Here is an 89,815-nt window from a genome sequence, read left to right as displayed (position 1 = left end):
CCGCCCCTACAGTATTATAAGTCTTTATATTCTAATCCTTTCAGTTCCATATATCTCTGGAGCGCCTCCATGTAATAGTAATCGGCATAATTCAGCGGAGTGTCTATCTCAGAGCCATTCGGTAGTGAACCGGTAGAATGCATCAATATGAATCCCTGGTTCTCGCCTACCTTAGCCAGATAAGCATCAGACGACAGGTTCTTCATGATCGTCACCGCATAATCCAGATATTTACCACCATCGGGCACTATCGTGCTCAACTCAATAAATGCAGAAGCAACGATAGAAGCTGCCGAGGCATCTCTTGGCGTCTCCGGTGTATCGGGTGCATCATAATCCCACAATGGTATCAGGTCATCGGTTTTCACGCGCGACATGATAAAGTCGGCAATATTCACGGCAAAATCAAGGAAGGCTTTATCACCCGTTTCACGGTAGCAGGAAATGTATCCGTACACCGCCCATGACTGTCCGCGGGCCCATGAAGACTCATCGTTCTTACCCTGGTGCGTATTTCTATATTCAACAGAGCCATCGTCGTTGTAGCTGATTACATGGTAAGAAGAATAATCCGGGCGGAAGTGGTACTTCATTGTTTTATAGGCATGCTTAATGGCTACATCCTTATATCTAGGATCTCCGGTGAGTTTGCTTACATTGAACAACAGATCAAGGTTCATCATATTATCAATAATAACCGGGAAGTTCCATTTTCCGAAGTCCCACGAACGGATGGCTCCGATTTGAGGATTGTAGCGGGATATCAGGTTGTCTGCCGTTTGTTGCAGGATAGAGGGAATGGTGTCGCTAGGAGAAAGGCGCCCGGCATTGCCAAAGCTGCAATTCATCATAAATCCAAGATCGTGCGTACCTGTGTACTTTCTTACAGGATATAACAGGTTGGTGAACTTAATGGCTTGTTGTTTCAGTGCATTATCGCCGGTCAATTCGTAGGTGTACCATAAAGTACCCGGGAAAAAGCCGCTTGTCCAATCGTATATTCCAGCCAGCCTTCTTTGCCCCAGCCTTTGGATTGGTTTTAGCCGGAGCGAGTCTTTAAAGGTCATTGAATCCCTTCCCAATTGTTCGCAAAGGAAATCCATCTCATAACCCACCCAAATGGAACGGGGCAACATAGCAGAATCGGCTATTTCAGTAGTGGTGAACTTAAGTTGGGCCGAAGCCACATCAATACCTTTTTTTACCCAGCTATAATCTTCTTTGGGTGGAGTCTTACATGAAACCAACACTATAGCTAACAAAGAGGCAAACAGAAAGAGATTCTTTTTCATATTAAATTAATCCGATTAAAAGTAACTAAATGTATTTTTCATTGAGAACAAAAATAAACATCAGTTACTTCTTATCGGTGCAGGAATGTTGAAAGGAATAAAGGCAGGGTATAAAACCTATTAATTTTGTCGAATTTAGTTTCAATATTGTTATCCTCTGCGCTTTTTAATGTATTCTGTGGGCAAATAGCCGAAGTATTTCTTAAAACTGGTAGCGAAATAGGAAGGTGTATTGAACCCTACTTTTGTGCTCACTTCGGCAATGGTATAGCGCCCGTCTTCCAACAATTTGCATGCTTCATTGAAGCGAATCTTACGGATAAAGTCGATGGTAGACTCTCCGGTGATGGCTTTCAGTTTGATATGCAGGTTGGAGCGGCTCATATTCATATCGCGGGCAAATTCATCGGCGGAGAACTCAATGTTATCCATGTTTTTCTCGACCACGGTAACGGCTCGTTTCAGCAGTTCCTCGTCCATGGCATTGAACGTGATCTTTTCGGGTTCTACTTCCAGCGATTTAGAGTAGTATTCATACGTGCGGCGGCGGGTACGAAGCATATTCTGTATCTTGGCCGCCAATACCGAGAGCGTAAATGGTTTGGGGATATAATCGTCTGCTCCTACCTGTAAGCCACCCAACTGATCGTGAATGTCTGTTTTTGCCGAAAGAATAAATACAGGGATATGACAGGTGCGGATACTCTGCTTGATCTGCTTGGTTAGCTTTATACCGTCCATAACCGGCATCATCACATCGGTAAGCACGAGGTCTACTTCATGATCTTTCAGATAGTTGAGCGCTTCTTCGCCATTGGAAGCACCTACCGTAGTGAACAGATCGGAAAGCCCTTCGATCAGGTAGTGCTGGATTTCAAGATTGTCCTCCACGATCAGGATGGTTCCACGCTTCTTGTCCGAAGTCTCGTCTTCCCGTTTCGGGCTTTCAACAATTTCACTATCAATAAAATAAAGATCGCGAACGTTCACCGAGTGCACTTCCTGATCCTTGGAATTTACTTCGCTGTCTTCCAGTTCTTCTTTGGTATAGACGGCGGTGTCTTGCGGGATAAATACAGAGAAGGTACTACCTTTCCCAACTTCGCTTTCCAGTTCTATGCGCCCGTGATGAAGTTCGACGAGGCGTTGTACCAAAGAAAGGCCAATGCCACTACCCATTTGCTCGCTTTTGATCTGGTAGAACCGGTCGAATATCTTTTTCTGCTTATCGGCAGGGATACCGACACCTGTATCGCTAACCTGTAATACAAGAAAACCGCCTTCTTCTTTAAAGCTCACAGTGATGCTCTGTCCTTCTTCGGTATATTTAAAGGCATTGGAGAGCAGGTTATTCATGATCAACTCCATATAATTGGCATCATATAGCATTTCTCTTTCGGAGATATCGGAAAGAAGGGTGTATTCTATTCGTTTATTGCGGGCAAGTTTATCGTAGAACAGGAAGTTCTCCTGAATAAGTTTATCTACGTTTCCCTTTCGGGCGCGCAATTTAAGTACGCCCAATTCTGCGCGACGGTAGTCCATCAGTTGATTGACGAGGTGTAGCAAGCGGTTTGTATTCCGTTGCACATATTCCAGTTGGTTGCGTATCCACCGGTCGCTCACGCGGTTGGCGATTTCCTGCAAGGGGGCAAGTATTAGAGTGAGCGGTGTGCGCAGTTCGTGCGATATGTCGATAAAGAAACGCATCTTCATTTGGTTTACTTCTTCACGGCGTTCCTTGTCCATGCGTTCCATCTCAAGTTCGGCTTTCATTGTTTTACGTATCCAGATAAAGCGGAAGACAAAGATCGAGAAGGCTACAACGGCCAGTACGAACAGCAGGATGGCCCACCAGGTTTTATACCATACGGGCAATACAATGATCTCCAACTCGGTGGGGACTTCGTTCCACTTGCCGTCGCTATTGGCAGCTTTTACCAGGAATTTGTAGGTGCCGTGAGGCAGATTGGAGTAAGAAACCGATCGCTGGTCGGTTAGATAATACCATTCTTTATCGTATCCATCGAGCTTGTAGGCAAATGTATTGTGCTGCCCGGAGATGTAGTTTGTAACTACGAACTCTAAAGAAAAAGAGGTTTGGGAAGCCTTGAATGTGATGCTTTTCGTATCGTGGATGTTTCGGGTCAGCAGTCCGGTTCCATCATCCGGACGCACGGTTTTGTTGAACAACCTCAACCCTGTGATCACTACAGGCGGCGTATAAGGATTGTCCATCAGCAGCTCCGGCACGAAGGTGGTTATACCGTTAATGCCTCCGAAGTACATTTGCCCGGAGGAGGTGCGGCAATAGGAGTAAGAGTTGAACTGATTGCTCTGGATGCCATCGGACTCGGTGAAGTTTCTGAGTTTCTCCGTCTCCGGGTCGAAACAGGCCAAACCTTTATTGGTACTCATCCACAGCCTACCGAAGGTATCTTCGAGAATGCCGTACACCACGTTGTTGGGAAGCATGTTGGAGGTGGTGTAATGCTTCATCCGGTTTCTGTGTTCATCAAAACCGTATACGCCTTCGCGGGTGCCAATCCAGAATTGCCCGTTGCGGGCTTCGTATATGCAATTGATGAACGCATGGCGAACCGGAAGCGAATCGGGCAGGATTTCAGAGGTTTGTAGCTCATTGCCGATCTGATCATAAACGAAAAACCCTTCTTCTCCTCCTATCCACAACCGGTTTCTTGAGTCTCTATACATCAGGGTTATGCGCTTCGCCTTTAGAGGGCTACCGTTTTTTTCCTGACTGATTAACCGAAGCGATTTTGTTTGCGGATTGAATTTATAAAGTGACGACAAGGTGGCCAGCCAGAGATCGCCATCGCCGACCGGTACGATGGCATAGACATTGTCTTCGTTCAGCGTGCTGTTGCGCAAATGAAAGGTTTCGATGAAACCCGTTCTTTTGTGCAATATACTGAATCCGCCGGCATGGGTTCCGATATAGACTTTTCCTTGTTCCTCATCAATATAGATGGTCTTTATATTGTTGGAGCCAATGGTGGAATGATGACCATCGCGGGAGACATAATGGGTATACTTTTTCTTTTGAACGTCATAGAAATTGAGTCCGCCGTCATTTGTACCGATCCACAAGTTATAGTCTTTATCTTCAACGATGCAGCTTGCCACATTGTCGTTCAGTGAATTCTGGTAAGGGATACGTATCATATGCCGGAACCGGTTCTTAAGGGGATGGTAGTAGTTAAGCGATCCGAAATAGGTGCCCAACCACATGCCTCCCTGCGAATCCATAAAGATACTGCGTACGGAGTTCTGCGACAGGCTGCCACTCTGAACCGGGTTGCTGGTGTAAGAAACGAAAGAGTCGGTTCCTTCGTGATAGATGTTGAGGTCGTTGAAGGTACCAATCCACAAGCGATTCTGAGCGTCCAGTGCCAATGAACGGATATAATTGGAACTGATACTTTTAGAGTCACCAGCCACGTGCCGGTAGTTTTGAACTTCTTTGGTGTTCGGGTTGATCAGATACAGCCCGGCTCCTTCGGTGGCCACCCACAGGCGGTTGGACGATTGCCTGAGGACGGTTTGGATATTCTTATTCTCCAAGTCCTGAGTCAGAACGCTGAACTGCTTGTTTTGAGTGGAGTAAACGTACAGCCCTTTCATTGTACCGATATAAATATCGTCTCCCTGACGGGTTATGGTAGAAGCGACCAGTTTATGTAAAGCCTCACTCAGGGCATCTTCCATAAAGAGGGAGTTCTCAATATCAAAAACCAACAGCCCCTCGTTGGTACTTACAAGTAGCTGTGTATCGGACAGTTCGGCAATTCCTCCAATCTGCACCCGTTTGCCTTTCTTTTCATAAAAGTAGTTCCTGAACCGGTCTTTTTCTTCATCATAATAGGATAGCCCGTCGCGTGTTCCGATCCAGACCCGCCCCTGGCTGTCTACCGTGACGATGCGGGCGATATCATTGGCGATGCTATGTGGGTTGGAAGCATCGTGCTGGTAGACGGTGAAGGCGTAGCCATCGTATTTATTCACGCCATCGTAGGTGGCGAACCACATATTGCCGCGTTTGTCCTGGTCGATGGAGAAGACGGTACTCTGCGAAAGCCCATCGTTCAACCCAATGTGTACAAAGGTAATCTGCTCGGGTTCTGCTGCGTAAGAAGAAATACCGATAAAGATAGATAGGAGAAAACAAGTGAAGGCCGATTTTAGCATCCTATTATATATTAGAGGTTTATGCAAAAATAACAAAATGAGGATTAGGATGAAAGGATAAAGCCTCACATTCAACAGATTTAGTTTCTTTTTGCACAAAACTGAGATTCGCAACCAAATACAGTTTATCAGGAGAGATAAGGGGGGACCGAAACACCCATACTAAACAAAAACTAAGCTTAATTCATCAAAAATTAAACTGCATTCAACCTCCTCTAAGTATAATTGAATATTAAGTAATTAGATTGCATCCTCTATACCTTACCTTTGTTACCGGAGACCACATGTTTCCAAAACACATCTATTATATAAAATTAGTAACCTAGAAATTCCCAATTAATTATTAAAAACAACATTATGAAAAAACACATTAGATTACTTTTGGTGATGATGTCTTTCATGAGTTTTGCCTCCTTTGCACAAGGACAGCAAATATCAATAACCGGTACGGTGAAAGACACAAACGGAGAATCTGTTATCGGTGCCAATGTCTCAGTTGAAGGCACTACCATTGGAACAATCACCGATTTAGATGGTGCCTTTAATCTAGAAGTGCCCGAGAACGGGCAACTTGTTGTATCATACATCGGGTATGTAAAGCAGGTGATTAGTATCAATAAAAACAGAAGTTTCACAATCACACTGAAAGAAGACTCAGAGATGCTTACCGAAGTGGTGGTTACGGCTTTAGGTATTAAAAGAGAAAAGAAAGCATTAGGATATGCCATGCAGGAAGTGAAAACCGATGTGTTTTCAGAAAACCGCTCAACCAGCGTCTCCAATCTGTTGCAAGGTAAAGTTGCCGGTGTGCAGATCTCTCAATCCGGAAGTGGTGTTGGCGGACCAACCCGTGTTATTCTGCGCGGACTTAACTCGCTGAGTGGTAATAATGCACCGCTTTGGGTGGTAGACGGACTGCCCATTCTGGACAATGCCAATGGAACCCTGCAGTTCTCCTACTCTTCGGGTGCAGCCGACCTCAACCCGGATGATATTGAAAGCATCTCTGTACTGAAAGGAGCAAATGCTGCGGCACTCTACGGTTCAAGAGCACAAAACGGGGCTATCGTTATTACCACCAAAAAGGGTAAGGAAGGTAAAGTCCAGTTTGAATACAACGGTTATGTTTCCGCCAGTAAAGCCTATGACTCTTACAAACTTCAAGACGTGTATGGACAAGGAACAAACGGACAATATACAATGGCCGCCCAGGGTTCATGGGGACCCAAAATGGAAGGACAAATGATTCCGAACTGGCGTAAGGAATATTATGGCGACCAATCTTATCAAGATTATGCCATGTTGCCACAGAAGAACGTAATAGACGATTTCTTTCGCACAGGGATGAACTATGTGAACTCGGTAAGCGCCACCGGTGGCAATGAAAACCTGAATGCCCGCTTCTCGTTTACCGACAGTCGCAACGAAGGCATTCTGCCCAATGAATCTATGGTTAAACAGAACTACAACCTGAATGTTGAACTTAAAAATAAGTATGTAACCATAGGTGGAAAGGTGGCCTACTTTCGCGAAAAGGTAAAGAACAGGCCAATGAACTTTTACGGTGTATGGGAAAATATGATCCAGATACCAAGGAATATTCGCTTGCAGGATTTAAGTAATCCTATCGGGAAAGACGGGTACATCGTAAACTGGGCCGGCGATGGCAAGGTAAGACATAACCCTTACGGCTTCATAACGGATGGCAACGGAAACGAACTGAACAGAGACAGGCTCCAGGGACAACTCATCCTTAGCGGAAACATAACCGACTATCTGAAACTGACAGGAAGAATCGGGCTGGACAGAATCTCCGATAATCTGGAGGTAACCGAGGTTCATCGCAATAAAGCTGCGAACCCCAGAGATCTGATTACAATCGACAATTCTACACGCGAAGAATTGAATGCCGACCTGATGCTTAATTTTGATAAGCGCTTCAACGATTTTTCCATATCGGCCAATCTCGGTATAGCCACTTACTATAATAAATACAAAGGTTTGGCCGCAGAGAGTGGCGAAGCCATCATTCCCGACTTCATCGCATTGAGCAACGGTTTGACAAAACTAGCCACACAAGGCTTTAATTCCAAACGAATCAATTCGATCCTGGGTAACGCTACCGTAGGATACAAGGGATATGCATATCTTGATGTTACGGCAAGAAACGACTGGTCGTCTACGCTGCCTTCTTCAAACTGGTCATACTTCTATCCATCAGCCAGTTTGAGCGGAATATTATCGGATATATTTAAGATGCCTAAAGAGTATTTCCTGAAAGTCAGAGGCTCAATCGCCCAAGTGGGTAATGATACTTCGCCCTACGCGCTTTATAATGTATATACGCTGAGCACAATCGGTAATCTTACCGTTGGGCAGACCTCCACCACATACCCTTTGGCTGACTTGAAACCGGAGAAAACCACATCATGGGAGTTGGGATTTGATTACCGGATGTTCAATAACCGGTTGGGATTTGATTTCACCTATTACAAATCAACAACTACCAACCAGATCCTCTCTATGAGCGTTCCTGCCTCTTCCGGATATACAAACAAAAGAATCAATGCCGGGAAAATGGAAAGCAAGGGTATAGAATTAATGGTAAACGGAACGCCCATTATGACCAAAGACTGGCGTTGGGATGTGACACTGAACTGGGGTAAGAATACTACCCGCAACGTAGAGCTTGACGAAAAGATCAAACGATACACTTTCCCATTGACGAACAACGTAAAAATCGGGAAGGTAGTCATTGATGAAGGTGGCCGGTTCGGCGACATCGTGTCTACCGCATACCAGAGAAACGACGATGGCAGAATCCTGGTAGATGATAGCGGGCTACCGTTGATCAATACCAAATCCGAACAGGTCATTGGAAATATGACACCGGACTGGACAGGCTCCTTTAGTACTACGCTGGCTTATAAGAACATTGTATTCAGCGCCCTTGTCGACGTCAGATACGGAGGCGAGTTCCTTTCACTCACAGATGCACTTGCTTCCGGAGCCGGAAACTCGGCAAGAACATTGGAAGGACGCGAAGGTATGGTGGTTGACGGTATTGTTAAATCGACAGGTCAGGAAAATGCAAAAGAAGTTTCTGCACAACAATATTACGCTGTTATAGCAGGTTCATATCCGGTAGGGGAAGAGTTCTTGCATGATGCTACTTATGTGAAACTGCGTGAGATCTCCATTGGTTATACGCTACCGGCCACCTGGCTAAGGAAAACACCGATTTCCAATGTAAAAGTATCGGTTGTAGGGCGCGACTTGTTCAACATTTACAAGGCAGCTCCTGTTAATGCGGAATTTGCACAGAATAGTCAGGATGTATTCCAGGCTTTCGAACTGGCATCATTCCCATCAACAAGAACTGTGGGCTTCTCACTTAATGTAAAATTCTAAAAACGCAATATAACTATGAAACTGAATAAAATACTTATCATACTAATATCTGTTCTTGCGGTTAGTTGCACAAGCGGATTCGAAGATATGAACAAGAACCCATTGGCCATCAATGAGGTGTCGCCCGATTTGGTATTACCGAAAATGCAGTATACCGGATTCCATCTTATTGCCGGAGATTTCCAACGCGCATCATTACTGTATTCGTTTCTATATGCCCAATACATAGCCAATACTTCTACAAGTTTCACCTCGGACAATTATGTGTTCAACACTTCCTGGGCAGAACGTGGTTTATGGACTCCATACTACAACAGTATGCTGAAGAACCTGCGCGAAGTGGAGTTGACGCTGGAAGCCCATCCCGAATACAGTGACATGTACCAGATTATGCGTATAACTACCGCAATAAGTACCATACGCCTTACCGATACTTTCGGCGATATTCCTTACTTTGAAGCAGGAAAGGGAGAAACCCAAACTCCTTTTGACAGCCAGAAAGATATTTATTATGATGTCTTTAAAGAGCTGACAGAAGCAGTAGCCCTGTTGAAGCAGAAGAGAGCCGACCAACGCACGTATGGAGATGAAGACCTGATTTACCAAGGCGATGTGAATAAATGGATAAAGCTGGGCAACTCCTTGCGCCTGCGTGCTGCCTTACGTTTATCGTTCGTCGATCCGGAAAAAGCCAAAGCCGAAGGTGAAGCTGCTTTGAAGGAGTCTTTGCTGTCTTCTAATGTCGATAATGCTGCCGTTTCGATACCTTTACCAAATACCTGGTGGAATCCTTTGCTGGAAGCAAGTGCCTGGAATGAGTTCAGGGCAAGTGAAACCATGGTGAATATGCTTATGAACAGAAGTTCTGTGCCCGACCCGCGCCTTACGCTGATAATATCACAAACTCAGGCTTGGGTAAACGGTGAAGCCGATGCGGTTCAATATAGAGGGGTGCCGAACGGACTGTCGGCTACAGACATTCCATTACCCGCAAATGACAATATACATAACTCGTGTATCTGGGGATATATGTGGGGATATACATGGAACTCCGAAAGCTACGGCTCTAAAGAAACAGCACCGCAGGGGCACTTATTTACACCCCCATTGGGTTTGCTGAATTATGCTGAGGTTTGTTTCCTGAAAGCAGAAGCGGCACTACGTGGCTGGCAGGGAGCAGGAGATGCATCTGCAAATTATGAAAGTGGTATACGTGCTTCGTTCGAAGACTTTAGAACAGATGCTCCTACGGGCTCTTATTCAACAGTAAACGATAATACATATATAACTACAGGAGATGTTAAATGGAACAACTCCGATGATTTCGAAACCAAGCTGGAAAAGATAATCACTCAGAAATGGTTGGGCATATATCCTAATTCGGAAGAAGCCTGGGCAGAATTCCGACGCACGGGCTACCCGGTGCTACAACCGGTTAAGCAAAGTCTGGAATCTACCATTAATCCGGCCAACAGAGAGTTCATCAAGAAACTGCGTTATGTGGATAACGAATTGACGAATAACGGAGCAAACGCAAGTAACCCTGTCTTAAATGGTGGAAAGGGCGACGGAGTTTCAGTCCGCGTGTGGTGGGATACATCGCGTTACAACTAATATTTTTCAGGATACAAACTGAGAGCATACCGTGATGTGGTGAAATACAACATGATATGCTCTCTCTATTTATTTTATGACATGATGAAGAGGTATTTATTAATAGTGTTCGTTTCTTTGATAGGTATGTACGCCGCGGCACAATCGGCCCCGGATCAACGCATCCAATGGCTTAAGAACGATAGACTGGGGCTGTTTTTACACTGGGGGCTTTATTCCGAGGCAGCCGGAGACTGGAAGGGTCGTAAAGCACAAGGGGCCGACCATTTTATGATGCGCGAACGCATTCCTCTAAAAGAATATGCCAAGATAGCAAAGACCTTTAACCCCGTGGATTATAGTGCTATGGAATGGGTACGAGCGGCAAAGCATACAGGACTGAAGTATATAGTTATCACGACTAAACATCACGATGGCTTCTCTATGTTTGATTCAAAATGTAGTGATTATGACATTGTGGACTGCACTCCATTCGCCAAAGATCCTATGGCAGATTTGGCAGAGGCCTGCCATAAAGAGGGTATTAAACTAGGCTTTTATTACTCGTTGGGGCGCGACTGGGAAGATCCGGATGTACCAACCAACTGGCCCACCAAAGGCGGAAGAAGCAACACCTGGGACTATCCGGATGAAGACGCAAAAGATCTTTCTGCTTATATCGAACGGAAAGTAAAACCGCAACTCCGGGAATTATTAACGAACTACGGTAAGGTAGATATCATTTGGTTTGATACCCCGGAAATGGTAACCGAACAACAAAGCAAAGAGATAAGAGAATTAATCCTTTCCCTGCAACCCGAATGCCTGATTAATGACCGTATAGGCAACAACATGGGCGATTATGCTACTGTAGAGCAAAAACTAACCGATGAAATTGATAGGGGATTGTGGGAAGGATGCCTGAAAATGGGAGCAAACTGGGGATACAATCGTTACGATACGGTATACGCCGGCCCAGACATGATTGTGCGGTATATGACCGATATGGTAAGTAAAGGAGGAAATATGCTGCTAAATATCGGCCCCGACAACAAAGGACGTTTTCCTAAATTGACCGAACCAATAATGAATGGTTTACACCATTGGTTGAAGGCTAATGGAGAAGCTATTTATGGAACAGAACCGTGGCGTATTTATGGCGAAAACTTCGATCCAAACAATGTGGAAGAAAAGGTAGATGCAGAATTTCACGATGCCATTTATAATGGACTCCCTCAAAACGCTGCTCCCGATTTCAGGTATACAGTTAAAGGTAAGAAGGTATATATTATCGTCCGCCATGTACCAGCTACCAGCTTTACTCTTCGTGCTTTCAAAGCAGAAGATAGGATACGTTCTATAAAGTGTTTATCTGAAAAGACAAAAGTAACTTGGGATTTAACAGACGATGGACTGGCAGTACATTTAAGTAATCCGGTAAATTCATTCCCGGTATATGTGCTGCAAGTTACTATGAAAGAATAAAATAAACCAGATGCTCATAATTAATTCATCCTTCGGAACACTCCGAAGGCACCCCACTAGCTGCAGGGAGGCTTCGAAGCACTTCGGAGGATGAATTAATCTTGAACAATTACTTAGATTATTGAATAATATGAGAACCAACTTTTTTCGCTTTCTAATTCTATGCCTTTGCTTTATCTCGGGAACTACCGCACATGCAGTTAACCTGGAAGAATATATGAAGAAATATGCCCTGACCTGGGAACAGCTGCCAATGCAATGGAACGAGGGGGCTTTCGTTGGAAATGGGTTAACGGGCATGATGGTCTATGTAGACTCTATCAGCAATACTGTTGTATTTCACCTGGGGCGCCCCGACGTGACGGATCACCGCAAAGCCCCCAACCATAAAACGTCCATGGGGGTTACAGGAGCAACACGGATTCTCGATTACTGCCGATTGGATGTTGGAAAGATGCTCCTGTGCCCCAAAGGAAAGATTCTCTCCGGGACATTCCATTTAAACATCTATAGCGGAGAGTTGACCGGCAACCTCACCACCGATAAAGGTGGGCTCGCGTTTTGTGCATACACACCCAACGACAAGGAGGTTAATATCGTTGAGGTTTCCTCTTCCTTGCCTTACTCATGGAAGGGTGTTCCCGGTAGTGCGCGTTCGCCCAGGGTACATGTATTCCCAAATCTGAAAGAAGAAGCCGGATATATCGACAATCCTGCTCCCGTTGTTACCGAGAAACCGAAAGAAGGCTCATGGGTTCAGCCCTTATTGGCCGGGGGCGATTATGCAACTTATTGGAAAGAGGTCGATGATAATAAGTCGCACTCCGTACTCTATGTATCAACCGCCAATGAAGTTCCGGCTTCGGATGTTTCACTGCCCAAAGCCATAGCAACAGTAGAAGCTGCCCATGGTGCAACATACACTGTTCTTAGAAAAGAGATGCGCAACTGGTGGAATAAGTTCCATCAACACTCCTTCATCTCCATTCCGGATAAGAAACTGGAGAATTTCTATTTTATACAAATGTACAAACTGGGCACTTGTTCACATCCCAAAGGTGCTGCCATGGATTTATTCGGTCCCTTCTACAAACTCAGCGCATGGCCAAGTTACTGGTGGAACCTCAATATACAGTTAACTTATATGCCCGTATATCCGGCCAATCGCCTCGAACAAGGAGTTAATTATCAGCGGCTGCTAGATGAGTTCCTATCTCCGCTTGTACGAACTACATCGCCTTCTAAGATGGGCGATTTTGCATGGGCGCTACAGAATTACTATATGTATCTCCGGTATTCCGGAGCCGGTTGGGAAGAGATAAAACAACAATTTACACCCAAAGCATTGGACATCCTGGAAGTATTCGGAAAGGTGATGGAACGGAAAGGAGAAACCTATCATCTCATTCAGACCGAATCGCCCGAATACGAAGGAACCAAACTATACAACAACAGCCACTACGGTTTGGCCTCCCTTCGCTGGTTGCTCGAAACACTGATTCTATGCCATGACAAGACAGCGTCCACTCATCCCGAATATGCTTGTTGGAAAGAAATTCTGGCACACCTGCATCCTTATCCTATCGACGAAAATGGAATGATGATTGCTTCGGATGTTCCACTGGCTAAATCGCACCGGCACTACTCGCATCTGCTTGCATTTTACCCCTTCCGGCTATTAACACCCGATGTACAGGCCAACCGGGAGATGTTAGAGAAATCCATTGACCACTGGATAGCCGTTGAAAACGGTAAAGAATTGGCCGGTTATTCCTATACCGGGGCTGCTTCTTTGTATGCATATTTAGGCGATGGCAACAAGGCTTACCACATGTTGGATCATTTTCTGAATAAACCAATCGGCATTAGCCTTTTGTTGCCCAACACGTTTTATGCCGAGAGTGGAGGCAAGAATATAGTGATCGAAACCCCGTTGAGTGCAGCCACTGCCATGACCGAGATGCTTATACAAAGCTGGGGGGATGTAATACGTGTATTCCCCGCTGTTCCTGCCGACTGGAAATCTTGTGCCTTTCACCAGCTAAGGGCCGAAGGCGCTTTCGTTGTTTCTGCTCAACGGAAAGAAGGAGCAACCCGGTGGGTTTCTATTCACAGCGAAAAGGGATTACCTTGCTGTGTACATCTGCCGGGATGGAAAGCTGTTCACCAAATATCGAAAGGAAAAACAATTCCGGTACAGTCACTGGGAAACGATATTTATCAGCTTCAATTAGAAGCCGGGGAAACAGTTGCTTTAGCCCCCGAACCATCTACGGATTATAAATTAGAACTTGTACAGACTTCGAATGAGTCCGACCGAAACTTCTATGGCGTGAAGTCTGGTCAGGGTTTACCTTATGTAATGGACTGGCCGGAATAGGATGTCTTATTCCTTTTCGGCATCTATTATCTCATAATTATTGTCATTCATCGGTTTTATGACGTAACGAGGTAATACATAGTCAAATTCCAGTTCTATGACTGATGCGATTTCGTCCGGAGCTTCCCGGGGTACATCTATATAAATACCATCGTGTGTATTACTGAATTTCAGTAACTTCCCATTATCTAATAAACGGGCACCTGATGCTTCCTGATATAAGCGGAACAATAATTGATTATCTTCCGGCCATTCAATTACATGGAGATAAACATATGTTTTTGTACCCACCACTTTCTGTGTACAATATCCCCAGGCGGGTTTGTTTACCTGGCATCGTTCTGTACTATAAATGGAGTTTCCATTCTTTTTCATCCACTTGCCGATAGCTTCTAATCTTTCTATGTTTCCTTCAGGAATGTTACCCTCGGCATCCGGGCCTACGTTCAACAGGAAGTTTCCGCCTTTGGATGCAATATCAATAAGGTTAGTCAACAATGTTCGTGCGGATTTCCAAACTACTCCTTTCTTTCTATATCCCCAACTATTGTTTATGGTCATGCATGTTTCCCAGTCCGTGCCATCCAATTCTTTTACTGTTGGTATAACCTGTTCCGGGGTTTTGTAATCTCCTGTTATGTTTTTATGGCCTCTAACCAAGCGGTCATTAGTTATGATATGCGGATAATCCTTTATTATATCGTTCATCTTCTCCGCAAGAATATCTGGTCCGCTGGGGGTGTCCCAAAAGAATACGGCTACATCGCCATAATTGGTTAGTAGCTCCCTTATTTGTGGTATAGCCACACTGTCTGTGTATTCTTCCAGTGTACGTGTTTGTTGTAGGGGATCCCAACTCCCGTTGTGAGCTAATGTGTAAGCGTCAATACGGGTAGAATCCGGGTTGGGCCAGCCTTGCTTCATTGGCCTTCTGTGAGCATCTCCACCTGAGTTGTTCCAATCCTGTGCCTGGGAATAATAAAATCCCAATTTCATATCGTATTTCCGGCAGGCTTTTGCTAATCCGTCTAATATATCTTTGCCATATAGGGTAAAGTCTACCATATTATAATTACTGGCTTTGCTCTTGAAAAGAGCGAAACCGTCGTGATGCTTGGCTGTTATTACAATGTATTTCATGCCTGCATCTTTGGCTATTTGTACCCATTTCTCAGGGTCATACTTTGTGGGATTAAAAGTTCGTGTTATTTCCTGATATTCTTTTACCGGTATTTTACAACGATTCATAATCCATGCAGGCGCTTCTACCCGCATCAGGTAACCATTATATACTCCTTCTAAAATAGAATAAGGTCCCCAATGGATAAACATTCCAAAGCGCGCGTCGCGCCACCATTGCATTTTTTGATCCTGATCGGCATGCTGAGCACATAAATTAAGAGCCAACATAATTATTAATCCAAGAAGCAACTTTCTTTTCATTTACTCCATTTTTAATATTAGTACTATCGTATTCGGGTAGAAATTGGTTGATAATCATTCATTTCCAATATCTTCACTTCTCCATCAATTATATCATATAGTATAGATGAGCCTTGATCTTTTCGCAAATAGACGTTATTATTGATTACCGGATGGGTATTTCCATAACTAAACGCCACACGCGTTGAACTATTGGTTATGTGAATGCCTGCGGGTTGGTTACAGTCTAAGGAAGCTTCAATATTCCACCCACCGCAAGTATAAATCTCACCATTCACTGTAATTGCCCGGGGGAATTTATATTCCGGCAATACCTGGATAATGGTTAATATACGGTTTTCGCTGCTTGGACTGAATGTTGCCGTCAGGTGCCATTGGTCAGGATACCGGGGATCAGGGATTGTTGTTGGGGGAACAACAAATTGATTCGTTTGAGAGATTTCAAAGCTTTGATTGCTAAACATCCGCGCAACGGATTTAAATTGCTTGTCCTCATTCCATGTTTCCATTGTTTTGGAACCGTTATGGATAGCAAATTCTGTAGGGCTGTGCAGTAGCCAATCCCATCGTACAGAATTCTTTGCCTCCAGTTCATCATATAATACAACGATATCAGGGTGAAGTACAAATACATGTCGTCGGTATTTGGTAAGTGGAGTTGTACCAAAACCATTCTCGGGACTTTGGGTGATGCCGGCTTTCTTGAAAGCATCCACCCAAAGCGGATCATCACTTATACCCGAATACGCATTCGACGCATCGCCCAGACAATAGGATATTTGTTCTCCATTGATGGCACGTACTACGTTGCCATACCCTTTCATGGAGAAAGGCTGGCCGATACCATTCACTAGAATCGTATTATGTGCGCGGCTATGGCGGTAAGACATGAGGTTGTGTGCACCGGAGAAATCAACATAATATCCACTACTACGATATACATCCGCTCCTTTATATAGAATATTGAAGCTATTCTGATCGGCCAGGGTATGGCTACCGGAAGCAAACGTACTCGACCGGAACGACAAAGAAAGGTCATTCTCAGGATGGGCAATATCTGAGTGGATGGTCACTTCACCGGCATCTTTATGCCATATCAGTTTGGGATAACCGGCTGGCAGACCTGCACTTGTGTAGGATTTATCACGAACCATACGATATATCCGAAACTCATAATCCTGCAACAACAGACTTTGGCACTCGTTGGCATACCAGGCGGCATATCCATCGCCAACCTCACGTGCAAGAAAATCGGCAAAGGCAATCCGGAGCCGATTGGGTGCGTTGCCATTTTCACTGGAATCGCCAAAGCCTACGCTCTTGGAGTTTGGGGGCCACGCATAAGTGATTGCTTTACCTGCATTCTGATACCAGGGATGTTTCAGGAAATCGTGCCTGGTGATGGAAGAGAACAAGGAAGGCATGTAATATAGTGTTTTCACATTGGCATTAAAGTAGCCCACTCCGTTTCTCCACAGTCCATCCCGGTTAAATCCGGAATCGGGTGCCCGTGCAGTCCATAGCTCATAATAGTATTCCAGCATTTTGGTGGCCTCTGTCTCATATTCAGCTTTCGTGTAAAGCATTAAAGCAATCTGGAAGAAGATACGCATATTTTGCTGCCAGAAGTGATTATCGAATATATGATTCTCCTGGTATCCACAATATATGTTGTAATAGTGCCTGCCTATCTTTATTAATAGTTCTTCTATGGTTTGCTTCTCTGCGGTGGTTAGTTCGTTCTGGGCAATATCATATGCCTTGATAAAGACGAGAGCAATGTCTGTAGCACCAAAGTTAGTGGCGAATATTTGCGCATCAGTAAGCGGATAGTTTTGCAGAAGTCGCACAAACTCCAACATTTTATCCCGGTAAGCCTGTTTTTGAGTCAGACGATAGGCCTGATAAAGCTGTATCATGTACGGCCTGATCTCTTCTATCTTATCATAGGGGTTAGCAACATCGCTATAACTTGCGTTAAGTGCCGTATTGGCCCTACTGGTTAAGGCTTTAAACTCCGAATGGGATTCTACCTTCCCGCGGGCTGCCTCCAGTTCATCATCCAGGAAGGAATATAAACGCGGATAGGTTTTCGGCACATTGCTTATAAACGCATCGAATGCCGGGGTTACAAACTCCGGTGTTTCTTCTTCAACGGTGAACTGATAGGTTTCACTCCATGCACCCTCTACCCCACTTTCGTTTGCCGAACGGAACCGCCAGAACCATGTACCGGCATCAAGCACCTGGTGTGGATTGAAGAAACACCAGGGAACCTTTGCCGAAAGAATAGTTTCGGATTCTTTGAACGATGCAGATTTTGAGAGAGAGAATTGTATGAAATCTCCTTTCTTCATCGCCTGAGGCACAATCAATGGAGCGGGATTAATATAAAGCCCATTGTCGATAGTTGGATAAGGTTTATCCCGTATCTTCTCATGCCAGGAGTCAACAGTTTCCTGTTCCTTACCCTCGTTGTCTTCAACGTTAGGGACATCATCGTCGGAACAAGACAGTAGGCTTAAAGGAATGATGCACAACAGCATCACCCAACGGGTAAGGTGTTTCTTCATGGTTTATTAGATTTCCAGTTCGGGTAACTCGTCTTTTAACTCTGTGGTGACGCCTTTCTCTTTTATTTCTTCTAAGACTCAAACGTCCTCCCCCTACCCCCTCCAAAGGGGGATAGGCTGCGCATCCAAATGTCTGAAATGTCTGGATACTTGGCAACGGTACTTTGCCGTCCGCATGGTATCCCCCTTTGGAGGGGGTAGGGGGAGGATATTTAGAATAAGTAGTTCTCCACCACAATTAAGGCGTAACTTCAGTTCCTGATATCTTGATATTATCAATTCTTACAGTTAGTCCATAAGCTGGTTCCTGCGCAGCGCGTGTAAACTCTAATTTAGTAACTCCATCCGGAATATCTACAGTCACTGTCTCGAACTTATCTCTGGCAGCACTATTATCTGAAAGCGTTACTTCAACATCATTGCACTTCAATGTCAAATCACTTATCTTAACGCTTGTATTTGATCCTGCAATATCAAAAGACAGTTTCAAATCCTTGTAATTCTGGCTATCAATATTATCAATAGTAAAAACCTTATCCGTATATCCTGTACCTTCATCTTTAGGGAATTGAATATGAAAGTCACATTCGCCTAAACTACCTAAATCATAATTGGCATGTATGTTAGGCATTGTAGTCCCTGAAGCAGAATATGTAGCTGTACTCATATCGTAAGCCTGATACGTAGCAATCGCAGCATTTTGCTTGCCGGTCTGGTTAGCCGGTACACCAAACGTTTCCGAGAAGAACTCTACTTCCACAGGCTTAGGTGCTGGGGTAAGGTCTATATTGATATTCTCAGAGCTACCTTGCCCCCAATCGGTAATATCGGCATCCGGACTGATTGCCACGCCATCTACTTTGCTTAAATTAACCGTATACGTATTCTTCTTACCCTGCACAAACGTCTGTGAGCTGGCATCCCAATCGAATGATTCGGTTTCATCACCCACTTTCAGGGTGAATGTGAATTTGCGGGTAGCAGCAGAAGTTGGTAAAACAATTGCTTCGGATACAGCGGTTAATCCGCTTACTGTTGTCTTTAATTCAATGTTGGCAGCAGCGCCTTCTTCAACAAGAGATTTATCGCCCAGGTTATAATCTGCCTTTGTTTTCATGTCGGAGATTTCTACTTTCAATTCCGCCAGGCTGGTCACAGGATCGGAAGCGGTTATATTAAACACCACTTTGGTAAGCATGTGTTTAAAGTTCAGTGTTACATCATTGCCACCGGATTTGCCTGTAGCGTTATCCGAGTACAACAAGTCTATAGCTTCCTGAGAGGATTGGTTGGCTACATTCACTTTATAGATATAGTTGTCCAAAGGAGTGGTGTAGGGATAATAAGCAACGAAGTCTACTGTTCCCGAGCTGGGGAAGTAAATAGCGTCGCCACTTGTGGCAGCCGTAAAGTTTCCATCACCTGTAGTTTGGTACTTCTTGTTGTCGGCATCGCCAACAATGGAACTAAGTCCCGTTCCGGTTTTCATAAAGACACCAATACCATCACCCGAACCCCAGGCTGTATTTGCAGCCCTTGAGATGGCCGACTGACCGATAATGGTCGATTTAAAACTCACCAGGTTGGTGTTGTCAGACATGTGTGCATTGTCATCCGAGCAGGATAGAACAAGAGTGGCAAGTGCTGCCGTCGATAATAAAAGACTTCTAATCTTCATGGGTTATTTCATTTAGTGGTTAATATTTAATTATCTCAATTTATTGCGAACCGGTTAAACTCCGGTAATCATTACATTACGTACTTCTCTGGACCCGGCAGATAGATCCATATCATTTATTGTTTCAGTTACGGAAACGCTGCCCAAAGTGAATGTGATATCGAATGCATACAGACCTACAGGTAAGACAATAGCCTCGGCAGTGGTTCCATCGGCAGATACTTGTACCTCTATATCGGCTGTTGATAGTTGGACAATGTTAAGATCACCGTCTCTGAGATCAAGTTGCGCCTCTGTAGGCAATCCCTTTAAGGTTATCTTCAAGCCTGACAGATCACTTGCAGGATTTGTAGCCGAGATATTGAATTTGATACTAGACAGTACATGATCAAATTGCAGCTTTACTTGCGGATTAACCTTGTTGGCTGCCAATACATTATTCGAGTACAACAGGTCGATGGCTTCCAAATCGGATTGATCAGATACATTCACGGTATATGTATAACCTGCCGGATTATCCGTATATGGATAGTAAGCAATAAAGTCCACCGAACCAAGTGCAGGAAAATAGGTTTCTTCGCTTGTTTGTACCGGTGCAAAGAAACCGTCGCCACTCACTGTTTTATAGGAAATGTTGGAGACATTGTTCACGATGCTTTCCGCTGCAAGGTCTTGCCCGGCTTTCTTCATAAATATACCGATCTTATCGTTGGCTGTCCATATTGTGCCGGATGCTCTTGATATGGATTCGCCATCCTCACCGGTTACAATCGAAGAGAACTGTACCGTAACCTTTTCATGTCCGGTTTGCAGCGTTTCATCCTGTGTGCAAGCACTGAGAACGCCTAACGATAACCATATAATTGCTAGTTTAAAGTATTTCATCTCGTTTTAAGTATTTACCGGTTATTTGTTTTCTTTTGCGGTTTTCCCTTTGATTTTGATATTATCCAGGCGTAAATAACTCAATGTGGCCCTATCCTGAACGAACTCAATCTTTGTTGTACCTTGTGGAATATTTACGTTCACTCCCTCAAATCGGTCCCTATTCTTGATTTTCTGATCAGGCAACGCGACTTCTACGCCGTTACATTTTAAGGTAAGATCGCCGAACTTCATATCTACGTTACCGGCTGCATAATCGTACGACAAAACCATATCCTGGTATCCTTCGCTTGGAATGTTATCAATAATCAGCGTTTTCTCACTTGCCGGAGTACCGTTATGCTGTAACATGGTCAGGAAGTATCCGTTATCCGGGAAGCGGTCCGGTTGTAGTTGCAGGTCTAAACGGACAACGCCATTGGAATAAACTACCGGAGACGACATATCGAAACCCGTATACTCGTCTAGTTTAATATTGGCGGCTCCCGTTCCGAAGGTTTCCGCAAAGAATTCTTTGGTTACGTATTCTATCTCGCCACCACCTTCACCTGTAGGCTTTGTAGGGTCAATGATGATGGTTTCCGAACTGCCCAGTCCCCAGTCTTCGATGGTTGATTTCGCATCCAGTATCACTTCATTGCGTTCCAGGGTAATATCGAAGGTTTGTTTCTTACCACGTGGAAAGACTTCTTCACTGGCATTGATCTCAAATGTTTTCGTATCGTTCCCTATGACCACTCTGAATACAAACTTGCGTTCTGCGGCTTCGGTAGGCAGAATGATCCCTTCAGATATGGCTCCCCCATCTACAGCGGTTGTTTTCATTACGATATCGGTAACGGTTTCCTCTTCCTTGAACGACCGGTCCAATAAGCGATAATCGGCTTTCGCTTTCAGGTTGGTAACGGTTACTTTCAGGTTGGTTAAGGCACTTAAGCCTTTTCCCGCTTTAATATTGAATACTACTTTGGAGAGTTCATGCCCAAAGTCCAGCTTGATGAGGTTATCGGCAGGTTTGGTTTGTGTACTTTCGGCATACATCAAATCAAGGTTATGCTGATTGCTCTGTTGGGTAAGATCGACCTTATAAACACCGCTCGTCATCTCTGTGCGATAGGGTGAATAAGATATGAACTGTACGTTATGGATATCTTCGGGGTAATAGATTACATCGGTATACTTATTGCCCGGAGCAAACTTGCCATCGCCTTTCTCGGTGATATAGCGCAGGTTCTGGTAATCGCTTAGGATTGCCTTCTCATCGGCGTTGGTAGCATACAAACCGATGATGTTATTTACGGGCCATAACGGGCTCTCCCCTTCCCCCTGTTCTTTGCCTATAATGGTGCCTTCAAAGGTGAGATAGTCAGGTTGCAGGTCCGGGTCTGACTTATCATCGTCACTATCACAGGCTGCAAACATCGCCATCAAAAAAGACAAGGTTGCAAATATGGTATGTTTAAATCTCATACTTCGTATCGTTTTAAGGGGTTATTAATTGGTATATCCCGGGTTCTGCTTCCAGAAATTGCCTGTCTCTAAGATTTCGCGGGATGGCACCGGATAGAGTTCATGCTTATTGGGTGTAAAGCGAATGCCTGCATCAAAGCTATATTGTCTGAGTTCGCCTGCGGCAATTGCAGCATCGAATTGCTTCTTGGTATTCGTTATGGCATCGCCCAACATGTTCCAGCGGATAAGATCCATCCGTCTGTGACCTTCAAAACAAAGTTCGCGGGCACGTTCGGCTACGATTTCTTTGAAGAATGTGTCTTTATCGAAATCGGAAACAGTATAGTCTAGCGTAGCGTTCGGGATATTCGGATCATAACCGTATGCTCTTCTGCGCACCTGGTTCAAACAATCTACGGCACTCTCAGTCGGACCGTTATTTACTTCGTTTTCCGCCTCGGCTTTCATCAGTAACACATCGGAGTAGCGAAGAAATACCCAGTTTACGTTGGTATAGTTGGGGTCTTTGGCATCGCCTGCGTGCCAGTCTCTTCTCCATTTTGCCGGCGCCCAGGTGTAGCTTTGGTTGCGGGCGATGGGTGCATACACATCTTTCCCGTCTGTATAATTGATTCGCCATGTAGCCACAGAGACATCTTTCCGCAAGTCGGTATCCTCAAACGTATCGTAGAAGAAGTGATGGGTTTTGATGTAAGAGTTTGCCCGTCCAAAGCTTGAACCTTGTGCAATAAGCACTCCGTTATAGGTACCCACCTGACTTGATCCGCCTTTCTGAGCGGTTGCGCTATAGAATTGAAATTCATAAAGGTTCTCTTGTGGTTCGAGTTTGTACTCGCACATATTTTTAAATACGGCATCGTATTTGGCATTCAAAGCGTGTTTACCCGATTGAATTACCATACCCGCATGTTCGGAAGCCTTGCGGTAATAATCCATATATTCGGCCGGTCGTTCCATTGTTCCGGATTGTCGCAATGACCAACCGGCACGGAAAAGATACATGCGGGAAAGCAGTGCATGTCCGGCACCCTTAGAGAAACGTCCCACATAGCCACCGGGGAATTCATCGTGCCATAACAGGTCGGGGACTGCTTCTTCCATTTCTTCGCAGATGTGACCGTATATTTCCTGTGAATCGGTGCGGGGGTATTTCATATCTTCGCCATCGAGAACGGTATAGGTGTCCTTATAGGGTACGTCGCCGAAGAGTCTGATCAGGTCGAAATAAGCCAGCGACCGCATCACTCTGGCCTCGGCGATCAGTTGTTTATAGGTTGCCCGGTCTTTATCGGTATCGGCTACTATTACGTCGTCCTTCTTGGCGAGAATGAAGTTTGCCCTATCTATGGCTTTGTAGTACAGCTTCCATGCATTTTCCAGCCAGACGTGCGAAGTATAAATGTTGTAATGTCCCAAGTCTCTGGCCACATGCCCGGTTCCGGCTCCCTGTATATGGGATATATCGGTATCACAATCAAACACCATCCAAGACATGCCGTAGGTATCTTGTGAACTGAAACTTTCGAGTACACCGCGTACACCGAGGTTGAGCCTTTCGGTGGAGCTGAAGAAATCCTCTCCCCAGGAGTCGTAAATGGGTTCGTCCAGGTAGTCATTGCATGAGGTGGACAGGGTTACTGTTGCCAGTGCGCAAGCGGATATCCATACGGCTTGCTTTATTTTATTTATTATAGTCTTCATAGCTTATCAAAATGTCATGTTTACACCAAAGATCATCGAAAACGAACGGGGGTAAGCGCCCCAGTCTACACCAGGGGTTAGACCGCTGTTAGGGTTGGTATTCACCTCGGGATCGTAGCCGGAGTAACCGGTAAGAGTGAGAAGATTATTCGCACTGGCGTACACCCGTAGTTTGCGTACATAGAATTTCCTTGAGAGTTGGGTGGGCAATGTATAGCCCAGCATGATATTGGACAATCGCAGGAAGGAAGCGTTCTCTACGTATTCGGAGTTGAACCGAAGCGTTGCGTTCCCATCTATAGAGGTGAAACTTGCGTTCTGATTGATGCGGGCCAGTTCGCCGGGATTGTGGAACACGTTCTCGCCCTTTTCGTTGATATAAGTGAAACGGTCTTTCACTACTTCCAGGTTGTTATTGTACTTATAATCCATCTTAGTATAGAACATTTTGTTGGCGTTATATACTTTACCTCCCACGCTGTAGTTGAAGATAAAAGAGAAGTCGAAATCTTTGTATTCGAAGGTATTGGTTAATCCTCCGTAGAACTTCGGGTTGGCATTTCCGATAACCACACGATCTTCGGCATCTATCTTTCCGTCTTTGTTCTGGTCTTTGTACTTCCAGTAGCCGGGCTTGACTGCCACGTCGGGACTGGTCACTACTTTGTCTCTCAGCTCATAGGTTTGGGTTTCGGGGTTGTAGTTAAAGTCGTCTACCGAGTAAAGTCCTTCCACTTCCCAGCCCCACATTTGTCCCAGGGCGCTACCTACTTCGAGCAGGTAATCGTAGTCGTTAAATTCTCCACTGCTGTTCCAGGCAGAGCGTACGGGCATTTCTTTCACGTTGGTCAGCCGCTTGACTTTGTTCTTGTTTAAAGAGAAGTTCAGGGCGCTTGTCCACCGGAAATCTTTGGTTTCTATATTGTGCGAGCGGAGGGCGATTTCGACACCGCGGTTCTCCGTCTCTCCGATATTCTGTAATACCGTGCCGTATCCGCTGGCCAGGGGGATTTGCCTTTCCAGCAACAGGTCTTTCGCTGTATTCTGGTAGAGGTCGATGACGGCTTGCAGGCGTTGGTCGAAGAACCCGAATTCCAGTCCCAGGTTGATGCTGATATCGGTTTCCCACTTCAGGTTGGGGTTGGCAAGCTGGGTGGAACCTACCGAGCTAGACTCCTGATTGTTCTCGGGCATGGTGCCTGGCCTTAGCCGGTAGAGTGATTTGTACCGCCCGATGTTATTGTTACCGGCTGTTCCTACACCAAACCGAACTTTAAAGTCGGAGAATAGGTTGAGGTTTCTGACGAAGTCTTCGTCAATGGCGCGCCATGCAAAAGAAGCCGAGGGGAAGTGTCCCCACTTATGGGCATTGCCAAACTTGCTGGAGCCATCGAGGCGATAGGTGGCAGAGAAGAGGTATTTCTTCAGGTAGTCGTAAGTGACACGGGTGAAGAACGACAGATCTCTTTCACCTTCGACGGTGGTTACGGGTACAGTAGCCGTTGTTCCGAGTTGCAGGCTGTTCAGCCCGTTGTTGATTTCGGGGAAGCCTTTTACCTGGCTCGTATAGCTGGTGAACTTGCGGTATTTTTCTTCCTGCCCTACCATAATGTTCATATTATGCTTTTTAGGAAGGCGTGGACGCCAGTTTACGGTATTGGTATAGTTCCAGCCTTTATCGGTATTCTTCGCCAGCATGGCGTATGGGCCATCACTTCGCATGGCCTGGCGGCTATTGGCATGATAGAACACATCGTTCCAGGATGAGCGGCGGCGAAGGGAGCCTTGTGTCTGGAAGACAAGCCCCTTGATGAGTTCATACTTTAGGCTGGCATTGAAGTTGATGATCTCCGTTCCGCGATCTCTTTCTTCTTCGCGGATGGCGGTAATGGGGTTGATCATGACGTTGCCACTATCATCTTCGAGCATAGGGTCAACGTTCAGGTCGACCAACGTTCTGTCGTTTCCATCTCTTGATATGACGGGGCGCGATTGGATAATCTGCCGCATGGCGCTAAACCGTCCACCATCCTGAAGGGAGCCTAAGCCGGAGATCTGGTCTTCGGTATAGATGGCGCTGGCATTCAGCGTGGCTTTAGGAGATAGTTTATGTCCGAACCGCAGGCGGATATTGTTTCTTTCAAGACCGCTGTTGGTCATAATACCATCGTCGTTGGTATGCGAAAGGGATACGTTGAAGTTGGTTTCTTTCGTTCCGCCATCAACAGAGAGGCGGTAGTTCTGTGTGATGGGGGTATAGCCATCGAAGACTTCATCCTGCCAGTTTACGCCGGGACGGTTGTTGTAGTATTCCGGTATGTCGTACCAGGTGTTCTGCATGTTGTCTTTTACGGATAGTGCGTTGTTGTATCCACCACCGTATACACCTACGATGCCTCTTTGATCGTCTTCTGACTTTAGCATGGCGCGTTCGTATTCCAGCCGAACGAAGTCGGCTACGCTGAGTGTTTTCACTCGTTTGGTTATTTTCTTCATACCGATATAAGCATCGAAGGTGACGTTGGCTCTTCCTTCGGCCCCCGATTTTGTGGTAATGAGGATGACTCCGTTGGCACCGGCGGCACCGTAAATGGCGGTTGCCGAGGCATCTTTCATGACGTCGATGGATTCGATGTCGGATGGCTCGATGCCCGTCAGTCCGTCGGGTGCCGGGAAACCATCAACAATGTATAGGGGGTCGTTGCTTTGGGTAATGGATATCCCGCCACGTATCTTGACCTGCGTGGTAGCATCGGGGCTACCGGATGCGGAGGTGATTTGCAGTCCGGCTACCCGTCCCGCGAGGGCTTGCAGGGCATCGGTGACGGGTAGTTTTTCAATTTCTTTTCCCCGTACCGAAGCGATGGAACTGGTAAGCTCGCCACGTCTCACGGTGCCGTAGCCGATAACGACCACTTCGTTAAGCTCCACATCTGCCGATTCGAGCACGACGTTTATAATGCTCCGTCCGTTTACTTTTTCTTCTTTGGTACGCATACCGAGATAGGCAAACTCCAGGGTGGCACCGGCCGAAACGGTGATTTTGTATCTTCCGTCAAGGTCGGTCACGACACCGTTGTTGGCTCCTTTTTCGCGGACGGTGGCACCGATCATCTCTAGTTTCTCCTGGTCGGAGACTTTGCCGATGACTTCTACTTTATTCTGGGCACGCAGGCCGGAACCTGTGGCTGCCGCGGCAAAGAAGAAGAAAAGAAGGATTCGAATTGTTTTCATATTATATAAGGTGTAACTTATTGGTTTGATTTTAAGTTTGTTTCATTTATACAGCAGCGCAAACAGAGGGGGTGTATGGAGGGTTGACGACTTCATATTTGGTTAATATGCATACGCCCCGCTCTGTTACGTGCCTCCTATACCAGTAGATACCGGATAGTTGATGATATTCCGGATATCGTATCAAAGAGTAAAGCTATACTAAGGGATTTTGAGATCAGTCTCATTTCATTAAACTTTATGGGTTAACATTACACCCGCCAAAACTGTGGCAGATTGATAATGCAATATTACGACGAATCGGGCAAATGAGACTTTAGCCATGTTTCGTTTATTGTAAACCGGGTGCACCGGAACTTAAATATTATTGAATTTATATTAGAAATTGTGCAATCCGATGGGTTGAATAGGGTTTTATAGCTTCAAAAAGCATTTTTCGGCCTTGCATTTTTGTGTTTTTCCGATGCCTTAGATTTCAAATGCAAGTAGCCCGGAATTTCTGACACCCGGGTGTCAGACCCATTGACACCCGGGTGTAAAGATGGCTGACACCCGGGTGTGAAAGCACTTGAGACCCGGGTGTCAGAACATCCAAGAAAGTATCATTTGAAAAACACGCCCATTGCAAACCGAAAATGAGGCGGTTGCATTTTGCTATTCCTTCAGTTTCCTGACATATTCGGTAGGTAGCATTCCGAAGTATTTCTTGAAGCTGGTGGTGAAGTATGAAGACGCGCTAAAGCCCACCATCGTACTGATTTCCGTTACGGAGTACCTTCCATCTTTCAATAGATTGCACGCCTCGTTGAACCGGATCTTCTTGATGAACTCAACGGTAGACTCGCCGGTAATGGCTTTCATCTTCAGGTGAAGGTTGGAACGGCTCATGGCCATATCGCGGCAGAAATCGTCGACCGAGAAGTCTACATTATCCATGTTCTTCTCGACGATGCTTTTTGCCTTCTCCAGAAACTCCCTGTCAAGTTCGTTAAGAGCCAGCTTCTGAGGCTCAATCTCGAGTGTATCGGAGTAATGCTGCAATATCCTGTACTTACTTTGAAGCATATTCCGCACCCTGACTTTAAGTATCGAAATATCGAACGGCTTCTGTATATAACTGTCGGCCCCTGCCACAAACCCTTCGTATTTATCTTCCTCGCCGGACTTTGCGGTAAGCATGATGACGGGGATGTGACTTGTTTTTATGTTCTGCTTAATCGTCTTGGTCAACACCATACCATCCATCACAGGCATCATGAGGTCGGTGATCATAAGGTCAACTTCTTTTTCATTGATCACCTCCAAGGCTTCCTTGCCGTTGGTGGCTTTCTCAACACGCGCCACATCCTGAAAGTTATTGATCAGATAACTCCTTACGTCCGGGTCATCTTCTACTATAAGAATGGTTGGCTTCTTAGCCTCCTCGCCCGTTTCGTCGTCCGCGCGGTTGGCATACTCACCGGGTTGGACGAGCAGGTCTATTTTCTCATCAGACATCTGGCGGTAGAATCCCAGATCTTCCTTTGCCTCGGCTCTTTCCTGCTCCGGATAGATATTGATATCCTGCGGTATGGAAACGATGACGGTGGTTCCCTGACCGATGGCGCTTTGTAACTCAATCTGCGCATGATGCAACTCTACCAACCGCTTCACGAGCGATAGTCCCACGCCCGTTCCCTTCACCTCGTTGTTCGCCTGGAAGAAGCGTTCGAAAGCCCTTGCCCGGTCTTCTTCTTTCATACCCGTACCCGTATCGCTGATGCTGAACACGAAGTTCTCATCCCTCAGGTAAGTTTTAATGGTAATTGATCCGTGCTGAGGGGTAAACTTAAAGGCGTTGGACAGCAGGTTGCTCACGATCAGGTCAAAGTAAGCCGGGTCGTACCACACCTTTTCGCGGCTCAGGCTGTTCTCGTAGACAAAATCAATATCCTTTTGCCTTGCCAGCCGGTCGAAAAGTTCCATCTGTTCATCGACCTGTTTGCTTACATCGCCCTCCAGAACCTTAAGCGCAAAAACGCCCAGGTCTGCTTTGCGATAGTCCATAAGCTGGTCTACAAGATGCATGAGCTTGTTGGCATTTCGCATCACAATCTCCATCTGATTCTTCGCCCACTTATCTGTCGAGTGATTGATCAACTCTTTCAGAGGCGACAGGATTAAGGTAAGCGGCGTGCGGAATTCATGGGAAATGTTGATGAAGAACCGGAGTTTCGTCTGGTTAATTTCTTCCTTTTTCTCCTGTTCCAGGCGTTCGAGTGCGAGTTCGTTTTTCAATTTCTGCCTGTTATTATAAACACGTATAAGGAGATACAGAACGAGAATGGTAGACAAGAGCAAGCCAGCTTTGAACCACAGCGTATCCCACCAGAAGGGAAGAACCCGTATGTTTAGTTCGCGCACCTCTTCGCTCCACCGGGCGTCACGGTTTCCGGCCTTCACCTGAAAAACGTAATGGCCGGGGTTGAGGTTGGAGTATACCACCGGCTGATTATCGGAAGTATAAATCCAATTCCCGTCCACCCCTTCCAGCCGATAGGCAAACATATCGTGCTTCATGGAAAGGAAATTGGGCACTGTAAACTGAAGGCTAAAGGAGTTCTGTGTTGGTCTCAGCGTAATGCTTTGCGTATAGCTGATGTCCTGCTCCACAATTCCGGTACCATCATCGGGAAGCACAGTGGTATTGTATACTTTCAGGTCGCTGATCACCGCCTGGGGTATATACGGATTGTCTATCAGATGCTCCGGGAAGAAATGGGTAATCCCGTTTACTCCCCCGAAATACATCTCGCCGGATTGCAGGCGGCAGTAAGCATAATAATTAAACTGATCGCCCTGAATGCCGTCTTTCAACGTATAATAGCGGATTCTCTCAAATCCGGGCGTGATACAAGCCAAACCGTTATTGGTACTGATCCAGAGGCGGTTGTTGCCATCCTCCAGTATACCATAAACGTTATTGTTCGGCAAGCCATTGTGCGTATTGAACGTCCGGATGGTCTGGGTAGCATCATCCAGCACACCAAGACCGGAATGCATGCCGATCCATATCCTTTTGTCATAGCTCTCAAGGAAGCAGTTAATACGCTCGTACTTCTTTGTGGAACCGATATCGTAATGTACCAACAGGTTGTTATTCAGCGAGAAGGTATAAACACCCAGTTCGGTGCCGATCCATATTTTGTCTTTGCTATCCTGATAGAGCGCGTGTACCTGCCGGGAAGAAAGCAAGGCGGCGAGGTTATCGGTAGACACCCCAATAGGCTTGTAATCGGAGATCGTATAGAATATCTCAGCAGAGGGATCGAGAATTTTCAACCCATCCAGTGTAGCAATCCACAGATTCCCTTTCTTATCTTTCAGAATGCTGTACACGTCGTTACTACCCAGCTTACTGTTTTCCTTGGTATAGTGCCGGGCCTGACGGGTTTTAATATGAACACGACTCATTCCACCCCCATGGCTACCCACATAGATATAATCTCCATCCACCAATACAGCCTTGATGTTGTTGGACAGCAGGCAGTTTTCTTTAGAATAATAAGTAAATTCTCCCGTCTGGGTGTCGTACCGGTTCAACCCCTCATCATTGGTACCAATCCACAATTCGCCGGGCTTCCCTTCGACAATACAACTGATTATATCATCGCTCAGACTGTTGGTAAACGGAATGTTTGAAATGTTCTTGAACTGATTCTGAAGCGGATGATAATAATTCAGTCCGCCAAAATAAGTTCCCAACCACATACCCCCCTGATTATCGAGGCACATGCTACGGATGGAATTATGGCTAATCTTTCCTTCTTTAATGGAACTGCTATTGTAGCAGGCGAAGTCGTCGGTTTCCTGGTTATATATACTCAATCCGTCCATCGTCCCTACCCACAACCGGCCCTGGGCATCAATCTCCAGCTTCCGGACATTGGGGGAAATCAGGCTTTTATCGTTGCCTTTAACAGGCATGTAACTTTTGATGCCGCCGTTATTATGCAGAAAGAGCAGACCTTTCCCCTCAGTTGCCAACCAAAAGCCGTTGTTTACCTGCTTAATGTCTTGTACTAAAGCATCAACCACAACGGGGTAAGGTTCCAGATTACCGTCTTTAAAATAGTATAACCCCTTGCTTGTACCCAATAGAAGTTGATTGTTATAGAGTTTAATGGTATGCAGATTCAGGTCCTTAGCTTCATATTCCAATGACAGGTTTCCGGTTTCCACATTATATTTATATATATCCGAAAGGCAGATCATATAGTAGATAGACTCATTATACGATATGATTTGATGGATTTCTTTATTCAGGAGGTGGTTGGTGAAACGGTTCTTTCGGATATCATACAGCGTTACACCGCTCTTTCCGCCAATCAGTATGCGCTCGCCTTCTACCATGCACAGCGCCCGGAGATAATCGGACTGGATAGCCTCCTCGTCTTCGCTATCGGAGCGGTAAACCGTAAAGCGGTATCCGTCATACTTATTCAGTCCATCAGCAGTAGCCACCCAAAGATTACCCATATTATCCTGGGCAATATCGAAAACGGTACTTTGAGACAGTCCTTCTTCAATGGATATCTTAAAGAAAGCAATGTCTCTCTGGGTAGGCCCGGCACTCAACAGAGAGGGAACGAATGTGAACAAAACAATCAGGAGGATCGACTTTGCCAAAGCGGAAGAGGTATTAGATATGAGTGAAATCATGTATGTTGAATATAAGTTATACTAAAGGCGTGACAGACTGTGATTCAAATATAAGATATTAATCTCAGAAGTTATATTTCCAGAGCACTAAAAAAACGAGGTAAAAGGGTCAAAATCAGGCACCATAATCACAAAAACACAAAAACTAAGTTTTTCTGCACAAAAATTAAGCCAATAGAATATGCACTGAATCATTTGAAACAGGAGTTTAATCGGCTCATAAATATAATGCCTAATATTGCAATATGAATTATTAACCCTAATAACCAATGTCATGAAACGATTTAGAATTTTATTTGCTATTGCGTTCTTCGCACTATTCTCTACAGTAACTATGGCACAAAACGACAAAGCCATGCAAAGAGCCAGACAGAAAGTACTGGACAAGTATGAACAGATGTTCATTGATCTGAAATTGACTGATGAACAAAAAGAAGCAATCGTAGCCAATTGGGCAGAACGCAACCTGGAAATCGGGAAACAAACGAAAAATGCAGAAGATCCCGTAGCAGTACGCCATGCCATCAATAAGGAATATCATGAAAAGCTGAGAAAAGAAATCAGCGATGATATCCTGATAGAGGCAAAGAAGTGGGAAAGAAGCCATCAATAATGTAGGGGCGGTTCGCGAACCGCCCGAAAATGGCTTTCTGTATATTCTGTGTATTGGGCGGTTCGCGAACCGCCCCTACAATACAACCCTCCTAGAAGTTAATCTTTAGCACTTGCTTCTTACCATTCACCTTAACTTCCACTTCTACCCCAGAAGCTGAAAACTCCTTATTATTGAATTTAGCAGATAGCTCAGGCGCTTTTGCACGATCCGTCAAAGGATAAATAACAGTAATAAAGCGAGAAGTATCCCCAGTCTGCTTTTGGGTATTGAACGATAAAGCCGTACGCTCGGCACGTTTACGGTACGTGGTAGAGTACCAGCCTTCTTCTTCCTTCATAGTCAGCGGCTTCTCACCAAAACATTGCAGTTTTACATTACTGCTTCCGGCATAATCAGAATTCACCATCATCGTTTTGGGGTCAAGGTCGACTTTCCCTTCGGCCAATTGATAATGGAGATTCACTTCTCCCACTGCATCGCCATAAGCCTCATCTACCAAAACGAAATACGTATTATCTACAAAGAACACGGTACGGCGATGGGTTAAGCCCGCATAGCCCGGATTCTCGGTCACCAACGTTTGAACGTTACCTTCGCCGTTCCAGTATTTACATACGGATTGAGTTGTCTCCAACGTTTTATTATCCAGCGTCAATGTATTATGCACCATTGTTTGGCGGAACCAATTTCTCTGTTTGGTCACCTCACTATCGCCCGCGTAAACATACACACCCGAATCGGGAAAAAGGTTCTTTCCGTTAAACCAAAGTTCAAAAGTTCCATTATCCGGCTGATTGTGCCAGAAGCCTTCGGGACCTGCCTTCATCACCATTACAGTAGCATCCTTCTTCCAGGAATTACGGAAAGTATAAAAGCCAGTGGTTTTAAACGCACGCGACAGGTTCTGAGGAAGTTTGCCTTCCTTGCCTTCAGTTGCGAAGTAACGGATCTGCTCATTCTTTGGGAATAACTTCATCCACTCCCTGTAATTTCTTAGTTCGGCATGCTTTGCACCAATCTGTGCATCACTAAAACAAGGATTCGTATAATCCGGGAAACAAATGTTCATGTAAAACACGATCATCTTCTCTATCGTATCCATATAAGATTGTGGGAATTCACCGCGGAAGCCGTTAGCATCGGCCATATAAAGTGCCTTGCAGAAGATGTTTATGGCCGCTGCATGGTAATGTGCATCAAGCTCATACTGTCCGCCGTCATCATATACCTGTATCTCAATCTCACGGTTCAATACATCAATTCCTCTTTTCCTCCAGGCAGAAGCATCCTTGTATTCGGGGAAAAATGCACCGGCATAAATAGTACGTTGCGCTTCGAACAACAGATGATTACCCTTTTCCGAGTAGTTGCCCAAAAGATGTATGACATGCTTATGGTAATTCACCAGGAACTCAGTCAGGAATTCAGGCGTGAAGCTAGGAGATACGATAAAATACTGAAACTGGTTGGTCTGGTCCTGCATGCGGTGGCTGACCTCAAGCGGACGCCAGGCAAAGCGCACATTTTCTACCAACCCCTTCACCTCGTCAGCATTCAACATCTCGTATTCGTCTTTATTTATTTTAGCCAACGGATTTTTGGTAATCCAGTCCATGTATTGATGAACCCACTCCCTGGCATATTTCTCGTCACCGGAAACACGATAGGCCTTCCCCATCGGAGCGAACCATTTGTGCCGGTGGAGTTGCCAACGAAGTTCATTGTCCTGCACAGGCCAGTATTGCCAGTTGATATCTTTGCCATAGTTATAAGAAGGCTGATAACCTTTATGGGAAAAGAACGTATGCTCCAAGGCATCATCCGCCCATTTCTGTTCTTCTTTGGAGATTCTGATCTTCGTCAGGTCAATATCCGGATGCTTTACAGCGGTTCTTCCGCGGTAGTAATCCAGTAACGCTTTTGCAGCGTCGGCATCTTTTCCGGCTTCATGTAGTGTCTTCACTTTCTCTAACCCCGGATAGTCAAGGTTTAATAAAGAGAAGGCTTCAGGCTTTAGTTGTTGGGCAGAAATTCTACTTGACAGGCAGAATAGTATAAACACTAAAGCAACATATTTAGATATATTGTTCATGATATTATAGGTTTTTATATTCTAATCCTTTTAGTTTCATATAGCGTTCAAGCGCTTCCATATAATAGTAATCGGCATAATTAAGGGGAGTATCAACCTCCGATCCATGAGGAAGCGAACCGGTGGAGTGCATCAGGATAAAGCCCTGATTTTCGCCAACCTTAGCCAGGTAAGTATCACTTGACAGATTCTTCAATATGGTAGTGGCATAATCCAGGTAATGTTTACCATCGGGTACCATCGTACTCAACTCTATAAATGCAGAAGCCGTAATAGCAGCAGCCGAAGCATCTCTCGGTGTCTCGGGAGTGTCGGGCGCATCATAATCCCAATAAGGTATGAAGTCGCTGGTCTTTACTCTCGACATAATAAGGTCTGCAATCTTCCCGGCAAAATCAAGAAACGCTTTATCGCCTGTTTCACGATAGCAGGATGTATAACCATAAACCGCCCAGGCTTGACCACGAGACCACGAAGACTCAGCATTCTTTCCCTGATGAGTCTCTTTGAGTTCTACCGTACCATCGCTATTGTAACTGACTACATGATAAGAAGAATAATCAGGACGGAAGTGGTTTTTCATCGTAGTATAAGCATGTTTACCCGCAATATCCTTATACACAGGATTACCCGTAAGCTTACTTACATTAAAAAGCAAATCCAGGTTCATCATATTATCAATAATGACCGGATAATTCCATGTACCAAAATCCCAGGAACGAATGACACCAATCCCTGTGTCAAAGCGGGCGATAAGGTTATCGGCCGTTTGCTTCAATACAGTAGGGATGGTATCGTTAGGCGAAAGCCGTCCGGCATTGCCATAACTGCAATTCATCATAAATCCGACATCATGGGTTCCAGCCTCTTCTCTGACGGGATACAACAAATTCGTATATGCTATTGCATACTGTTTCAGAGCTTGATCGCCTGTTAACTCGTAAGTATACCATAGTGAACCGGGAAAGAACCCGCTAGTCCAGTCGCTGACACCAACCAACTGTCTTTTCCCCACCAATTCTGGTGATGGATTTGGATGTAGCGAATCTTTAAAGGTAGCAGATTGGTGCTCCAACTGCTTACAAAGAAAGTCTAATTCATACCCCACAGAAATACAACGCGGCAGTTTAGCTGAGTCGGCAATTTCCTCAGCAGTAAGTTTTAACTGAGCAGATGCCACATCAATACCCTTTCTAATCCAACTATGATCTTCTTTGGGTGCGGAAGCACAAGACATGACTATGACTGCCATGACAGGCAAAGATCGAAAGAAATGTTTTTTCATACAATCTATCAAATTTAAAAGTAACTAAATCAATTTTCCAGTGAGAGCAAAATTAAGCATTAGTTACTTTCTCGAATTGAAGATATATTGAAAGGATTAGAAACAGGGTATAAACGGCATTAATATTGTTGAATAGATTTTAGTTTTTGTCTATTCGTATGCGCGCATCCACCGCTATCACATCTTTCTCGGTGGCCAGCAACGGGTTGATGTCCATCTCCTTGATCTCCGTAGCAAAGCGCAGCAAAGTCGATAACCGCACGATGATCTCGGCAAACTTATCCTCGTTGACTCCTTTTTGTCCGCGCGTACCTTTAATAATCTTATACGCACGCAGCGAACGGATCATAGAATAAGCCTCTTCGTAAGACAAGGGCGCCAAACCGGAAGAGACATCTTTCAGCACCTCAACAAATATTCCACCAAGCCCGCAAAGCACCACATGCCCGAACTTCTCTTCGTATTTAGCTCCGATAAAGAGCTCTGTTCCTTTCAGCATGGGTTGCACCATTACGGCTTTGGCCTCGGGAATCTGCATCATCCGGTCGAACTCTAACGCCAGATGTTGTTTGCTGGTAATGTTAAGCACTACCCCACCCACATCGGATTTATGAACCGGACCAACCACTTTGGCTACCACCGGGAAACCAGTACGCTGGGCAAAAGCTATCACATCGCTTTTGATATCGGAAACAAATTCACTGACCAAAGGGATACCTGCCGATTTCAACAAATCCTGTACATAGTTGGGAGCGATGTATCCGTTCTCCGGAATGGAATCAATAATACGGCGGATCTTAGGAACATCCACACCGAAAAGCTCTATCTCATTAGTTGCCGGACAGGAAGCATTCATAATACGCGAGAGTGCAGTACCCAGCGTCACTTCATCGGCAAAGTTTACGTGTCCTTTTTTAAGGAACTCGTCTACCTCTTTGCCTGCGGTATTAATAGAAGGAAGTACAGGGAAGATTGGTTTTTTACAGGTCAACATCTTCTGATGCAACACTTCATACGTTTCGAACATCGTTACCAACCCTGGAGTACCAAAGATGGCAAGGATAGCATCTATGTTCTCAAACTTCTCTTCGCAGTAGTCAATTACCGTGCTGAGTTGTTCGGGTGTACCGGTTGCCAGGATATCTATCGGATTACTCACAGACGCTCCCGGGAATAGTTTCGATTTCAGCTCATCGGCAATCGGGCCTTCCAACTTGGGAACGTTCAGGCCACCTTTGGAAAGCGCATCGGTAAGCATGACACCAGGCCCTCCGGCATGGGTAACAATAGCAAAGTTGCGTCCTTTAAGTTCCGGCAATGTGAAGATACAACCAACGGTAGTCAGCTCCTCGCGCGAGAAACACCGCACGATACCCGCCTTACGGAACAACGCCTCAACAGCCGAATCCGAACTGGCAATAGCGCCCGTATGCGAAGAGGCCGCACGGCTCCCGCTCTCGGAGCTACCCGCCTTGATGGCCGCGATCTTACAACCTTTGCGTATCAGTGAAGAAGCATGGAAAAGCATCCGGTCGGGATCTTTAATGCTTTCAATATAGATCAGTTTGATGTCCGAATCGGTTTCGGGATTGAACGTCTCGTCCATATATTGCAGAACATCTTCCACACCAATTTGCTTGGCATTTCCTACGGACCAGACAGAGTTGAATTGTAGCCCTTTCACAACTGCCGATTCAAGAATGAAGACGGCAGTTGCTCCGGAACTGGATATAAGGTCTACCCCCTGAGGGTTCAGATTGGGTATAGGTTGGGTAAAGACACTATGATGCCAGGTGTTCAACAGACCGATACAATTGGGGCCGATCAGCGACGCACCGTATTTATTGACGGTATCCAATATCTGCTGTTCGAGTAATGCACCTTCATGGGTTTCCTCACCGAAGCCGGCGGAAAGAACAATGAAAGCGCGGGTCTGCTTTGTACTTGCCAGTACTTCGACCGCTTCGGGGCAAAGAGCCGCCGGAATAGCGAGGATTGCCAGATCAGTATCGGGGATATCGTGGACATTGGGGTAGGCGGTTATTCCCTGCACCTCCGTCTCTTTGGGATTTACTCCACGTAATTCCCCTTTGTATCCACCACTGATCAAATTCCTAAGTATCGCTCCACCAGGTTTGTGCACATTATTCGATGCGCCTACCACTACAATGCTCTCGGGCTGAAGTAACTGTTTTGTAACCATCTTCTTTATTTACGATTTGACAATTTACTATTTACGATTGAAGTAACCATCTCTATTTACGATTTGACGACTTACTATTTACGACTGGAGTTACTCTTTCTTTCTCTTTTTACAGATTTATAAGTTACAAATAGTAATTTCAATCGTAAATCGTAAATAATTAAATCGTAAATCACTTCATTCCTCTATTCTTCAACAATGCATCAAGTTTAGGATCAGCGCCGCGGAAATTACGGTATAATACCATCGGATCGTCACTATTACCCTGTTCCAATACATTGCTCCGGAATAGATTTGCTGTCTTTTTGTCAAAGATACCATTTTCTTTGAAAGCTTCAAACGCATCGGAGTCTAAAACTTCTGCCCACAGGTAACTATAATATCCGGCAGCGTATCCACCCACGATATGATTGAAATAAGGCAGGCGGTAACGAGGAGCAATTTCAGGGATTAATCCCAGTTTATCCATCGCAGCCTTTTCGAAAGCAACAGCATCCAGATCTTGTTTTTCGGTGAGGTTATGCAAATCCATATCGAGCAGAGCGGCAGCCAGAAGTTCAGTGGTCATAAAGCCCTGATTGAATGTGCTTTGGTTTTGTATTTTCTCGATCAGTTCGTCGGGAATGACTTCGCCTGTAGCATAATGTTTGGCATAAGATTTCAGGACTTCCGGTTCGGTAGCCCAGTGCTCCATAACCTGCGAAGGAAGCTCTACAAAGTCGCGGGATACATTCGTGCCCGAAATACCCAGGTAGTTACACTTGGTCAGCAAGCCATGAAGGCCATGTCCGAACTCATGGAACAGGGTTTCCACTTCGTCCAACGTCAGTAACGAAGGCATATCGCCTACCGGTTTTGTGAAGTTACATACATTGCACACCAACGGACGAACGCTACCGTACTGTTCACGATAATTGCTCATCCATGCGCCGCCGCGTTTACCTTCGCGTGGGAAGTAGTCTACATAGAAAATACCTAGTTGAGAACCATCGGCATCTTTTACTTCAAATACCGTTACATCGGGATGGTATACAGGAACACCTTGCATTTGGGTAAACGTAATGCCATATAGTTTATTGGCTACATCAAAGGCACCATCGCGCACGTTTTCGAGTTTGAAGTAGGGTTTCAGTTCTTCTTCATCCAGGTTGTATTTTTCTTTACGCAGTTTCTCGGTATAGTACCACCAGTCCCATGCGGCAAGTTTCTCGCCTTTGCCTTCTTTATCCATCAAGGTTTGCAGTTCTTTAGCTTCAGCTTTGGCTTTAGGCAGGGCGTATTGCCAGAGATTGTTCAGGAAATCCATAACAGCAGGCGAGTTCTTCGCCATTGCATTATCTAAAGCGAAGTTGGCAAAAGAGTCGAAGCCTAACAGGTTTGCTTTTTCCAAACGTAATGTGGCCACTTTGGCGATGTTTTCTTTGTTGTCGAATGCATTGCCATTGCTACCGCGGTTGATGTATGCCATATAGATCTTCTCGCGCAAGGGTCTGTTTTCCGAATATTGCAGGAAAGGCAGACGGCTGGGATTATGAAGCGTGAACAACCATTTACCTTCCTGACCTGCATTAGTTGCTTCCAGAGCCGCACTTTCTTTGAACCATTCGGGCAAGCCGGCCAGGTCTGCTTCTTTATCTACAAACAGTTTGAAGTCGTTGTTTTCGCCCAATACGTTATTGCTGAACGCAAGTTCCAGCTTAGCCAGCTCCATGTTGATCTGACGCAAGCGGTCTTGTTCGGCATTGCCCAGGTTGGCTCCGGAACGAACGAACTTCTTGTATGTTTCTTCGAGCAAACGTTTTTGTTCTGTCGTCAGATTGAGTTGGTCTTTCTGCCCGTTCACAGCATCTACCTTCTTGAAGAGTTCGGCGTTCAGGTAAATGTTATCGCTATGTTCTGAAAGTACCGGAGTAATATCTTCTGATAGCTTTTGCAGTTCAGGGGTTGTTTCGGCTTCTGTCAGGTTAAAGAATACACCGATCACACGGTTCATAATAGGGGAACTCTGATCTAATGCTACAATAACATTCTCAAAGGTAGGTGCTTCCTGATTGTTTATAATGGCGTCAATATTGGCCAGTTGTTCTTCCATACCTTTCTTGAAGGCGGGGTCGTAGTGTTCCAGCTTTATCTGATCGAAAGGTGGTACACCATACTCGGTTTGAAACTCACTAAAGAACGGATTCTGTTCCGCTTTAGGGGTGCAGGAGTATATCATACAACATGCAGTTAGGATAGTTAATTATTTCTTCATATTTTAATTGGTTTTAATTATTTCTGTAGGAAATGGTTTTGTTCAATCGCTCCCACCACCTCCCCCCTACGGGGTACTCCTCCTCGGGCAGGAGGAGAGTTCGATGCCGCATGGGCTATTTGTCAGGCTGCGCAGCCAAACTCCCCTCCTGCCCAAGGAGGGGTGCCCAAAGGGCGGGGTGGTGGGAGCAATATATTCATTCCCAACCCGTTATACGCTAAAAGCCTTTACCTAAACCACTTCCCAATCTCCGCCCTGCTATCGTTTACCCACATAAGTCCAGATCGGATAGTGATCGGAGCTTTTGATTGAACGATCTACCGTACAGTTATACGCTTTCAGGTTTCTACTTGTCAGTATATGGTCAATCCGGAAATAGAATTTATTCTGATTATACGAGATACCTAAACCACTGCCGGAGGTTCTGAACGCATCGTCCAGATTCTGCGATATTGTTTGATGAGCATACGAGATGGGGCTATCGTTGAAGTCACCACAAACCACGACATATGGATAACGCGACTTCTTCACTTCTTCGGCCACGGCGCGCGCCTGAGTGGCACGAATCTGCTGTGCATCACCTAGTTTCTGCAATAAATGCCAAACGCCTTTCTTTACCTTATCAGCCTCAGGAACGGTTAGTATTTCTTCATACACTTCTTTATCTAAAGCGGTCAGTTTATTAGATTCCAGATGATTATTGATCAGCGTTACCGTATCTTTACCTATGGCAATTTCATAGACTATGCTTCCATTATTATTACTGGCATACTCCACCCGTCTGGTCCGCAGGATCGGATATTTCGAGTAACAAGCCAGTCCGTTGGAAGAACCTTTTACGCCTACCTGCTGAATATGCTTGTAGGGATAAGCCTTCAAAACCTTATCTATATTATCCTGCGTAACGTATTTCCGGTTTGGGGTCACCGTATACTCTTGCATGCAAATGATATCGGCGTCACTTTCTTTCAGATAATCCAATACCGGATTCTTTCCGGCTGTTTTCCGGAGATCGCCGAAAGCCATTACATTATAAGAGAGTATCTTGATTGACCCTTCGGGCACATTGCTTGTACGGAAGTTAATCGGCATATAGGTTCTGATGGGTGAGGCGCAAAGCAGGAAACCAATCAGAGGAACCAACGCCAGCCGGTAGCGGAAAATAAGCCAGAAGACCAGGAAGCAAGAGTTTAGAACCAGGAATACAGGGAAAGTAAGCCCCATGCAGGCACGCAAAGGGTGAAGTTCCGGGTCAACGTTTGGACTGTAAGCAGCAAACAAAAGCAGTCCGATGGTAATTAAGTTTATGGTCAGCATAATGATAGTGGCCAACCGTCCCAAATGCTTCATTAATTATCTTTTACTCGCGTCAAACAAACTTTTCTTTTCCTCTGTCGTAAGACTATCGTAGCCGGACTTCTTCAACTTATCCAGTATACGATCAATCTCATCGGATTGCGCCTTCTTTTGTGCATTATAATCGTAGTCTTTTTCACGATTTGTTTTGCCATTGCCATAATGCACTTTCATTTTAGGCTTACGTTGCCAGGTTTTCTTGTTGAAAAGGGAAACGAAAGCATCTAGTATTTTGTTGATCCATCCGGTAATATCGACTCCTTTGCTTAGGCTGGCAGCAAACCAGAGTCCGGCCAATGCGCCACCTAAGTGTGCAATATGTCCACCGGCATTGCCCGAGGTGAGGAATAGTAAATCGGTTAAGACAACAAACAGGGCCAGATACTTCAAGCGTACGTTTCCGATCAGCAACAAACGTATGGTATAATTCGGCTCGCGATAAGCGGCAGCAGTTACAATGGCCAGAATAGATGCGGAAGCGCCAACCATTACGGAAGCACCAACGGCATCGGCAAAATAAGGGAATACGTTATAAGAGAGTATGTAAAGCAGTCCGCCACAAAGTCCGCCGAAGATATAGATTCCCCGCAGATGTTTACTCGTAAAGAAGTATAGGAATATAGCTCCAAACCAATACAGCCACAGCATATTAAACAGGATATGCAGGATATCGGCATGCATAAACATGTAAGTGATCAACGACCACGGTTGGTATATAAATCGTTCTATGGATGCGGGAAGTTCGAAGTACTGGAGTATCGGCCCGGCGCTTCTGTTGAATAATACAAAGAATACAGACAAAAGAGAGGTCACGATGAAGACCCCTACGTTTATGAATACAAGCTGGATAACGATGTTACCCCGCTTAAAAGCCTGTTTAAGATCAGCTATAATATGTCCCATTGTTTCGATTCTTTTTTCTCCAATACATTATCAGGATAAACCCAAAGATCATACCTCCCAGGTGGGCGAAGTGAGCCACGTTATCGTTCGCATTGTTCGACAGTCCCAGATAGAGTTCCAGTACCGCATAACCAATCACAAAATACTTGGCCTTGATCGGGAATGGGAACGGGATGATAAACAACTGCTGGTTCGGGAAAAGCATACCGAATGCTAACAGAATGGCGTATACAGCACCCGAGGCGCCAACCGTCACCATAAGATTCAGGTAATCTGCCATGGGGACAATGCGGCCACCCAGATCGACGTTAGCATAAGTGGACAACACGGCTTCGTAATGTATAAACTGTACAATCTCCTGTACAATTCCGGCTCCTACACCGCAAAGGATATAGTAAAATAAGAAACGTTTGGGACCCCAAACTTGTTCCAACACACGGCCAAACATCCACACGGCAAACATATTAAAGAACACATGCGACAGGCCGCCATGCATAAACATATACGTAAAGAGCTGCGCCGGATTAAATTTGTCTGCTAAAAAGAAGTGAAGCCCTAATATATCATTCAGATCTATTCCAAATCGTTGTTCGAGGACGAAGGTGGCAAGAAAAAGAAGAGCGTTTATTATAATTAAGTTCTTAGTTACTGTAGGCATCATATTTACTTCTGCTAATCATTCTGTTACAAAGCGTATGGGGCAAAAATACGAATAAATTCTGTTCCATAACAGAAAAACCATTCTGTATTTATTTTTTTTGTGGAAAAAGAAGTATTTTTTCAGTAATCTATTTGATTTTTTGATTTGTTAGTCTATATTTGTAAGGTATTTGCCTGAGAATCTACTTTTTAACACATATAATTAATTAATCATTACGAGTTATGAATAAAGCTGAACTAATTAGCGCTATCGCAGAACAATCAGGTTTGAGCAAAGTTGACTCAAAAAAAGCCCTCGACGCTTTTGTTTCTGCAGTGACAAAATCTTTGAAAGCTGGTGATCGTGTTTCTTTGATCGGTTTCGGTACTTTCAGTGTAGCCGAAAGACAAGCTAGAACAGGCATCAACCCTGCAACTAAAAAGCCAATTCAAATACCGGCTAAAAAAGTGGCTAAATTTAGACCTGGCGCTGAATTATCTGACGCTATCGAATAAGATTTATCCTGGTAAAAGAAATGAAAGGACTTGTTTTTCTCAGCAAAAACGAGTCCTTTGTTTTTTGAAAACAGGGCATTCGCATTAAAACGATAGGGGTATATTCCTTTCTGTAGGGTTTTGATGTAAATGATTTACTGTAGGGGCGGTTCGCGAACCGCCCGAAAATGGTTTCCTGTGTATTCTGTGCATTGGGCGGTTCGCGAACCGCCCCTACAGTTAACCATTTACTTTTAATTCATTTCCAATCCGTTTTACGCTATTCTTTTCTGGCTTCAATGATCATTTAATGCGAATGCCCGTTTTTAAAATCAACCAAATTCTCTATTCAGAACGTTTTTTTGCTCAAAAAGCGTCACAAGTCACGCAGAGTAGGATAACCCACTAAACGACAGGCGATTACCGCAACAACATTTCCTCATAAACTCTCACGGTAGTATCAGAAGTATCACTCGCAAAAAGTAAGCTTTATAAACACCAAGAAGTACAAGCCGGAGGTCTTTGTTCCAATGGATATCTAGCGAAAGTCCAATTGAGTTCACCTTCGAAGAAACCGCAAGAACCTTTCGTACACCCGGGTGTATGCGTCAGATAGACCCGGGTGTTCCCGACCTTTACACCCGGGTGTATGGACCTGATAGACCCGGGTGTATTGGAAGGTTTCGTTATTGTATCTTTACACAACATAAATGCATCCCAACGCATTTTCCATAGAAAGACAGAAAATGTTGCACTGGCACTCTCTTTCTCAGATAGAAATAAAATAACTATCTTTGCACGCAGAAAAAGACAGATCAATATGAATATGGAGAAAAAACTCGTAGATTCCGTTATTCAGGGAATAAAAACACTGTACGGACAAGACGTACAGGCAGAACAAGTGCAACTGCAAAAAACAAAAAAGGAATTCGAAGGACACCTTACACTGGTTGTTTTTCCTTTTTTGAGAGCGTCCAGAAAAGGCCCTGAACAAACAGCCCAGGAAATTGGCGAATATCTGCAAAACAACGAACCATCCGTAGCCCGATTCAACGTAATCAAAGGGTTTCTGAACCTAACCATCGCTTCGGCAACATGGATTGAAATGCTAAATGGGGTTCACGCCAACAACGAGTACGGAATTACTCCGGTGACCGAAGCATCTCCGCTGGTTATGATCGAATATTCATCGCCCAATACCAATAAACCGCTCCACCTCGGACACGTTCGCAACAATCTGCTGGGCAATGCCCTGGCAAATATCGTAGCAGCCAACGGAAATAAGGTGGTGAAAACCAATATTGTAAACGACCGCGGTATCCATATCTGCAAATCCATGCTGGCATGGCAAAAGTATGGCAATGGCGAAACGCCCGAATCGTCTGGTAAAAAAGGCGATCACCTGGTGGGCGATTACTATGTTGCTTTCGATAAGCATTACAAAGCGGAAGTAGCCGGACTTATGGAAAAGGGCATGAGCAAGGAAGAGGCCGAAGCTGCATCTCCACTGATGAACGAAGCCCGTGAGATGCTTGTGAAATGGGAAGCAGGCGACGCCGAAGTACGTGCTCTATGGTCGATGATGAACGGCTGGGTATACGAAGGGTTCGACGAGACATACAAGAAACTGGGCGTAAGCTTTGATAAGATATACTACGAATCGGAAACTTACCTCGAAGGAAAAGATAAGGTACTTGAAGGTCTTGAAAAGGGTTCTTTCTACAAAAAGGAAGATGGTTCTGTTTGGGCGGATCTTACCGCGGAGGGACTTGACCACAAGCTGCTTTTACGTGCCGACGGCACTTCTGTGTACATGACACAGGACATCGGTACCGCGAAACTGCGTTTTGACGATTTCCCAATCAATAAAATGATCTATGTGGTAGGCAATGAGCAGAACTACCACTTCCAGGTGCTTTCCATTTTACTTGACAAACTTGGTTTCGAATGGGGTAAAGGCCTGGTACATTTCTCTTACGGAATGGTGGAACTACCGGAGGGTAAAATGAAGTCGCGCGAAGGAACTGTAGTAGATGCCGACGACCTGGTACAAGAAATGGTAAACACAGCCAAAGAAACATCGCAGGAATTAGGCAAACTGGATGGTTGCACGGAAGAGGAAGCAAACAATATTTCCCGCATCGTAGGTATGGGGGCACTAAAATATTTCATCCTGAAAGTGGATGCGCGCAAGAACATGACTTTCAACCCGAAAGAGTCTATCGACTTTAACGGTAATACGGGACCGTTCATTCAGTACACGTATGCACGTATCCAATCTATCTTACGCAAAACCGCCGAAGCGGGCATTGTAATACCAAGTGCGCTTTCTACAAACATTGAACTGAACGATAAGGAAGAAGGACTAATCCAACTGGTAGCAGAGTTTGCTAATATCGTGAAACAGGCCGGAACGGACTACAGCCCGTCTATCATCGCCAACTATGTTTATGATTTGGTAAAAGAATACAACCAGTTCTATCACGATTACAGTATCCTGCGCGAAGAGAACGAGGCAGTAAAACTCTTCCGCATCGCACTCTCGGCGAATGTAGCCAAGGTTGTACGTCTGGGCATGGGATTGCTGGGCATCGAAGTTCCCAACAGAATGTAGGCAGCGAGGCGCTGCACCCAGGTTGCGGCAAGGTGCCGCTGCCAGGTTTCCATGCGGGTCGCGAGGTACGCTTTGTGTATAACGGATTGGAAAGGATGGAGAACATCCGGTTTCCTTCATTGGCAAACGTGTTCTTATATATAAAAAGCAATCCCTGCATTTCGCCCGATGCAAAAGAGCTGCAACGGTTGGTTACGTTGTGCGATACCTTGAAAGAACATGATGAGAGAAAGAGCCATTTATATCAGGACGAGATTTCGAGATCGATGATGCTTACGGTTTGCTATGAAATTGCTGCTATGTATCAAAAGAATGACCCACTACCCCGGCAGAGTTTTCACAAAAGAATACAACGGAAATGACAGTTCAACAGATTTCGGAAGAATTGAACTTCCCCAATCCATCGTTCTTTACACAATACTTTAAGAAGAATACAGGGTTAACTCCCAAAGAATATAGAAGTGGGACATCAGTACAGTAAGATGGTTTCGGATTTTAAGGGTTAATTATCTTTCCTATTCATTCAAGCGCACCCCTACCCCTCTAACGGTTTCTATTTTTACCGAAGGGTCATTTAGTTTCTTTCTGAGAACAGTAATAAATGTATCAAAACGCCGGGAGGCAAAATAGTCTTTTCCTTCTACATCCCAGAGTTGTTCCAGAATATCTTCCCGCTTTATAGTTTCCCCTCTGTTCATCACCAACAGCTCCAGTATTTTGGATTCTGTAGAAGTTAAAGGAATTCTTTCTCCACCTGCATCTTTCAGGGTTCCATTAATGGCATCGAAAGAATAGATGCCTATTTTCTGGATCTGGCTCTTATTTCTAGCCCGGAAGCAGTTTTTCAAATTAAGTAATGCTTTAATATGGTGATCCAACTCTTCCGGAACAAAAGGCTTTTTTACGTAATTATTGGCACCCAATTTATATCCGGCAGACACATCTTTAGGAGAAATGCGTCCGGAAGCAAACAGTATCAATGTATCACCGTCTATAGCCCTGATCTTCTCCACCATTTCAAAGCCATTCATTTCAGGCATTTCAATGTCAGCAATAATTACATCAGGTTTATGTTTCTTCCACAAGGCAATGCCATCCTTTCCATTATGTGCAGTTATTACCTCATATCCTCCAACCATATCTTCAAGACTGCCTCTGATCATGTAACTCAGATTTACATCATCCTCCACCAATAATAGTTTTATCATTCCAGTTCCCCCATTAATTTAGGTATACAAATTGTAAACTCACTATATTTTCCTTCTATACTATCAATCATAACCGTTCCGTCATGTGCTGCGACCACTTGTTGAACATAATTAAGCCCTAGCCCAAAGCCTGTGGCACCACCTTTGGAAGAACGTCGTACAGCGGCTCCGCGTTCAAACTTTTCAAAAACAAGACTCTGATCTTTAAGAGAGATTCCAAAGCCGTTATCTTTTACTTTGATCTGGTCATAGTCTCCAGCTTCTTCACAGGTAATCTCAATAACAACAGATTCTCCAGAATATTTAATAGCATTATCTATTAAATTACTAATAGCTTCTTTTAAGTATTCAGCATCAGCACAAACTGTTTCTGTCGCAAAATAAGTAATAAATTTGATATCTTTGGTCTTTTTTGCCATAAATTTTTCGACCAAATCGTTTACTATTGGCATTATTAACACTTCTTGCTTTGCCAACGTGATGTTTCCCTCTTCCAATTTAGCAATAGTCAAGACTTTATTTGTTAATGCTAAAAGATGCTGGATTTCATCTTTCATAATCCGGATATAGGTATTCTTTTTATCAGGACTGTTGTCTAGCTTCCCACTTTCCAGCATTCGGGTTCCTACCATGATTGAAGTTAAAGGAGTCTTCATATCATGAACCATAGCATAAGAAAAATCCTGCCGTAGTTGTGCAATACGGTTCTGGCGGATGATGATACGAATTTGAAGGATAATGCAATAGGAGACAAAGAACAGCATTATAGCAGTAGCAGCAAGCAGAAGAGTTATACGAGTTAAAATCAGTTTATAAGGACTAGACAAAGTAGCCTGTATATATAAGGTGTAATCCTTTTTGATTGGGATTAAATCTGTTTTTATATTGCCGAAATCTGCACTAACTCTTTTATTAGTCAAAGAGTCTCCTTCTATTAAAAATATTGAAGTCTTCAATCTAATATCATTTTTCATTAATACTACTTGAAAGATAGAGTCCAGATTAGTTAGTGATATTTCTGATCCATATCGTCTGAACAACTCTTGAAACAAAAGAAAATCATTTGTCCTTTGTCCATCTTCAGAGATCGTTCCAAAATCAAGAACTTCTCCTTCTGGAATATTTTTTAGGGCGTCATTATATCGAGAATATAATTCTTTTTCAGCCGCCTCAAAGAAAAGATTGTCAACTTTTACCTTAATGTCCTGTTGTTGAAGACTATAAGTATGAAGCATCCATGTTAATTGCAGCAGGCCTATGATACACAGGGCAGCAATTGTAAGATATTTCAGATGCTTCTCTTTCATGATTAGATTAATATAGTGCAAATATAATAACATAATCCTGACTTTTCCTAACGTTTTCCTAACATTTTGTTTCAAATCAAATCCTCATCTTTGCAATATGAAAATTGAAAAACAAATATCCAATTAATTAAATAATGAAATCATGAAGAACATTGTAATTAAAGAATTGACTGAAAAAGAACTAAGAGAAACATTTGGTGGAAGTAATGGACAATATATTTTAATTGTCATAAATGGAGAACTAAGAAGGATTAGAACAAAGTAAAATCTTAACCTAAAACTAACATTCTCCTAACATTAAATCTGAAAAGAACCCTGCATCTTTGCATTATCAGAATGAAACAAATTAAAAACATTTTTATTAACTATTTAAAATTCAAAAGTATGAAACAATTAGAACTTATGTCGGAATTGACATTAAAAGAAAAAGAGAACATTAACGGCGGATGTGCAAATGCATTGCCAAGAGAAGACGGAAGCGGCTGTATCATTGGGATACCTGATTTCATTCTCCATCCGGGAGGTATTTTCGGTCCAATCTGGGGATGTGGTTGTAGATAATCGGCAGTTAGCCTCCAACAAAGAGAAAAAGCGAATCCCTCAATATCCACAGTAGAGCTAACACCTCACCAAAGTTGTTAAGGGATCGCTCACCACAGTATTAAACTATAAAAATGAATACATTATGAAAAAGAACGATTTTTTATCCGATTTAACCATCAGAGAAATTAAGAACATTTCAGGCGGATATGCCCCTCCAACCCAGGAGCAACTAGACAGATTGCGCGAGATATACGGGCCTGCTGCCGATTTTATCTGCTGGTAATGAAATAAGCCAAACAAATGAAAATATATTCTAAAGTCTTATTTATAACTCCTTTTATTTCTACTAATTTACGAACTATTAAATAACAAAGAAAAATGAAAAATAAATTAATTAAATCCGGTTTAGTTGCAGTTTTTTCAACTATTCTAACAATAAGTTTTTATTCTTGTAATAATGAAAATGACATTGATGACGCAGTTTACGCACAAAATGTTTCTGAAATCCCATACACGATGTCTAAATGTGAAAACGCTTCATTCGTAGAAGGTTTGTTTGAATCACATAAAGAAATGACACGATCTATTGGAGATGGAGTCATCTCAAGTGGAGAATATGACTTTACCAATTCTATAAAGTCGGACGTGACAAATAGGGCTGAAGACTTTTACATTATCCCTTCAAAACAAAATGGGAACAATGAACTTCTTGCTGGAATTTGTGTAAACAATGAAATAGTTGCTATATTTAAATTTCTGAAAAAGTCAGATAGTCTATATACTTTATACAATGAAGCCAACGAGCCTATGTATGATGTTGAATATAATGTTGAAAACCATTCACTTACTATAATTGGAGAGTATGACAATGATGCAATTATAGTTACTACAAGAGCATCGATGTATTCTTATGCTTGCTCTGTAGCTATTGGTGCGGGAGGTATTGCATTAGCTTCAATTGGAGCAATCCCAACTTTGGGAGCAAGCATTGGATTCCTTGCTTGTTCTAGTTTACTATCGGTCCTAATATGTTAATATAAATGAAATATAAAAGTTTATTTTGGAGTGTTCTAAACACATATACTGTTATTTTTAGTTTCTTTGGAATAGTAGTATCTTCATTCTTCTATTTCTATACGAATAACAACTTATTCTTTCCACTGATAGTGTTATTAACCGTTTTCCTAATTACTCAAATCTTTTTTGGAAATTATATAATCCTAAAAAACAATGTGATAATAATTCAAAATAGCTTTATTCCATGTATTAAGCATACATACACAAAAGGGGATCTTTTAAAAGTCATTATAACTGATGATTCTTATTATTATAAAAGAACATTGAAAATAATCATTTACAAAAAGAATACTGAAAAGAAATTCCATTTAGGGCATACATCTATTTTGTTTAAAGAAGAAATTCTTAGAGAACTAATAAAGGGGTGAATGCAAAACAATCGATACTCCTACTTGCAAAGCCTTATGTGCGCCTTGTATGAATGACAACAACAAATCCTAACCTAAAACTAACATTGTCCTAACATTAAGTTAGAAAGGAACCCCGCATCTTTGCATTACTAGAATGAATTAAATCAATTATTAAATGCCAAACATTATGAGAATATTAAATGATGAAGAGTCCATCAACATTTCTGGTGGCACCCACTCAGCCTTACTACTTGTAGGAGGACCATTAATCGGAATATTAACAACTAAAGCAATCAATTAAAATGGAAAAGACAGAAAAAAGTGCAAAACTTATACTTCTTCAAAAAGAAGAGCTTACTCAATTATCTGGTGGGTATGCATCCACAGGCGGTTCAAAACCAACAGAGCAGGTTCCTACACTTGAAGAGATATTGAACTTCAAATGGTATTAAACTGAACATAAACATTTGTGATATATAATTTTATTATTAATTAAAAACGTAAACATTATGAAGAATTTAGAAAATGTTGTAGGTTTGCAAGAGATGAACCTAGAAGAAATGAGAGATGTAAATGGTGGAGGTGAATGGAAATGGGGAGAAGCCCTCTTCTGCACAGCGATTGGAGGCGTATTAGGCCTAGCAGCTTACACTATTGGCACAATGCAATAAACATTATTTACCAACAATTAAAAAGATAAATATTATGATAACAAATCTGAACGAAAACGAATTAAAAGAAATTAATGGTGGATTTCCTCTCATACCTGTAATAACTTTAACTTTAGCTGCAATAGCAATAGATGTTGAAATCATGAAGTTCTGCTATGATATAGGAAAAGACTAGAACAATTATTAGGCATCTAAGTTTTACTTAGATGCCTAAAACTTTCAATAAAAAGCATATCCGAATCACAAAAACATATAAATAATGAAAATAACCAACGCCACTTTATTTATACTATATATTCTTATACTGACATTCAAAAGTTATTTCCCTACAGTAATTTTTCCAGTTGGATATATCCCAATGATTAATAGCCCGTATGAAGTAAATGTAGCATCAATGATTAATATTATGATTCTATCAATTATAATTATCATCAATTTGGTCTATTTAATACGCCGTATTAAGAAAAACAAAAAAATAAATAAGTTCAATCAACAACTGTAAGGTCTTCAAATAGCCTTTCGCCCATAATAAATCCAATGAAAAAACAAGAAACCACAAAGAACACAACCATCGCAATGTTTTTGCCCGTGATCGTAGCCCTTATTGTTACAACTTTAAATGGCGAAGACCTTCAATCCCCATCCTATTGGGTAAAAACTGTTTTTATATTCATATTGCTGTTTACTTCTGCATATTTTATATATAGAGAACTTAAAGCAAAAGCATCAAAAACTGAAGAGACTACAAATTCTGGAGACTCTTCCAAAAGCGCACCAACAAACGTTGGGAAGAGCACAATAGAACCAAAATTTTTTTTGAGTATTGTAGCTGCAATTCTAATATTTGTTCTCGCTTCGGCATATTATGTTGTCCACTTTTTGGATTAAATAAAATTAGTATACTTAAATTTAATCAATCTAACATCTCCAATATGAATAAAGAAAAAGTCATAAGGATAGCATTCATTGCATTCTTTTCAACAATATTAGTTGTTTATTTTATCTCAAATATAGACAGAGTCATTGAAGGGGTTAAATCTGCCCTTGATTGCTATTTATAAGTATACATAGTTGCAAGAGTTAATATCCTGACATATCTATGTTTAACCTTTAATCATTCCCTTAAAGGGTTTATATCTGTTTTCCAATAAAGGGAAGCTGCATATCTCTTATCTATAATTCTACTATCTCTTAATGATCTATACGACCAGATGTACATCTAGTCACCAACTACATGTACGACTAGTCGCTAACCAGATGTACATCTGGTCGTATAGATTACTAGGAGATAATTTCCTCTTCCCAAGAGTTAATCCTCCATCTCCCCTATCTCCCACTCGTAAAATCCTAACATAAAACTAACATTGTCTTAACCTAGTTTCGTCTGCCTTCTCTTTATTTTTGCACTATCCAATGTAATTATAGTACTAACCAAATAAAGAGAATAAACCATGCTACTACCAAATGAATGGATAGAAAACAGTATTGAAACATACATCTATCAGCACAGAACAAAGTCCCAAATGATCTACTGGGTGGTTCTGGCCGCCATTACAATCACATTCATATCATTGCCATTTATATATGTGGACATCTCCGTACAAGGAGGAGGCGTTATCCGCCCGATAGCAGAAAAAACTGAAATCAAAGCACCTATTACGGAATTAGTAGATTCTGTCTTTGTACGCGAAGGGGCAACGGTGAATAAAGGAGATATTATACTGAAATTCAGGACAAATAATTCCGACTATAAAATCACTTATCAATCCAACAGGTTAAGTGACTATGAAACACATCTGGCCGATTTGACCCATTTGGCCAAAGGCAAACGCCCCGAAACGTTTCATTCTCCCGTTCGCCAACAAGAATACATTTATTACACCAAGCGGCTGAATGAACTACAAACAGCATTGGTACAAGCCGAAAAAGAATACCACCGACACCAAACGCTTTTTGATAAGAAAGTAATCTCAGAGGTGGAGTACGAGAAATATTACTATCAATACCAAAGTCAAAAGAACGAACTGGCATCCTTTACCGAAAGCCAGCTAAGTACCTGGCAAACAGACTTGAATGCCTATCGGAACTCCCGCAATGAAATGAACACTTCGCTAAAACAGGAAGTAAAGGACAAAGAGTTGTACATCGTCAGAAGTCCGGTAAGTGGTACATTAGATCAGTTCTCGGGCATTTACAGGGGAAGTAATCTGCAAGCCGGACAATCACTGGCGGTTATCAGCCCGGATTCTACCATGTATTTTGAGGTTTATGTTACCCCGCGCAATATTGGATATATACACATAGGAATGCCCGTAAACGTACAGGTAGAATCATTCAACTACAACGAATGGGGAACAATAAGCGGAACGGTTCAGGAAATCTCTTCCGACTTTCTGACCGACTCACAAGGCAGTTCTTTCTATAAAATAAAATGCAACATGGAAAAGAATCACCTGGCTCTAAAGAACGGACGCATGGGAAAACTTAAAAAAGGAATGAACGTTAGCGCCCACTTTATGGTGACCAGAAGGTCATTATTCAATTTGCTTTATCAGAAAATGGACGACTGGATTAATCCCGCACAGTACGAGAATGAGCTATTAATTGCCAAGAAATAATCAAACAACAACTTATATATTAAAATCCCAAAAACAGACTTATCCCATGAAAAGAGGAATAAAAATCAAACAACATGATATCACCGACTGCGGAGCAGCTTGCTTGGCATCGGTATGCGCTTACTATGGACTTCACTTTCCGGTATCACGTATCAGGCAATATGCTTTTACAGATCAAAAAGGCACCAATATCCTCGGATTGATTGAAGCTGCCAACAAACTGGGACTTTCGGCCAAGGGAGTTCGTGCTCACTTTGATGCGCTGAAGATAGTACCTAAACCTATGATCGCCCATATTGTAGTAAAAGAACAGTTACAACACTTTGTCGTGGTTTACAAATACAGTAAAACACATATCACGTATATGGACCCGGGAGACGGGCGGATACATAAGAAAACCCACGAGGAATTTAAGGCTATGTGGACCGGCGTTCTTGTCATCATGGAACCGGAAGAAAGGTTCCAAAAGGGAAATATGAAGAAAAGTACATTAGCCAAGTTCATGTCTCTACTGGCTCCACACAAGAGCACCATGTTCCAGGCTTTGTTTGGCGCACTGATATTCAGCATCCTGGGGCTGTCAACATCCATCTATGTAGGTAAGATCACGGACTATGTCTTAGTAGACAGGAATACTAATCTATTAAACCTGATGGGAATAATCATGCTGGTCATTTTACTATTACGGACCTTTATCGGCTCTATGAAAAGTATTCTGGCCCTGAAAACCGGACAGCGGATAGATGCGGCATTGATCTTGGGTTATTACAAACACCTGCTCAACCTCCCACAACAATTCTTCGACACGATGCGGGTAGGTGAAATTATCTCCCGTGTAAACGATGCTGTTAAAATCCGGAACTTTATCAACAATGTGTCTCTGGATCTGGTGGTCAATATCATGATCTTATTATTCTCGTTCTGCCTCATGTTTGTCTACTCCTGGCTGTTGGCTTTGGTGACGTTAATTTCCATTCCCCTGTTTATTCTGGTTTACTGGCTATTCAATAAGTTGAATCGTAAATACCAGCGCAGAATCATGGAAAGTAGTGCAGATCTTGAATCGCAACTGGTAGAATCAATCAACGGCATATCGACCATCAAGCGTTTTGGTATTGAAGATTATGCCAACCTGAAAACAGAGAGCCGGTTTGTGCATCTCTTGAAAGATACGTACAATAGTATTTATGGCTCTATAATCACTCAAGGCGGCATACAATTTATCTCAACCGGCATTACCATTGCCGTATTATGGATTGGGAGTTTACTTGTGATTGACCAGGAACTTACACCGGGAACCTTAATGGTTTTCTATTCTTTGGTAGGCTATGTACTCTCACCTATCGGCTCGTTGATTACCTCGAACCAAACCATACAAGATGCATTAATCGCTGCCGACCGCCTGTTCCAGATTATGGACCTGGACAGAGAGGAAGGAAATGAAGAAAAGATCCAGCTCAAAAGGACTATGGTAGGTGATATCACATTCGAAAATGTCAATTTCCGGTATGGCACCCGCAAGCAGGTATTCGAATCGCTCAACCTGAAAATAGAAAAGGGAAAAACAACAGCTATTATCGGAGCAAGCGGATCAGGAAAAACAACACTGATCTCGCTGTTACAGAATATTTATCCTATCCAGTCCGGTCAGATCCGGATAGGGGGCTATAATATTACACAAATTGTTAACGTAAGCCTGCGCAACAGAGTGGGAACAGTTCCACAGCAAATCGAACTGTTTGCCGGAACCATTGCCGAAAACATTGCTATTGGCGATTTATGTCCGAACATGAGGCGAATTGTAGAGTTAACAGAACAACTCGGATTGAAAGAATTTATAGAGGGGCTACCCAAAGGATATATGACATATATCGGCGAACATGGTACATCCTTATCGGGTGGAGAGCGACAACGCCTGGCTATTGCCCGGGCCCTTTACAAAGACCCGGAAATCCTGATCTTCGACGAAGCAACTTCCTCGTTGGATTCTATTTCCGAACGTTATGTGAAAGAGACACTTAGTGCATTGTCCAACGAAGGAAAAACAATTATTATCATCGCCCACAGACTAAGCACCATTAAAAATGCCGATCGTATCGTTGTATTAGAGGAAGGCAATGTTGTCGAAACAGGCACTCATAAAGAGTTATGCCAAGCCAATGGAACATATAGTAAGCTCTGGAATGAACAATTCAATGTGATAGATTAAAGAGACAGTAATCTTAACCTAAAACTAACATAGTCTTAACATAGTTTTATTTCAGTGTATTATACCTTTGTTGTATAAATCAAAATAATTAATAACTAAATAACTGAATATTATGAGTATTACTAACATTTTTACAGCGACCATTCTATCAACAATGCTATTAACTTCATCATTAGCATCGGGCAAACAGAAGTTTGCATATAATGTTGAAACCGGTAAGAACAAGGAAGTTACCTCTCAAACCGTTTACAAAGTAGACAGATCGGGTAAGTACTTGTACCATCATCTCAAATACAACTTCAACTTTGATGAACAAAACAGACCGTCAGAAAAAGAAGTCCTGAAATGGGATGAAGAAAAACAGACATGGGAAAAAGCTTTTCGGCTGACTTATCAGTATAACCTATTGGAATACAGTATCAAGCTGGCATTTTGGGATAGTAAAGCAAATGCCTACAAAGATACATCCGAGAAAGCGGTATATTCTTTCAACAATATCCAAAACTATGCTTCATATGAAAGCTATAAGTTGAATGAACAAACCCAAGAATGGAATTTAGTAGTAAACCATGCAATTATAGAGTCCGACGGAAAATTGCTGGTAAATAAATAATAAGCCTTGGTTAGGTGGAATTCTCTCTGAATTCAAAAAGCCCCGTTATTCAATCCGGATAACGGGGCTTACTATTATATTCATGCCATATTATTTCTTCTTAGCGAAACGGCCTTTCTTTACTGTACCGCTGGCTGCTTTCTCATCTTGCAGCTTAATAATATCCATGCAGGCTTGCAAAGACAAATCTTGCGGAGTTACTCCTTTAGGAATCTTATAGTTAGACTTTTTATAAGCAATATAAGGTCCGTAGCGACCATTCAGGATTTGAAGTTCCGGCTCCTCATCAAATGATTTGATGATTTTCTCAGCTTCCGACTTACGTTTAGCCTCAATCAACTCAATAGCTTCCTCGGGTGTCACTTCCATCGGATCATAAGTCTTAGGCAGTGATACATATTTACTGTTATGAGAAATATATGGTCCGAAACGGCCTACACCAACAGTCATAACTTTACCTTCAAATTCGCCTAACTGACGGGGCAACTTGAATAGCTCCAACGCTTCTTCCAGTGTTACGGTTTCCATAGAATAGCCTTTGCGTAGTTGCGCAAATTTCGGTTTTTCTTCATCATCAGCAGTACCGATCTGTACTACAGGTCCGAAACGGCCGATCTTTACAGAAACAGGTTTTCCTGTTGTAGGATCAGTGCCTAGTACCCTCTCACCCACTTTATGATCTGATTTCACAGCCAATGCCCCTTCCACAGATGGATGGAACTTTTTATAGAAATTACCCATCAGCTTGGTCCATTCCTTTTCGCCTTCAGCAATTTCATCGAAGTCTTTTTCGACAGAGGCTGTAAAGTTATAGTCCAGGATGTCAGGGAAGTATTCTGTCAGGTAGTCATTAACCACCAGACCGGTATCTGTTGGGAACAGTTTCGATTTCTCTGCTCCGGTTATCTCTTTCTTTGTGGTATCTGTGATCTTATCGTTTTTCAGCAACAACACATTATATTTACGTTCTTCACCTTCTCTATCTCCTTTTTCAACATACTCACGCTGCTGAATAGTAGATATAGTTGGAGCATAAGTAGACGGACGACCAATGCCAAGCTCTTCCAGTTTACGTACCAGACTTGCTTCGGTATATCTTGGAGGACGCTGAGTGAAACGTTCGGTTGCACTTACTTCCTGTTGATCTAACGTTTGTCCTTTTTTTACAGGCGGCAGCAAGTTGCTTTCATCTTCCTGTTGTTCCGCATCGTCATCATACGATTCGTTATACACGCGAAGGAAACCGTCGAATTTAATAACTTCACCCGAAGCAGTGAATTTATCACTGGTATTATTCAAGCCAATAGTCACAGTTGTTTTCTCCAACTGAGCATCAGCCATTTGCGAAGCAATGGTACGCTTCCAGATCAGATCGTACAGTTTCTTTTCCTGATTTGTGCCGTCGATAGTCTGAGCACTCATTTCCGTTGGACGAATAGCTTCGTGTGCTTCCTGAGCACCTTTACTCTTGGTTGAGTATTGACGGGATTTCACATATTTATCACCCATCAATTTAGTGATCGCCTCTTTACTTCCCTGAATAGCAAAATCAGACAAGTTCACGGAGTCGGTACGCATATAGGTAATCTTTCCCGATTCGTATAGTTTTTGAGCAACGACCATAGTCTGAGTCACCGTATAACCTAGTTTGCGCGCAGCTTCCTGTTGCAACGTGGAGGTTGTAAACGGAGCAGTAGCACTTTTAGTTAACGGACGGGTTACAATATCATCAATACTAAAAGAAGCCGACTTGCATTTTTCAAGGAAGGCCTGTGCTTCTTCTTTTGTTTTGAATCTATGAGATAATTCGGCTTTCATCTCTACCATCTTTCCATCGCCGTTAGGTACGATGAAGATAGCAGACACCCGGTAAGATGCTTCGCTGTTGAAAGCTTGTATTTCCCTTTCACGTTCGGCGATAAGACGTACAGCAACCGACTGCACACGTCCTGCCGACAATGCCGGTTTTACTTTCTTCCATAATACAGGCGATAGTTCAAACCCTACAATACGGTCGAGCACACGGCGTGCTTGTTGCGCATTTACCAGATTAATATCTATATCGCGTGGATTTTCAATGGCTCTTAGAATAGCCGGTTTGGTTATCTCATGAAATACAATACGCTTTGTCTTTTCCGGAGACAGTCCAAGTACCTCATAGAGATGCCATGAGATTGCTTCTCCCTCACGGTCCTCATCGGATGCGAGCCATACTATATCTGCTTTTTCCGCTTCACTCTTCAGTTCATTCACCACCTTTTTCTTATCCGATGGAATTTCATAGTTTGGTGCGAAGTGATTGTCGATGTCAATACCGAATTCTTTCTTTTTCAAGTCGCGGATATGGCCGTAACTGGACAGGACCTTAAAGTCTTTCCCCAGAAACTTCTCAATGGTTTTCGCCTTAGCCGGTGACTCCACTATAACAAGGTTCTTTTGCATAATTTATTTTTTTGCCTTTCCTTAAATTTGCCCGCAAAATTAGAAAAAAAACATTTGCTTATACCTTATTATATATAAAAAACTAAGTTTTTTGCGAAAGCAAATGTTTTATTAACTACTTTTTAAGTTAAAAGCTAAAGATTACACCGCCAAGGAAATTTATTCCGGGTATGGGCGAATTGAGATAATATGGCGCTTTTCTGTTCAGCAGATTAGATGCGCGGGCATAGAGAGAAATGCCATCGAAAAGATCATAAGTTGCACCCAGGTTCAGATTGCTTATATTCCCTACACGATAATTGCCTCCATCAACTTCCATTGTGTGGCGTTTAATAAACTCATATCCCAGGTTAATTCCCAGTGCAGAAACAGGACGGACTCCAACTTGCAAGTCAAAACGAAACTCGGGTTTATATTCAAGAGCATATTCTGCATCCGAATCCCAATTATGGTATTGCGTCTTAGCCATAAAGTTAAAGATATCCTTATAATTATAATTAGCCTGTAAACCTACAAAGAAGTTCTTGGTTTCTTCCTGCGGGAAAGATATTGAATAGAGATAATATGACATTGGATCAACAACAACAGCTTCTACGCTGTTATAAAGATCATCTTTAACGACCTGATATCCACCAAATACATTTAGCCAGAAACCTGTAGCCGGACTCATTTTAAAACCTAAAGAAGCATTCAACTGCTCATAACTATCCGTATTTTGCCACAAGAGCTCACCATATGGATTAAACTGTTCCAAACGACGGAAATCATTCAACATTCGTCCCCCTGTTGCATTCGCATAAAGTACATATCCCTCTGATATAGTATATTCGGCTTTCACATCCGGAGACACACGGAATTTCTTACCATGCCCAAAAGCCAGGTCTACATTTACGCCCAGATGCAACTTCCATACATCTTCTTCTTTAAACTCATAATAAGGTTTCAGTAACAATGTGGTGTAGTTTTCGAATTCATCATTGTTATAGAACAGATTGTTCATTTCGAAGGCTACCCCTATTTGCTGACTATCAGCAATGTCACCGGTAAAATCTCCTTTTGTACGAACACTCGTCTCATTCACTGAGTCATCCTGACCAGGGGCAAATACATTATGTGCCCTACTATATAGATAAAGTCCTGTTTCGAGATTAAAGTGCATGGGCAGCGATTGATCTGTTGATTTCACTCCAAACCGCACATCCCCCGTTGTGAATCGTTGGTGATCCATAAGGAAGTAGGGCATAAAGTTGAAATTACTCAACCCAAAGTTTCCTGCTACATTAAAATCTACCGTATTAAACTGATGTATATAGTCAATTCCGGCCTTTGTACGGTAAAAGCGACTATCCCACTTTTCACTCTCTGATGGATAGTATACCTTTCCATCCATTCCCTGAACTCCCAAAGAGAGGTTCAATTTATCTTTTGCCGTCAGGTTGAACAGATAATTTCCTTCCAGGTCAAGGTTGCCGATATTACCATATCCTACACGTACATAACCCTGTTTTGCTAGATTTTGTCTTTCTTCACCAGCATAAGCAGCCATAGCCGTTCCCGGCAATACGGTAGCCGGCGCTACGTTTCTATCGTATTCTACTTCACCCGGAGTAGTTGTCAGTTCATTTACCGTAGGAAGCACATTAACTTTTTGCGCATCCATAATATCAGGATTATATTGCTGTTCTACCACAACGGTACGATTCATGGTGGTATCTTTCTTATGGCTTTGCGCCTGTAGAGATGAGTTTGGTAAAGAAGTCAGCAACGCCATTGCTCCACCCAGTAAACATAGTCTGTTCATCGATTTTAATTCCATAATCGGTTAGTTATTTTAGTTTCTGTAATCTTGTATCAATCATACTCTTAATATCATCATCTGCCTGATAATTCTGTTGAAGACTTAGCAGGTATTGACGGGCATCCAACTCACGCCCCATAGCAACGTAAGTGTCGGAAAGCAGTATAAAGCCCCGTGCCAGCCAGTAAGCATGAGGAGTACTTTTATCTATGAAATCCAATATTTCTTTTTCAGCAGCCGTATAATCTTTTGCTTCATAATATTCCCTTGCTACCAGGTATTTGGCCTCTGCTCCATAAGAGTTACGGGTATCTTCAGCCAATGTTTGCAAGTCTCTCATTGCAGCCTCGCTGGCATTTTGATTGAGATATGCGCGGGCACGGAAGTACATGGCTTCCTGTGTTAATTCGGGTGTTAGCTTCGCTTCCGACAGTAAATCAGTTGCAGCATGAATGGTTTCCATATCGTTTCTCGACATATAGGCACTACGCAGGATACCTGTTTCGGCAAGGATACGGCGATCAACAGTAGATGCTTTTTCTTTCAACTGTTTATAGGTGACCAGCGCATTGGCATATTGTTGTGCATTAAATTGCACCTCACTACGCATAATCAGTACTTCTTCTGAGAACTGATTGTTGGGATATTCCAGAAGTTTTTCCGAATATTCAAGAACCAGGTTCGATTGTCCCTGCTCCTTCGCTATCAAGGTTAAGTAATAATATGCATTCAGTCCAAAGGCGCCATCAGGAAAGGATTGCAGATACTTGGTAAGACTGCTTTTTGCCTCTTCAATACGTCCGCGCATATATATCTTTTCGGCAGCGACATAAGTCAGCGAGTCTTGTTCGTTTGTATCAAACTGTATATTTCCCGGTAGTGAAGATGCTAAAGCAGCAAACTCATCTACCCGGTTGGCATCAATATAGATTGATTTCAGGTCGCGTAGTGCCAAACGCGCTTCTTCGCTGCCCGGATAGTTTTCGACTACATATTTGTATGCCGCAATGGCCTGATCATAATTCTCATTCTGGTAATACAACATGCCGATCTCGGCGGCAGCTTTACGACTCACCGGACTATTCGGGTATTTATCGAGCAATTCACGGAAAGCGGTAATAGCCTGGCTATTGTTTTCCATCAACACATACGAACGTCCTTTTTCATACAACGCGTTAACAATATAAGCCGATGAGGGGTATTTGCCTGCTAAACGATTTAGTAATGTAATCTTTCCGGCATAATCTTTCTGTAAACCCGACACTAAAGCCAGTTGATAGAAAGAATAATCACCCGCCGGGGTATCCATTGCTTCTGCTTGTGAATATGCATGTTTAGCGTTATCAAAGTCACGTTCGTTCAGATAACTATCTCCAACACGGTTATAGGCATCTGCCAAAGCTGTTCGGTTTCTACCTTTGTCAAGGCTGATATATTTCTTAAACCAATCCCGGGCCTGTGGATAGTTCTTTTTATGGAACGCCACATACCCCAGGTTATAGTGCGCCAAAGCATACATTTCCGTATTCTTTTGGGTAGTCAGCCGAAGGTATTCGTTAAAGTCACGACTTGCATTATCTACAGCATTCTGTCTATAGTATGCTTCTCCACGCCAGTAATAAGCATCTGCTTGGGTTTGTGCATTGTATTGTCCAAGAGCAATCGACTCGTTGAAGTAAGATACAGCCTTATCAAAAGCGGTATTCACAAATGCCTGCGTCCCCAGCTGGAACAGAATCTTTTGTTTGGCTTCCATGATCCGGGTGGTCGGACGCGAGATACGGTCAATAGAGCTTAAAGCTGCTTCATAGCTCTTGGTGTTGAGATATACATCTACCAGATAACCACTGATCTTCTCGGCATATTCCGAGTTCGGGAATTCATTCAGGAACTTCTCGAAAGCTGTTACCGATTCGCCAAAGGCGGAGAAAGAAGTATCATGTACACTCAATGCATAATTGTATGCCGCCTGTTCTTTTACCCGCATATCTGCATTGGATGCCGCCGCTTGTTCAAAAGCCATACGTGCTTTTGTTTTCTCGGCCAGTTGCAGATAGGATAGCCCTAAATGCAGGTAGGCGTTCTGTGTTAACGCATCATCAAGGGTGATTACCTCACCTAGTGCGACTGTAGCTTTGGAATAAACTCCGGTTTTGTAATAGGACAATCCCAGCATATAAAGAGCATCACGCCTTGGGGGGTCTATGGCTGATTTGTAACTTTCGAATGAAGTTACTGCTTTATCGTATTCCTGCAAGTTATAATATACCTCGCCCAGTACGCGGAAGAGTTCTCCTGCGTTCGGATCGCGGGGGTGTGCCGACAGGAATTTCTGTGCTATGGTTTCCGCCTGATCGTATTGTTTTTTTTGCAGATAACACTCGGCAATGTAATAAGGTACCAGTGTTTTGTATTTGGAATCATCCTGCAAAGGCAGGAATCCGCTTAATGCTTCGTCATACCGCCCCTGCGTATAGCGGATATAGGAGATATAGTACGCACAATCCTTTGCATACTTTTTGCTGTTGTTTTTCAACACTTCAAACCAGGCGGCTGCCTGATCTACGTTACCCACAGTCATATTGGAGATAGCCATCCGGTAAACGATATCGTCCCGTTCGTCATTCGGAAGCAAATCCGGATCTACCGAATTGAACATAGCCAGGGCGTTATCATAGTCTTTCTCAAAGAAATAAGCCGAAGCGATGAGGGAGTTAACACGATTGGTATATGGGGAGTCGGGGAAGTTTTTCAGATAGGTTTTTAGTATCTCTATGCGACGTTGGTCTTGCAGTTCGTAGGCCGAACATGCCAGCATATATTCCGCTTCCAGCCTCAGTCCTGCCGATGGTTTCTGCGTCAGGAATGTCCTTAGCAAGGGGGCGGCAGCCGCATAATGCTTTTGTGTGAATAACTCGCGCGCCTCATTGTACAGGTTACCCGACGATGTGCCGGTTCTGTTCACCTGTGCCGACACTATGAGAGGAAAGCAGCATATATAAAAACAAATAAGCCTTAATATTCTTGTTTTCATAACAATTAGCGTTTTTACAAAAGTAAGTGTTTTTTCTTTTTTAACCGCAGAGTTCCGCAGATTAACGCGGAGTCTCTATCTAAGAACCCAGCCACGGCATGCTGCCGCCACTCCTTTTCGAATAGAATCCAGTCCGAAATCATCAACATTGATATCGGAAAGAGGTAAAAAGAAAGAATCTGTTACATCATCATTGGCTTCGATATGATCTGTGTGTTCCACTTTACACAAAAAGAACATATCGAGTGTATGGACCTCAAAATCCGAATAAACATAAATGTTAGGTAAAGAGAATTGATAGATTGCCTCTTTCACAACCAGTCCGGTTTCTTCCAGTACCTCGCGAGCCACTCCTTCTTCTGCGGTTTCGTGCATATCAATAAAGCCCCCCGGAAGATCAAGGGTGCCCTTTGCGGGATTCTTCGCCCGGCGGCACACCAACAACTCGTTCTTTTCATTCAGAATCAGCGCTACGGTAGCGGCACATGAATTGAAATAGTAAACGAAGCCACACTTCTCGCATTTTTTGGACTTTTCATTGTTAATTACAAAACGGTCGGAACCGCATTTAGGGCAGTAATGAAATTGGGAAAAGGGATGCATATGTTGAGTTTTTGAGTTTATACAAGTCTTTGAGTTTATGAATTTCTTAACCTCAAAAGCACAAAAGTAACATTTAAGTTTTTGAGTTTATAGGTTTTTATGTTTTTAAGACCATAGATAACTTAAATTTATAAAAAAAGCGTGGCAATTCTCTGATCTTAAAACGTTATCTTCGCAGAACACTTTACACAAACAAGAAAACATGAGAAACTGGATGGAGTCGTTCTTCAACTTGCTTATTCCCCGCCAATGCGTGGTTTGCAGCCGTACATTAAGTCATGCGGAGAGATGTATGTGTACACTCTGCAATATTAACATTCCCCGCACACACTATCATTTACAAAAAGATAACCAGATGGAAAAACAGTTTTGGGGACAAATACCCATTGAACGTGTTACGGCTTTCTTTTACTATCGGAAAGGGAGTGCATACCGCAATATCATACGTGTCTTGAAATATAAAGGCAGAAAGGATGTGGGCGAAATCATGGGCAAACATTTCGCCCAGGAAATAATGGGCAGCGGATTTCTTGATTGCATTGATCTGATTATTCCCATTCCGCTTCACCACAAAAGATTCAAAAAGCGGGGGTATAACCAAAGTGAATGGATCGCCAGGGGGATAGCAGGTGTTTGTCAAATTCCGATTAATAATCAGGCTATTATACGTAAAGCTTATACGGATAGTCAAACGTCCAATTCGGTTACGGAACGTTGGGAGAATGTAAAGGATGCATTCGAACTTCAGCAAACAGAGGGTTTAACCGGAAAACATATCCTTCTGATTGATGATGTGTTAACCACCGGTGCTACGATCAAAGCTTGCGCATCTGTCTTATCAGACATTGAAGGTGTTCGTTTCAGCATCATCACTCTTGGGGTATCAGGGTAACAGGTTGGATTGGTATGGTCTTATTAAAAACAGCCCAAACCACATAAAAAATTCCCTTCAAAGAAAACCCCTCAACCAGAAGGAACATGGGTTGAGGGGTTGACACAGTTAAAACACCTATCTTGTTAAGTACCAGACGCTATCGCAACGTCTACAATACTACCAATTAAACTTTAAGGTCTGTGAATCGCTATCGCAACGACTCAGAAAAACACGGTCAATACAAAAACAAACCGACTATATGAGAGTTTATAATACATTTCCAAAGGAGCGATCAAAGTGCCATTCCGGAGGAGGAGGCCTATTTTACAAGGTGCAACTTTGGGAGAATGCACTTTCGATGGACAACTGACACCATCATGATCGCTCCGATTATACAAAGATATAGGTGTCTGACCTGAATCTATGTTAACCCAACGTTAAGTTAACGTTAACAATAAAACCACCTTCAATAGCAGAGGAAATAATCATACAATAATAGAGAAGCAAATAGAGAAGCATAGTAAAAGAAAGAACGAATAGGAAACACAAATCACACTATCGACTCATCAAACAGCCAAGATACAACAAACAATAAAACAGAACATTCCATCATTAACAAATGCATTATATCACCCCAATGTTAACCTGAAAAATAAAAAAACACCTTCAATGTTAACCAAATTAAGGATGAAATGCATGTATGTAAAATACATACTATTTTAATTATACTGTTCACCCCAAAGGCGACTATACATACCACCCGATTTACGCAATTCTGCATGAACACCCATCTCCGAGACTTTGCCATTCTCCAATACTACAATATTATCTGCATGTTTTATGGTGCTTAGTCTATGGGCAATGATAACGATTGTTTTCCCCTGTCTGGCAAGTGCAGTCAACGTTTCTTTTACATAGCGTTCCGAAATGGAGTCCAGCGATGAGGTTGCTTCATCAAAGATCAGGATATCCGGTTCTTTGTATAACGCCCGGGCAATGGCAATACGCTGACGTTCACCGCCGGAAAGCGAGGCTCCATGTTCACCGATATATGTCATGTATCCTTTCGGCAGTTTTTCGATGAACTCAGTCAGTCCAAGTTGCTCCACCAACGCTATAACACGCTTCATATCGGGATGAAGATCGCCCAGCGCAATATTCTCAATGACCGACCCGGCAAAGAGTTCAATCTGTTGTGGCACCGTTCCGATCCGCCTGCGCAGGCTTTCGTTGGTAATCTGCGAGACGTCATAATTACCTATTTTTACACGGCCGGATTCAATGGGGTAAATATGTTGCAGGATGGACACAAGTGTGGTTTTACCCGATCCGCTCCCTCCCACCACAGCGGTAGTTTTTCCTTTAGCAATGCGCAGGTTAAGCGAATGAAAAACCTCTTTGTGGGTACCGTAACGGAAGTTTACGTCTTCAAAAACGATATCGCCCACCATATCCGACTCTAATTCCAGCTTTTGCGAATCATCCTCTTCCCTTTCCAGGTCCATAATTTGGAATAGACGGTCGGATGCGATCAAGGCATCCTGAATACTTTGATTGGCGGTAATCAAACTGCCTATGGGAGACAACACGTAGCTAATAAGGGAGTAAAAAACAATCAGCGCACCGGGCGTTAGTTCCTGACTGATAACCAATGTACTGCCCACCCAAAGCACGGCAATGGTAATGCCGGTAGAAACAAACTCAATTCCCCCTTCTGCCAAGATATAGCCGTATAAACTCCGGTAAGTGTTCCGAAGGAGATGTACGAAGCGGCTTTCTGTTTTCAGGTTGGCATAATCTTCAATGCCAAAGCGCTTTACGGTGGAGATGGCATTGATAGACTCTACCAGTTGGGATTCAAGGTCGGCCGAGCTTTCCATTATACTGCGCTGATATTTACGGTTCAGGCGGTTGAAGAGCAAATATATAATCAGGAACAGTGGGATGGAAAGTAACGTTACCAGCGTTAACTCCCATGAATAAATAAACATGAGGCAGAATGAGAAGAAAAGGATCATGATGTTGACTACCAGATCGAGGGATATATTATTGATAAAGTTCCGGATCTTAACGGCATCGTTTACGCGGGAGATGATTTCACCCACCCGCATGGTATCAAAGAATTGTTGTGGCAATGTTAACAGATGCTTGTAGTAACCCAGAATCAACGCCGCATCTATGCGCTGCCCGGTTTTCAGGGCAAGAATGCTTTTCATAGAGCCGATAAAGGTGCGCAACAGCAGAATGATAATCATAATGATGCCCATCAGGTTGAGGAGGTTAACATTCTTATCGACCAATACATAGTCTGTGATCTTACCCACATAAATGGAAGTAGACAGGCCGAGGATACTAAACACCAATGCTCCGAACAGCGTTTGAACCATCAGGCTTTTGTTGGGCATGAGTAGTGAAAAGAATTTAGAAAGATTGCTTTTCTTCATGTTACCTTTCCTGAATGTTACTTCGGGTTCTAACATGACCAGTATACCACTCCATTCTCTTTCGAATTCCTCGCTGCTTCTTTTATGCATTCGCCCATCGACCGGGTCCATATAGGTTATCTGTTTTTCGGTAGCTTTATATACAACTACGAAATGATGGAGTTCGCCTTTAAGTATCAGGTGGGCTACAAATGGCTGGGGAACAAGAGTGTACAGGGCTTCGTAGGAGGCTTTCATTCCTTTTGCCGTAAACCCCAGTTTGTTTGCCGCTTCAATCAGTCCGAGGACATTGGTCCCTTTCTGGTCTGTAAAGGCGTACTGCCTGATGCGTGAAACGGGAAATAGCAATCCATAATGCGCACAGATGGAGGCCAGACAAGCGGCGCCGCAGTCGGTTATGTCATGTTGTTTGATTTTGATTCCCTTTTTCTTATGCATAAAATCTCTTTATAGTTGTTTAATGTGAGCTTGATATAAGAAATGAAATAAGGGGATGTATCGAACCCACGTTCATTTAACTATTCTCTGTTACTGCACGTTCCTGATAACGTGCCGGATTTACCCAATCATCCAATCGCTGATACAAGAGGTCGAACAGCGATCTGCGGGTGATCATAAAATGGGCGCTTACAGTCATTCCTTTCTTAAGTTTACCTTTCCGGCCGTTCTTCAACAGGAGGAAATCTTTTTCCATACCGCACTTCACTTTATAGTAAGCACTGCCTTGTGCATCAGTCAGAAAGTCGGAAGAGATTTCCTGAACGGCTCCGTTTATTGTTCCCCACTCGTTGTAGTTGAACGATTCTACCTGCACGTTGACGGGCATTCCCACGTGGATATACCCGATATTACGTGGCGAAACACAAACTTCGAAGCATAGGGTGGAGTCGGGGCTGACAACGGCAATCACCTGGCCGGCTTGTATGCTACTCCCCCTGTAGATGCCCGAGAACTGATCGACTGTTCCACTGACGGGGCTTTGAACAACATACAGGTCTTTATCTTTCACTTCTTGTTTTAATGAGGTATTCATTTCATTACGGGAGTTGCGATAGGCATTCAAATCGGCTTGCCAGGAGCTTAGTTGATTTTCGGTAAAGGATGCCCGTTCATTCTTCTGGCTTTCGTACTGATAATAGTATTTATCATATTCTTCTTCGGATATGACTTGTTTCTCGAACAGGATTTTATTCCTGTAATATTCTTTTTCGGCCTGGATGACGGAAGTATCCAGTTCTTTTTTCCGGTTAACGTAGTACGCATATTGCTGCTGGCGAACGGGCGAAGAGAAGGCCGGAGGCCGTTGTCCTTTAGCTAAATAGCTTAAATCGGACAGATGTAACTCGTAATCTGTCAACCGGTTAGCCTGGTATGCTATTTTATAATCGGAGTTACTGGCTCTGAATGTCAATATCACATCGCCTTTGTTAACGTTGACTCCCTCGCGGACATAAACGGAGTCTACCAATTCTGTAATCGGGGCTTTAATTTCTGTCTTCTCGGCAATGGGGCGAACAATGCCGTTGCCTTGAACGGAAATGTCTACATATATAAAAGGAAGGGAGACGAGAGATGCCAAAACCGCCACCAGCACCACCCAGTAGATTCTCTGAGAATGAGTAGTCTGCTGATGCGTATAGGATTCAATACTATTTTCTAACCATTCGGGTGGCAGTATCATAAGGAGATTGGCTTTTAAGTGTAGCAACGAGGTGGCAGCGAAGCAGCAACGAGGCGGCAGCGAGGCGCTGCACCCAGGTTTCCATGCGGATGGTGTACAGTCCTCACTACCTCGTCTTCTTCAAAATAAGTTACTTACCGGTCTTTGATAAAACCATATAAAGTTTTCCATCTTTATAAATTGTCTTGATGTAGACCCCTGTTCCGCCACCATAAGTTGTTGTAGCTTCTTCTTTAGACAATTCTTGCATTACCACTTTTTTCTTTAAATCTTTCATAATCTACGTTTTAAATTAGTGAATATTTTTGTAGTTCTCAAGGGCAAAAGTATGGTAAGCTCCTTAAAAAGAATGTTAACCTGACGTTAGCAATTATCAGCAGATTGTTATTACATTTGCATCAAACAGCAGAGAAATGAAAGAAGTAGACATAAAGTTATTTACGGTTGTTGGGCTAATAACTGTAGTACTATTGCAGTCCTCATGGTTATATAGTACTTACAGTCTTATTAAAATAAGTATTGAAGAAAAAAGCAACTCTTTAATACTTGATGCCACTGAAAGAGAGCTATTTTCGCGATTAGTATTGGTTGCAGACAGCATGCCCGACGGAACTTTATTTACGGTTAATGAAGTTCCGACAACAGGCGAATATGCATCAAAAGCGGAATATCTCAGAGACTTTCAAGAGGCGCTTCTTAAATACGATTCAAGACTTTCGTTAATCACCTTTGATTCAATCTACTCTTCATTGTTAAGCGAAGAAGGCATCAACGTTAAGTGCGTTATTAACATCGTTAACTCAAACGACTCCATACTTGAAAGCAGTCAGGATGGCTCCTTCCCCTGGTTTGGCACCATTGAGAGCAAGAAACTCCCCATCCGGGCCGACGATTCCCAACTCATACAAGCCGTCATTGTTAACCCGTATTGGACCATTTTCAGACAAATGGGTATACTTCTCCTTGCTACTGTTATCATGGTAGTGTTTGTGGTGGCATGCATCACCTCTCAAATCAGGATTATTATGAAGCAAAACAGGATCGCCCAGATACGGGAAGACTTCTCGCATGCCATGATTCACGACATGAAAACCCCGATTACCTCTATACTTATGAGTTCGCGCATGCTTCATAGTAAACGGCTTAACGATTATCCCGAAAAAGAAGAAAGACACTTCAATATCATAGAAACCGAAGGCGAACGCTTGTTAACATTGACCGAGAAAGTACTAACCGTTGCCAAGCTGGAGCAGGATAAACTTGAACTGCACAAGCAGATCATTCCATTGCGCCCAATCATTGAGGACTTGATTAATAAATTCGAGGCCAAAAGGAGTAAAGATATTATCTTTGTTACACAGTTTGAAACCGAAACCATCTATGCCGAGTACATCTATATAAAAGAAGCCATCAGCAACCTCATTGATAATGCCATAAAGTACTCGCACGAGAGCGTAGAAATAAGAATCAGCTGTACGGAAAAAGACAAACAAACAATAATTAAAGTTAGAGACAATGGTTTGGGTATTGACATTAAGGACCAAACAAAGATATTCGAGAAGTTTGAAAGGGCATCTGCCCTCAGAAGAAGCAGCAAAGGAGGAGCAACCGGCTTTGGCCTTGGGCTAAACTACGTGCAGCGGGTGGTTGAAGCACATGGCGGAAGCGTATCCCTGACCAGTATTGAAGAACAGTTTAGTGAATTCACTATCAAAATACCCATTTTAATTGAAGACGTATGATTAGATTATTAGTGGTTGAAGATGATGAGAACCTAAGGTACAACATTAAGGATGGATTGGAAATTACCGTTGGCGGATATGATGTCATACTTGCCGTTAATGGTAAAGAAGGACTTGAGTTTTGGAAGGAAGAACGCCCGGACATCATTCTGGCCGACGTTGACATGCCCAAAATGAACGGATTTGAGATGGTTGAATACATCCGTGAGAGGGATCAGGAGATTCCCATCCTATTTATATCGGGATGCAAATCTTCGCGGGATATAACAACCGGCTATGATCTTGGAGCTAATAATTACATCAAAAAGCCTTTTAGCGCACATGAAATTGATGCACACATCAAGGCTTTGCTGAAGATGAGGAATGAAACCCGCAGAAAGAACCAGAGTAACCTGCAAAAGATTGGCAATTTTACGCTCGATGCACCAAACAGTACGCTCAGGTTCGAGGCCATCAAAACCATCTCGCTCACCCATCGCGAAGCACAAATCCTACAGGAACTTTGCCTGAGCAAAGGTGAGGTTGTAAAACGCACTTACCTCCTGGAGAAGTATTGGGACATACCGGGAGGGGAAGACTTCTTTGCGTCGAGAAGCCTGGATGTGATGATTAGCAAACTAAGGAGTAAACTAAAAGATGATCCTAAAGTCAAAATTCAGGTGATTAAAGGAATGGGGATTATATTGGTGGACCCAACGATTCCGAAGGTAAAATAAATCTGTCTACTTACGGTTTTTTTGTTCAAAAAGTGTCATAAATCACACAAGGGGTATAAGTGCCTGTCGTTCAGAAGAAAGCGATCAGACATTTTAACATGGAAATCACACGCTAGTGTCACAAGTATCACAGTTTTAGAAATTGTGATACTTGTGACACTAGCGTGTGATTTCTATATTAAAAAAACAAGAACCAACCCACTGATTATCAGACACCTATACCCCTTGTGTAATTTATGACGCTTTCTGAACGAAAAAACATTATGTACGTCTTATAATGATGCGAAAAGAACAGATATATCCGGAAACAGAAGCATCGCCATTGAGAAATAACCTCAACAGGAATGAGAAATAGGCTTACGGACAATGTGCAATAACCTTACGGGGAATGAGAAAGTTTCCCGATGCGAATGAGAAAGTTTCCCGGAACAGCAACTCTTATAGAATTCGAACTGAGTTCCTATAGAATCCGGGCTGAGTTCTTATGCAATCCAGACCGAGTTCTTATGCAATTGACTGCGAGTTCTTATAGAATAGAGTTGCCGTAATGGCAGTAACGGTTGAATTGAGCACGCTTACCTCCGCTGACGGGAGAAATAATTTACTGTAGGGGCGGGCCTTGTGTCCGCCCTGACGCTACATAGTGAAACTAATGATACACCTGGCGGCGTCAGGGCAGACACAAGGCCTGCCCCTACAATAGATGGCATTCAATCCTTACAACTCGCACCAAAACGAAAAAGACCACCTCCATTGGAGATAGCCTTTTCGCTCTTCCTCTTGGACTTGAACCAAGGACCCTCTGATTAACAGTCAGATGCTCTAACCGACTGAGCTAAGGAAGAATATGCATTTGAGTCCTTTTCGCTCTTCCTCTTGGACTTGAACCAAGGACCCTCTGATTAACAGTCAGATGCTCTAACCGACTGAGCTAAGGAAGAATGTTTTTCTCAAATGCGATGCAAAAGTAATAGGATATTTTGAAATATGCAATATCTTTGCAGAAAAAATAGTTGAAATGGACAAAATAATAGGAATGGGTAATGCCCTTGTAGATGTACTCGCAACATTAACCGACGATACACTACTTCAGGAAATGGAATTACCCAAAGGAAGTATGCAGCTAATCGACGAAGCAAAGCTGGAAATCATCAACAAACAATTCAGCAAAATGCATACACACCTCGCTACAGGAGGATCGGCAGCCAACACCATACTGGGACTTGCATGCATGGGTGCATCCACCGGATTCATCGGAAAGATAGGAAAAGATAACTACGGTGAATTCTTTCGCCAAAACCTCCAAAAACATAAAATAGAAGATAAAATCCAGATCAATCACCAACTCCCATCAGGAGTAGCCTCCGCATTTATATCACCCGACGGCGAACGCACATTCGGAACCTACCTCGGAGCAGCCTCAACCCTGAGAGCCGAAGACCTCTCGCTCGACATGTTCAAAGGCTACACCTACCTATACATAGAAGGCTATCTGGTACAGGATCACGACATGATCCTGCGCGCCATCGAACTGGCCAAAGAAGCCGGACTACAGATTTGCCTCGACCTGGCCAGCTACAACATTGTAGAAAACGACCTGGAATTCTTCAAGCTACTGATCAACAAATACGTCGACATACTCTTCGCCAACGAAGAAGAAGCAAAAGCTTTTACCGGAAAAGAAGACAAAGAAGCACTCGACATACTGGCTAAAATGTGCAGCATCGCCATCGTCAAAGTAGGTGCAAAAGGCTCTTATATCCGCAAAGGAACCGAAGAAGTAAAAGTAGACGCCATCAGCGTCGACAAGGTAGTAGACACCACCGGAGCAGGCGACTACTTTGCCGCCGGATTCCTCTACGGCCTAACCGTGGGATACTCGCTGGAAAGATGTGCTAAAATAGGTTCAATACTGGCAGGAAATGTTATCCAATGTATCGGTGCCCATATCCCCGCCGCCCAATGGGATGAAATAAAGTTAAATATTAACGAAATGCTCGCCGAATAAACGTATAATAACTTACTTTTACGGTAACTATAACGTAGTAACATGAAAAAATATCTGAATAGACAAACAGGCATTATAGTTGCCATTGCATTAGTGGCTTTCATTTTCTTCGGCTTCAAAGGAGACGGGAGGAACTTCCAGATAGCTAAAAACATCGACATATTTACCTCCATCGTCAAGGAACTCGATATGTTCTATGTAGATACGATAGACCCCAACAAAACCGTACGCCGCGGGATCGACGCCATGCTCGGATCACTCGACCCTTACACGGATTTCTATCCGGAAGACGACCAGAGCGAACTCGAACAAATGATCAAAGGCAGCTACGGAGGCATCGGTTCCGTAATTACTTACGACGTAAAAAGACAACGCTCCGTCATAGCCGAGCCATACGAAGGCATGCCGGCGCAGACAGTCGGACTAAAAGCCGGAGACGTTCTTATGGCCATAGATGGCGAAGACCTGAAAGGAAAAAACAACAGCCAGGTCAGCGAAATGCTCCGCGGACAAGTGAACACCGGGTTTAAACTAACCGTAGAGCGCCCCGGAACCAAAGAACCGCTGACGTTCGACATCGTACGTAAATCCATCGAAGTACCCACCGTACCGTATTATGGCGTAATCAAAGATAACATCGGATACATCAACCTCAACAGCTTCTCCGGCAAACCAGCCAAAGCATTCAAACAAGCATTCCTCGACCTAAAAGAAAACAAAGGAATCACCTCATTGGTGATCGACCTGAGAAACAACGGCGGCGGACTGCTGGACGAAGCCGTAGAAATCGTTAACTTCTTCGTTCCGCGTGGAAAGACCATCGTAACCACCAAAGGAAAGATCAAACAAGCCGGAAACACCTATAAAACCCAACGCGAGCCGATAGACACGGAGATACCTATCGCCGTATTGGTGAACAACGGAACAGCCTCATCCTCGGAAATCCTTGCCGGAGCCTTACAGGATTTAGACCGTGCCGTAATCATCGGAACCCGCACATTTGGCAAAGGATTGGTACAGACCACCCGTTCACTGCCCTATGGCGGAACATTGAAAATCACCACTTCCAAGTATTACATCCCCAGCGGACGCTGCGTACAGGCCATTAACTACCACAACCGCAACGAAGACGGAAGCATTGCACGCATCCCCGACAGTCTGACCACCGTATTCCATACCGCAGCCGGACGTGAAGTACGCGATGGTGGTGGCATCAACCCCGACCGGATAGTAAAACAGGATAAATTGCCCAACATCATTTATTATATGGTGAGCGACAATCTGATCTTCAACTATGCAACGCAGTTCTGCCTTAAATATCCTACCATTGCTCCCGCAGAAGAGTTTGTACTATCGGATGCCGACTACAACGACTTCAAAGCTATGGTAAAGAAGGCCGACTTTAAGTATGACCAACAAAGCGAAAAGATCATGAAAAGCCTGAAGGAAGCTGCCGAATTTGAAGGATATCTGGAAGGAGCCTCCGCCGAATTCGATGCACTGGAAAAGAAACTAACCCACAACCTGGACCGCGACCTGGACTATTTTGCCAAGGATATTAAGAATATGATCTCTTACGAAATTATTAAGCGCTACTATTACCAACGCGGAAGCATCATTGAGCAACTCAAAGACGATGATGACCTGAAAGAAGCACTAAAAGTACTGGATAGCCCGGAAGAGTACAAAGGCATTTTATCCGTAACCAACAAGGAAGCGGCAGCAGAAGCGGCATAAAGAAACATCTATATAATAAATACGCGGGATAAGTGAAGCTATACGGCTCATTCATCCCGCGTATTTATTATAATATGCACATAGTTTCCCGGAGAATCCTTATATTTGTGCTACCTTCTAACTTCTGATAATTATGAAATACTCACGATTAGCGTTCGTAGCACTTATCCTTATCCATATACTCCCTTGCTTCGGAAGTTCTATTCCATTTACTCCCATAGCTAAACATTACACGTCGGTTCACTACGATGCAGGTAGCCAAAACTGGTCTGTAGCACAAGATAAACAAGGTATAATGTACTTCGGCAATAATAAAGGACTGCTGGTGTTCGATGGAAACAGATGGCAACTCTATCCTATTCCTACCAACGGAATTATCCGCTCCGTCTACATTGCCAATGATAATAAGATCTATGTGGGTTCTTATGAAGAGTTTGGTTATTTCCAACACGACGAACTGAATAAGCTGAAGTATCATTCACTAAAACAAGAGGTTAAAGATTTTAATTTCCATAACGATGAGGTATGGAATATACTCGAAAACGACTCACGGATCATATTCCATTCGTTCGGTTCTTATTTTATATACGACGGAACCACTACCGTGGGGCACCGGGTTTCTCAACTTCCACTCAATCTGTTTCGGGTAGGCCAGACTCTCTATTCGCAACAGATCAATGCCGGACTCAATATATTTATAAACAATGGCTTTCAAAGCATCATACCACGCGAGCAACTTGGAAACAGTGACGTCATATCCGGAATGCCAAACGGAGAAGATATACTTTTCTTTACCCGTAACAGCGGTATATTCCGATACGACGGGAAGCACGTTACCCCCTGGACAACATCATGCGATAAGGAACTGAAAAACAATACGATCAACAAGGTCACCATTACAAAAGATTCCTGTTACATCGTAGGAACAATCTCTAATGGAGTATATGCACTCAACAGGGAAGGTAAACTCTTGTGGAAACAGAATGCCGATAATCAGTTGGTCAACAATACTGTACTTAATTTGTACTGCGATTCGCACAACAACATATGGATAGCCCTGGACAATGGAATAGCCTATATACAAAACAACTCTCCGGTTTATCATTTTGAACCTGTCAGCAGAAAAATGGGTATGATCTATGGCATACTCGTAAAGGAAGACGATGCTTATATCGCCTCAAACCAAGGATTGTATTACCTGAAAGGAAGTACGGATAAGCCGGAACTCATCCCTGGCCTGGAAGAACAAGCATGGACTTTGAAGCAATGGGGCGATCAAGTGATATGTGGGCACAACAAAGGCACGTTCAGCATTGTAAACGGCCACCCGATGTCTATTTCAAATATAAAAGGCGCCATGTGCATGAAAGAGGGAAAAATTGATAATGAAGAACTCCTGATACAAGGCACTTATACCTACCTGAATATTTACAAGAAAAACGCCAACCGACAATGGTACTATTCGGGATCAATAAAGAACTTCGTCCATATGGCTAAGAATGTAGAAATAGATCATAGAGGCAATGTCTGGGTAGAACATATGCGCAGCGGACTTTACCGGGTAAGGCTAAATCGCGAACATACCCAGGCCACGGACGTAAAAAGGTATCATTCGTTAGACGGGCAGCCCAGAAGTAAAACCTTTCTGTTCAACATTAATGGCAGAGTAGCCTTTTCCGACGGAAAACAGTTCTACACTTACGACGATATAATAGATACAATTATACCTTATAAGTCGATGAACGAGCAATTGAACAATATAAAAGGAATACATACAGTAGACAAAGCACATGATGACTTTTACTGGTTCCTGAGCGATCATGAAGCTTACCTGATAGAATGTACGTTGACCGACTTCCGGATTCATCAAAGACTTTCCTTCGCTATGTTTGATAATCCCCCCATTGAAGAACGGGCTAAAATGATCTACGACGAGAACAACAACTGTTCTTACCTGTGCTTGAATAACTCTATCGCCAGAGTCGCCCTTGGCAATTTGAACTTATATAATGAAACGCCCGAACCAGCATTGAACGTTTCTGAATTTACAGCAATCAAAGAAAAAACTGCCGAATCAATCCTACTTCCTCCTATTGCAAACAACAAAGTTCCATCAGCATACAATAATATACGTATAAACCTATCTTACCCTATTTATAACGACTTTACCTTAAAAATACGATATAAACTGGAAGGACTGTCTGACTACTGGACGGAAGGACTGCCCGAATATCAAAAAGAATATACCCGGTTGCCCTTTGGTAAATATTGCTTTAAAGCCGAGATATACAACGAGCAAGAGGAACTCTCAACCGTTTCGCTTCCTTTCGAGATACTACGTCCCTGGTATCTTTCCTACCTGGCTATTGTGGTTTATATCCTGATCGGGCTATGCCTGCTCACCCTACTCATGTACACCGTTTATGCATATACGAAAAGAAAGAAAGATGCAGTAATCGAAAAACAACGCATCCACCACCAATCCGAATTAGAAAAACAGGAAAAGAAGATCATTGAACTGGAAAAACAACAGCTTGAAGTTGATCTGAAATTCAAGAGCAAGGAATTATCGGGAGTGATTATGACCAACATCGCCCATCAGGAGTTCTTAATGGCACTAAAGACTGAAATACAGCAACAGAAGCTCTCCGGGCAATATACGCGTAAGAATTTAGATAATCTACTCGTCATGTTGAATCAGAATCTGGTCTCCGATGAAGAAAGCTGGAGTATGTTCCAAGCCAACTTCGACCGGATACATGAAAACTTCTTCAGGCATCTTAAGGAACAGTACCCCGACCTGACATCGGGCGACTTACGGCTCTGTGGTCTGTTACGCCTGAACCTTCCGACCAAAGAAATTTCCAAGCTGATGAATATCTCCATCCGCGGAGTAGATGCTGCCCGTTACCGGTTACGAAAGAAATTGGGCATCGCTCAGGAGAGTAGTCTTACAGATTTTATGATCAATTTTAAGTAGCAGGCAATCAAACGCTTAGCAGTCCTTGTAGTACTAACGTAGTACCACTATGGATACATGTTCTACAGCAGTGGTAGTCTTGTCGTAGGCAATCATTCTATGTAGACCAATTCTTTTTTCTTCATTTGCCAATCATTCTTAAACAAGAACTATAGCGATAATGAAGAAGCTTGTACTATTTTCGATATGTATACTAATTGGGCTATCTGTCCATGCCGGACGTATGGTGCAAAGTTTTAATGACGCCTGGTATTTCAGTCCGTTAAACTCGGATAACTATAGCGAGTCTTTACAAATGCACCAATGGGAACCCGTTCATATTCCTCATACCTGGAACACAGATGCCTATACTCAACGAAATTATCGCCGGGAATCATCCTGGTATAAAAAAGAGTTTCGGTTGGATGCCGGACAGATCAACAACAAACATATCTATCTTAAATTTGACGCTATCAACTCGTTGGCAGATATTTACCTGAATGATAAATTGTTGACTACACACAAGGGAGGTTATTCGGCCTTTACTGTTGACATTACACATAATATAAAAGAAAATCAAACCAACCTACTGGCGATACGCGTAAATAACGAAAACAATAATATTCCACCACTATCGGGCGACTTCACGATCTTTGGCGGGATCTACCGCGATGTATGGTTAATTACTACGGAGAAGCAACATTTCACTACCACCAATCACGCCTCTGATGGTGTTTTTATCACCTTACCCAAGGTCAATGAGAAGGAAGCCAATGTAGCGATCTGCGGAACAATATCCAACTATACAAAGAAAAACAATCCCCTTCAACTACATATACAAATCCTGGACAAGGATGGAGAAGTGGTATCTCAGTCAAAGCAAAAGATCAAAACGGGAGAAGACCGGGAAACGATATTCGAAGCTTCCGCACAAATCACAAATCCGAGGCTTTGGTCGCCAGACTCCCCTTATCTATATAAGGTGAAGCTGACCCTGACCGACAATCAGGGAAAAGATATAAAAGATGAATTAACCCTCCCTTTAGGCATACGCTGGTTTAGTGTAGATACGAATCAGGGCTTCCGGCTAAATGGCAAACCGTTAAAATTGATGGGTGTTTGCCGTCATCAGGATCAAGCCCCTTTGGGGATAGCTCTTTCGGATGAGATGCACCGTAGGGATATGAAACTGATTAAAGAGATGGGTGCTAACTTTGTACGGTTGGCTCATTATCAGCATAATGACGCAGTGCTCGAAGCATGTGACAGACTGGGGCTACTTGTATGGGAAGAAATCCCGGTAGTAGATATTATTTCCACATCAACAGATTTTTCAGATAATGCGAAATCAGCTTTAAGGGAAATGATTCGCCAACATTATAATCATCCATCAGTCATTATGTGGGGATATATGAATGAAGCTGTTATACAGGTTCAGTATAAGGTTAAAAAGGAAGAGCGGGATCATGTCTATAAAAAAACAGTTGCCTTAGCCGGAGAATTGGAGAAGTTATTGAAAGAAGAAGACTCTTCACGCTTGAGTGCAATGGCATATCATGGCAATCAGATATATAATGAAATAGGATTGGCCGGAATAAGCGACATATCAGGATGGAATCTCTATCAGGGTTGGTATGAAAATGATTTTAATGCCTTTGACAGGTTTGTAGACGAAGAAAACCGGAAATACCCCGAACGACCTTTGATTATCAGTGAATTTGGAGCCGGGTCGGACAAGAGAATACAATCATTGAACCCTCAGGTTTTCGATTTCTCTATGCAATGGCAACAGCTTTACCTTGAGCATTACCTGCCAACCATAATGAAGCGTCCTTTTATAATCGGAGCGTCTGAGTGGAATTTTATTGATTTCAGTTCGGCCTCCCGGCAAGAATCCACGCCACGCATAAATAACAAAGGGCTGGTTTATGCTGACAGAACTCCCAAAGATGTGTACTACTACTTCCAATCCTTTCTGCGAAAAGACATTCCGGTATTACATTTAGCCATAAACGACTGGAAAAAGCGAATTTTGATTTCCGACTCGGAGACCACAATTCAACCTATAAAAGTATACACCAATCTTCAGGAAGCTACTCTTTTTGTTAATGGGCAAAAGGTTGAAACACAAAATATAAACAACTACAATGCAGTTTGGCAAGTTTCTTTGAAAGAGGGAAAGAACCACTTAAGAGCAACGGGAATGTACAACGATAAAATGATAGAGAAGCATGCTGAAATAGAAATAGAATTTAAGCCTGTACGGTTAACAAAAGACAATACTGAGAACCTCAATATAGGAATAAATGCCGGAAGCAACTGTTTCTTTATTGATGATAAAAGCGGATTTTGTTGGTTGCCCGACAAAGAATACACTGTCGGAAGCTGGGGCTATATAGGAGGCAATGTATTCAAAAAGAATCCTTCCCGTATAGGGACAACAAGCGAGATCAAAGGCACATACAACACCCCATTATTCCAGACCAAGCGTGAAAACCCAGATGCTTACCGGTTTGATGTCCCTAATGGAATGTATGAACTGCAACTGTTGTTTTCCGATCTGTATAATGCTCCACCAAGAGAAGCTTACGATCTGGCAAAACAAACGAATGAGAAACCGATTCATAATCAGTTCAATATCTATATAAATGAAAAAATAGAGAATAAAGATTTCAGCCCTTTTGCCGAACGTGGAAATAACTCGGCAATCAACAAAACATATATTGTAAAAGTAGAAGATAACAATATTACAGTTCGTTTGGAAAGACTAAAGGGGAACTCATTTATAAATGCACTAAAAATAAGGAAACTTTAAATGAATGATATGAGAAACGTTCACAAACCCATTTTAAATTTTTATAGTATGAAAAAACACTTGATTTTATTTAGTATGTTACTTGTTAGTTGTTTGGCTTTTACCCAAAACAGCAGGACAGTAACAGGCAAAATTATTGAATCAATAACGGGCGAGCCTGTTATTGGCGCAACCGTCAGTATAAAAGGACAAGCGATAGGAACTATCACTTCGACTGACGGAGATTACTCTCTGGAAAATGTACTGGGAAATTCAACACTTGTATTCAAAACAGTAGGAATGAAGACAGTAGAAGTTCCTGTCAACAACAGGACTACAATCAATGTTGAACTGGAAGATGACAATCTATTATTAGATGAAGTAGTAGTTGTGGGATATGGAACAGTTAAAAAGCGAGACTTAACTGGTTCCATTGCCAGCGTTGCCGGCACAGAAATTGCCAACAAGCCATCACTCAACCCTTTGACATCCTTACAAGGTAAAATTGCCGGAGTTCAGGTAGTCAACACCGGTAGAGCCGGGCAAGACCCGGAAATCCGTATTCGCGGAACAAACTCCATCAACGGCTATACTCCATTGTATGTAGTGGATGGATTATTCACAGATAATATCAATTATCTGAATCCGGCAGATATTGAATCCATTGAAATATTAAAAGATCCTTCTTCTTTGGCTATTTTTGGTATAAGAGGGGCAAATGGTGTAATTATCTTGTCCACCAAACGGGCTAAGGAAGGACAAACTGTAGTGAATGTAAACTCTTCTATCGGATGGAAGCACATCTCCGACAGATTACCATTAACGAATGCTGCCGAATTCAAAGAATTGTATAACGAGCAGCTAATTAATCAGAAGGCAAGTCCTTTTGACTATACCCATTGGCAAGCCGATACCGATTGGCAAGATGAGATATTCCAGACTGGATTTCTGAACAACAATAATATAAGTATTACCGGATCATCCGGAAAAAACAAATTCTATCTTGGAATTGGTTACACCACCGAAGAAGGCTCGATAAAATCAGAAAAGCTGTCTAAATTCACAATCAATCTGAATAGTGAATACCAGGTAAATAACCATTTAAGATTCGGCTATCAGGTAAATGGTTCCCGCACGCTTCCTCCGGATGCGAAAGGTGTAGAATCTGTTATTAAAGCAGTACCCATCGCACCTACTCATTTTGATTATACAGACCCTATTACAGGAGTAACAGAAAGATTGGTTCATTCGCTACCCGATTTTCAAAGGGCGCAAGCAGCTAATCCATATAGAGCAGTTGAATTACAGGGACGGCATAACTTAGGAAAGAATCATAGGGTGGCCGGTAATATATTTGGTGAGGCTAAGTTTCTGAAGAATTTTACCTTCAAATCTACTTTCTCCATCAACTTTACCTCCAATGAATCCCGGAATTTTTCTCCTATCATCTTTGAATATAATCCGGATATTGTAGGCGCATCACAAAAAGAAGCTCTTGGAAATAAAACTGAAACAGTAGGCCAGAGCAAATCCACCTACTGGACAGGTCAGCAAGACCATATTCTGACATACGAAAATAAATTCGGAAACCATGGACTAACAGGTATGCTCGGTTTCACTTCCAATTATATAGAGTCATCCTCCCTGGGAGGTAACCGCTCACAAAAGCTTGAAGACATTTACTTCTCTCCGGGTGACAACACGGATAAGTGGTGGCTTAGCTCCCTTAGCAGTACAGCTGCTGCCACAAATAGCGGAAGCCAGTGGAAACGTTTCTCTATGTCATACCTAGCCAGAGCGTTATACAATTATAACAACCGCTATTTGCTTAATGGATCTTTTCGTCGCGACGGATCATCGGTTTTCAGTGGAGTGGGCAATACATGGGATAACTTCTACTCTCTAGGTGCTGCTTGGATTGTTTCCGAAGAAAAATTCATGGCAAATCAGAACATCGTAGATCATTTGAAGATAAAAGGCTCTTGGGGCGTATTAGGTTCGGAAAATACAGGAGGTAATAACTATCCCTCTTATCCTACACTAACCAGTGCAGGAAGCGCAGTGTTCGGAGATGATATTATACCGGGCTATACCATGCAGTATCTGGTACAGGATTTACGCTGGGAAAAAACATACTCATGGGAGGCCGGATTTGAGGCAAACTTCCTGGATCAGCGTTTAAGCATAGAATCAGTATATTACAATAAACGTACCGAGGATATTATAGTATCATTATCTTCTCGTACAGGAGCGCAGAACTCTTTGGAGAATCTGGGAGAAATCACCAATAAAGGTATAGAGCTTTCGGCCACATGGAGCGATAAGCTGGCCAATGGAGATTTCCGTTATTCTATCGGAGCCAACCTTACTACCATAAAGAACAACGTAGAGACTTTGGGACGAGACGAAGGCGATGCCAAATATAGCGGCTCATCCAGAACCATGGCGGGGCATCCTATTGCTCACTTCTATGGATATGAGGTGATTGGAGTTTATCAGAACGAAGAAGATATTTATCAATCGCCTGTAAATACGGTGGTTGCTGTTGCTCCGGGCGATTTGAAATTCAAAGATGTGGACGGCGATGGTAAAATCACGACTTATGACCGAACAATGATTGGTAATCCAACCCCTGATCTCACCTACGGATTCAATATCAATCTTGCATATAAAGGAATAGATTTGACTGTGGATATGATGGGAGTATATGGAAATGAGGTTTATCGTAACTGGGGTAATGCTTCTACCTATGCTCAACTAAATTACAGAAAAGACCACATGAACAGATGGCATGGCGAAGGAACTTCCAACTGGGAGCCCATACTTGATCCGTCAAGAGCAGTTAACAATCTGGCCTCTTCCTATTTTGTTGAGGACGGTAGCTTCTTCCGCATACGTAACATTCAATTAGGCTATACATTTGATAAATCGTTGTTGAGCAAACTATACCTGAAATCATTACGTGTTTATGCAAATGTACAAAACCTGAAAACATGGCATAAGAATTCAGGATATACCCCCGAGGTTGGAGGTAGTGCGCTGGCCTTTGGTATAGATAGCGGAGGATATCCAATGCCTGCAATATACACATTTGGTATTAACCTTTCGTTCTAATTTTAATTTAAACATTCAGCTATTATGAAAATATATATATCAAAAATCTTTTGTGCTTGTACATTTCTTATTGTATCAATGGCACTTGTTTCTTGTAGTGATCTGTTAGATCAGGAGCCTCAGGGACAATGGACTGCAAAAGACAATACAGGAGGATCTTTTGCTTCGGATGTATTCAGTATGTATGCTAAAGCCAGGGGATTTCATGTTACAACAGGGAATGTAGCCTTGGCTATACATAACGTCAGATGTGAAGATGTGGAAAAAGGAAGTACGGCTTCCGATGGAACTGCATGGGAACCTATGTTCGACAATTTCGTTTACTCTGCTTCTCAAAGCATGCTGCAAACCTATTGGACGGAAAATTATGCTATCGTACACATTGCTAATAATGTTTTAGATGCGATAGAAAAAGCTGAAGCGCAGGGATCTCTGACTGACGGAGATTTAATAAATAAATCGGAAGCTCATTTCTTCCGCGCATTCATATATTTCAACCTGGTTCGTGGATTTGGTGAAGTTCCTTTAATTTATTTTACCATCACAGACGCCGCTCAAACGAATGTACCCAAATCATCTGTAGATAAGATATATGAATTGATAGACTCCGATTTGACAGAGGCAGCTAAACACCTACCTCTCAATTGGGGAACGCAATATCCGGGACGCCTTACCTGGGGAGCAGCAAAGTCATTACATGCTAAAACATACATGCAACGTAATGATTGGACTAACATGCTGACGCTGGCCAGTGAAGTAATTAATTCCGGTATATATAACTTGAATACGCCATTCGAGGAAATATTCAGAGAAACAGGCGAAAATTGTAGTGAGTCTATATGGGAGTTGCAATGTACGGCAACGGATGAGCTGAAAGGATCGAACGAGATAGGAAGCCAATACGCATCGGTACAAGGTGTAAGAGGTGCCGGAGAGTGGAATCTGGGGTGGGGCCAATGCACACCTACCGAGAATCTTGCCAACGCTTTTGAACCGGGCGACCCACGTAAAGATGAAACTCTACTGTATTTCTATAAAACAGGAGAAGACCCTGCCACCTGTCCGGCTAATAAACCGTGGGGTGAAAAACCGATTGCCAATGCAGCGGTTATCAATAAATACTACAACAAAAAAAGCTATACGAACCCGACTTTAAGAACTAAATATACCAACGGAGGATATTGGGTAAATGTCCGCATGATTCGACTTTCGGAAGTGTTATTGATAGGAGCGGAAGCCGCCAATGAATTGGGACAGTCCGGTTTAGCTTTAGATTATCTGGAACAGGTTAGGGCACGCGCTAGAAAAAGTTCTTCAGATCCCACTGTTTTACCTAAAGTGACTACAACGGATAAAGCAGAATTACGTGAAAAGATCAAGCACGAACGCCGTGTAGAATTAGCTATGGAATGGGATCGTTTTTATGATCTTGTCAGATGGGGAGATGCACAAGCTGTATTGGGAGCAGCAGGTAAGAATTATTTGCCGAAACATCAGTATCTACCTCTTCCTCAGGCAGAAGTCGACAAGTCTAATGGTGTTTTAATCCAGAATCCAAACTTTTAAATCTAATTATCATGAAACTGAAAAGATATATTCTATTTAGCACAGTATGTATTGCATTGATGGGAATGACCTCTTGTTTCCAGGATATGGATCAGGACCCGGCATTCGATTATCCACCCGAATATGTTCCTGAAGAGAGTCCATTGAAAGTGTATATTCCTTTTGAGGATAAAGACAAGAACATGAGCAATTACCGTTATTCGATAACCACAATCAATGAGGACTATATCGATGGACATATCGGTAAAGCCTTTCAAGGCTCAGATGGCGCTTATATAATAGCTACCCCTCCGGCATCTCTAACCGAAGCAATAGTTAACCTGGGAAGTTTCACCTACTCGTTTTGGATGAACTCTCCGAGAAATGAAGCCGTACAAGGTATATTATCTATTGCCAAGAAAGATCACTCAAGGGGTTATCTGGAATTATACTTCGAGAATAACAATAATGGGAACCAGGCTTATATAAAAGGATTTATGCGTACAGTTCCTAAAGAAGGTAATCCCAAAGAAACATGGATTGATGTAGGAAGTGTACAGCCCGAAGGAAGTTCCAGAGTAGAGAATGTATGGAATAAATGGACGCATCTCGCTTTCCGTTATGATGGTTCAACGTCTACTATTTCTATATTTAGAGATGGCGAGGCCGTATTGCTTAACAGAGTATTGGGAGGAGGTACTTTCGGACCTTTGGCCTTTGATCCGGCTTTTTGCGATGGGAAAATTGTGTTCGGCGCTTTTGCCGCAGTCGCAGGGCAAAGCACCGGGAAACAGGATGCATGGGTGGTTAACAGTAAAACGATGTCAGGCCAATACGACCAGATTCGTTTTTACAACCAGGCTTTAAGCGACAATGAAATAAAGGCATTGTATACAAGTAAGGAATAGCAAGAACCGTAGGGGCGGCTTGCGAACCGCCCCTACGGTTAATCAATGGCATCTTTTGACAATCTCCATAATTAAGTTTATTTTTGCTTGAATTAATTATTACACTCGTAATAATACAATATACATAATGAGTATCAAACCGATAAATAAAGACACCTGTTTTTTGCTGTTCATGGCCTTTTCTGCCTTTTCCTGTAGTGGTAGTGACGACCCGGAAATAGACACTACCCCATTTAAATTAGAAGAGATTAGTATCAATAATATTAAGAACCAGGATAGTTATACCGATTTAGATCCTGATTTAACCATTGTACTGACTTTTTCTGATAAAGTGGCAGCGAATAGTTTGTCCGCCAATATAACCTTGAAAGATAAGGAAGGAAAAACCCAACCATTAAATATAAATACAGACAACAATCCTGTTATCACCATTACTTCCGGTGTACAACAATTTGCCGGATATGAACTCACTATAAATACAGGGTTGAAATCGAATGAAGGTGTTTCTATTCTTACAGGGAAAGTATATTCGCTTAGCACGGGAATGAACCTGTCCGACAAATTCCCCCGTATTACCGATGAGGAACTATTGACTCTGGTACAGAAGCATACCTTCCGTTACTTCTGGGATTTTGCACATCCGGTGTCGGGTATGGCACGCGAACGCACTACCTCTACGGGTACAGTAACCACAGGAGGTACAGGATTTGGAGTGATGGCTCTGATAGTGGCTGCCGAAAGAGGATTCGTGTCACGTACCGAAGCTTTAAGCCACATTCAGAAGATCGTTAGCTTCCTGGACACCAAGTGTACCAGGTATCATGGTGCTTATGCGCACTGGATCAATGGAGACACAGGCGCAACGATACCTTTCAGTGCCGACGATAATGGTGGGGATTTAGTAGAAACTGCGCTTTTGTTTCAAGGCTTACTGACAGCGAGGAATTATTTTAAGGAAGATACAGCGGCCGAAACGAAGTTCAGGGATGACATAACCCGCCTGTGGGAAGCTATAGAATGGTCATGGTATCGCAAGGACAGTGAAGATGTACTTTATTGGCACTGGAGTTCGGACAAAGGCTGGATCAAGAATCTGAAAATCATAGGTTGGAACGAATGCCTGATTGTTTATATACTGGCGGCTTCGTCGCCTACCTATCCTATTCCGGAGGCGGTGTATCATGAAGGGTGGGCCAAGAATGGCAATCTTGCAAACGGAGGTTCGTTCTATGGGCATAAACTTCCATTGGGAAGGGATTATGGAGGCCCGTTATTCTTTAGTCATTACTCGTTTTTGGGTATTGATCCGAGAAACCTTACAGACCGTTATGCGAATTATTGGGAACAGAACCGCAATCACAGCCTGATTAATTATAAATATTGCATAGAAAATCCTAAAAGTTATAACGGATATAGTAGCGATTGCTGGGGGTTAACCGCCAGCGATGGTAATACAGGGTATAGCGCACATTCACCATCTAATGATAAGGGGGTGATAGCTCCCACGGCAGCCATATCTTCTATCCCTTATACTCCTGAGGAATCTATGAAGGCGCTACATTTCTTCTATTATAAAATGGGAGATAAACTATGGGCTGATTATGGTTTTGTAGATGCATTCAATCTCTCGGCCAATTGGTTCGACAATCAGCATATTGCTATTGACCAGGGGCCTATTGTGATTATGATTGAGAATTATCGTACCCAGTTGCTTTGGAATCTGCTTATGAGTGATACCGAAATACAGGCAGGACTAACAAAGCTGGGGTTCAGTTTTAACAACTAAAATATAGTCTAATAATGCAAACGAATACAATAAAATGGTTAATCCTTTTTGTCATCCTTTTGGGAAATATAAGTGCTTTTTCCCAAACAAAAGACAAGAAACACTTAACCGACGAAGAGTTACTTACGTTGGTACAGAAACAAACCTTCCGTTACTTCTGGGATTTTGCCCATCCCGAATCGGGACTGGCGCACGAGCGCAGTAACGGACGCCCCGAGGTAGCTACCATCGGTGGTTCGGGTTTTGGAGTAATGGCGATTATTGTAGGTGTAGAACGCGGATTCGTTACCCGCGATGAAGGGGCCGAACGTATGCTCAAGATAGTTAACTTTCTGAATAAGGATGCCCAGAGCTATCATGGAATCTGGCCGCATTGGTTAAACGGTAAAACCGGAGAAACCATTCCTTTCAGCCGGAAGGATGACGGTGCCGACCTGGTTGAATCGGCCTTTATGTTTGAAGGCTTGCTGGCTGCCCATCAATACTTTAATCAGGAAACAAACACGGAGAGACGTATCC

The 89,815-nt window shown here is 43.1% G+C and carries 57 protein-coding genes, 2 tRNA genes and 1 pseudogene (1 of these 60 only partly in view); 32 read left to right on the top strand and 28 right to left on the bottom strand.

What is annotated here, in order from left to right:
* Positions 1–14 precede the first annotated feature (14 nt).
* Positions 15–1,292: a DUF4995 domain-containing protein gene (locus D0T87_RS08970; protein ID WP_163174794.1), complete on the bottom strand. Its 1,278-nt coding sequence runs from the start codon at positions 1,290–1,292 to the stop codon at positions 15–17.
* 150 nt (positions 1,293–1,442) lie between these two features.
* Positions 1,443–5,501, bottom strand: coding sequence for a two-component regulator propeller domain-containing protein (locus tag D0T87_RS08965; protein WP_163174793.1), 4,059 nt, complete (start codon positions 5,499–5,501; stop codon positions 1,443–1,445).
* A 357-nt stretch (positions 5,502–5,858) separates the two neighbouring features.
* Between D0T87_RS08965 and D0T87_RS08960 the strand changes: the two genes are divergently transcribed.
* The 4 genes from D0T87_RS08960 to D0T87_RS08945 all read left to right on the top strand — a co-directional run bounded on the left by D0T87_RS08960 (position 5,859) and on the right by D0T87_RS08945 (position 14,370).
* A complete protein-coding gene (locus D0T87_RS08960) occupies positions 5,859–8,912 on the top strand; it encodes a SusC/RagA family TonB-linked outer membrane protein (RefSeq protein WP_203558648.1) in 3,054 nt (1,017 codons plus the stop codon).
* Between the two features lie 15 nt (positions 8,913–8,927).
* Positions 8,928–10,526: a SusD/RagB family nutrient-binding outer membrane lipoprotein gene (locus D0T87_RS08955; protein ID WP_163174792.1), complete on the top strand. Its 1,599-nt coding sequence runs from the start codon at positions 8,928–8,930 to the stop codon at positions 10,524–10,526.
* Between the two features lie 81 nt (positions 10,527–10,607).
* Positions 10,608–11,990 carry an alpha-L-fucosidase gene (locus D0T87_RS08950; RefSeq protein ID WP_239063573.1) on the top strand — a complete coding sequence of 461 codons (1,383 nt, stop codon included), beginning with the start codon at positions 10,608–10,610 and terminating at the stop codon, positions 11,988–11,990.
* A gap of 217 nt (positions 11,991–12,207) precedes the next feature.
* On the top strand, positions 12,208–14,370 hold the full coding sequence (locus D0T87_RS08945; protein WP_203558647.1) for a glycoside hydrolase family 95-like protein: 2,163 nt from the start codon (positions 12,208–12,210) through the stop codon (positions 14,368–14,370).
* A 6-nt stretch (positions 14,371–14,376) separates the two neighbouring features.
* Here the strand turns inward: D0T87_RS08945 and D0T87_RS08940 are convergent, their stop codons facing one another.
* The 8 genes from D0T87_RS08940 to D0T87_RS08905 form a co-directional block, all read right to left on the bottom strand.
* Complete coding sequence (locus D0T87_RS08940; RefSeq protein WP_163174790.1) at positions 14,377–15,813, bottom strand: alpha-L-fucosidase; 1,437 nt, start codon at positions 15,811–15,813, stop codon at positions 14,377–14,379.
* A gap of 23 nt (positions 15,814–15,836) precedes the next feature.
* Positions 15,837–18,386, bottom strand: a complete 2,550-nt coding sequence (locus D0T87_RS08935) for a DUF4962 domain-containing protein (protein WP_163174789.1) — start codon at positions 18,384–18,386, stop codon at positions 15,837–15,839.
* Between the two features lie 238 nt (positions 18,387–18,624).
* On the bottom strand, positions 18,625–20,064 hold the full coding sequence (locus D0T87_RS08930) for a fimbrillin family protein (protein WP_163174788.1): 1,440 nt from the start codon (positions 20,062–20,064) through the stop codon (positions 18,625–18,627).
* 54 nt (positions 20,065–20,118) lie between these two features.
* Complete coding sequence (locus D0T87_RS08925) at positions 20,119–20,949, bottom strand: fimbrillin family protein (protein WP_163174787.1); 831 nt, start codon at positions 20,947–20,949, stop codon at positions 20,119–20,121.
* A gap of 21 nt (positions 20,950–20,970) precedes the next feature.
* Positions 20,971–22,419, bottom strand: a complete 1,449-nt coding sequence (locus D0T87_RS08920) for a fimbrillin family protein (RefSeq protein ID WP_163174786.1) — start codon at positions 22,417–22,419, stop codon at positions 20,971–20,973.
* A 24-nt stretch (positions 22,420–22,443) separates the two neighbouring features.
* Complete coding sequence (locus D0T87_RS08915) at positions 22,444–24,123, bottom strand: RagB/SusD family nutrient uptake outer membrane protein (RefSeq protein ID WP_163174785.1); 1,680 nt, start codon at positions 24,121–24,123, stop codon at positions 22,444–22,446.
* A 6-nt stretch (positions 24,124–24,129) separates the two neighbouring features.
* Entirely contained in the window at positions 24,130–27,357 is a 3,228-nt protein-coding gene (locus D0T87_RS08910; RefSeq protein WP_163174784.1) for a TonB-dependent receptor, read from the bottom strand.
* Between the two features lie 654 nt (positions 27,358–28,011).
* Positions 28,012–32,058 (bottom strand): two-component regulator propeller domain-containing protein, encoded by a 4,047-nt coding sequence (locus D0T87_RS08905; protein ID WP_163174783.1) that lies wholly within the window; start codon positions 32,056–32,058, stop codon positions 28,012–28,014.
* A gap of 274 nt (positions 32,059–32,332) precedes the next feature.
* On the opposite strand from D0T87_RS08905, the gene D0T87_RS08900 reads away from it, so the two are divergent.
* Positions 32,333–32,671: a hypothetical protein gene (locus D0T87_RS08900; RefSeq protein WP_163174782.1), complete on the top strand. Its 339-nt coding sequence runs from the start codon at positions 32,333–32,335 to the stop codon at positions 32,669–32,671.
* Positions 32,672–32,762: 91 nt separating this feature from the next.
* Here D0T87_RS08900 and hepC read toward each other — a convergent pair whose 3' ends face one another.
* The 7 genes from hepC to D0T87_RS08865 all read right to left on the bottom strand — a co-directional run bounded on the left by hepC (position 32,763) and on the right by D0T87_RS08865 (position 43,425).
* Positions 32,763–34,766 (bottom strand): heparin-sulfate lyase HepC, encoded by a 2,004-nt coding sequence (hepC, locus tag D0T87_RS08895; protein ID WP_163174781.1) that lies wholly within the window; start codon positions 34,764–34,766, stop codon positions 32,763–32,765.
* A 4-nt stretch (positions 34,767–34,770) separates the two neighbouring features.
* Entirely contained in the window at positions 34,771–36,060 is a 1,290-nt protein-coding gene (locus tag D0T87_RS08890) for a DUF4995 domain-containing protein (RefSeq protein ID WP_370526829.1), read from the bottom strand.
* Positions 36,061–36,190: 130 nt separating this feature from the next.
* Positions 36,191–38,254: an acetate--CoA ligase family protein gene (locus tag D0T87_RS08885; protein WP_163174779.1), complete on the bottom strand. Its 2,064-nt coding sequence runs from the start codon at positions 38,252–38,254 to the stop codon at positions 36,191–36,193.
* A 172-nt stretch (positions 38,255–38,426) separates the two neighbouring features.
* Positions 38,427–40,472: a M3 family metallopeptidase gene (locus D0T87_RS08880; protein ID WP_163174778.1), complete on the bottom strand. Its 2,046-nt coding sequence runs from the start codon at positions 40,470–40,472 to the stop codon at positions 38,427–38,429.
* A gap of 294 nt (positions 40,473–40,766) precedes the next feature.
* Positions 40,767–41,858 carry an endonuclease/exonuclease/phosphatase family protein gene (locus D0T87_RS08875; RefSeq protein ID WP_163174777.1) on the bottom strand — a complete coding sequence of 364 codons (1,092 nt, stop codon included), beginning with the start codon at positions 41,856–41,858 and terminating at the stop codon, positions 40,767–40,769.
* Between the two features lie 3 nt (positions 41,859–41,861).
* The gene (locus D0T87_RS08870; protein WP_163174776.1) at positions 41,862–42,767 is read right to left on the bottom strand and encodes a rhomboid family intramembrane serine protease; all 906 of its coding nucleotides are present in this window, start codon (positions 42,765–42,767) and stop codon (positions 41,862–41,864) included.
* Complete coding sequence (locus tag D0T87_RS08865; protein ID WP_203558655.1) at positions 42,748–43,425, bottom strand: rhomboid family intramembrane serine protease; 678 nt, start codon at positions 43,423–43,425, stop codon at positions 42,748–42,750. Before D0T87_RS08865 ends, D0T87_RS08870 begins: the two co-directional genes overlap by 20 nt.
* 224 nt (positions 43,426–43,649) lie before the next feature.
* On the opposite strand from D0T87_RS08865, the gene D0T87_RS08860 reads away from it, so the two are divergent.
* From D0T87_RS08860 to D0T87_RS08845, 4 genes and pseudogenes are all read left to right on the top strand, one after another.
* Positions 43,650–43,922, top strand: a complete 273-nt coding sequence (locus tag D0T87_RS08860) for an HU family DNA-binding protein (protein WP_163174774.1) — start codon at positions 43,650–43,652, stop codon at positions 43,920–43,922.
* A gap of 799 nt (positions 43,923–44,721) precedes the next feature.
* The gene (argS, locus tag D0T87_RS08855) at positions 44,722–46,515 is read left to right on the top strand and encodes an arginine--tRNA ligase (RefSeq protein ID WP_163174890.1); all 1,794 of its coding nucleotides are present in this window, start codon (positions 44,722–44,724) and stop codon (positions 46,513–46,515) included.
* A gap of 95 nt (positions 46,516–46,610) precedes the next feature.
* Positions 46,611–46,877 (top strand): hypothetical protein, encoded by a 267-nt coding sequence (locus D0T87_RS08850; RefSeq protein ID WP_163174773.1) that lies wholly within the window; start codon positions 46,611–46,613, stop codon positions 46,875–46,877.
* Between the two features lie 2 nt (positions 46,878–46,879).
* A pseudogene (locus D0T87_RS08845) lies at positions 46,880–46,996 on the top strand (helix-turn-helix domain-containing protein); the annotation flags it as partial.
* Positions 46,997–47,030: 34 nt separating this feature from the next.
* Here D0T87_RS08845 and D0T87_RS08840 read toward each other — a convergent pair.
* Entirely contained in the window at positions 47,031–47,723 is a 693-nt protein-coding gene (locus D0T87_RS08840; RefSeq protein ID WP_163174771.1) for a response regulator transcription factor, read from the bottom strand.
* Positions 47,720–49,030: a sensor histidine kinase KdpD gene (locus D0T87_RS08835; protein WP_163174770.1), complete on the bottom strand. Its 1,311-nt coding sequence runs from the start codon at positions 49,028–49,030 to the stop codon at positions 47,720–47,722. The genes D0T87_RS08840 and D0T87_RS08835 overlap by 4 nt, the downstream gene beginning before the upstream one ends.
* A gap of 142 nt (positions 49,031–49,172) precedes the next feature.
* Between D0T87_RS08835 and D0T87_RS24880 the strand changes: the two genes are divergently transcribed.
* The 11 genes from D0T87_RS24880 to D0T87_RS08790 all read left to right on the top strand — a co-directional run bounded on the left by D0T87_RS24880 (position 49,173) and on the right by D0T87_RS08790 (position 57,111).
* A complete protein-coding gene (locus D0T87_RS24880; RefSeq protein ID WP_255495859.1) occupies positions 49,173–49,295 on the top strand; it encodes a hypothetical protein in 123 nt (40 codons plus the stop codon).
* Between the two features lie 119 nt (positions 49,296–49,414).
* Positions 49,415–49,591, top strand: coding sequence for a hypothetical protein (locus D0T87_RS08830; protein ID WP_163174769.1), 177 nt, complete (start codon positions 49,415–49,417; stop codon positions 49,589–49,591).
* A gap of 124 nt (positions 49,592–49,715) precedes the next feature.
* Positions 49,716–49,856 (top strand): hypothetical protein, encoded by a 141-nt coding sequence (locus D0T87_RS24200; RefSeq protein ID WP_203558646.1) that lies wholly within the window; start codon positions 49,716–49,718, stop codon positions 49,854–49,856.
* A gap of 95 nt (positions 49,857–49,951) precedes the next feature.
* On the top strand, positions 49,952–50,608 hold the full coding sequence (locus D0T87_RS08825; RefSeq protein ID WP_163174768.1) for a hypothetical protein: 657 nt from the start codon (positions 49,952–49,954) through the stop codon (positions 50,606–50,608).
* A gap of 694 nt (positions 50,609–51,302) precedes the next feature.
* On the top strand, positions 51,303–51,452 hold the full coding sequence (locus tag D0T87_RS08820; RefSeq protein ID WP_163174767.1) for a hypothetical protein: 150 nt from the start codon (positions 51,303–51,305) through the stop codon (positions 51,450–51,452).
* Between the two features lie 57 nt (positions 51,453–51,509).
* Positions 51,510–51,671: a class IIb bacteriocin, lactobin A/cerein 7B family gene (locus tag D0T87_RS08815; RefSeq protein ID WP_163174766.1), complete on the top strand. Its 162-nt coding sequence runs from the start codon at positions 51,510–51,512 to the stop codon at positions 51,669–51,671.
* Between the two features lie 34 nt (positions 51,672–51,705).
* Positions 51,706–51,846 (top strand): bacteriocin, encoded by a 141-nt coding sequence (locus tag D0T87_RS08810; RefSeq protein ID WP_163174765.1) that lies wholly within the window; start codon positions 51,706–51,708, stop codon positions 51,844–51,846.
* A 362-nt stretch (positions 51,847–52,208) separates the two neighbouring features.
* Entirely contained in the window at positions 52,209–52,559 is a 351-nt protein-coding gene (locus D0T87_RS08805; protein ID WP_163174764.1) for a hypothetical protein, read from the top strand.
* Positions 52,560–53,122: 563 nt separating this feature from the next.
* Entirely contained in the window at positions 53,123–54,289 is a 1,167-nt protein-coding gene (locus D0T87_RS08800; RefSeq protein ID WP_163174763.1) for an HlyD family secretion protein, read from the top strand.
* Positions 54,290–54,335: 46 nt separating this feature from the next.
* Entirely contained in the window at positions 54,336–56,498 is a 2,163-nt protein-coding gene (locus D0T87_RS08795) for a peptidase domain-containing ABC transporter (protein WP_163174762.1), read from the top strand.
* Positions 56,499–56,610: 112 nt separating this feature from the next.
* On the top strand, positions 56,611–57,111 hold the full coding sequence (locus tag D0T87_RS08790; RefSeq protein ID WP_163174761.1) for a DUF3836 domain-containing protein: 501 nt from the start codon (positions 56,611–56,613) through the stop codon (positions 57,109–57,111).
* Positions 57,112–57,201: 90 nt separating this feature from the next.
* On the opposite strand, the gene topA is transcribed toward D0T87_RS08790, so the two are convergent.
* The 4 genes from topA to D0T87_RS08770 all read right to left on the bottom strand — a co-directional run bounded on the left by topA (position 57,202) and on the right by D0T87_RS08770 (position 64,988).
* Complete coding sequence (gene topA, locus D0T87_RS08785; protein WP_163174760.1) at positions 57,202–59,553, bottom strand: type I DNA topoisomerase; 2,352 nt, start codon at positions 59,551–59,553, stop codon at positions 57,202–57,204.
* A 127-nt stretch (positions 59,554–59,680) separates the two neighbouring features.
* Positions 59,681–61,354 carry a TonB-dependent receptor gene (locus tag D0T87_RS08780; protein ID WP_203558654.1) on the bottom strand — a complete coding sequence of 558 codons (1,674 nt, stop codon included), beginning with the start codon at positions 61,352–61,354 and terminating at the stop codon, positions 59,681–59,683.
* A gap of 25 nt (positions 61,355–61,379) precedes the next feature.
* On the bottom strand, positions 61,380–64,385 hold the full coding sequence (locus tag D0T87_RS08775) for a tetratricopeptide repeat protein (RefSeq protein WP_163174759.1): 3,006 nt from the start codon (positions 64,383–64,385) through the stop codon (positions 61,380–61,382).
* 75 nt (positions 64,386–64,460) lie between these two features.
* Positions 64,461–64,988 (bottom strand): NUDIX domain-containing protein, encoded by a 528-nt coding sequence (locus D0T87_RS08770; protein ID WP_163174758.1) that lies wholly within the window; start codon positions 64,986–64,988, stop codon positions 64,461–64,463.
* A gap of 202 nt (positions 64,989–65,190) precedes the next feature.
* Here D0T87_RS08770 and D0T87_RS08765 point away from each other — a divergent pair, with 202 nt between their 5' ends.
* Positions 65,191–65,880, top strand: a complete 690-nt coding sequence (locus D0T87_RS08765; RefSeq protein ID WP_163174757.1) for a ComF family protein — start codon at positions 65,191–65,193, stop codon at positions 65,878–65,880.
* A gap of 701 nt (positions 65,881–66,581) precedes the next feature.
* On the opposite strand, the gene D0T87_RS08760 is transcribed toward D0T87_RS08765, so the two are convergent.
* The 3 genes from D0T87_RS08760 to D0T87_RS08750 all read right to left on the bottom strand — a co-directional run bounded on the left by D0T87_RS08760 (position 66,582) and on the right by D0T87_RS08750 (position 70,264).
* Positions 66,582–68,744: a peptidase domain-containing ABC transporter gene (locus D0T87_RS08760; protein ID WP_163174756.1), complete on the bottom strand. Its 2,163-nt coding sequence runs from the start codon at positions 68,742–68,744 to the stop codon at positions 66,582–66,584.
* Between the two features lie 76 nt (positions 68,745–68,820).
* Positions 68,821–69,987, bottom strand: coding sequence for an HlyD family secretion protein (locus D0T87_RS08755; protein ID WP_163174755.1), 1,167 nt, complete (start codon positions 69,985–69,987; stop codon positions 68,821–68,823).
* 130 nt (positions 69,988–70,117) lie between these two features.
* A complete protein-coding gene (locus tag D0T87_RS08750) occupies positions 70,118–70,264 on the bottom strand; it encodes a hypothetical protein (RefSeq protein ID WP_163174754.1) in 147 nt (48 codons plus the stop codon).
* 136 nt (positions 70,265–70,400) lie between these two features.
* On the opposite strand from D0T87_RS08750, the gene D0T87_RS08745 reads away from it, so the two are divergent.
* Together D0T87_RS08745 and D0T87_RS08740 are read left to right on the top strand one after the other, a co-directional pair.
* A complete protein-coding gene (locus D0T87_RS08745) occupies positions 70,401–71,729 on the top strand; it encodes a sensor histidine kinase KdpD (RefSeq protein WP_163174753.1) in 1,329 nt (442 codons plus the stop codon).
* Complete coding sequence (locus D0T87_RS08740; RefSeq protein WP_163174752.1) at positions 71,726–72,445, top strand: response regulator transcription factor; 720 nt, start codon at positions 71,726–71,728, stop codon at positions 72,443–72,445. The genes D0T87_RS08745 and D0T87_RS08740 overlap by 4 nt, the downstream gene beginning before the upstream one ends.
* A 771-nt stretch (positions 72,446–73,216) precedes the next feature.
* Here D0T87_RS08740 and D0T87_RS08735 read toward each other — a convergent pair.
* Positions 73,217–73,290, bottom strand: a tRNA-Asn gene (locus D0T87_RS08735).
* A 22-nt stretch (positions 73,291–73,312) separates the two neighbouring features.
* Positions 73,313–73,386, bottom strand: a tRNA-Asn gene (locus D0T87_RS08730).
* A gap of 77 nt (positions 73,387–73,463) precedes the next feature.
* On the opposite strand from D0T87_RS08730, the gene D0T87_RS08725 reads away from it, so the two are divergent.
* The 9 genes from D0T87_RS08725 to D0T87_RS08685 form a co-directional block, all read left to right on the top strand.
* Positions 73,464–74,453 carry an adenosine kinase gene (locus tag D0T87_RS08725; RefSeq protein ID WP_163174751.1) on the top strand — a complete coding sequence of 330 codons (990 nt, stop codon included), beginning with the start codon at positions 73,464–73,466 and terminating at the stop codon, positions 74,451–74,453.
* Between the two features lie 42 nt (positions 74,454–74,495).
* Positions 74,496–76,190 carry a S41 family peptidase gene (locus tag D0T87_RS08720; RefSeq protein ID WP_163174750.1) on the top strand — a complete coding sequence of 565 codons (1,695 nt, stop codon included), beginning with the start codon at positions 74,496–74,498 and terminating at the stop codon, positions 76,188–76,190.
* Positions 76,191–76,323: 133 nt separating this feature from the next.
* Positions 76,324–79,170 carry a hypothetical protein gene (locus D0T87_RS08715; protein WP_163174749.1) on the top strand — a complete coding sequence of 949 codons (2,847 nt, stop codon included), beginning with the start codon at positions 76,324–76,326 and terminating at the stop codon, positions 79,168–79,170.
* 160 nt (positions 79,171–79,330) lie between these two features.
* Positions 79,331–81,964 carry a glycoside hydrolase family 2 TIM barrel-domain containing protein gene (locus tag D0T87_RS08710; protein WP_163174748.1) on the top strand — a complete coding sequence of 878 codons (2,634 nt, stop codon included), beginning with the start codon at positions 79,331–79,333 and terminating at the stop codon, positions 81,962–81,964.
* A gap of 48 nt (positions 81,965–82,012) precedes the next feature.
* Complete coding sequence (locus tag D0T87_RS08705; protein ID WP_163174747.1) at positions 82,013–85,057, top strand: TonB-dependent receptor; 3,045 nt, start codon at positions 82,013–82,015, stop codon at positions 85,055–85,057.
* A 24-nt stretch (positions 85,058–85,081) separates the two neighbouring features.
* On the top strand, positions 85,082–86,623 hold the full coding sequence (locus D0T87_RS08700) for a RagB/SusD family nutrient uptake outer membrane protein (protein ID WP_163174746.1): 1,542 nt from the start codon (positions 85,082–85,084) through the stop codon (positions 86,621–86,623).
* Positions 86,624–86,634: 11 nt separating this feature from the next.
* Positions 86,635–87,510: a LamG domain-containing protein gene (locus D0T87_RS08695; protein WP_163174745.1), complete on the top strand. Its 876-nt coding sequence runs from the start codon at positions 86,635–86,637 to the stop codon at positions 87,508–87,510.
* A 172-nt stretch (positions 87,511–87,682) separates the two neighbouring features.
* On the top strand, positions 87,683–89,296 hold the full coding sequence (locus D0T87_RS08690; RefSeq protein WP_203558652.1) for a glucoamylase family protein: 1,614 nt from the start codon (positions 87,683–87,685) through the stop codon (positions 89,294–89,296).
* A 14-nt stretch (positions 89,297–89,310) separates the two neighbouring features.
* A protein-coding gene (locus tag D0T87_RS08685; RefSeq protein WP_203558645.1) for a glucoamylase family protein crosses the window boundary here: on the top strand, positions 89,311–89,815 show its 5' end (the start). Its footprint extends 812 nt past the window's final position; the window shows 505 of its 1,317 coding nt (coding positions 1–505); its start codon is at positions 89,311–89,313; its stop codon lies beyond the right edge, outside the window.

The sequence above is a fragment of the Bacteroides sp. 51 genome (genome assembly GCF_010500965.1).
Taxonomy (GTDB): domain Bacteria; phylum Bacteroidota; class Bacteroidia; order Bacteroidales; family Bacteroidaceae; genus Bacteroides.
The sequence above is the reverse complement of the archived record's forward strand: the minus strand, read 5'-3'. Positions and strand labels throughout refer to the sequence as shown.

Bases quoted from the DNA above. Each gene is read 5' to 3' on its own strand.
- D0T87_RS08970 (WP_163174794.1), bottom strand. From the start codon at position 1,292: ATGAAAAAGAATCTCTTTCTGTTTGCCTCTTTGTTAGCTATAGTGTTG.
- D0T87_RS08965 (WP_163174793.1), bottom strand. From the start codon at position 5,501: ATGCTAAAATCGGCCTTCACTTGTTTTCTCCTATCTATCTTTATCGGT.
- D0T87_RS08960 (WP_203558648.1), top strand. From the start codon at position 5,859: ATGAAAAAACACATTAGATTACTTTTGGTGATGATGTCTTTCATGAGT.
- D0T87_RS08955 (WP_163174792.1), top strand. From the start codon at position 8,928: ATGAAACTGAATAAAATACTTATCATACTAATATCTGTTCTTGCGGTT.
- D0T87_RS08950 (WP_239063573.1), top strand. From the start codon at position 10,608: ATGATGAAGAGGTATTTATTAATAGTGTTCGTTTCTTTGATAGGTATG.
- D0T87_RS08945 (WP_203558647.1), top strand. From the start codon at position 12,208: ATGAAGAAATATGCCCTGACCTGGGAACAGCTGCCAATGCAATGGAAC.
- D0T87_RS08940 (WP_163174790.1), bottom strand. From the start codon at position 15,813: ATGAAAAGAAAGTTGCTTCTTGGATTAATAATTATGTTGGCTCTTAAT.
- D0T87_RS08935 (WP_163174789.1), bottom strand. From the start codon at position 18,386: ATGAAGAAACACCTTACCCGTTGGGTGATGCTGTTGTGCATCATTCCT.
- D0T87_RS08930 (WP_163174788.1), bottom strand. From the start codon at position 20,064: ATGAAGATTAGAAGTCTTTTATTATCGACGGCAGCACTTGCCACTCTT.
- D0T87_RS08925 (WP_163174787.1), bottom strand. From the start codon at position 20,949: ATGAAATACTTTAAACTAGCAATTATATGGTTATCGTTAGGCGTTCTC.
- D0T87_RS08920 (WP_163174786.1), bottom strand. From the start codon at position 22,419: ATGAGATTTAAACATACCATATTTGCAACCTTGTCTTTTTTGATGGCG.
- D0T87_RS08915 (WP_163174785.1), bottom strand. From the start codon at position 24,123: ATGAAGACTATAATAAATAAAATAAAGCAAGCCGTATGGATATCCGCT.
- D0T87_RS08910 (WP_163174784.1), bottom strand. From the start codon at position 27,357: ATGAAAACAATTCGAATCCTTCTTTTCTTCTTCTTTGCCGCGGCAGCC.
- D0T87_RS08905 (WP_163174783.1), bottom strand. From the start codon at position 32,058: ATGATTTCACTCATATCTAATACCTCTTCCGCTTTGGCAAAGTCGATC.
- D0T87_RS08900 (WP_163174782.1), top strand. From the start codon at position 32,333: ATGAAACGATTTAGAATTTTATTTGCTATTGCGTTCTTCGCACTATTC.
- hepC (WP_163174781.1), bottom strand. From the start codon at position 34,766: ATGAACAATATATCTAAATATGTTGCTTTAGTGTTTATACTATTCTGC.
- D0T87_RS08885 (WP_163174779.1), bottom strand. From the start codon at position 38,254: ATGGTTACAAAACAGTTACTTCAGCCCGAGAGCATTGTAGTGGTAGGC.
- D0T87_RS08880 (WP_163174778.1), bottom strand. From the start codon at position 40,472: ATGATATACTCCTGCACCCCTAAAGCGGAACAGAATCCGTTCTTTAGT.
- D0T87_RS08875 (WP_163174777.1), bottom strand. From the start codon at position 41,858: ATGAAGCATTTGGGACGGTTGGCCACTATCATTATGCTGACCATAAAC.
- D0T87_RS08870 (WP_163174776.1), bottom strand. From the start codon at position 42,767: ATGGGACATATTATAGCTGATCTTAAACAGGCTTTTAAGCGGGGTAAC.
- D0T87_RS08865 (WP_203558655.1), bottom strand. From the start codon at position 43,425: ATGCCTACAGTAACTAAGAACTTAATTATAATAAACGCTCTTCTTTTT.
- D0T87_RS08860 (WP_163174774.1), top strand. From the start codon at position 43,650: ATGAATAAAGCTGAACTAATTAGCGCTATCGCAGAACAATCAGGTTTG.
- argS (WP_163174890.1), top strand. From the start codon at position 44,722: ATGAATATGGAGAAAAAACTCGTAGATTCCGTTATTCAGGGAATAAAA.
- D0T87_RS08850 (WP_163174773.1), top strand. From the start codon at position 46,611: ATGGAGAACATCCGGTTTCCTTCATTGGCAAACGTGTTCTTATATATA.
- D0T87_RS08840 (WP_163174771.1), bottom strand. From the start codon at position 47,723: ATGATAAAACTATTATTGGTGGAGGATGATGTAAATCTGAGTTACATG.
- D0T87_RS08835 (WP_163174770.1), bottom strand. From the start codon at position 49,030: ATGAAAGAGAAGCATCTGAAATATCTTACAATTGCTGCCCTGTGTATC.
- D0T87_RS24880 (WP_255495859.1), top strand. From the start codon at position 49,173: ATGAAGAACATTGTAATTAAAGAATTGACTGAAAAAGAACTAAGAGAA.
- D0T87_RS08830 (WP_163174769.1), top strand. From the start codon at position 49,415: ATGAAACAATTAGAACTTATGTCGGAATTGACATTAAAAGAAAAAGAG.
- D0T87_RS24200 (WP_203558646.1), top strand. From the start codon at position 49,716: ATGAAAAAGAACGATTTTTTATCCGATTTAACCATCAGAGAAATTAAG.
- D0T87_RS08825 (WP_163174768.1), top strand. From the start codon at position 49,952: ATGAAAAATAAATTAATTAAATCCGGTTTAGTTGCAGTTTTTTCAACT.
- D0T87_RS08820 (WP_163174767.1), top strand. From the start codon at position 51,303: ATGGAAAAGACAGAAAAAAGTGCAAAACTTATACTTCTTCAAAAAGAA.
- D0T87_RS08815 (WP_163174766.1), top strand. From the start codon at position 51,510: ATGAAGAATTTAGAAAATGTTGTAGGTTTGCAAGAGATGAACCTAGAA.
- D0T87_RS08810 (WP_163174765.1), top strand. From the start codon at position 51,706: ATGATAACAAATCTGAACGAAAACGAATTAAAAGAAATTAATGGTGGA.
- D0T87_RS08805 (WP_163174764.1), top strand. From the start codon at position 52,209: ATGAAAAAACAAGAAACCACAAAGAACACAACCATCGCAATGTTTTTG.
- D0T87_RS08800 (WP_163174763.1), top strand. From the start codon at position 53,123: ATGCTACTACCAAATGAATGGATAGAAAACAGTATTGAAACATACATC.
- D0T87_RS08795 (WP_163174762.1), top strand. From the start codon at position 54,336: ATGAAAAGAGGAATAAAAATCAAACAACATGATATCACCGACTGCGGA.
- D0T87_RS08790 (WP_163174761.1), top strand. From the start codon at position 56,611: ATGAGTATTACTAACATTTTTACAGCGACCATTCTATCAACAATGCTA.
- topA (WP_163174760.1), bottom strand. From the start codon at position 59,553: ATGCAAAAGAACCTTGTTATAGTGGAGTCACCGGCTAAGGCGAAAACC.
- D0T87_RS08780 (WP_203558654.1), bottom strand. From the start codon at position 61,354: ATGAACAGACTATGTTTACTGGGTGGAGCAATGGCGTTGCTGACTTCT.
- D0T87_RS08775 (WP_163174759.1), bottom strand. From the start codon at position 64,385: ATGAAAACAAGAATATTAAGGCTTATTTGTTTTTATATATGCTGCTTT.
- D0T87_RS08770 (WP_163174758.1), bottom strand. From the start codon at position 64,988: ATGCATCCCTTTTCCCAATTTCATTACTGCCCTAAATGCGGTTCCGAC.
- D0T87_RS08765 (WP_163174757.1), top strand. From the start codon at position 65,191: ATGAGAAACTGGATGGAGTCGTTCTTCAACTTGCTTATTCCCCGCCAA.
- D0T87_RS08760 (WP_163174756.1), bottom strand. From the start codon at position 68,744: ATGCATAAGAAAAAGGGAATCAAAATCAAACAACATGACATAACCGAC.
- D0T87_RS08755 (WP_163174755.1), bottom strand. From the start codon at position 69,987: ATGATACTGCCACCCGAATGGTTAGAAAATAGTATTGAATCCTATACG.
- D0T87_RS08750 (WP_163174754.1), bottom strand. From the start codon at position 70,264: ATGAAAGATTTAAAGAAAAAAGTGGTAATGCAAGAATTGTCTAAAGAA.
- D0T87_RS08745 (WP_163174753.1), top strand. From the start codon at position 70,401: ATGAAAGAAGTAGACATAAAGTTATTTACGGTTGTTGGGCTAATAACT.
- D0T87_RS08740 (WP_163174752.1), top strand. From the start codon at position 71,726: ATGATTAGATTATTAGTGGTTGAAGATGATGAGAACCTAAGGTACAAC.
- D0T87_RS08725 (WP_163174751.1), top strand. From the start codon at position 73,464: ATGGACAAAATAATAGGAATGGGTAATGCCCTTGTAGATGTACTCGCA.
- D0T87_RS08720 (WP_163174750.1), top strand. From the start codon at position 74,496: ATGAAAAAATATCTGAATAGACAAACAGGCATTATAGTTGCCATTGCA.
- D0T87_RS08715 (WP_163174749.1), top strand. From the start codon at position 76,324: ATGAAATACTCACGATTAGCGTTCGTAGCACTTATCCTTATCCATATA.
- D0T87_RS08710 (WP_163174748.1), top strand. From the start codon at position 79,331: ATGAAGAAGCTTGTACTATTTTCGATATGTATACTAATTGGGCTATCT.
- D0T87_RS08705 (WP_163174747.1), top strand. From the start codon at position 82,013: ATGAAAAAACACTTGATTTTATTTAGTATGTTACTTGTTAGTTGTTTG.
- D0T87_RS08700 (WP_163174746.1), top strand. From the start codon at position 85,082: ATGAAAATATATATATCAAAAATCTTTTGTGCTTGTACATTTCTTATT.
- D0T87_RS08695 (WP_163174745.1), top strand. From the start codon at position 86,635: ATGAAACTGAAAAGATATATTCTATTTAGCACAGTATGTATTGCATTG.
- D0T87_RS08690 (WP_203558652.1), top strand. From the start codon at position 87,683: ATGGCCTTTTCTGCCTTTTCCTGTAGTGGTAGTGACGACCCGGAAATA.